Annotated in this window: 102 protein-coding genes, 2 tRNA genes and 3 pseudogenes (1 of these 107 running past the window's edge); 56 read left to right on the forward strand and 51 right to left on the reverse strand. The window is 59.1% G+C overall.

All coding sequences use genetic code 11. From position 1 onward, the window contains the following. On the forward strand, positions 1-1,503 hold a 1,503-nt coding region (locus tag ALO43_RS10020), incomplete at its 5' end, for a penicillin-binding transpeptidase domain-containing protein (protein ID WP_268873801.1). A gap of 145 nt (positions 1,504-1,648) precedes the next feature. Here ALO43_RS10020 and ALO43_RS10025 read toward each other — a convergent pair. Together ALO43_RS10025 and ALO43_RS10030 are read right to left on the reverse strand one after the other, a co-directional pair. After that, complete coding sequence (locus tag ALO43_RS10025) at positions 1,649-2,056, reverse strand: response regulator (RefSeq protein WP_005888690.1); 408 nt, start codon at positions 2,054-2,056, stop codon at positions 1,649-1,651. Between the two features lie 83 nt (positions 2,057-2,139). Continuing rightward, positions 2,140-2,343 (reverse strand): Flp family type IVb pilin, encoded by a 204-nt coding sequence (locus ALO43_RS10030; protein ID WP_024670335.1) that lies wholly within the window; start codon positions 2,341-2,343, stop codon positions 2,140-2,142. A gap of 318 nt (positions 2,344-2,661) precedes the next feature. Here ALO43_RS10030 and cpaB point away from each other — a divergent pair, with 318 nt between their 5' ends. The 20 genes from cpaB to ALO43_RS10130 all read left to right on the forward strand — a co-directional run bounded on the left by cpaB (position 2,662) and on the right by ALO43_RS10130 (position 25,283). Beyond that, positions 2,662-3,618: a Flp pilus assembly protein CpaB gene (gene cpaB, locus ALO43_RS10035; RefSeq protein ID WP_024670336.1), complete on the forward strand. Its 957-nt coding sequence runs from the start codon at positions 2,662-2,664 to the stop codon at positions 3,616-3,618. A 20-nt stretch (positions 3,619-3,638) separates the two neighbouring features. Further along, positions 3,639-4,889, forward strand: coding sequence for a type II and III secretion system protein family protein (locus ALO43_RS10040; protein WP_024670337.1), 1,251 nt, complete (start codon positions 3,639-3,641; stop codon positions 4,887-4,889). Beyond that, a complete protein-coding gene (locus tag ALO43_RS10045; RefSeq protein WP_005888681.1) occupies positions 4,886-6,076 on the forward strand; it encodes an AAA family ATPase in 1,191 nt (396 codons plus the stop codon). The genes ALO43_RS10040 and ALO43_RS10045 overlap by 4 nt, the downstream gene beginning before the upstream one ends. Then, positions 6,076-7,332 carry a CpaF family protein gene (locus ALO43_RS10050; protein ID WP_005888680.1) on the forward strand — a complete coding sequence of 419 codons (1,257 nt, stop codon included), beginning with the start codon at positions 6,076-6,078 and terminating at the stop codon, positions 7,330-7,332. The genes ALO43_RS10045 and ALO43_RS10050 overlap by 1 nt, the downstream gene beginning before the upstream one ends. Positions 7,333-7,351: 19 nt before the next feature. Then, a complete protein-coding gene (locus tag ALO43_RS10055) occupies positions 7,352-8,236 on the forward strand; it encodes a type II secretion system F family protein (protein ID WP_005888678.1) in 885 nt (294 codons plus the stop codon). After that, positions 8,237-9,124 (forward strand): type II secretion system F family protein, encoded by an 888-nt coding sequence (locus ALO43_RS10060; protein WP_005888675.1) that lies wholly within the window; start codon positions 8,237-8,239, stop codon positions 9,122-9,124. A 30-nt stretch (positions 9,125-9,154) separates the two neighbouring features. Then, positions 9,155-9,895 carry a tetratricopeptide repeat protein gene (locus ALO43_RS10065; RefSeq protein ID WP_054997458.1) on the forward strand — a complete coding sequence of 247 codons (741 nt, stop codon included), beginning with the start codon at positions 9,155-9,157 and terminating at the stop codon, positions 9,893-9,895. Next, entirely contained in the window at positions 9,892-10,161 is a 270-nt protein-coding gene (locus ALO43_RS10070) for a DUF3613 domain-containing protein (RefSeq protein ID WP_005888667.1), read from the forward strand. Before ALO43_RS10065 ends, ALO43_RS10070 begins: the two co-directional genes overlap by 4 nt. 99 nt (positions 10,162-10,260) lie before the next feature. Next, complete coding sequence (locus ALO43_RS10075) at positions 10,261-12,045, forward strand: protein-disulfide reductase DsbD (protein WP_024670342.1); 1,785 nt, start codon at positions 10,261-10,263, stop codon at positions 12,043-12,045. A 129-nt stretch (positions 12,046-12,174) separates the two neighbouring features. Then, the gene (gene aroQ, locus ALO43_RS10080; RefSeq protein ID WP_024670343.1) at positions 12,175-12,627 is read left to right on the forward strand and encodes a type II 3-dehydroquinate dehydratase; all 453 of its coding nucleotides are present in this window, start codon (positions 12,175-12,177) and stop codon (positions 12,625-12,627) included. 76 nt (positions 12,628-12,703) lie between these two features. After that, positions 12,704-13,165, forward strand: a complete 462-nt coding sequence (gene accB, locus ALO43_RS10085) for an acetyl-CoA carboxylase biotin carboxyl carrier protein (protein ID WP_024670344.1) — start codon at positions 12,704-12,706, stop codon at positions 13,163-13,165. 17 nt (positions 13,166-13,182) lie between these two features. Then, the gene (gene accC, locus ALO43_RS10090; RefSeq protein ID WP_005888662.1) at positions 13,183-14,526 is read left to right on the forward strand and encodes an acetyl-CoA carboxylase biotin carboxylase subunit; all 1,344 of its coding nucleotides are present in this window, start codon (positions 13,183-13,185) and stop codon (positions 14,524-14,526) included. 137 nt (positions 14,527-14,663) lie between these two features. Next, positions 14,664-15,542: a 50S ribosomal protein L11 methyltransferase gene (gene prmA, locus ALO43_RS10095; RefSeq protein ID WP_024670345.1), complete on the forward strand. Its 879-nt coding sequence runs from the start codon at positions 14,664-14,666 to the stop codon at positions 15,540-15,542. Positions 15,543-15,566: 24 nt separating this feature from the next. Then, positions 15,567-16,907 carry a DUF3426 domain-containing protein gene (locus ALO43_RS10100; RefSeq protein WP_054997459.1) on the forward strand — a complete coding sequence of 447 codons (1,341 nt, stop codon included), beginning with the start codon at positions 15,567-15,569 and terminating at the stop codon, positions 16,905-16,907. 317 nt (positions 16,908-17,224) lie between these two features. Next, positions 17,225-18,238: a tRNA dihydrouridine synthase DusB gene (gene dusB / locus ALO43_RS10105; RefSeq protein ID WP_005888658.1), complete on the forward strand. Its 1,014-nt coding sequence runs from the start codon at positions 17,225-17,227 to the stop codon at positions 18,236-18,238. Next, positions 18,235-18,555 (forward strand): DNA-binding transcriptional regulator Fis, encoded by a 321-nt coding sequence (fis, locus tag ALO43_RS10110; RefSeq protein WP_005888657.1) that lies wholly within the window; start codon positions 18,235-18,237, stop codon positions 18,553-18,555. Before dusB ends, fis begins: the two co-directional genes overlap by 4 nt. An 80-nt stretch (positions 18,556-18,635) precedes the next feature. After that, positions 18,636-20,240 carry a bifunctional phosphoribosylaminoimidazolecarboxamide formyltransferase/IMP cyclohydrolase gene (purH, locus tag ALO43_RS10115; RefSeq protein WP_054997460.1) on the forward strand — a complete coding sequence of 535 codons (1,605 nt, stop codon included), beginning with the start codon at positions 18,636-18,638 and terminating at the stop codon, positions 20,238-20,240. A 198-nt stretch (positions 20,241-20,438) separates the two neighbouring features. After that, positions 20,439-21,734 carry a phosphoribosylamine--glycine ligase gene (gene purD / locus ALO43_RS10120; RefSeq protein WP_024670347.1) on the forward strand — a complete coding sequence of 432 codons (1,296 nt, stop codon included), beginning with the start codon at positions 20,439-20,441 and terminating at the stop codon, positions 21,732-21,734. 90 nt (positions 21,735-21,824) lie between these two features. After that, complete coding sequence (retS, locus tag ALO43_RS10125; protein WP_053481365.1) at positions 21,825-24,614, forward strand: hybrid sensor histidine kinase/response regulator RetS; 2,790 nt, start codon at positions 21,825-21,827, stop codon at positions 24,612-24,614. A 72-nt stretch (positions 24,615-24,686) separates the two neighbouring features. Next, positions 24,687-25,283 carry a MarC family protein gene (locus ALO43_RS10130; protein ID WP_005888650.1) on the forward strand — a complete coding sequence of 199 codons (597 nt, stop codon included), beginning with the start codon at positions 24,687-24,689 and terminating at the stop codon, positions 25,281-25,283. Between the two features lie 5 nt (positions 25,284-25,288). On the opposite strand, the gene ALO43_RS10135 is transcribed toward ALO43_RS10130, so the two are convergent. The 8 genes from ALO43_RS10135 to cobG all read right to left on the reverse strand — a co-directional run bounded on the left by ALO43_RS10135 (position 25,289) and on the right by cobG (position 32,912). Then, positions 25,289-25,924 carry a hypothetical protein gene (locus tag ALO43_RS10135; protein WP_053481367.1) on the reverse strand — a complete coding sequence of 212 codons (636 nt, stop codon included), beginning with the start codon at positions 25,922-25,924 and terminating at the stop codon, positions 25,289-25,291. A gap of 37 nt (positions 25,925-25,961) precedes the next feature. After that, a complete protein-coding gene (locus ALO43_RS10140; protein ID WP_054997461.1) occupies positions 25,962-26,594 on the reverse strand; it encodes a hypothetical protein in 633 nt (210 codons plus the stop codon). After that, positions 26,587-27,285, reverse strand: coding sequence for a hypothetical protein (locus ALO43_RS10145; protein WP_054997462.1), 699 nt, complete (start codon positions 27,283-27,285; stop codon positions 26,587-26,589). The genes ALO43_RS10140 and ALO43_RS10145 overlap by 8 nt, the downstream gene beginning before the upstream one ends. 57 nt (positions 27,286-27,342) lie before the next feature. Beyond that, positions 27,343-28,167 (reverse strand): hypothetical protein, encoded by an 825-nt coding sequence (locus ALO43_RS10150; RefSeq protein WP_053480988.1) that lies wholly within the window; start codon positions 28,165-28,167, stop codon positions 27,343-27,345. Positions 28,168-28,514: 347 nt separating this feature from the next. Then, positions 28,515-30,218 carry a precorrin-3B C(17)-methyltransferase gene (gene cobJ / locus ALO43_RS10155; protein WP_054997463.1) on the reverse strand — a complete coding sequence of 568 codons (1,704 nt, stop codon included), beginning with the start codon at positions 30,216-30,218 and terminating at the stop codon, positions 28,515-28,517. After that, complete coding sequence (locus tag ALO43_RS10160; RefSeq protein WP_005888640.1) at positions 30,218-30,949, reverse strand: precorrin-2 C(20)-methyltransferase; 732 nt, start codon at positions 30,947-30,949, stop codon at positions 30,218-30,220. Before ALO43_RS10160 ends, cobJ begins: the two co-directional genes overlap by 1 nt. Then, positions 30,949-31,575 carry a precorrin-8X methylmutase gene (locus ALO43_RS10165; protein WP_003368856.1) on the reverse strand — a complete coding sequence of 209 codons (627 nt, stop codon included), beginning with the start codon at positions 31,573-31,575 and terminating at the stop codon, positions 30,949-30,951. The genes ALO43_RS10160 and ALO43_RS10165 overlap by 1 nt, the downstream gene beginning before the upstream one ends. Further along, on the reverse strand, positions 31,572-32,912 hold the full coding sequence (cobG, locus tag ALO43_RS10170) for a precorrin-3B synthase (protein ID WP_080268195.1): 1,341 nt from the start codon (positions 32,910-32,912) through the stop codon (positions 31,572-31,574). The genes ALO43_RS10165 and cobG overlap by 4 nt, the downstream gene beginning before the upstream one ends. Before the next feature lie 135 nt (positions 32,913-33,047). On the opposite strand from cobG, the pseudogene cbiE reads away from it, so the two are divergent. The 18 genes and pseudogenes from cbiE (at position 33,048) to ureC (ending at position 52,751) form a co-directional block, all read left to right on the forward strand. After that, a pseudogene (gene cbiE, locus ALO43_RS10175) lies at positions 33,048-34,234 on the forward strand (precorrin-6y C5,15-methyltransferase (decarboxylating) subunit CbiE). Beyond that, a complete protein-coding gene (locus tag ALO43_RS10180; RefSeq protein ID WP_053931577.1) occupies positions 34,234-35,346 on the forward strand; it encodes a cobalt-precorrin-5B (C(1))-methyltransferase in 1,113 nt (370 codons plus the stop codon). The pseudogene cbiE and the gene ALO43_RS10180 overlap by 1 nt, the downstream one beginning before the upstream one ends. Beyond that, complete coding sequence (locus tag ALO43_RS10185) at positions 35,343-36,065, forward strand: cobalt-precorrin-6A reductase (RefSeq protein WP_054997464.1); 723 nt, start codon at positions 35,343-35,345, stop codon at positions 36,063-36,065. Before ALO43_RS10180 ends, ALO43_RS10185 begins: the two co-directional genes overlap by 4 nt. 214 nt (positions 36,066-36,279) lie before the next feature. Next, positions 36,280-36,741: a copper chaperone PCu(A)C gene (locus tag ALO43_RS10190; protein WP_005888622.1), complete on the forward strand. Its 462-nt coding sequence runs from the start codon at positions 36,280-36,282 to the stop codon at positions 36,739-36,741. Between the two features lie 46 nt (positions 36,742-36,787). Further along, positions 36,788-37,189, forward strand: coding sequence for a DUF2946 domain-containing protein (locus tag ALO43_RS10195; protein ID WP_042932088.1), 402 nt, complete (start codon positions 36,788-36,790; stop codon positions 37,187-37,189). An 83-nt stretch (positions 37,190-37,272) separates the two neighbouring features. Beyond that, positions 37,273-38,646: a PepSY-associated TM helix domain-containing protein gene (locus tag ALO43_RS10200; RefSeq protein ID WP_005888619.1), complete on the forward strand. Its 1,374-nt coding sequence runs from the start codon at positions 37,273-37,275 to the stop codon at positions 38,644-38,646. 245 nt (positions 38,647-38,891) lie between these two features. Beyond that, positions 38,892-42,301, forward strand: a pseudogene (locus tag ALO43_RS10205) (dermonecrotic toxin domain-containing protein). A 257-nt stretch (positions 42,302-42,558) separates the two neighbouring features. Further along, entirely contained in the window at positions 42,559-43,824 is a 1,266-nt protein-coding gene (gene urtA, locus ALO43_RS10210; protein WP_005888615.1) for an urea ABC transporter substrate-binding protein, read from the forward strand. A gap of 172 nt (positions 43,825-43,996) precedes the next feature. Next, positions 43,997-45,586, forward strand: coding sequence for an urea ABC transporter permease subunit UrtB (gene urtB, locus ALO43_RS10215; RefSeq protein ID WP_024670363.1), 1,590 nt, complete (start codon positions 43,997-43,999; stop codon positions 45,584-45,586). After that, on the forward strand, positions 45,586-46,665 hold the full coding sequence (urtC, locus tag ALO43_RS10220; RefSeq protein WP_005888608.1) for an urea ABC transporter permease subunit UrtC: 1,080 nt from the start codon (positions 45,586-45,588) through the stop codon (positions 46,663-46,665). Before urtB ends, urtC begins: the two co-directional genes overlap by 1 nt. Further along, on the forward strand, positions 46,662-47,522 hold the full coding sequence (urtD, locus tag ALO43_RS10225; RefSeq protein ID WP_054997465.1) for an urea ABC transporter ATP-binding protein UrtD: 861 nt from the start codon (positions 46,662-46,664) through the stop codon (positions 47,520-47,522). The genes urtC and urtD overlap by 4 nt, the downstream gene beginning before the upstream one ends. A gap of 74 nt (positions 47,523-47,596) precedes the next feature. Further along, on the forward strand, positions 47,597-48,295 hold the full coding sequence (gene urtE, locus ALO43_RS10230) for an urea ABC transporter ATP-binding subunit UrtE (protein WP_053931581.1): 699 nt from the start codon (positions 47,597-47,599) through the stop codon (positions 48,293-48,295). Positions 48,296-48,343: 48 nt separating this feature from the next. Then, positions 48,344-49,189 (forward strand): urease accessory protein UreD, encoded by an 846-nt coding sequence (locus ALO43_RS10235; protein ID WP_005888605.1) that lies wholly within the window; start codon positions 48,344-48,346, stop codon positions 49,187-49,189. Between the two features lie 43 nt (positions 49,190-49,232). Continuing rightward, positions 49,233-49,535 carry an urease subunit gamma gene (ureA, locus tag ALO43_RS10240; protein WP_005888604.1) on the forward strand — a complete coding sequence of 101 codons (303 nt, stop codon included), beginning with the start codon at positions 49,233-49,235 and terminating at the stop codon, positions 49,533-49,535. A gap of 10 nt (positions 49,536-49,545) precedes the next feature. Then, positions 49,546-50,088 (forward strand): GNAT family N-acetyltransferase, encoded by a 543-nt coding sequence (locus ALO43_RS10245; protein ID WP_005888603.1) that lies wholly within the window; start codon positions 49,546-49,548, stop codon positions 50,086-50,088. 10 nt (positions 50,089-50,098) lie between these two features. After that, on the forward strand, positions 50,099-50,632 hold the full coding sequence (locus ALO43_RS10250; RefSeq protein ID WP_005888602.1) for a GNAT family N-acetyltransferase: 534 nt from the start codon (positions 50,099-50,101) through the stop codon (positions 50,630-50,632). After that, positions 50,629-50,937: an urease subunit beta gene (locus tag ALO43_RS10255; protein WP_005888601.1), complete on the forward strand. Its 309-nt coding sequence runs from the start codon at positions 50,629-50,631 to the stop codon at positions 50,935-50,937. Before ALO43_RS10250 ends, ALO43_RS10255 begins: the two co-directional genes overlap by 4 nt. Before the next feature lie 113 nt (positions 50,938-51,050). Then, positions 51,051-52,751, forward strand: coding sequence for an urease subunit alpha (gene ureC / locus ALO43_RS10260; protein WP_005888600.1), 1,701 nt, complete (start codon positions 51,051-51,053; stop codon positions 52,749-52,751). Positions 52,752-53,289: 538 nt separating this feature from the next. On the opposite strand, the pseudogene ALO43_RS31825 reads toward ureC, so the two are convergent. Beyond that, positions 53,290-53,526 (reverse strand): annotated as a pseudogene (locus tag ALO43_RS31825) (thioredoxin); the annotation flags it as partial. A gap of 14 nt (positions 53,527-53,540) precedes the next feature. Then, a complete protein-coding gene (locus ALO43_RS31390) occupies positions 53,541-54,098 on the reverse strand; it encodes a thioredoxin family protein (protein WP_230855601.1) in 558 nt (185 codons plus the stop codon). Between ALO43_RS31390 and ALO43_RS10275 the strand changes: the two genes are divergently transcribed. After that, positions 54,069-55,199, forward strand: a complete 1,131-nt coding sequence (locus ALO43_RS10275; protein WP_054997466.1) for a sensor histidine kinase — start codon at positions 54,069-54,071, stop codon at positions 55,197-55,199. The genes ALO43_RS31390 and ALO43_RS10275 overlap by 30 nt on opposite strands. A gap of 59 nt (positions 55,200-55,258) precedes the next feature. On the opposite strand, the gene cbpA is transcribed toward ALO43_RS10275, so the two are convergent. Then, entirely contained in the window at positions 55,259-56,203 is a 945-nt protein-coding gene (gene cbpA / locus ALO43_RS10280) for a curved DNA-binding protein (protein WP_054997516.1), read from the reverse strand. A 313-nt stretch (positions 56,204-56,516) separates the two neighbouring features. Here cbpA and ALO43_RS10285 point away from each other — a divergent pair, with 313 nt between their 5' ends. Beyond that, a complete protein-coding gene (locus tag ALO43_RS10285; RefSeq protein ID WP_053481086.1) occupies positions 56,517-57,782 on the forward strand; it encodes an Hsp70 family protein in 1,266 nt (421 codons plus the stop codon). 115 nt (positions 57,783-57,897) lie between these two features. On the opposite strand, the gene ALO43_RS10290 is transcribed toward ALO43_RS10285, so the two are convergent. Together ALO43_RS10290 and ALO43_RS10295 are read right to left on the reverse strand one after the other, a co-directional pair. Next, positions 57,898-58,908, reverse strand: a complete 1,011-nt coding sequence (locus ALO43_RS10290; protein ID WP_005888590.1) for an AI-2E family transporter — start codon at positions 58,906-58,908, stop codon at positions 57,898-57,900. Positions 58,909-59,096: 188 nt separating this feature from the next. Continuing rightward, the gene (locus tag ALO43_RS10295) at positions 59,097-59,387 is read right to left on the reverse strand and encodes a PsiF family protein (RefSeq protein WP_024670367.1); all 291 of its coding nucleotides are present in this window, start codon (positions 59,385-59,387) and stop codon (positions 59,097-59,099) included. A gap of 151 nt (positions 59,388-59,538) precedes the next feature. Between ALO43_RS10295 and ALO43_RS10300 the strand changes: the two genes are divergently transcribed. Then, complete coding sequence (locus ALO43_RS10300; RefSeq protein ID WP_024690942.1) at positions 59,539-60,420, forward strand: DMT family transporter; 882 nt, start codon at positions 59,539-59,541, stop codon at positions 60,418-60,420. Here ALO43_RS10300 and ALO43_RS10305 read toward each other — a convergent pair. Then, a complete protein-coding gene (locus tag ALO43_RS10305) occupies positions 60,417-60,650 on the reverse strand; it encodes a hypothetical protein (protein ID WP_005888582.1) in 234 nt (77 codons plus the stop codon). The two genes, ALO43_RS10300 and ALO43_RS10305, sit on opposite strands and share 4 nt — an antisense overlap. A gap of 311 nt (positions 60,651-60,961) precedes the next feature. Between ALO43_RS10305 and osmE the strand changes: the two genes are divergently transcribed. Next, positions 60,962-61,300 carry an osmotically-inducible lipoprotein OsmE gene (gene osmE, locus ALO43_RS10310; protein ID WP_005888580.1) on the forward strand — a complete coding sequence of 113 codons (339 nt, stop codon included), beginning with the start codon at positions 60,962-60,964 and terminating at the stop codon, positions 61,298-61,300. Between the two features lie 104 nt (positions 61,301-61,404). On the opposite strand, the gene ALO43_RS31135 is transcribed toward osmE, so the two are convergent. Both ALO43_RS31135 and ALO43_RS32345 read right to left on the reverse strand, forming a co-directional pair. After that, entirely contained in the window at positions 61,405-61,728 is a 324-nt protein-coding gene (locus ALO43_RS31135) for a class I SAM-dependent DNA methyltransferase (protein WP_162882507.1), read from the reverse strand. Positions 61,729-61,977: 249 nt separating this feature from the next. Further along, positions 61,978-62,064 carry a small membrane protein YohP gene (locus ALO43_RS32345; protein ID WP_441344152.1) on the reverse strand — a complete coding sequence of 29 codons (87 nt, stop codon included), beginning with the start codon at positions 62,062-62,064 and terminating at the stop codon, positions 61,978-61,980. A 211-nt stretch (positions 62,065-62,275) separates the two neighbouring features. On the opposite strand from ALO43_RS32345, the gene ALO43_RS10315 reads away from it, so the two are divergent. Then, the gene (locus ALO43_RS10315) at positions 62,276-62,815 is read left to right on the forward strand and encodes a ferritin-like domain-containing protein (protein ID WP_005888575.1); all 540 of its coding nucleotides are present in this window, start codon (positions 62,276-62,278) and stop codon (positions 62,813-62,815) included. Positions 62,816-63,058: 243 nt separating this feature from the next. Here ALO43_RS10315 and ALO43_RS10320 read toward each other — a convergent pair whose 3' ends face one another. Then, positions 63,059-65,125 (reverse strand): AsmA family protein, encoded by a 2,067-nt coding sequence (locus ALO43_RS10320; protein WP_054997467.1) that lies wholly within the window; start codon positions 65,123-65,125, stop codon positions 63,059-63,061. A gap of 222 nt (positions 65,126-65,347) precedes the next feature. Here ALO43_RS10320 and ALO43_RS10325 point away from each other — a divergent pair, with 222 nt between their 5' ends. From ALO43_RS10325 to ALO43_RS10350, 6 genes are all read left to right on the forward strand, one after another. After that, positions 65,348-65,980, forward strand: a complete 633-nt coding sequence (locus ALO43_RS10325; protein WP_024670370.1) for a TetR family transcriptional regulator — start codon at positions 65,348-65,350, stop codon at positions 65,978-65,980. Positions 65,981-66,218: 238 nt separating this feature from the next. Continuing rightward, positions 66,219-66,719: an urease accessory protein UreE gene (ureE, locus tag ALO43_RS10330; RefSeq protein WP_005888569.1), complete on the forward strand. Its 501-nt coding sequence runs from the start codon at positions 66,219-66,221 to the stop codon at positions 66,717-66,719. After that, a complete protein-coding gene (locus tag ALO43_RS10335; protein ID WP_024670371.1) occupies positions 66,716-67,390 on the forward strand; it encodes an urease accessory protein UreF in 675 nt (224 codons plus the stop codon). Before ureE ends, ALO43_RS10335 begins: the two co-directional genes overlap by 4 nt. 21 nt (positions 67,391-67,411) lie before the next feature. Further along, on the forward strand, positions 67,412-68,026 hold the full coding sequence (gene ureG / locus ALO43_RS10340; RefSeq protein WP_005888565.1) for an urease accessory protein UreG: 615 nt from the start codon (positions 67,412-67,414) through the stop codon (positions 68,024-68,026). Positions 68,027-68,052: 26 nt separating this feature from the next. Beyond that, positions 68,053-68,625 (forward strand): HupE/UreJ family protein, encoded by a 573-nt coding sequence (locus ALO43_RS10345; protein WP_005888563.1) that lies wholly within the window; start codon positions 68,053-68,055, stop codon positions 68,623-68,625. A 90-nt stretch (positions 68,626-68,715) separates the two neighbouring features. After that, entirely contained in the window at positions 68,716-69,930 is a 1,215-nt protein-coding gene (locus ALO43_RS10350) for an AGE family epimerase/isomerase (RefSeq protein WP_054997468.1), read from the forward strand. Here ALO43_RS10350 and ALO43_RS10355 read toward each other — a convergent pair whose 3' ends face one another. From ALO43_RS10355 to ALO43_RS10380, 6 genes are all read right to left on the reverse strand, one after another. Further along, positions 69,931-70,695: an SDR family oxidoreductase gene (locus tag ALO43_RS10355; RefSeq protein ID WP_054997469.1), complete on the reverse strand. Its 765-nt coding sequence runs from the start codon at positions 70,693-70,695 to the stop codon at positions 69,931-69,933. A gap of 719 nt (positions 70,696-71,414) precedes the next feature. Next, on the reverse strand, positions 71,415-72,131 hold the full coding sequence (locus ALO43_RS10360) for an ABC transporter ATP-binding protein (RefSeq protein WP_003317226.1): 717 nt from the start codon (positions 72,129-72,131) through the stop codon (positions 71,415-71,417). After that, complete coding sequence (locus tag ALO43_RS10365; protein WP_024690937.1) at positions 72,128-73,003, reverse strand: ABC transporter ATP-binding protein; 876 nt, start codon at positions 73,001-73,003, stop codon at positions 72,128-72,130. Before ALO43_RS10365 ends, ALO43_RS10360 begins: the two co-directional genes overlap by 4 nt. After that, positions 73,000-74,313 (reverse strand): high-affinity branched-chain amino acid ABC transporter permease LivM, encoded by a 1,314-nt coding sequence (gene livM / locus ALO43_RS10370; protein WP_054997470.1) that lies wholly within the window; start codon positions 74,311-74,313, stop codon positions 73,000-73,002. Before livM ends, ALO43_RS10365 begins: the two co-directional genes overlap by 4 nt. Positions 74,314-74,315: 2 nt before the next feature. After that, positions 74,316-75,230, reverse strand: coding sequence for an ABC transporter permease subunit (locus ALO43_RS10375; protein WP_005888550.1), 915 nt, complete (start codon positions 75,228-75,230; stop codon positions 74,316-74,318). Positions 75,231-75,392: 162 nt separating this feature from the next. Further along, positions 75,393-76,529, reverse strand: a complete 1,137-nt coding sequence (locus ALO43_RS10380; RefSeq protein WP_053481079.1) for a branched-chain amino acid ABC transporter substrate-binding protein — start codon at positions 76,527-76,529, stop codon at positions 75,393-75,395. 496 nt (positions 76,530-77,025) lie between these two features. Between ALO43_RS10380 and ALO43_RS10385 the strand changes: the two genes are divergently transcribed. The 3 genes from ALO43_RS10385 to nadE all read left to right on the forward strand — a co-directional run bounded on the left by ALO43_RS10385 (position 77,026) and on the right by nadE (position 80,111). Beyond that, positions 77,026-77,931 carry a LysR substrate-binding domain-containing protein gene (locus ALO43_RS10385; RefSeq protein ID WP_005888544.1) on the forward strand — a complete coding sequence of 302 codons (906 nt, stop codon included), beginning with the start codon at positions 77,026-77,028 and terminating at the stop codon, positions 77,929-77,931. 99 nt (positions 77,932-78,030) lie between these two features. Next, positions 78,031-79,254, forward strand: coding sequence for a nicotinate phosphoribosyltransferase (pncB, locus tag ALO43_RS10390; RefSeq protein ID WP_005888542.1), 1,224 nt, complete (start codon positions 78,031-78,033; stop codon positions 79,252-79,254). A 26-nt stretch (positions 79,255-79,280) separates the two neighbouring features. Continuing rightward, positions 79,281-80,111: an ammonia-dependent NAD(+) synthetase gene (gene nadE, locus ALO43_RS10395; protein WP_024670376.1), complete on the forward strand. Its 831-nt coding sequence runs from the start codon at positions 79,281-79,283 to the stop codon at positions 80,109-80,111. Between the two features lie 154 nt (positions 80,112-80,265). Here nadE and azu read toward each other — a convergent pair whose 3' ends face one another. The 12 genes from azu to rnr all read right to left on the reverse strand — a co-directional run bounded on the left by azu (position 80,266) and on the right by rnr (position 97,619). Then, positions 80,266-80,712, reverse strand: coding sequence for an azurin (azu, locus tag ALO43_RS10400; RefSeq protein WP_024670377.1), 447 nt, complete (start codon positions 80,710-80,712; stop codon positions 80,266-80,268). Between the two features lie 154 nt (positions 80,713-80,866). Beyond that, entirely contained in the window at positions 80,867-81,760 is an 894-nt protein-coding gene (locus ALO43_RS10405) for a transglutaminase family protein (protein WP_005888537.1), read from the reverse strand. Next, positions 81,760-84,255 carry a circularly permuted type 2 ATP-grasp protein gene (locus tag ALO43_RS10410; protein ID WP_024670378.1) on the reverse strand — a complete coding sequence of 832 codons (2,496 nt, stop codon included), beginning with the start codon at positions 84,253-84,255 and terminating at the stop codon, positions 81,760-81,762. The genes ALO43_RS10405 and ALO43_RS10410 overlap by 1 nt, the downstream gene beginning before the upstream one ends. An 87-nt stretch (positions 84,256-84,342) precedes the next feature. After that, positions 84,343-87,621, reverse strand: coding sequence for a transglutaminase family protein (locus ALO43_RS10415; protein ID WP_054997471.1), 3,279 nt, complete (start codon positions 87,619-87,621; stop codon positions 84,343-84,345). A gap of 374 nt (positions 87,622-87,995) precedes the next feature. Further along, entirely contained in the window at positions 87,996-90,305 is a 2,310-nt protein-coding gene (locus ALO43_RS10420) for a YgiQ family radical SAM protein (RefSeq protein WP_024670380.1), read from the reverse strand. 102 nt (positions 90,306-90,407) lie between these two features. Next, positions 90,408-91,802, reverse strand: a complete 1,395-nt coding sequence (gene dnaB, locus ALO43_RS10425; RefSeq protein ID WP_005888531.1) for a replicative DNA helicase — start codon at positions 91,800-91,802, stop codon at positions 90,408-90,410. A gap of 124 nt (positions 91,803-91,926) precedes the next feature. Continuing rightward, a complete protein-coding gene (rplI, locus tag ALO43_RS10430) occupies positions 91,927-92,373 on the reverse strand; it encodes a 50S ribosomal protein L9 (RefSeq protein ID WP_003317208.1) in 447 nt (148 codons plus the stop codon). Positions 92,374-92,392: 19 nt separating this feature from the next. Further along, a complete protein-coding gene (locus ALO43_RS10435; protein WP_005888529.1) occupies positions 92,393-93,289 on the reverse strand; it encodes a YybS family protein in 897 nt (298 codons plus the stop codon). Positions 93,290-93,328: 39 nt separating this feature from the next. Beyond that, positions 93,329-93,559, reverse strand: a complete 231-nt coding sequence (gene rpsR / locus ALO43_RS10440; RefSeq protein ID WP_002551829.1) for a 30S ribosomal protein S18 — start codon at positions 93,557-93,559, stop codon at positions 93,329-93,331. 28 nt (positions 93,560-93,587) lie between these two features. Continuing rightward, the gene (gene rpsF, locus ALO43_RS10445) at positions 93,588-94,013 is read right to left on the reverse strand and encodes a 30S ribosomal protein S6 (RefSeq protein WP_002551828.1); all 426 of its coding nucleotides are present in this window, start codon (positions 94,011-94,013) and stop codon (positions 93,588-93,590) included. 214 nt (positions 94,014-94,227) lie between these two features. Further along, positions 94,228-94,989 carry a 23S rRNA (guanosine(2251)-2'-O)-methyltransferase RlmB gene (rlmB, locus tag ALO43_RS10450; RefSeq protein ID WP_024670381.1) on the reverse strand — a complete coding sequence of 254 codons (762 nt, stop codon included), beginning with the start codon at positions 94,987-94,989 and terminating at the stop codon, positions 94,228-94,230. Next, on the reverse strand, positions 94,986-97,619 hold the full coding sequence (gene rnr / locus ALO43_RS10455; protein WP_054997472.1) for a ribonuclease R: 2,634 nt from the start codon (positions 97,617-97,619) through the stop codon (positions 94,986-94,988). Before rnr ends, rlmB begins: the two co-directional genes overlap by 4 nt. A gap of 225 nt (positions 97,620-97,844) precedes the next feature. Here rnr and ALO43_RS10460 point away from each other — a divergent pair. Together ALO43_RS10460 and ALO43_RS10465 are read left to right on the forward strand one after the other, a co-directional pair. After that, positions 97,845-97,931: transfer RNA gene (locus ALO43_RS10460), tRNA-Leu, on the forward strand. A 156-nt stretch (positions 97,932-98,087) separates the two neighbouring features. After that, a tRNA-Leu gene (locus tag ALO43_RS10465) sits at positions 98,088-98,174 on the forward strand. Positions 98,175-98,279: 105 nt separating this feature from the next. Here the strand turns inward: ALO43_RS10465 and ALO43_RS10470 are convergent. From ALO43_RS10470 to ALO43_RS10525, 12 genes are all read right to left on the reverse strand, one after another. Continuing rightward, a complete protein-coding gene (locus ALO43_RS10470) occupies positions 98,280-100,214 on the reverse strand; it encodes a methyl-accepting chemotaxis protein (RefSeq protein ID WP_054997473.1) in 1,935 nt (644 codons plus the stop codon). Between the two features lie 171 nt (positions 100,215-100,385). Then, on the reverse strand, positions 100,386-101,678 hold the full coding sequence (locus ALO43_RS10475; RefSeq protein WP_024670382.1) for an adenylosuccinate synthase: 1,293 nt from the start codon (positions 101,676-101,678) through the stop codon (positions 100,386-100,388). Positions 101,679-101,732: 54 nt separating this feature from the next. Further along, the gene (locus tag ALO43_RS10480; RefSeq protein WP_005888519.1) at positions 101,733-102,920 is read right to left on the reverse strand and encodes an ATP phosphoribosyltransferase regulatory subunit; all 1,188 of its coding nucleotides are present in this window, start codon (positions 102,918-102,920) and stop codon (positions 101,733-101,735) included. 270 nt (positions 102,921-103,190) lie between these two features. Beyond that, positions 103,191-104,060 carry a protease modulator HflC gene (hflC, locus tag ALO43_RS10485; RefSeq protein ID WP_005888516.1) on the reverse strand — a complete coding sequence of 290 codons (870 nt, stop codon included), beginning with the start codon at positions 104,058-104,060 and terminating at the stop codon, positions 103,191-103,193. Then, positions 104,060-105,256 carry an FtsH protease activity modulator HflK gene (gene hflK / locus ALO43_RS10490; RefSeq protein ID WP_005888514.1) on the reverse strand — a complete coding sequence of 399 codons (1,197 nt, stop codon included), beginning with the start codon at positions 105,254-105,256 and terminating at the stop codon, positions 104,060-104,062. The genes hflC and hflK overlap by 1 nt, the downstream gene beginning before the upstream one ends. Positions 105,257-105,352: 96 nt before the next feature. After that, complete coding sequence (gene hflX, locus ALO43_RS10495) at positions 105,353-106,654, reverse strand: ribosome rescue GTPase HflX (RefSeq protein WP_024690930.1); 1,302 nt, start codon at positions 106,652-106,654, stop codon at positions 105,353-105,355. Positions 106,655-106,666: 12 nt separating this feature from the next. Further along, positions 106,667-106,927, reverse strand: coding sequence for an RNA chaperone Hfq (hfq, locus tag ALO43_RS10500; protein WP_002551819.1), 261 nt, complete (start codon positions 106,925-106,927; stop codon positions 106,667-106,669). A gap of 91 nt (positions 106,928-107,018) precedes the next feature. After that, positions 107,019-107,990 (reverse strand): tRNA (adenosine(37)-N6)-dimethylallyltransferase MiaA, encoded by a 972-nt coding sequence (gene miaA / locus ALO43_RS10505; RefSeq protein WP_024670383.1) that lies wholly within the window; start codon positions 107,988-107,990, stop codon positions 107,019-107,021. Continuing rightward, complete coding sequence (gene mutL / locus ALO43_RS10510; protein WP_005888511.1) at positions 107,991-109,934, reverse strand: DNA mismatch repair endonuclease MutL; 1,944 nt, start codon at positions 109,932-109,934, stop codon at positions 107,991-107,993. Next, positions 109,934-111,364 (reverse strand): N-acetylmuramoyl-L-alanine amidase, encoded by a 1,431-nt coding sequence (locus ALO43_RS10515; protein WP_199519575.1) that lies wholly within the window; start codon positions 111,362-111,364, stop codon positions 109,934-109,936. The genes mutL and ALO43_RS10515 overlap by 1 nt, the downstream gene beginning before the upstream one ends. 2 nt (positions 111,365-111,366) lie before the next feature. Next, positions 111,367-111,795, reverse strand: a complete 429-nt coding sequence (tsaE, locus tag ALO43_RS10520) for a tRNA (adenosine(37)-N6)-threonylcarbamoyltransferase complex ATPase subunit type 1 TsaE (protein ID WP_268948599.1) — start codon at positions 111,793-111,795, stop codon at positions 111,367-111,369. Between the two features lie 29 nt (positions 111,796-111,824). Next, positions 111,825-113,315: a bifunctional ADP-dependent NAD(P)H-hydrate dehydratase/NAD(P)H-hydrate epimerase gene (locus ALO43_RS10525; protein ID WP_024670386.1), complete on the reverse strand. Its 1,491-nt coding sequence runs from the start codon at positions 113,313-113,315 to the stop codon at positions 111,825-111,827. A gap of 63 nt (positions 113,316-113,378) precedes the next feature. Between ALO43_RS10525 and queG the strand changes: the two genes are divergently transcribed. Further along, the gene (queG, locus tag ALO43_RS10530) at positions 113,379-114,467 is read left to right on the forward strand and encodes a tRNA epoxyqueuosine(34) reductase QueG (protein ID WP_024670387.1); all 1,089 of its coding nucleotides are present in this window, start codon (positions 113,379-113,381) and stop codon (positions 114,465-114,467) included. 108 nt (positions 114,468-114,575) lie between these two features. Here the strand turns inward: queG and ALO43_RS10535 are convergent, their stop codons facing one another. Continuing rightward, entirely contained in the window at positions 114,576-115,187 is a 612-nt protein-coding gene (locus ALO43_RS10535) for a trimeric intracellular cation channel family protein (protein ID WP_005888502.1), read from the reverse strand. Positions 115,188-115,293: 106 nt separating this feature from the next. After that, positions 115,294-115,343 carry the 3' portion of an oligoribonuclease gene (gene orn / locus ALO43_RS10540; RefSeq protein ID WP_005888500.1) on the reverse strand. 487 nt of this gene lie beyond the right edge of the window, so only the last 50 of its 537 coding nucleotides appear in the window; its start codon lies beyond the right edge, outside the window; the stop codon is at positions 115,294-115,296.

The raw sequence follows: 115,343 nt of genomic DNA on the forward strand, positions 1-115,343 counted from the left end.
CAGCGGCGCATGGAAGACTTGCTGATGGGCTGGCGGGCCCGGCTGCCGGAGCGTACCTCGGCGGCGATTCTGGTGGTCGAGGCAGAAAACATGGCAGTGCGCGCTTATGTGGGTTCGGTGGACATCAACGACGCAAGGCGCTTCGGGCATGTAGACATGGTGACGGCACTGCGCTCGCCAGGCTCGACGCTCAAGCCATTCCTCTACGGCATGGCAATGGACGCCGGGCTGATCCACTCTGAATCATTGATGCAGGACGTGCCGCGTCGCTATGGCGATTACCGGCCTGGCAACTTTTCCACCGGCTTTGGCGGGCCGGTGGCGGCCAGTTCGGCGCTGTCGATGTCCCTCAATCTGCCTGCCGTGCAATTACTGGAAGTCTATGGGCCGAAACGCTTTGCCGCCGAGCTGCGCAACGGCGGCGTGCCGCTGACCCTGCCACCACTGGCCGAGCCCAATCTGGCGCTGATTCTGGGGGGTGCAGGCAGCCGGCTGGAGGATCTGGTGACAGGGTACAGCGCCTTTGCCCGAGGAGGCAGGAGTGCCGACGTTCGACTGCAACCACAGGACCGGCTACGCGAGCGGCGCATGATGTCGCCAGGGGCGGCGTGGATCATCCGGCGTATTCTCAGCGGCCAGTCGCGTCCGGACATCGATCCGCGTGCAGAGTTAGTACAGCGTCCGCAACTGGCCTGGAAGACCGGCACCAGCTACGGCTTCCGTGACGCTTGGGCGATTGGCGTGGGGCCGCGCTTTCTGGTGGGCGTGTGGATTGGCAGGCCGGACGGTACGCCGGTGCCGGGACAGTTTGGACTGGCGTCCGCAGCGCCGCTGATGCTTCAGGTCCATGATGTATTGGTCAATCGTGACAGCCAGCGCGGGATCGCAGCGCCGGTTCAGCGGGTGCCGTTGAATGTTGGTGTGGCAGCGATCTGCTGGCCGCTGGGTCAGCCGATGAGCAAAAGCGATCCGAATTGCCGTCGCCAGCGCTTTGCCTGGACACTGGATGGCACCACGCCGCCAACCCTGCAAGCAGCCGACCAACCGCTGGGGCTGGGTTTGCAGGAACGTATCTGGGTCAATGCCGAGGGGTTACGCGTAGGAGCCGGTTGCCCGAATGCCCAGCCACAGGACATCGCGCTGTGGCCTGCACCCCTGGAGCCCTGGCTGCCCAGAGCAGAACGTCGCGAAGCACGATTGCCGCCGGCCGACCCTCACTGCCCGCCGCAGAACCTGAACATGGCCCCGCCTTTGAGCATCGTCGGCGTGCGCGAAGGCGACAATCTGCGCCTGCCCGCCGCCAGTCGTCAGGCCTTGCGCCTGAAACTCTCGGCCTTGGGCGGCAGCGGTCGGCGCTGGTGGTTCATCGACGGCACGCCAATGGCGGACACCGACACCCGGCAAGATTTCACACCGACGCTGAACAAACCGGGTCGCTACCAACTGAGCGTCCTGGACGAAAGCGGCCAGACCGCGCGCGTTGAATTCAGCGTGGTGGAGTGAGCGCCATACTCAGACGGCCAGCCGACGCAGACGGGTGTGACGCAGAGCGTCACGAAAGGCGTTCCTACGCTAAGCGTGAGGAACGAGAGGTGTCAGGGACAACACCATCGCATCCGTTCTTCAGCGTAGGCCGAGGTGCTTGTTGTCACTGAACCTGAAAGATCTTCGTCTCGGGAAACAGGTTGTTGAGGGTTTCCAGAAGCCGGACGTGGTAGATGGGCTTGCGGAACAGATCGAGCACATGAAGGCGCAGCATGTCGCTGACGTCGTCCATGTCGGCATGGCCAGAGGTGACGATAACCGGCAAGTGCTGCCGCGAGGTGTGGTCGCGAAGGTGCTTTATCAACTGGATACCGCTCTCCTCCGGCATCCGCAGGTCGGTGATCACCAGCGCAATATCCGGATGAATGGTCAACTGATGCAGGGCCATCTTCACCGAAGACGCCGTGAAACAGCAGAACCCCTCGCCTTCGAGCAGCTCTGCCAGTTCTTCGTTAGCGTCCTCTTCGTCGTCAACCAGAAGCAACTGCTGCCGGGGGGGATGGAGAGCCATGTGGTTATCTCAACAAAATGATCTCAGAACCATGATCATAAACTACCCCCCGGCGGGTGTGGAGGATGTTGTCTTGGAAGAGGTCATGTCTTGGGTGGCGTCAAGGCAGTTTCAATTTTCGTAAAGATATCGCCGACCTTTGAGCTGATACCCGGAACAAAAGCAATCAATGCCACTGCAACCATTGCCGCGACTAACGCGTATTCAATACCCGAAGCAGCCTCACGGTCTTTTAGAAAAAACCTGACTCGGGTATAGGCACCTACATACATCTTGGTAAGGAACATCTTGTTTCTCCTTGCGCCTCCGAGGCGCGAACATGCATGACACATGCGAAAACGTCTGCATCGCCAGCATTGTCTGCAATCGCCAAACCCACAATTACAAAAAAGCATTAACCCGAAAGTTATAACCCTGACATGACCTCGTAAACAGGCACTCCTGACGCCCTCCCATCAGAAAAAAACCTTTTATACCAAAGCACTATGGCGCTTTTTAAACAATGAGCTACCGTCACACAAAAGCCTGTATTCCGTTTACCGTTGCTGTTACAAAGTTGATGCGCCGGTTCAAGAGTGTCCTGCAATGACAAAGGGAAAGTTGCCATGAGCAGTCGTATCACCATGGTGCTCGCTGTGCTGTTTTTGCTGGGCGCATTGATCGCCGGGTATCTGGGAATTGTTGTCAGCAGGCAAGCTGAAGTGCCCGCTGCCGTCACTCAGTCAGTACCTTCACCCGCCGAACAAGCCCCACAGGCCCCTGCGCCACAGCCTGTTGAAGATGCACTGCGTCACAATGTTGTGGTGGTCGCTCGGGACATCCCCGCTTACACACCCATTACGGCGGATGACGTGGTGATCGAACGGCTCAAGGTCGCACCGCCTGGCAGTTTCGACAGCGTTGAGCGTCTCGTCGGACGCAGCAGTTGGCGCACGCTGAACGCCGGAACCTGGCTCAGCGAAAGTAGCTTTGACGCGGGAGGCACTCTGGCACGGATGATTCGCCCTCATGAGCGGGCGCTGGCCTTGCAGGTGGACGAAGTGATCAGCGCTTCCGGACAGCTCAGCCCCGGCGACTATGTGGATGTGCTGCTGTATCTGCCTGAGGACACGCTCAACCCAAATCGCTCCAGCCAAGTGGTGGTACCTGCGTTGCGAATCCTCGGCATCGGCGGGCTGCTTGGCACCGACCACGATGGCAAGCCGGTACAGAACATCAGCGCCGACGAACGTCTGAGACAGGAACAACTGCGCGCCAACGCACGAACTGTGACCGTCGCCGTGCCGGAAGCGTTGGTGAGCCGCCTGATGCTCGCCTCGCAAACCGGCGTCCTGCGCCTTGCAGTGCGCAGTGCCGACGAAGGCAATCTGCAGAACTACTGGTCTGCCGAGCCCGGCAGCAGCGACGTGGCCGAGCGGCTGGACTCCGCCAACCGACAATTGGTCGGATTCAGGCAATTGAGCCTGAGCACGCCCGGTACGCCAGCGTCTGGCGCCGTAACGCGCGCGCCCCGGGCCGTCGAGGTCATACGCGGCAACCAGATCACGCAACAAACTCCCTGATTGAGCAAGGATTGCATTTAATGAGCTGTTGTTCCGTGCCCGTTATAAAGCCCGGATTTCTGGGTGTGCTGATTATCGCCCTGTCGGCGCCCTCGGCCTGGGCTGCATCAGGCAGCTGCAACGGGCTTGCAGCGATGCCGGCCGCCATTGAAATCGACCAGGGCATTCAACAGAACGTGCAGTCTCCTGTGGCGATCACGCGCATTGCGGTGGGTGATCCGAAAATCGCCGACGTACACGTCAGCAACAGTGACGGCTTTCTGCTGACCGGCGTTGCGCAGGGCACGACCAGTCTGATGGTGTGGACCGCCTGTTCCAGCGCTCCTCGTCAGAGCATGGTCTTTGTGCGTGGCAGAGCATCGGCATCGATGGTCGAAACCCTCGCCGCACCGTCCACGGACGCTAATTTACCCAGCCAGGTGCAGACCGATATCCGCTTCATCGAAGTCAGCCGCACCAAACTCAAGGAAGCCAGCACCTCGATCTTCGGCAAGGGTTCGAACAATTTTCTGTTCGGCGCGCCCGGCACGGTTCCCGGTGTCAACGTCACCCCCGGCACGGTAAGTGGTACGCGGCCGAGCATTCCGTTGAACAACAGCAATTTCAATATCGTCTGGGGAGGCGGCAGCAGCAAGGTGCTGGGCATGCTCAACGCCATGGAAAACAGCGGCTATGCCTACACGCTGGCGCGCCCCAGCCTGGTCGCGCTCAATGGTCAGAGCGCCAGCTTCCTGGCCGGTGGCGAGTTCCCGGTGCCGGTCCCCAATGGCGAGGGCAACGGCATTTCCATCGAGTACAAGGAGTTCGGCGTGCGCCTGACCCTGACACCGACCGTCGTGGGACGCGACCGGATTCTACTCAAGGTCGCCCCGGAAGTCAGTGAACTGGACTTTTCCGCCGGCATCACCATTTCCGGGACCACCGTACCGGCGCTCAATATCCGCCGTACCGACACCAGTATTGCGCTGGCCGATGGCGAAAGTTTCGTGGTCAGCGGGCTGATCAGCTCCAGCAACAGTGGCTCGGTCGACAAGTTTCCCGGGCTGGGCGATATCCCGATTCTCGGCGCGTTTTTTCGCAGTTCGCAAATCCAGCGCGATGAGCGCGAACTGCTGATGATTGTCACCCCGCATCTTGTTCAGCCGCTGGCTGTCGACGCTCGCCTGCCTTCGCTGCCCGGTGAAAGCCTGCGTAATTACGACCCAAGCTTCCCGCGCCTGTACTTTCTGGAAAACGGCGACTTTGATCGCCGCGACGGGTTGTCCCAATGAGCCAGAGCCTGAGCCAGACGTTTCTGGCGATCACCCGCAATAATACCGATCTGGAGTGGCTGCAAAGCGCACTGGGCTCGCTGGGTCAGGTAGTCAGCGCAGGAACCGGCAGCCTCGACGACCTGCTGGCATTGGTGGACGTCACCTTTGCCAGTGTGGTGTTCGTCGGCCTGGACCGCGAACACCTGATGACTCAGAGCGCGCTTATCGAGAGCGCACTGGAAGCCAAGCCGATGCTCGCAATCGTTGCGCTGGGCGACGGCATGGACAACCAATTGGTGCTCAACGCCATGCGCGCCGGCGCTCGCGACTTCGTGGCCTATGGCTCGCGGTCCAGCGAGGTCGCCGGGCTGGTCCGACGCCTGAGCAAGCGGCTGCCCGCCGTCACACCCAACCCGAACATGAGCGGCCTGTCAGTGCTGTATGGCGCACAAAGTGACGACGATGGGGCCTTGATCGCGACGCACCTGGCGATGGTGGTACACAAGACCGGGCAACGCACGCTGCTGCTGGACCTCGGTTTGCCGCGCGGCGACAGCCTGCAAATGCTGGGTCTCGAGTCGACATTCAGCTTCGGCGACGCCCTGCGCCACTTACGCAGGCTAGATGCCACCCTGATCGACAGTGCGTTCACCACCAGCGAAAGCGGACTGCGGATTCTGGCCTACAGCGAAGCCGACGATCACCTGGAGCAATCCAGCGCCGCAGAGCTTTATATGCTGCTCAGCGCACTGCGCCAGCATTTTCAGCATGTGGTGGTGAACCTGGTGGGCCAGCCGGACAGCGAGGCGCTGCGCTCGCTGGTCAGCCATTGCGACCAGTTGCTGTGGTACGCCGACCAGAGCGTGCTGGGTTGTCGGCGCAACCTTACGGTGCTCAACAACTGGCGCGAAAAAGGCATGAAAATGCAGCATGCCGGCCTGTTGGTCGATCGCTATCAGCGCTCGGTCGCGCCCAACTCGGAAACCGTAGCCAAAACCTTCGGCCTGCCGGTGCTGGCCGTACTGCCGCTCGCCCCCGAGTTGCGCCTCAACGCCAAAAATCAGGGCGTTACCCTATTCGAACTGGCGTCGCGCGACGCCCTGTGTTCCGGGTTGCGGCGCCTCGGCGAACACTTGGCGCGTCATTCCGACGTCCAGGTACAAACCGGTCAAGGCTGGCTCGCACGGCTGTGGAGGAGCAAATAATGGCGGAAAAACTGTTTGGCGTGTCCTCTCGCTCTTCAGGCCAGGACGATGGCGGACAAGGCCTGAAACTGGTACTGCACCGCTACATCATCGACGGCATCGAAGAAAGCGGCAAAAACCTGCTTGAAGGCTCGCGTCCGGCGCTTGCGCAGTTTGTCATCGACAAGGTTGCCGAGTATGTCGCCCGTCTGCGGCTGGCCATCTCTCGCTATGAAATGGAGCGGCTGGCTGAAGAGCTGGTCGACGAACTGACCGGTTTCGGCCCGCTGGAAGTGCTGCTGCGCGACAGTTCGGTTACGGAAATACTGGTCAACGGGCCGAGTAAGGTGTTCGTCGAACGTGACGGCGTGTTGCACCACACGGACCTGCGCTTCATGGATTCGCATCATGTCGAGCGCGTCATGCAGCGCATCCTCGCGCCCCTCGGGCGGCGGCTGGACGAATCATCGCCGATGGTCGACGCCCGCCTGCCGGATGGCAGCCGGGTCAACGCTATCATCCCGCCTATCGCGCTGGACGGTCCTTGTTTGTCGATCCGGAAGTTTCGCAAGGACATGCTCAAAAGCGCTGATCTGGTGGCCATGCAGACCATCGACCAACCGATCTTCGAATTCTTCCAGGAAGCCGTCGGCAAGCGCTGCAACATTCTGGTCAGCGGCGGCACCGGCACCGGCAAGACCACCATGCTCAACGTGCTGAGCCAGTTGATCGACAGCCATCAGCGGCTGGTAACTATCGAAGACGTGGCCGAACTGCAACTCAGCCACCCGCACGTGGTGCGCCTGGAAACACGCCCGCCGAATGCCGAAGGGCATGGCGAAGTGCGTGCCAGCGACCTGATTCGCAACTCGCTGCGGATGCGCCCGGACCGCATCATCCTCGGCGAAATCCGCGGTGTCGAAGTGCTGGATGTACTGACCGCAATGAACACCGGCCACGACGGTTCGATGAGCACGGTTCACGCCAACAATGCTCAGGATGCCCTGCTGCGTCTGGAAACCCTGGTTGGCCTGACCGGACGATTGATCCCGGAAAAGACCCTCCGGCAAATGGTTTGCGCGGCGCTGGACGTGATCATCCAGTTGACCCGGCTGCCAGATGGTCGACGCTGTGTCAGCGAGGTGGTGGAAGTAGTCGGCGTGCGTGATGACATCTATGTCACCAATACGCTGTTTCGCCTGGATCGCCGCACGGGGGTCAGTTTCATGCGCGAAGCCGCCCACGCCGCCGGTGACAAGCTGCGGCCGGGCTACTGAGCTCGCCAAAGGAGGCCTCGTGACAGCATCGTTGATATTGGGTGTGATTTCCCTCCTGCTGCTGATCGCCTCTGTCCGTATGTTCTATCTGGCGCTCAATCAGGATGCCAAGGAACGGGTCCGCAGACGCCTGACCGCCGGGCAGATCGAGCCTGTGGTCGAGAAGCCCGGCTGGGCCAGACTAGACCGGGCCTTTATCCGCGCGGGGCTGGGCCTGCCGACCGAACGCATGGGCCTGGCATTGACGCTTTATGCGCTGCTGATTCTGATCGGCTACGCGATGGCCGACGGCATTGGCGCGGGCTGTGCGCTGGTCGGTGTTCCTCTGGGCCTGCGTCTGTTCGTGTCCTGGCGGTCGCGCGTACGCGTGCGGCGCATGATCGAGCAACTGCCGCAATTGCTTGACCATAGCGTCCGCAGTCTGAAATCAGGCAGGACCCTCGCTGATGCGGTGCTTTTTGGTATCACAGCGGCAAACCAGCCACTCAAGGAGGGCATGAGCCGCATCGAGCGCAACGTGCAATTGGGGGTCAGCCTGCCGGATGCTGCGAGGGATTTCGCTGAACTGTACGAAAGCGACGAATTTCACCTGTTCGCGCTCGGGCTGCGGGTCAACCATCGGTATGGGGGCAATGCCAGCGAGCTGATGGAGAACCTGATCCGGCTGATTCGCGACCGTGAACAGGCCAGTCGCCAACTACGCGCCATGACCGGAGAAACGCGCATGACGGCACTGGTGCTGGGCTTGCTTCCAGTAGGAATGGCGGGCTACTTCATGGCCGTGAACCCGGCCTATCTGATGCACATGTGGAACGACGGCAGTGGACGAATTCTGCTGAGCATGGCGTTTGCCCTCCAACTGCTGGGCTGTCTGATGTTGTGGCGCATGCTGAGGAGCATTTGAATGGAGCTGTTGTTCAGTGCCTTGATGCTCGCCGCTGCAGCCTTTCTTCTGTTGTCCGGCCTGGCCCGGCGACGTCGCAACGAGCGTCTGGTGGCGCAACGCCTGCGAGGAAAAGTGGTGCGTGAGAGCCGTATCGGCAGCCTTTTGCGGCTGCTGGGCGACACGCGCATTGGCCAGCGCAGTATCAGCCTTGACTCGGAAACCCAGGTATTACTCAACCGTATCGGCTGGCGACGCGCGAGAAAACGTTCGCTGTTCGCCGCCTGCCAGATTGGCGTGCCCATCGGTCTGATGTGCGTCGTCGCACTGGGCCAGTTGCTGTTTTTCAAAAATATCGAGCAGCCATTGATAGCGCCGGTTTTTGCGCTGGGCGCCGGGTATCTGCTGCCCAAGCGGGCTCTCGCGGCGGTCGCCAAACGCAGGCAGAAGCAGATAGTGGTTGAGATTTCCACGTTCATTCCCCTGCTGCGCATCCTGTTCGAGTCAGGCATGGCCGTCGAACAGGCATTGCGCGTGCTGAGCAACGAGGGCAAGGACCTGCTGCCGGTGCTGTCCGAAGAAATCCGCGTGGTCCTGGCACGGGTAGATTCCGGGCTGGAGCTGGGCGAGGAGCTGCGCAAAATGGCAGCGCTACTGGACGTCGATGAACTGAGCGACACCTGCATCATCCTCAATCAACTGATTCATCAGGGCGGAGGCGCCCTGAAATCGCTGCTGACGCTCAAGCAACTGATCGATGATCGACGCCTGACCCGTTTGCAGGAATACATTTCCAAGCTGTCAGCCAAAATGTCGATGGTCATGATGGTGTTTCTGTTCCCCGCCTTGCTGATTGTGCTGGCCGGTCCGGGGTTTATCGCTATCAGCCGCGCATTGGGCGGTATGTAAGCTGCGTCGCCACTACAAGGAGTAAAAGGTTTGAAAGCAGCCATTGCGGTTATCGGCATCCTCGCGCTGAGCGGCTGTGCCAGCGACGGTCGGGCACTGTGGGCACAGGCATCGCCACAACAAGCCAGCGTGTGCCCCAAGCTCACCTCCGATCAGGAATTCGCCCTGAATCTGGCGCAGAACATGGCCGACGAAGGGCGCCTGCACGCCAGCCTGGCCAACCTGGAAGGGTTGCCGGACAGCCTCGGCGAGGTGCGTCTGCGCAAGGCTCGCGTATTAAGGCTGCTGGGCAGCAATGAAGCAGAGCCGCTGTATCGCAGCCTGCTGGGTACTTGCCGGGCCGCGCAAGCTGAACATGGATTGGGGCAATTGGCGGCAGCCCGAGGCGACAACGTGTCGGCTCAGCAGCACTTGCTCAAAGCCAGCAAACTGCAGCCAACCGACGAAAAGATCCGCAATGATCTGGGTTTGGTGTACCTCAATCAGTTGCAACTGGAGCAGGCGCGCTTTCAGTTCCTGACCGCGATGGAGCTTAAACAGTCTGACCCGCTGGCAGCGGTCAACCTCGCCACCCTGCTGATCTACCAGAACAACTGGACCCAAGCCGCCGAGCTGGCATCCAGATCAGGGCTGACACCCGCGCAGATCACCGATGCACAGGCCCGCGCCGAAAAACTGAAAAAGAACCTGCGCCCACCGCTGGCCTCAGCCGGCCCAGACCCAGCGCTGCCTGAGCAGCATGTTCGCCAGCCAACAGGAGTACAACCATGAGAAGCCTGATTGTCAGCATTGCCATGCTGCTGAGCGCAAGCAACACGCTGGCCAACGACGACGCGCGCCCACTTACCGAGCAAAAACAGACTGAAACCTGGCTGCAACTGCAGGCCAGCGGCAAGGCTGCATCACCTAAACCGCAGGCTGCCACGGCGGCGGAGCGCGACCTGAGCCTGCAACGCTGGCTTGACACGTATAAAAACAAAATCCCGGAATTCTACGAACAGGACGCTGGTGGCAGTTTTTCCTCGGGCAGCAAATAGCCTGTCCGTTTACCCCCGACACTGCACCTTACAACCTGCGCTCGGCAGGTTGCTGGGCACTCCGTTATCATGCGCATACTTTCGAGACTCGAGACTGCCATGCGTCGCTTGTTATGCCTGATGTTATTGATCCTGGCCCTGCCTGTTTCCGCAGCGGGTCTGCTGGACAGTCGCCCGTCGTCAACGCTGGGCGGTGGCTCGCTGGACAACAGCAAGGACTTCCTGCCTGTGCGTCAGGCCTTTCAGCTGAGCCTGATCGAAACCACACCGGAATCGATCAAGCTAAGGCTGGTCGCCACCGACGGCTACTACCTGTATCGCCATCGCTTCCAGTTCCGCACCGAACCGGCCGACATTGGTCTGGGCGAAGCGCAACTTCCCAAAGGTGAACAGAAGCACGATGAATACTTTGGCGATGTCGAGGTCTACCACGGCATTCTCGACATCGACCTGCCACGCAAACCCGGCGAACAGCGGCCCTTCACACTGGCGGTGACGTATCAGGGCTGCGCCGACAAGGGCCTGTGTTACCCGCCGGAAACCGAACGCCTGAGCATCGGTGATGTGGCTGCAAGCCCGGCCGGGGCAGTCTCCAGCCCCGCTCCAGCCAACACCTGGAGCTGGAAAGAACTCGCTCTGTTTTTCCTCGCAGGCGTAGGCCTGACCTTTACCCCTTGCGTACTGCCGATGCTGCCGATTCTGTCAGGCGTGGTGCTGCGCGGCCAGGTCGGCGGGTTGCGCGGCCTCAGCCTGTCGCTGGCCTACGTGTTGCCAATGGCAGCCTGTTTTGCACTGCTTGGCGCGCTGATGGGCGTATTCGGCGCAAGCCTGAATCTGCAGGCGCGTCTGCAATCGGCTTGGGTGCTGGTGCCGTTTGCAGCGTTTTTCGTGATTTTTGCCGTGGCAATGTTCGGGGCTTTCGAGCTGCGCCTGCCACAGTCGATCAGCTCACGCCTGGACCGCATCGCCGGCAAGACTGAAGGCGGTTCATTATGGGGCGCAGCCGTACTGGGCGTGGTCTCCAGCCTGCTGGTTTCGCCATGCGTATCGGCCCCGCTGGCCGGAGCGCTGCTGTACATCAGCGCCAGCGGCGATGCCATTGGTGGCGGGCTGAAACTGTTTGCACTGGGGCTCGGGATGGGTGCGCCACTGCTGTTGATCGCGACGGGTGGAGCCACATGGCTGCCGAAAAGCGGCCCTTGGCTGGTGACGGTGAAGAATGCGATCGGCGTGCTGCTGCTCGGTCTGGCGATCGGCCTGCTGAGTCGCGTGCTGCCGGGGCAAATCACCCTGCTGCTGGTTGGTCTGCTGTCGGCAGGCGTTGCCCTGTTTCTCGGCGCACTGGAGCGCACTGAAAAGACCACGCAGCAAAAACTGGCTCAATTGCTCGGTCTGGCGCTGCTGGTCTACGCGCTCGCCTGCTGGTATGGCGCGCTTTCCGGGCAGACTGACCCCATGCGCCCATTGGGCCGCGAGTACGCCACCACAAACAACAGCGCAGTTGCCTCGACCTCATCTCAGTGGCAGACGGTAACCACTTCAGCCGAACTGGACCGCGTCATGCAGGAAGCGCAAAGCGCAGGCAAGCCGCTGCTGCTCGACTGGTACGCCGACTGGTGCATCAGTTGCAAGGTCATCGAACACGAAGTTCTGCCGGATCCTGACGTCGTCGCCAAGTTGGCGGGGTACAGCCTGATACGTTTCGACATGACCGACAGCACCTCAGAGCAGCGCGCACTGCTCGACCGCTACAAATTGTTCGGCCCGCCGGCCTTGCTGTTTTTCGCTAAAAACGGCGAAGAACTCTCCTCCGTTCGGATCGTCGGCGAAATCGACGCTGCAGGGCTGATAGGGCGCCTCAACAGCGCAAATGACCAAAACTAAAAGGTCAGTCACAAACTTTGCGCGAATATCGCTCATCGTGCTGGCTACTGTTGTTAACTGGACAGTCCATTGCCCTTCCGGCATAGTCGCCGGGCGTAAACAGCTCGCAGACAATAAAAGGAACACGCGATGGCGACTATCCTGGTCCTTCACGGGCCCAACCTGAACCTGCTGGGCACTCGGGAACCCGGGGTCTATGGCACCGTCACCCTGCCCCAGATCAACCAGGACCTGGAGCAGCGCGCTCGCGATGCCGGTCACCATCTGATGTACCTGCAAAGCAACGCCGAATACGAACTGATCGACCGCATTCACGCCGCCCGCGACGAAGGTGTGGATTTCATTTTGATCAATCCGGCCGCTTTTACGCACACAAGCGTTGCAATACGTGACGCGCTGATGGGAGTGAGCATCCCATTCATCGAAGTGCATTTATCAAACGTGCACAAACGCGAACCTTTCCGCCATCACTCCTACTTTTCAGACGTCGCTGTAGGAGTGATCTGCGGCCTTGGCGCCAGCGGATACCGCTTGGCTCTGGAAGCCGCCCTGGAACAATTGGCCGTTAGCGCCAGGCCATGACGAGTACAGCCTCAGGCTGTGCCGCATGACTTGAACCGGTCGCCAAAAGCCCTAACAGAACCTTGGGAGTTGATTAATGGATATTCGCAAAGTCAAGAAACTGATCGAATTGCTGGAAGAGTCCGGCATCGACGAATTAGAAATTCGTGAAGGCGAAGAATCCGTGCGGATCAGCCGCCACAGCAAGACTCCGGCGCAGCCTTACTACGCACCTGCCCCGGTTGCCGCGCCAGTCGCTGCACCAGCACCTGCTGCCGCTGCAGCGCCGGCTGCTGCAGAAGCCCCATCGGCTCCGAAACTGAACGGTTTTGTGGTCAAGTCGCCTATGGTCGGTACCTTCTACCTGACCCCGGCGCCTACTTCGCCTGCCTATGTCAAAGTCGGCCAGACCGTGAAGAAAGGCGACACCATCTGCATCGTCGAAGCGATGAAAATGATGAACCACATCACCGCAGAAGCCAGCGGCGTAATCGAATCCATCCTGGTAGAAAACGGTCAGCCGGTTGAGTTCGACCAGCCGCTGTTCACAATCGTTTGACCCGGGGAGAGCCTGCGATGTTGGAAAAAGTTCTGATCGCCAACCGCGGCGAAATTGCCTTGCGCATCTTGCGTGCCTGTAAAGAACTGGGCATCAAGACCGTCGCTGTACACTCAACGGCAGATCGCGAGTTGATGCACCTGGGCCTGGCGGACGAAACAGTCTGCATCGGCCCGGCACCGGCCAATCTGTCCTACCTGAACATTCCGGCGATTATCTCGGCCGCTGAAGTTACCGGCGCCACGGCGATCCACCCTGGCTACGGTTTCCTTGCAGAAAACGCCGATTTCGCCGAACAGGTCGAAAAATCTGGTTTTGCCTTCATCGGCCCCAAAGCAGAAACCATCCGCCTGATGGGCGACAAGGTTTCTGCCAAGGACGCCATGAAGCTGGCCAACGTACCGACCGTTCCGGGTTCCGACGGCCCGCTGCCGGAAGACGAAGAAATCGCTCTGCGCATCGGTCGCGAAGTAGGCTACCCGGTGATCATCAAGGCCGCCGGTGGCGGTGGTGGTCGCGGCATGCGTGTGGTTCATCGCGAGGAAGACCTCATCGAAGCCGCTGCCCAGACCCGCGCCGAAGCGGCTGCCTGGTTCAGCAACCCGATGGTCTACCTGGAAAAATACCTGACCAACCCGCGCCACGTGGAAGTCCAGGTCATTTCCGACGGCCAGGGCCAGGCGATTCATCTGGGCGACCGCGACTGCTCGCTGCAGCGCCGTCACCAGAAGGTTCTGGAAGAAGCACCGGCACCGTTCATCGATGAACAGGCACGTGCGGACGTACTCGCCGCCTGCGTCAAGGCATGTGTCGATATCGGCTACCGTGGCGCTGGCACTTTCGAGTTCCTCTACGAGAACGGCCGCTTCTACTTCATCGAAATGAACACCCGCGTTCAGGTGGAGCATCCGGTTTCGGAAATGGTCACCGGCATCGACATCGTCAAGGAGATGCTCAGCATCGCCGCCGGCAACAAACTGTCGTATACCCAGGATGACGTCGTCATCAAGGGCCATGCGCTGGAATGCCGGATCAACGCCGAAGACCCGAAAACCTTCGTGCCGAGCCCAGGTCTGGTCAAGCATTTCCATGCCCCAGGCGGCAATGGCGTACGGGTCGACTCGCACCTGTACAGCGGTTACAAAGTGCCATCCAACTACGACTCGTTGATCGGCAAAGTGATCACCTGGGGCGCGACCCGCGAAGAAGCCATGGCACGCATGCGCAACGCCCTGGACGAAATCGTGGTTGACGGGATCAAGACCAATATACCGTTGCACCGTGATCTGACTCGCGATGAAGGCTTCTGCGAAGGAGGCGTCAACATCCACTACCTGGAGCACAAACTGGCCAATCAATAAGCCAGTGTGTTTCAAAACGACAAAGCCGCAGAGATGCGGCTTTGTTGTTTGCAGCGCATAGCAGTAAACTTGCCCGCTTCCTGCGGCCATATCGGCCCTGTCAGCCGCACTCATATTCAGATCGAAGGTAATCCGCCATGCCTTGGCTGCAAGTCCGCCTCGCCATCAGCCCAGAACAAGCCGAAACCTACGAAGATGCGCTTCTTGAAGTCGGCGCCGTTTCCGTGACCTTCATGGACGCCGAAGACCAGCCGATTTTCGAGCCGGAACTCAACACCACGCCGCTGTGGACGCACACTCACCTGCTCGCCCTGTTCGAGGCCGACACCAACGCGCAACTGGCGCTGGCGCACCTGAGCCTGCTGACCGGGGAAGAATTGCCTGAACACAGCGCCGAAGTCATCGAAGATCAGGACTGGGAACGCAGCTGGATGGATAATTTCCAGCCCATGTGTTTCGGCCAGCGCCTGTGGATCGTGCCTAGCTGGCACGCTGCGCCACAACCAGATGCCGTGAACCTGCTGCTCGACCCGGGCCTGGCATTCGGCACCGGCACGCACCCGACCACCGCCCTCTGCCTCGAATGGCTGGACGGCCAGGACCTCCAGGGCTGCCACGTACTGGATTTCGGCTGCGGCTCGGGCATTCTGGCCATCGCTGCGCTGCTGCTGGGCGCCGAGCAGGCCGTCGGCACCGACATTGATGTTCAGGCGCTGGAAGCCTCTCGCGACAATGCCGGACGTAACAACATCGCTGCCGAGCGTTTCCCGCTGTACCTGCCCGAAGACCTGCCGCCTCAGCAGGCTGATGTGCTGGTCGCCAACATTCTGGCTGGCCCGCTGGTTTCTCTCGCACCACAACTGGCAACGCTGATCAGGACCGGTGGTCGCCTGGCTTTGTCAGGCATCCTCGCCGAACAAGGTGAAGAAGTCGCTGCGGCCTATGCTGACAGCTTTGATCTGGACCCGATCGCAAACCGAGATGGCTGGGTACGCATCACGGGACGCCGCCGTTAACCGCCGCTTCAACCGGACAGCCGCATGACCGACAGTTTTGTCACCCAGTGCCCGCACTGCCAGACCAGTTTCAGAGTCAGTCACGCTCAACTGAGCGTGGCCCGGGGCGTAGTGCGTTGCGGAGCCTGCCTACAGGTTTTCAACGCCGCCCGGCAGTTGCTGGAACAGCGTGCTATCGATGACTCCGAAAAAGCGCCACCGGCCAGCGTGCCGGTCGTGCTCGAGCAACCTCGCCCAGAGCCCCTTCCGGAGCACGAGCCAGTGCCGATTCCGGAACGTGCGCCCGAACCGGAAAAAGCGGTCGAGGAAGACGACCCCTGGAAGGTCAGCGAAATGGACCTCGACAACCTGAACCTGGACGAAGAGCTGGCGCGCCTCGAACGGCGAGAAACACGCCGCCCCGACACCTTTGGACGGTCGATCAGCAAGGTCGACGATGAGCCGGTGAACCTGAGCGCGAAGCGCGATACCCATCAGACTGAAGAAGCGGCCTGGGTAGACACCCTGCACAACGACGACGTCGAACATGTGCCAGAGCTGCACGCCGAAGTCATCCCCGACACCGACTCGACCGAAGATGCGGCCCCTCTGTCGCCTGCTGACCGGGACCGTACCGAGCCATCCCTGAGCCTCGACAAGGACCTGGACGACGACGAGCCAGACATGCCGGTCATCATCTCGCGCAAAACACCGCCAGCCGAAAAAGCTGAACGCTGGTCAGCTGTGGATGACGACGAAGACGATGCCCCCCATGACGACGACAACGAGCCAGAGCCGGACCCGCGCAGCAAACGCGGACGCAACGAGCCTGCGGTTCGCGATCAGACACTTCTGGACCTCAGCGATGACCCGCTGCAGCTGGATTGGCAGCGTCCCAAACCCCGCTGGGGCCGCCGTCTGGCCTGGGGCTTGCTGGTAGTGCTGGCGCTGGCAGGGCTGGCTGGGCAGTACGTCTGGTATCACTTTGACCAACTCGCGCGCCAGGATCAGTATCGACCGTGGTTTCAGCAGATCTGCCCGCAGATCGGCTGCAAGGTGCCGTCGAAAGTCGATATCTCACAGCTCAAGAGCAGCAACCTCATCGTACGCAGCCACCCTGAATTCCAAGGCGCTCTGGTGGTTGACGCGATCATCTATAACCGTGCGCCGTTTTCACAGCCCTTTCCCCTGCTCGAGCTGCGTTTTTCCGATACCGGCGGTCAGTTGATTGCCAGTCGTCGGTTCAAGCCCAGCGAATACCTGAGCGGTGAAATGGCCGGCAAAGAGGAGATGCCACCGCAGACGCCAATCCATATTGCGCTGGACATCCTTGATCCTGGCGCCAAAGCGGTGAATTACAGCCTGAACTTCCGCTCTCCCGAATGAGCGCTTTACGCCGAAGAGACACACAGCGTCTAAACTGAAAAAGGCGCTCTGCTCACCGGAAGCCTGCACGATCGCCGAAGTTTTTCCTCTGGATGCACCGAAAATGCGCGGCGGATGCCTGCAAAAGAACTGTTCAGATTTTATCCAATTCAGCCTTTATCCAGTCATCGAGAGCGGGTATCATGCCAACCCTTTTTCAAACTCTCGGTTCGATTCGGGAGTGGCGCAGACGGCTGGCTGGACAGGCCGTTGCAGACCGGGTGAAACGGTTTTTTACACGGCCTGCGGATGATTTGGCCTCCACTACAGGTAAGGCTATGTCGGCAGTACGCATCGGCCCATATACAGTGCATAACGGCTTGATTCTCGCCCCGATGGCGGGCGTCACCGACCAGCCTTTCCGTCAGCTGTGCCGACAACTCGGCGCCGGTCTGGTGGTGTCGGAAATGGTCACCAGTGACATGAGCCTGTGGAACAGCCGCAAATCGCGTCTGCGCATGATCCACGAAGGTGATCCCGAGCCACGCTCGGTGCAGATCGCCGGAGGTGATCCGCAGATGCTGGCAAACGCAGCGCGTGCCAATGTCGAACTGGGCGCCCAGATCATCGACATCAACATGGGTTGCCCGGCCAAGAAGGTCTGCAATAAGGCGGCGGGTTCGGCGCTGCTGAAAGACGAGCAACTGGTCAATGACATCCTGCAGGCCGTCGTGGCTGCGGTGGATGTGCCGGTAACGCTGAAGATCCGCACCGGCTGGGATCGCGACAACCGCAATGGCCTGACAGTGGCGAAAATTGCCGAGCAGGCAGGTATTCAGGCGCTGGCGGTACATGGGCGAACCCGTGCCGACCTTTACACCGGCGAAGCCGAATACGACACCATCGCCGCGATCAAGCAGGCGGTGTCGATCCCGGTCTTCGCCAATGGCGACATCGATTCACCGGAAAAGGCCCGGCGCGTGCTTCAGGCCACCGGCGCAGACGGGTTGTTGATTGGCAGGGCCGCTCAGGGGCGCCCCTGGATTTTTCGCGAGATAGAACACTATCTGCTCACCGGAGAAACACTTCCGGCCCTGCAGTTGAGTGAAGTGGAACGCATTCTGCTTGAGCATCTGGCAGCGCTTCACGCGTTCTATGGAGACGTGATGGGTGTGCGCATTGCGCGCAAACACGTCGGCTGGTATCTCGCAACCCTGCCGGGCGCCAGAGAGTTCCGCGCCCGTTTCAATCGTTTGGACGATACAGATGCACAGTGCGCCAACGTTCGGGAGTTCTTCAGCCAAGGCTGCAAGGGCCCGGATAACCAGAATGATAAAGAGGTGGCCGCATGACGTTGATGACCGAGACTTTAGTGAGTGGAACAACACCCGTGAGCGACAATGTCAATTTGAAACAGCACCTCAACACGCCGAGCGAAGAGGGTCAGACCCTGCGCGGAAGTGTCGAGAAGGCGCTGCACAATTATTTCGCCCACCTCGAAGGCGCATCCGTCACTGACGTCTACAACCTGGTGTTGTCGGAGGTCGAGGCGCCACTTCTTGAAAGCGTGATGAACTACGTGAAGGGCAACCAGACGAAAGCCTCCGAGCTGCTGGGCCTGAACCGAGGCACCTTGCGCAAGAAACTCAAACAGTACGATCTGCTTTAAAGCATTCAAAACAGAAAAGGCGACCTTGCACCGTGGTCGCTTTTTTTTGCTGACTTCTTTTGCTTTTGATGGAAATCGAGATGACCGACCAGATTACCCGCCTGCCGATCCGCCGCGCCCTGATCAGCGTATCCGACAAGACCGGAATCCTTGAGTTTGCCCGCGAGCTGGAAGCGCTGGGCGTCGAGATCCTCTCCACTGGCGGTACGTTCAAGCTGCTCAAGGACAATGGCGTTGCGGCAGTCGAAGTGGCTGACTACACCGGCTTCGCTGAAATGATGGACGGTCGGGTCAAGACCCTGCACCCCATGATCCACGGCGGCATTCTGGGTCGTCGCGGTACCGACGACGCGATCATGAACGAACACGGCATCAAGCCGATCGATCTGGTAGCCGTCAATCTGTATCCGTTTGAAGCCACTGTTTCCAAGCCAGGCTGCGACCTGCCGACCGCCATCGAGAACATTGATATCGGCGGCCCGACCATGGTCCGTTCTGCAGCAAAGAACCATAAAGATGTCGCCATCGTGGTCAATGCAGGCGATTACGGTCAGGTACTGGAAAGCCTCAAGGCTGGAGGCCTGACCTACGCACAGCGTTTCGACCTGATGCTCAAGGCCTTCGAACACACTGCGGCCTACGACGGCATGATTGCCAACTACCTGGGTGGCGTCGACCAGACTGCCGACACCCTGAGCACCGAAGGCCGCAGCCAATTCCCGCGCACTTTCAACACCCAGTTCGTCAAGGCTCAGGAAATGCGCTACGGCGAGAACCCGCACCAGAGCGCGGCGTTCTACGTGGAAGCCAAGCCGGCCGAAGTCGGTATCGCCACTGCGACCCAGTTGCAAGGCAAGGAACTGTCGTTCAACAACGTTGCCGACACCGATGCTGCGCTGGAGTGCGTCAAGAGCTTCGTCAAGCCCGCCTGCGTTATCGTCAAGCACGCCAACCCGTGCGGCGTAGCAGTCTGCCCTGACGACGAAGGCGGCATTCGCCAGGCCTACGAACTGGCCTATGCCACCGACGCCGAATCAGCATTTGGCGGCATTATCGCGTTCAACCGCGAGCTGGACGCTGCAACGGCCAAGGCCATCGTCGAACGCCAGTTCGTTGAAGTCATCATCGCCCCAAGCGTCAGCGCCGAAGCCCGCACCATCGTGGCCAGCAAAGCCAACGTACGTCTGCTGACCAGTGGCCAGTGGAGCGAGCGTCTTCCGGCCTGGGACTACAAACGCGTCAACGGTGGCCTGCTGGTGCAAAGCCGCGACATCGGCATGATCACCTCGGATTACCTTAAGGTCGTTACCCGGCGTGCGCCTACCGAACACGAAATGCATGACCTGATCTTCGCCTGGAAAGTCGCCAAGTACGTGAAGTCCAACGCCATTGTCTACGCCCGTAACCGCCAGACCATCGGCGTCGGCGCAGGTCAGATGAGCCGCGTGAACTCCGCGCGCATCGCCGCGATCAAGGCAGAGTATGCCGGTCTGCAGGTGCAAGGAGCAGTCATGGCGTCCGATGCATTTTTCCCGTTCCGCGATGGTATCGACAACGCGGCCAAGGTCGGCATCACTGCCGTCATCCAGCCAGGCGGCTCGATGCGCGACAACGAAGTGATTGCTGCGGCAGACGAAGCCGGCATTGCGATGGTGTTCACCGGCATGCGCCACTTCAGGCATTAATCAGAAAAACGGTCGCACTGTCACAGGTTTGTGCTTCGCTGGACGGGGCTTCGCTGATGCACATTGCCAACAGGCAATCGGGCTCAGCGAAGTCCGCTCCGCCTCGCATGCACCCGCGCCATTGCGGCCTCGTACTGCGGCACTGGTCGTCATCGACACAGCGCGTACTCCAGAACCAGCGTCATCGAGGTTTTTGAAATGAATGTTTTGATCATCGGCAGCGGCGGTCGTGAACACGCCCTGGCCTGGAAAGTAGCTCAGGACTCACGTATTCAGAAGGTGTTTGTCGCACCTGGCAATGCGGGCACTGCGATCGAGGCAAAGTGCGAGAACGTGGCCATCGACGTTCTGGCACTGGAACAACTGGCGGATTTCGCAGAAAAGAATGTTTCCCTGACCATCGTCGGCCCGGAAGTGCCGCTGGTTGCGGGTGTCGTCGACCTGTTCCGCAGTCGCGGCCTGGATTGCTTTGGTCCGACCGCCGCTGCTGCGCAGCTCGAAGGCTCCAAGGCGTTCACCAAGGATTTCCTGGCACGTCACAAGATCCCCACGGCCGACTACCAGAACTTCACCGACATCGAGCCTGCGCTGGCCTACCTGCGTGAAAAAGGTGCGCCGATCGTCATCAAGGCCGATGGCCTGGCCGCCGGCAAGGGCGTCATCGTCGCCATGACCCTGGCAGAAGCCGAAGATGCAGTTCGCGACATGCTGGCAGGCAATGCTTTCGGCGACGCGGGCTCGCGGGTAGTAATCGAAGAGTTTCTGGACGGCGAGGAAGCCAGCTTCATCGTCATGGTCGACGGCAAGAATGTGCTGCCCATGGCCACCAGCCAGGATCACAAACGGGTCGGCGATGGCGACAGCGGTCCGAACACCGGGGGCATGGGTGCCTACTCCCCTGCCCCGGTAGTGACTGCCGAGGTTCATCAACGTGTCATGGACCTGGTCATCTGGCCGACCGTCCGGGGCATGGCCGAGGAAGGCAACGTCTACACCGGTTTCCTCTATGCTGGTCTGATGATCGACAAGGCTGGCAACCCCAAGGTGATCGAGTTCAACTGCCGCTTTGGCGATCCGGAAACACAGCCGGTCATGTTGCGTCTGCAATCGAGCCTGGTATTGCTGGTCGAAGCAGCTCTGGCGCAGGCGCTGGACAAGGTCGAAGCACAATGGGACCCGCGTCCGAGCCTGGGTATCGTGCTGGCAGCTGGCGGTTATCCTGGCGATTACGCCAAAGGAGCGGTCATCAATGGACTGGACGCTGCCGCACAACTGCAAGGCAAGATATTCCACGCAGGCACCGCCTTGCAGGATGATCGTGTCGTGACCAGCGGCGGTCGTGTACTGTGTGCCACAGCATTGGGTGACAGCGTGGGCAGTGCGCAAAAAAACGCCTACGCGCTGGCAGCGAAAGTCGATTGGCAAGGTTGTTTTTATCGTAATGACATTGGCTACCGTGCCATTGCCCGCGAGCGTGGCGAAGAACAGGAATAAACGACCGGGCTGGCACCTGATCAAAGGTGCTGGCCGGTTTACCTGGCGTTGCGCGGTTTACCTGGCATTCACTCACGAAGGGATTTCATAGTGCGCTGGCTCAGGATTGCCATAGCCTCAACTGTCGGACTGCTGACCTTGCTGTTCATGCTTTCGGCTCAGGCAGAGCATGGCGCAGGCTGGTCGACGCTGCTCGACGAAAAAGCCAGCCTGACGCTGGATGAAATCCGCTCGGCGCGCTATCAGAATCAGTTCAGCCCCATCGAACTGGAGCGCGTCACGGCGACAGATCACAGCGGTGCGGTCTGGCTGCATTACCGGCTGCATCCCACGCAGCATGAGCAACTCCTGCGCATCTTTGCACCTGACCTTGCCAGCGCAGACATGTACGTCATGGATGGCGACCGACTGGTTGATCACTTGCGCACCGGCAATGAGGTGCCTCTGGAAGATCAACGCCTGCCGTCCAACGATTTCCTGCTGCCAATCCCGCAAAGTGCGGCTTCACTGGATATCTACCTGAGGCTTGTATCGGCTCAGAAAATGCGCCCCAGTATCACCCTGGAGCCAGCCATCGAGAGCGCTGCCAACGAGACCGAACCGTTACTGTTCGGCCTGCTGTTTGGCGCGTTGGCGATGCTGATCGTACAGAACCTGACACGGTTCGGGCATACGCGCTCACGCAGCAATCTGTGGCTGGCGGCCTGCGAATCCCTGCTCGGGCTCAGCGCCCTGCTGCTGCTGAATCTGCTCCGCCCGATCGACCCCTGGCACATTGCGCAGACACCCAGTTCGCATCTGGCGCTGCTGCTGGCCGCTGTCGCAGGTCTGATCTACACCTATTGCTTCTTCATTCATCGTCGGGCGCGCAAGCTGGATCGCCTGTTGCTGGGCATTGCAGCGCTCATGGGCCTCGGCGCTCTGGTGGTGCTGTCCGACAGCAGTCTGCCTATCAATATCCTGACTTTCGTTCTGGTCTCCATCACGACGCTGAGCATTCTTGCCGTATCCATGTGGCACTGGCAAAAGGGCTATCGCTCCGCGCGGCTGTTCGTGTTCGGGATGATCACCTTCAATATCGGTTACATGGTGGTGTTGCCAGGCCTGCTGTGGTTGAGCCTGGTGCCGCCACAATGGCTGATACTCGCGCTGCTCAGCGTCTTCTGCATCAGCGGCCTGCTGATGAGCCTGGCACTCGGCGAACGTCATCGCAGCATCACCGAAGACCGCTTCAGCCTCAGCCGCGATCAGGCAGCCAGTACTGCCGAAATCAATGCCAAGGCAGAGTTTCTGGCCAAGATCAGTCATGAGATCCGTACGCCCATGAACGGCGTGCTGGGCATGACCGAACTGCTGCTCGGCACGCCCCTGTCAGTCAAACAGCGCGACTATGTGCAGACTATCCACAGTGCCGGCAATGAACTGCTGACATTGATCAACGAGATTCTGGACATCACCAAGCTGGAGTCAGGGCAGATCGAACTCGATGACGTGCAATTCGATATCGCCGCGCTGGTCGAGGACTGCCTGAACATTTTCCGCGCCAAGGCCGAAAAGCAGCAGGTGGAGCTGATCAGTCTGATCCAGCCGCAGGTGCCTCGCGTCATCAATGGCGACCCGACCCGTCTGCGCCAGACGCTGCTGAGCCTGCTGGAAAATGCGCTGAAGAACACCGACGAAGGCGAGATTCTGCTGGCTGTTGCGCTGGATACCTCGAAGTCCGGCAGCCATCGCCTGCGCATATCGGTCCAGGACAGCGGAGAATCGCTCTCCGATGAAGAAAGGGACGAATTGCTGCACGCTGAATTGCACAGCAGGAATTTCCTGGCCAGCAGCAGGCTGGGCGGCCACTTGGGGTTGGTCATCGCGCGTCAGCTGATCGTCCTGATGGACGGCGAATTCGGCATCCAGAGCAGCGGCATTAAAGGCAACATGCTTTGGCTGACGCTGCCAATGGACGCAAGCCTGCTCGAGCAGCCGACCATTGACCTGGACAGCCCTCTGAAGGATGCCCGCGTACTGGTTGTCGATGACAATGACACCTGCCGCAAGGTGCTGGTCCAGCAATGTAGCGCGTGGGGCTTGAATGTCAGCGCTGTCGCTTCCGGCAAGGAAGCGCTGGCGCTGCTCAGGACAAAGGCGCACTTGCGGGATTATTTCGATGTGGTTCTGCTCGATCAGAACATGCCCGGTATGACGGGTATGCAGCTGGCAGCCAAGATCAAGGAAGATCCAAGCCTCAATCATGACATTCTGCTGATCATGCTGACAGGCATCAGCAATGCGCCGAGCAAGATCATCGCGCGCAATTCAGGCATCAAACGCATTCTGGCCAAACCGGTGGCAGGCTATACGCTCAAGACCACACTGGCCGATGAGCTGACCCAGCTGAACAAAGGCGTGACTGCCTCCAAGGCCAATAACGTGCCGAACATTCCGGCCAGCGTGCCCGGCGACTTCCGCATTCTGGTGGCCGAAGACAACAGCATTTCGACCAAAGTGATCCGGGGCATGCTCGGCAAGCTCAACCTGAACCCCGACACCGCCAGCAATGGCGAAGAAGCACTGCGCGCCATGAAAGCGCAGCGTTACGACCTGGTACTGATGGACTGTGAAATGCCGATACTGGACGGGTTCTCGGCCACCGAGCAATTGCGTGCATGGGAAGTCGGCAATCAGCGCGTGCGCACACCCGTCGTTGCACTGACCGCGCATATTCTCGCCGAGCACAAGGATCGCGCACGTCAGGCGGGCATGGATGGCCATATGGCCAAGCCCATCGAGCTGTCCCAACTGCGCGAACTCGTGGAGCATTGGGTCGCTCATCGCGAAAAGGCTCGCGGGCTGACCTCGGCTGGCGAACTGTATCAGCAGAACTGACACCGCTACGGGAAGCCGCTAAAGGCCTGATAGACTGGCGGTGCCATCCACCTGCTGCTGTGAGTCGAAGCCATGCTTCACGTGTTGTTCAGCGTTTATCTGAAAATGCTGGTGCTTTACAGTCCGTTCTTCGTCCTTTCCTGCTTCATCAGCCTGACCCGCGGCCACTCGCGCAAGGAGCAAAGGCGTCTGGCCTGGAAAGTAGCGCTCGCTACGCTGGTCTCCAGCGTACTGTTGTACCTGTTCGGAAGAGTGATTTTCGATGTATTCGGGATCACGGTGGACGCATTCAGAATCGGCGCCGGCACTGTGCTGTTCATCTCGGCATTGGGCATGGCTCAAGGCAAGTCAGCCGTGCAGACCGATAACGTCCAGCAGGACGTCACCATTGTTCCGTTGACCATCCCCCTGACGGTAGGCCCCGGCACGATTGGCGCACTGCTGGTCATGGGCGTCAGTCAGCCGCATTGGGACGACAAACTCGCGGCTATCCTGAGTATCGCTCTGGCGAGCCTGACAGTCGGGGTCGTGCTGTATCTGGCCAATCGCATCGAACGTATTCTCGGTGATCAAGGTTTGCAGATCGTCAGCCGCCTGATGGGGTTGTTCGTCTGTGCATTGGCCGCACAGATCATATTCACCGGCATCAGGGGCTATTTGTTGCCTTGAGTTGTTCAGATAGAGGCGGCACGTATCAGACTTTTCGCCCTGCCATCCAGATAGCGCGCCACGTCATTACGATGTTCCGCATAAATCTTTGTGTCGAAGGTGTAACTGCCGCCCTTGAAATGGAACAGCAGCCTTCGTCTGCCTGCACTACGTTCGTCGACGCTCAAGTGCAGACTGCAAAGCAGCAGGAGTATCCGGCCCGGCTCATACTTCTCGCAGGGCACCACTTGAAAGCTGCCCAGACGCCCCTGATCGAAGCCGTCTTGAAAGTAGGACGCTGCCGCCTGATTCACGCCCATCGCCGTGAAGGCACGCTGCACCATGCTGCCCAGACGCTTGCGATCCGCAGGATTGCTGACCTTGAAAGTTGCCTGCACCAAATCGTCAACGTTGCTTACGATAAGTGAGTCGCCCAGAACCACGCCTTTTTGCTGTAGGCCACGCGTCCTGAGCCGGCTGCGGTAGTAGTGCATCCAGCTGCTCCACTGCGTCGTGAAATCAAACTGTTTGCCCGCGAACAACTGCGCATCCAGAAGAACGTCCAGAATGTCGTTACGATCCTCGCCCGAAAGCCCGGGAAGAAACGCCACCATACTGTGGATATCACCCAGATACGCTCCATTACCTGTGCCCGAATTCATTTGCATTACTCCCTTCCATGGGGGCTTGGCCGCACTGTTAAAGACTGATGATTTCGGCCCGTGCGCGATCAGCCAGAGAATCTTGAACAGTTTGTCGAAAAGGCTCGAAGCTCTGGCGACTGAAGCGGAACGCTGCACTGATTGCATGCACTCGCATTTCTCCGCCGAGTATCTGCCAGAAATAGAATGCGGGCCTCAACGCTGTGGTCGTCATCTGCAGGCTGCACAAAAGGATCGTCGCCTCATCTTTGTTGTGCATGACACATGGCATGAGTTGAAAGCTTTCAGAGCGCCCAGAGGTAAACCAACTGCTGAAAAAAGTCTTCGCATGGTCACTGGCCAGTAGAGTGTCGAGCGAACGGTGGTACAACCGGCGAAGTTCGACGGCATTATCAACCACCGGAAACCGCAATTTGCCGATGTCCCGGAAACTGTGAATGTTCAACCGTACGTCGTTGCCCCCCGCGCTACGCAGCCCGCCATTGGCAACAATAGATCTCTGGTAAACGTCCAGCCATAAATGCCAGGCCCGCTGAGGAGAGTGTTGATCATCCGCGACAAGTCTGGCGTGCTGCAGGCAGCTTATGATGTCCTGGCGCAAACAAGCGTCGATATTGTGGAAGGACAGCAGGCTGGAGCCTGTCAGCAGGGTTTCATCCGGATCAGACATCAGGCCTGTCTCCAGGCGTCATGATCAGACCGACACGTTTGCTCGACAGCGCTGCGTCTATGCCTGCGCGAAACTGTGAATAGACCTGGTCGATCAATTGCATTGAATATACAGTCACGGCGATGTTGCCGTAGATGCTCTGCGGTTCGAGTACCTCGAAAAGAAAGCCGGATGCCAGTGGTTGACGGGTGGCGAAATGAAGCTGCGCCAGTGTCAGGTTACGCTGAGCGTCGAAAAACCCGAGTTGCAAGACCACGCTGACCTGCAATCTTCCTGCATGATCCAGACCGCTCTGTAGCGTATGACGACTCAGCAACTTAAGCGCTTCGTTCCCGGCGCGCTGATTGCAAACCGAGCGCATATAAGCCTCTGCCCGCCCTAGCGCATCGGGTGACGCCGTAGGTGCAAGGGCAAGCCTCATGCGATTCCATATTGTCTCTACACTCCCCACCTGCAAAGGCTCGCTGACATGTTCGCTGGCACTCAGCACCCAGCCGAAACGCAGAGTTGCAGCAAGACGGGTTTCATTCCATTTTTCAAAGTCGGCAAACTTTGGGTGTTGCTTTGATGCGGCCAACTGCACGTACAACATCGAGTCCAGCACATCGTTGTTCAGCGCGACCTGCTGCGGCCCGCAAAAAAATAGCAAACAGCCCGCATTAACGACGACAACATTCAATTCCTGCTTCATGGGAAATTCCTTTTATCCCGAACGCGGAGGCAATCATTGCCTCCGTAAACAACCCGATCAGATTTCAAACTCCTCGATTGCACTTTTGGCGTTGTCGCCGAGCCTTTGCTGAATCAGGTCGCGATGGCGCGAATACAGGCCTGCATTGAGCACCAGATTGTCCTCGCCTTTCCAGGTTTCAACATGGGTGTCCTGCCATTCCCAGAACAGGACATTGGTGACCTCACTATCAGTCTTGAAGCTGACCGCGCCCATGGCCAGAATCACAATCTTGTCAGCGGATTCCATGCAAGAGGCAACGCGAAAACTGCCCCCGCGATGTGACTTGGCCTGGCTCTCGAACAGGCGTAAAGGTTCTTTTTTGGCTTTCAGCGCAGCCAAGGCGTCAGCGGCGACCTTGAGCATCAGCAGTGATGCAGGCCCCGGCAAAGCTGCTGCGGTAACAGCCGAAGCAAGGATCTCAAGACCCACCTCATCCATGCTGAAGCGCTGCTGGGCAGCGTGATAGCGTGCATAGTTCCAATGGGTGGAAAGCCAGCCAAGCCTGGAGAGCACTTCGTTGAATTTGTCATACCACTGATTACCTTGAGTTTCAGGGTTGAACGCCTTGTTGGCCACCAGGGTGGCAAACAGAAAGGAGTCCATGACGTCTTCCTTGCTCTGGCGCGACATACCCTCGGCAAATGCCAACAGACTGCTTGCGACAACCGCCCCCTTGGCAGGCTCATCGCCTGGATCGGAGTCAGTCAGATCGTCTGCCAAGAGCAATTCGGGCTTTCTGGCTGCGGAGTAGGCGGTCAACGATGGTGGGCATTCAGCCAGTTCACAGGTCGCAATGTAATGAAGGTTGTCAGCAGTGTTCATTGTATTTTCATGTTTCATTTCATTAGTCCTTTAATTCATGAGCCCTGATGGACTGGAAGAAGACTAACGAAATAAATCAGGCATTTTTTGGCACAGACAAACCGCACATTGCAGGCTTTATGAACTGTTTCTGAAGCCTTCACTGGAATGCACAGGGTTTCCGCACACTCAGCACCCGGTGTGAATAGTGGTCAAACGAAGATTCTCTGGCTGCACAGGGAAACGTCCCTCAAACCTGACAGCACGAAGAGCCTCCGGTCGCTCGAACATCCAGGTAAAAACCTTGACCTGAATACTTGGCATTGCACAGAAGTTTCAGCACGTTCCCACAACAAGCTCGATGCCGGTATGACAAGCCTGCGGTCTCAGACTGTAGGTTTCTTGCCATACCAACGCGGCGTATAGACCCAGCTGCCGCCTTCGTTACGAGGAAACGTGCAGGTCAGAGACGAGCCGATCAGCACCATCGTTCGCATATCCACCTGTTCCGGCGTCAACTCGCCCAGTGTGATGACACGCAGCGTCTGGCCCGGACGGCCCACGTCACGCCCAAGCGTAACGGGCGTTTGCGGACTGCGATGCTGACGAACGATCTCAAGCGCTTTGCCCAGCTGCCAGGGTCGGGAACGGGAAATGGGGTTGTAGAAAGCCAGCGCCAGATCTGCCTGACATGCAAGGTCCAGGCGTTTCTCGATGATTTCCCACGGTTTGAGATTGTCGGAAAGCGACAGCACACAGAAGTCATGCCCCAGGGGCGCGCCCGCCTGTGCGGCAGTGGCCAGAGAAGCCGAGACGCCCGGCAGGATTTCCAGTTCGACAGAATGCCAGTGTGGGTCATCGGACTCGTGCAGCGCTTCGAGCACCGCCGACGCCATGGCGAAAACCCCGGGGTCACCCGACGACACCACGACCACCGAGCGCCCCTGCGCAGCCAGCTCGAATGCATGCCGGGCACGCAGCATTTCTTCGCGGTTGTCGGTGCAGTGCAGCACTTGATCGGCGCGGAACGGTCCGGCCATGCGCACGTAGGTTTCATAGCCAAGCACATCATTGGCGCGCGCCAGTTCGGCCTTGACCGCAGGCACCATCAGGTCCGCTGCGCCAGGGCCGAGGCCAATGACCGCGAGACGCCCGCGCCCACGGCCAATGCTCTGCACATCCAGCGGTTGCGCCGCGACGGCGATCGCAATGCCATCGCCCATGCCGAGCAACGCCAGCCGTTGCGGTACTGCACCTGTGGCCATTTCGCTGGCCGATCCGGCCCTTTCAAAGCGTAAAGGAACACCCAGCGCCTCTGCCGCCTGATGCAACAGCGCACTGGCCATCTGATCTTCGCTGGCCAGCAGACAAGCCAGAGATTGCTCGGCTATGTTTGCGTCGCGCAATGCAGTGCGCACTTGCGCAGCCAGCTCATGGGTTACTGCGCTGACAGACACCAGCACACTGCGCGGATAGATCAGCAATTCGTTAGACGAAGGCGCGCGCACCGCCGAACCGACATGAATCGTCCGCTCGGCCTGTGGGTCCTCGGGCAGCTGCGCCTGTGCCAGCCACGGAGCCTCGCCTTCGATACGCACACGTTCGCCGGAGAGCAAGTCGGAAACGAAGCGTTTGCCCAGTTCCAGATCGCCCAACGCATAGCCGCTGGGCGGATTAAGCAGGCAGGTGCCAAAGCGCAACTCGCCGCTGGTGGTTATTGCCGGCGCGATACCAAGCGCACTGGCAATGCTGCGCGCCATGACATTGACCCCTCCCAGACCGCCAAGCAGCGGCACAACGGCACTGCCGTCTTCAGCCACGGCCAGCACTGGCGGCTCGGCGCCTTTTTCCAACAACAATGGCGCCAGCGTGCGGATCACAATGCCCGCAGCACACAGGGCAATGATCGGCGTATTCTGCTGATACAACTGACGCACCGTTGTACCGAACTCGTCGTAGACGTTATCGGCCCCCTGCACACGCTCGGCAAGGCCATGAATCAGCGCTCCGGGATAAAGCTGTTGAATGCGCTTTGCAGTCGCCAGGCTACCGTTGCCGAGAATGACGATGGCGGGAGTTTCGAGAGTCATCAGCCTTGCCACCTGTCGCCGGGAACAATGATCAGTGAGAAGTAAGGCGACGACATCGGGTCGACCTGGTCCAGCGGCACGATCTTCTGATTGGTCATGGTAGCGCGCTCGACGTACAGCGCGCGCCCGGCCATGCCCAGCTCGGTCAGCACTTCACGCACCTTGTGGAAGTTGCGTCCCAGTTTCATGATCACCGCCGCATCGGCGTCCGCCAGCTTGCGTTTCAGGTCGTCGTGGGACAGCACACCGGACAGCACCGACAGGCTCTGGTTGCGATACACCAAAGGTGCGCCCAGCACCGACGCGCCGCCGAGCATCGAACACACACCCGGAATCACTTCGGCCTGATAACGCTCGGCCAGACGATCGTGCAGGTACATGTAAGAGCCGTAGAAGAACGGATCGCCCTCGCAGATCACCGCCACATCACGTCCGGCATCCAAGTGCGCGGCGACCAGAAGGCTCGATTCGTCGTAAAAATCACTGATGACTTTCTCGTAGGACAGCGACGCAGGCAGTGCCTCGGTAGTGACGGGATAGACCAGCGGCATCAGGGTCTGCATGTCCTGCAGATGTGCTTCGATGATGCCGAACGCATTACCTTTTTTGCCCTTGGCCACGAAGTACGCAACCACGGGCGACTCACGCAGCAGGCGCAGCGCCTTGACGGTAATCAGCTCCGGGTCGCCGGGGCCGACGCCCAGGCCAATCAATCGACCGCGTGCCTGCATCATTCGATCTCCGTGGCCAGTGCGTTGACAGCGGCCACGGCCATGGCGCTGCCGCCGCGACGGCCCTGCATGATCACGAATGGCACGCCGCGGCTGTCGGCGGCCAGCATCGCCTTGGACTCGGCAGCGCCAACAAAACCGACCGGAAAGCCGAGAATAAGCGCGGGTTTCGGCGCGCCTGCGTCGAGCATTTCCAGCAGATAGAACAGGGCCGTCGGCGCGTTGCCGATTACCACCACGCTGCCTTCCAGGTGCGGACGCCACAGTTCCAGCGCCACGGCAGAGCGCGTATTGCCAAGCTCGAGAGCCATTTCTCGCACGCCTTCATCATGCAATGTGCAGATGATCGGGTTGTTGGCGGGCAGGCGCGTGCGGGTGATGCCTTCGGAAACCATGCGCGCATCGCACAGGATCGGCGCACCGGCCGCCAGAGCATTGCGCCCCGCTGTACCGGCACCTGGCGAGAAGCGCAGGTCTTCGATGACCTCGACCATCCCGCAGGCGTGAATCACGCGCACGGCGAGTTTTTCCAGATCGGCGGGGATCGTGTCCAGGCGCGCCTCGGCGCGAATGATCGAGAAGGAATTGCGATATATCTCCTGACCATCGCGGATGTAGTCAATCATGCAATGTTGCTCCGTGAGTCAGCGTTCAACTGCGCGCTGACTGCTTCAATAGTAAGGTCACGCGCGCGCAGCACACCGAAACCGGGATGCGCTGCGTCGCGAAAATAAAGGTCATAACGGCCGGGCGCAACAGCCAGCAAGGTCACCGGGGCAACATGCGCAGCGGCACAGGAACGCTTGCAACCGCTCAGGTGCACGGCCCGACTGTCAGCCAGCCCGGCCGCCAGCTGCAAGGCATCTGCCTTGGTGTCGGCCAGCCCTTTGGCGCAACCGGCGCAACCGGTACACGCCAATATCTGCGCCAAAGGCTGTTCGACCGAACAGATCAGGCCCATCGCGTGTAATTGCGCCATTACCACCGACGCCTGCTCGACTGGCACATTGGGCAGCAACAGGCTTTGCCACGGCGTCAGGCGTAATGTGCCATCACCCTGATCGACCGCCAGTTGCGCCACCGCAGTCAGCATTGCCGCGTCAAGACGCCCCAACGGCACTACAGCACCGACTGCGACCCTTCCAGCCTGCCGCTGCGGGTAGACACCGATATGCCCGTTTCTCGGAAGGGCCGGACGCTGCCAGCTGGTTACCCTTTGATCAACCCGCAACGCAAGTCCTGGGCGGGCCGACAATTGCTGCAGCAGATCATCCACCGAGACCTCGGCCAGCAAATGCCGCATCCGGGTGTGCTCGGGACGGGCCAGATCGAGGAACAGCTCGAGCAGCGCGATAACCAGTACCTGCCCGGCAGCCAGCGGCACGGCAGCCAGTGGGCGATCAATGGCCGGACAACCTGCCAGGCCGAAAGCCAGCAGCACTTCGTCGTCAATTTTCAAAGCCGACAGCCACACATCGTGCGGATGCTCCAGCATCACCAGCGCTTCACCGGCGTCCAGCGACAGCGCGAACTTGGGTGACAGCTCGTGAAAACGCGGGTGACTTTCAAGAGCCTCGAGAATCTGCGTCGCCAGTGGTCGGGCATCGAACAGCATGTGCGGATCAAGCCCGGCGGTGGGGCTGAGCATCAGGTTGCGCACATCATCACTGGCAGGGCTGGCAGGACCGAGTCCTGCGGCCATCAGCGAACGGATCAGACCGTCGTGATCGGCGCCGATGCCGCGAATCTGCAGATTGGCGCGGTTGGTGGCTTCTATTACGCCCCGGCCATACGTCTGCGCCGCTTGCGCGACCGCCAGTGCCTGCGCACTGGAGATGACGCCGCCCGCCAGCTTGATCCGACAGATTCCGCCGTCCAGCGCCGGGACGATACGCAGCAACCCCGGACACGCCGAGGGGCGTAGCGTTGCGGACGATGTGCGAGCGGCTGGCTGCTCGTTCAAAGGGTCACCCGTTGTGAACTGGCTGGAAACGGAAGCTGTTTAGAGCACTTGTACCCCGTCGGGCGCGGTATTATGCCTGCTTTGTCCGCAGGCATGAAAAGACGCTCTGTCGGAAGTTCGGATCGAGGTAGGTACATGTCGCCGTGGCTGACAGTCGTGGGAATCGGAGAAGACGGTTACAAAGGGCTGGGCAAGAACGCCCGGCATGCTCTGCTGCACGCTGATCAGGTGTTCGGCGGCCCGCGCCAGCTGGCGTTGCTGCCACCTTGCATCCGCGCCGAACGGCGCGCGTGGCCGAGCCCTTTTTCGCTGAACCCAGTGCTGGAACAGCGCGGTGCAGAGATCTGCGTGCTGGCCAGTGGCGATCCCATGCTGTTCGGTGTCGGCGCCAGCCTGACGCGCGTGGTCGCTATCGAAGAAATGCGCATTCTGCCTGCGCCCTCCTCTTACTCGCTGGCTGCGGCTCGCCTGGGCTGGCCGCTGCAGGAAGTGGTCACCGTCCAGTTGCCGCACTGAATGCCCACTTTCATCATGGCGTGCGCCTGCTGGTACTGAGCAACGACGGCAGCAGCCCTGCAGTTATCGCAGGTTTGCTGCGCGAACGAGGCTTTGGCCCGAGCCGCATGACCGTACTGGAGCATCTGGGTGGCGACGCCGAGCGGCGTGTCGAGGGGCTGGCCAGCGAATGGGGCAACCCTGAGATCGCAGCGCTCAACCTGGTTGCCATCGACTGCCGCGCCGCGCCAGATGCCGTTCGTCTGAGTACCCTGGCAGGTTTACCGGACAGCGCCTTTGAACACGACGGGCAACTCACCAAACGCGACGTTCGGGCCATCACCCTGGCCCGCCTTGCTCCGCTGCCGGGCGAACTGTTGTGGGATGTGGGTGCGGGCTGCGGTTCTATCGGCATCGAATGGATGCGCGCCCACCCGACCTGCCGGACCATGGCCATCGAGGCTGATGAAGGCCGTCAGCAACTGATCGAATTCAACCGCGATGCACTGGGCGTGCCCGGCCTGCAATTGGTACGCGGTAGCGCGCCCCAGGCACTGAACGGGCTGGAACGACCGGACGCGGTGTTCATCGGCGGCGGCGTTACGCGTATCGGTGTGCTCGAAACCTGCTGGGAGCAGCTGCGCTCCGGCGGTCGGCTGGTGGCCAACGCTGTGACTCTGCAAAGCGAGGCTGCGCTGATGGCCTGGCGCGAGCGCCACGGCGGCGAACTGACGCGCATCCACGTCGCGCATGCCCAGCCGCTTGGCGAGTTCGACACATGGCGTCAGGCGCTGCCGATCACCCTGCTGGAGGTAGTCAAACCCTGATGCGCGAAGAAACCGCCGAACAACCTGCCCCGCTGCGCAGTGGCCTGACCACTGGCAGTTGCGCGACCGCGACCAGCCTGGCGGCGGCGCGATTGTTGCTCAGCGGGCAGGTCAGCGACGCAGTCGAAATTGTATTGCCTAAAGGCAAACAGGTGCAGATGCGCCTGGAATTCTGCCGCCTTGTGGATAACTTCGCCGAAGCCGGAACGATCAAGGATGCTGGTGACGACCCCGATGTCACCCACGGTGCGCTGGTATTTGCCCGTGTCAGGCTGGAAACGACACCAGGCGTGCGCTTTGTGGCCGGCGCAGGCGTCGGCAGCGTGACCCGGCCCGGTCTGGTGCTGGCGGTGGGCGAACCGGCCATCAATCCGGTGCCGCGCCGCATGATGACCGAACACTTGATTCGGCTGGCGGATGAATCGGGCTATAGCGGTGGTTTCGAGGTAACGATTGGCGTCGAGGGCGGCGAGGCGCTGGCCCTCAAGACCATGAACCCGCGCCTGGGCATTCTCGGCGGGCTGTCGATTCTCGGCACCAGCGGGATCGTCCGGCCCTTTTCCTGTGCGGCCTACATTGCCTCTATTCATCAAGGCATCGATGTCGCTACCGTCAATGGCCATCGACACATCGCCGCCTGTACCGGCAATGCCAGCGAAGACACCATGCGCTGCGTCTACAACATCCCCGACATTGCGTTGATCGAAATGGGCGACTTCGTTGGCGCGGTACTCAAACACCTGCGCAAGGTGCCTGTGGATAAATTGAGCCTATGCGGCGGTTTCGGCAAGATCAGCAAACTGGCTGCCGGCCATATGGACCTGCACAGCCGTCACTCCAGCATCGACCTGCCGCAACTGGCGCGCTGGGCAACAAATGTCGGCGCAGATGCCGCCTTGCAGCAACAGATCCTTCACGCCAACACCAGTCAGCAGGCATTGGCCATGTGCGCTGCGGCCGGGGTGCCACTGGGTGACGAGGTGTGTCGCCATGCCCTGGACTTCGCCCGCAGCGTGGTGCCCGCAAGCGTTCAGGTCGAGGTGTTCGCGATTGATCGCCAGGGCGGCCTGGTGGGTCAGGCAGGTGTCGCATTCCCCAAGGAACCTCTATGAAAAAAATTCTGCTGCTGGGCGGCATCACCGAGGCGCTGGCGATTGCACGCAAGCTTGGCCCTGAGCATATCTACAGCCTGGCGGGTGTAGGCCGGGTGCCGACAGACCTGACTTGCCAGTTGAAAGTCGGTGGGTACGGTGGCGCCGAAGGGATGGCGCAGTACATTCGTGAACACGATATCGATCTGCTGCTGGATGCCACCCATCCGTATGCCGCGCAGATCAGCCACAATGCAGCGCGCGCTGCGCAGCTTGCGGGTATTGCATGCTGGGCCTTGCGTCGCGCTGCCTGGCAAGCCGGTCCGGGTGACGCTTGGCGCGAAGTGGCCGACTGGTCTGAACTGGCCACAGCACTGGCGCCGTTCAAGCGACCACTATTCACTCTGGGCCGCGAGCCCTTGCAACATCTGAATGAAATCCCGGACCACCAGTTCTGGACCCTGCGCGCCCTGGACTGCTACCCCGGCAACGAGCGCTGCGAAGTCATCGGCGCCCGAGGCCCGTTCCTGCTGGAAGACGAACGACAGCTGTTCGAGCAACATGATATCGACGTGCTGATCAGCAAAAACAGCGGCAGCGGCTCGACCGAACCCAAGTTAGACGTCGCCCGCGAACGCGGCCTGCCGGTTTTGATCCTGAAACGCCCGCATTTGCCTGGAGTGGACCGACTGTTCTGGGCTGTTGATGAGGTGCTGGAGGCGTTGGGACTTGAACCTTGAGAGCGCCCCGTGCGGAAGCCTGCTCACTCAGGGGCCGGTACGTCCGCCGACGCTTTATGCCGCAAGCACTATGGATCGTCGGCGGGGTCACACACGATTGATGTTTTCAGAGCCAGGTTGCGCCCCGGCATCTAAAGGTTTAACTGAGTGTTTCGTATGTACAGTCGGTAAGCCCTCCACTCCTTTCCTCGACCACTCCCGGAGAATCCTCTACATGTTCAAAAAAGCACTCCTGCTGGCCGCATTGATGTTGCCGGCCTGCTTCGTCCAGGCCCACGAATATAAAGCCGGGGCGCTGCTGATTGGCCATCCGTGGTCGATGGAGCTACCGCCCAATGCGCCCACTGTGGCGGCGTATTTCAGTATCGAGAACAAGGGTGACAGCGCCGACCGTCTGCTCGGTGCCGATACGCCCATCGCCGGGCAGGCCCAGTTGCATGAGCACGTACACGCGGATGGCCTGATGAAAATGCAGCACGTAGAGGCTGTCGATATCCCGGCAGGCGGCAAGGTGAGTTTTGCCCCGATGGCATGGCACGTGATGCTGCTGGACATCAAGGACCGTTCGAAGCTGGTCGTCGGCCAGCGCTTCCCGATGACCCTGCATTTTGAAAAGGCGGGAGATATCGAGGTGCAGGTCGTGGTACAAAAGCAGGCTTCGGAACACCAGCATTGAGTAGTTTCCCCGATTGAGCACCACCTGCCGCCGCGACGGTTCAACCATTCCCCGTGACAAAAGGGGCGCATGGCTGAGCCTGTTCGCCATGTTGATGATTTTTATCGGCCCACTGGTTTCCCAGTCGATGCCGATGAATCAGCACGCGGGCATGTCGATGGCCATGCCCGCAACGATGGACATGACAGCCGACAGCCATGCCCATCATGGTGCAGAACATGCGCGAGCTGCTGACACAGGCATGAGTGATCACGCACTGTGGGCAAAGTGCGGTTATTGCACCTTGCTGTTCAGTTGCCCGGCGCTGCCCCATGTACTTGAGCTGGTGGCTGCCACGCCGCCCGCGCCAGGCAACTTCTTCGCTCGGGCACCGCGACAAGGCCATGCACACAAACCGGTCTTCCCCAATGCCCGAAGCCGGGCCCCTCCGACACTCATGGCTGCCTGACCAGCAACAAGATTCCACGACCGCGCCCGGCCCAGAGCTGTGCGCGTCTCGTGCTGTGTTATCCCTGATAGGGAGCGTTGAACGTGTCCAAACCTGCTGTCTCTTTTTATAACCTGGCCTGGCGATGGCATTTCTATGCCGGGCTGTTTGTCGCGCCATTCATGATCCTGCTTTCATTGACAGGGATCATCTACCTGTTCAAGCCACAGCTGGATAACCTGATGTACAGCGACCTGCTGTACGTCACCCCGACCGAGCATCGCCTCGCTGCCGATGAGCTGCAACAGCGGGTACTGAGTACTTATCCACAGGCCGCCATCGGTAAATATTTCCCGCCGACCAGCGTCGAGGGCAGCGCCCAGTTTGTGATCCGCGAACAGGGCCGCGAGGTCAATGTGTTCGTTGATCCGTATCGCGGCGAAATACTTGGCACTCAAGACGCCAAGGACAATTTGCAAGCGATTGCCCGCGCACTGCATGGCGAGTTGATGATCGGCACTGTGGGTGACCGGCTTGTCGAGCTGGCGGCGGGCTGGGGCATTGTGCTTGTCGTCTCCGGCCTTTATCTGTGGTGGCCACGAGGCCGTTCGGCTGCCGGTGTGTTCTGGCCACGCCTGACTGCCAAAGGCCGCGTGTTGTGGCGGGATCTGCACGCAGTGACAGGTTTCTGGGGCGCGCTGTTACTGCTGTTCATGCTGTTGAGCGGCATGACCTGGACCGGGCTGTGGGGCAAACAGTACGCCGCGGTGTGGAACACCTTCCCGGCCGCCATGTGGACCAACGTCCCCATGTCCGACAAACAGGCTGGCGAACTGAACAATGCCAGCGTGCAGACCGTACCCTGGGCGATGGAAAACACACCGATGCCGGTATCGGGCGGTGATCATGCCGAACACATGGGCCACATGCACATGTCCAGCGCTCCGGCAGCGCCCAAAGTATCGCTGCAGCAAGTCGTCGACATCGCCCGGGCGAGAGAGATCGTACCGGGCTACAGCATTACTCAGCCAAAGAATGCCGACGGTGTGTTCACAGTATCGGTGTTCGCTGACGACCCACGCGACGACGCCACTCTGCACATCGACCAGTACACCGGCAAGGTGCTGGCGGACGTGCGCTATGTCGATTACAGCGCGGTGTCCAAGGCAACCGAGCTGGGCGTGATGCTGCATGAGGGCAAGTTTTTTGGCTGGATCAACCAGCTACTGATCTTGCTGGTATGCCTGATGGTACTGCTCAGCTCCGTCAGCGGCCTGGTGATCTGGTGGAAACGCCGACCCGACAGTGGGCTGGGCGTGCCCCCTTTGCGTCACGACCTGCCACGCTGGAAAACCGCGACAGTGGTGATGATTGTTCTGGGCGCGATATTCCCCCTGGTGGGCATTTCGATGCTGATTGTCTGGGTGCTTGATCGAATAGTGATTTCGCGCTTTGCCAAACGGGCGACAACAGCTTAGATTGCACGCTGCGAGGCCTGAAACCGTTGAGTGGCGTTGTGATGAATTCCTCCTCATACCCGGTTTCAGGCCTCGCCCCTTCCTTGCCAGCTCGCGCGCTTCCCCTTCCTACCAGACGCATGGACGATGCCACGAGCATCGAGCAACCCTGCCCGACAGCTATTTGCCGCCCAGACTGACTAGATGCAATGAACCGCCGGCTAAGGCCTTGAGCGGATCATCTTTCATCCAGAAGAATCGGCACCATGAACGCAACCCTCCCGACACCCCCTGACCCTCTAAAGAAGCCGCCCGACAGCGAAACCTGCCTGCCAGACCTGGCTGAAACGGTAGGTGAACTGGTACATGAAGCACTCAGAATGGTAAAGCCTGACCTGAATGTTCATGCCGCCTGGCTTGCTTATCGTGACAGCAGGTTACCGCCTGACGCCGATGACAATGTGCACAGTGCTCCACTGATCGCCAGCCTTATCGAGCATTTCACCGGCAAGCTGAGCTGGAACGACAACGAAGTACAAGGCATCTACCCGACGCCCTCTGTCAGCACACAGACCCTGGTCATCGAACCACTGGGTCGGACGGCGATCCTTACCCTCTACGCTCATGTCAGGCAACAACTGGAAAAACGCTACAGCCAGAAGCTTGCAGATTACTGGGCGGCTGCATTGCCCGATGGCAAGACCCGACGCAGTGAGTTTCTCTCCGACCAGATCCAGTGCCTGAGATCTGAATGCGCAATACGGATAGCGCTGGGAAAGATGACCAGCTGCTGACAGCCCTGAAACGATGCATCACCGAAGCCACTGACGAAACTCAGGCACACAGCGTTTACAACCTCAGGGCAAGCATCGACGGAGCCAAGCCGATTGCACTGCCCGGTGCCTTCGTCATTACTCGCAGGTTTAGAACACAACCGGCGCAAACAGATGATGACGAACGAGAAGATGTTCTGCTGTTCACCCAAGAGGACGGTCTGGAAGGATTCAACTCGTTCAAACAGATGAATGACAGCCTCATAGGGCGAGGAAACGAGCCTCGATACAGCCAGCGTTTTCAGGCGCTGCTCACTTTGGAAGAACCTGAGCCAACAGCTGACAGCCCGATGCTGTGGAGCTACACATCAATGGCGGGTAACTTCCTGAGCCAACTGTTGACCCTCCAGATCATCAGGCAGCAAGGGCTGTTCGCTATTGCCGTACAGCGCGCCCTGGCAGAGCGAATGGACATGGCCTGTTTTGAGCAACTGATCTGGCAACTGCTCAAACCCGAACTTCAGTTGGATAACTGCCAGCGCCTCGAACAGATGGACAGCGAGCTGATTCAAACCCAGATGCCCGACTGGTGGCAAACCATGGAGCAAAAACAACGCAAGGAATGGTGTGAGCAAGCGCAGCGCTTTGGCGAAGCGGTCGTGAACATACATAGCGTCAGCAAAGACCGCTTCGACCGGCCCGAAGTTGACGGCCGCCTCTACTTTGCTCGCTACATAGACCAACAATTGCATGATGCTCTGAAGCGAGCGTCGGTCGAGCTTGCAGCTGAGCGGATCATGGTTTCTCTGACCTATGGAGTCCGCCAAATAAAGCCGGAAATCCCGGGATTTAATGGAACACCTGTCATCGAAACGAGAACAATGTCACTCCGGCATCTGATGCACTCACCCGTCTTCCGGGTCAAAGCCAGGCACGCATTGTTGATCGGCCTTACCGACGACACAGGCAAATCAATAGAGCAACTGGACAAGCTCTTCGTCAAAAATATTGTTGCGGCTATCCACGATCCGCAACACCTCGACAGCTATCTGGACGACCAGTTGAGGTCGTCGGCTTATGCACAACAACTCAAGCGATCGCGACAACAACTGCTGGAATCCCAAATGAGAATGAGGCTGCTGGAGATCGAGCAGCAAGCCTTCCCATTGAGCGGCTCGACCTGGATCAAAGCAGTGCTCGATGCTCCTGCACCTGAAAGGCGGCGTAACGTCAACAGCGAAAAAATAGAAGTCCGGTTACTCAGTATCAACCAGCTCACGATAAGTAACGTCATGTTGATTGCCCCGGTCGATAAATTCGAAAAAGGCCCCTTGGTGCTCTGCACACTGGATGCGAGTGACGGCGTCGTTTTTCGCTGGTTCAACAGCATGTTTCACCTGACCCAACTCCTTGAAGATGAGCCATTCCAGCGCTATCTGATGCGGCAGATACCCGTTTCCAGACGCATGGAGATGCTGTACGCCATGAAGTACGAGAAGGAGGCAAAGCACTGGCGTCCACCGGAAATACTCACCCGGTTTTCTCCGATAAAATTTCCTGCAGGACTGTTTAGGCCGATAGTTTTCATCCCGCAGAGCGATAACTTTTATGAAGAAAACCATAAGACCAAGATCAACCTTTTGATTCAGGAGGCCAAACAGCGAATGAGCCCTGCGCATGGAACGGGGCAATCCGGCAATGGCTTCGACTTCACCGCCAATATCGTGCTTCTGTTCTTGCCTGACGCAATCCTGATGCCTCTCGCGCTGGGACTGGCGCTTTACAAGACATGGAGCGCTTTTGAAAAAATCGAGGAGAACGACATACAGGGGGCTGCCGATGAATTTCTGAGCGCTATAAGTTACCTTGCCATCGCCTTGCTGGGACACGTAGCACTGGCTCTCAAGCCTGCAGTACGTGCTCGGGCTGCAATCAGACGCCCAAACCTGATACGCCAGATAGGGCGCGACGGTCAGCCACAGATCGGCTACCTGATGTCGCACACCGGCGCCCCAAGATTCGGCGAATCGAAACTCACCGTTGCGCTGGTCCCCAAACGCTTCACAGCTATCGAATTAGAGAATCAAACCTTTTATGTCAGCCGACGTAATAACCTGTTTGGTCATTCTCGCCTTTATCGACAACACCCGATCGATGCAACGCTGCTGGTGCATGAGCACGAGTACGCGTTACGCACCACTAGTGGAGCCTGGAAAGTTGTGAGTGAAAGAATACCGCGCCTAAGTCCTCAGGCAATCCGGAAGGCCAGAGCACGCCTGGCCAGTTTACTGACTGACTGGCCCTCTTCCCTTCAGGAAACTACTGCTGCCGAGCGTATGGCGTTCGAAGCCGACTATATAGCCTTGAGCAAGACATCCAATGCAGAGGGCCTGCCTGCAATCACAGCCTATGCAGAAGGCGGTTCAGGCGAGATCAACCCACTGCTGAGAAGCGGGGTACGCAACGCCACAACACGCGAGTTTCTTGATCAGTTTCACCGTCTGAAGGAATGGCACGGCACTGCGTTTCGCGCCACTTACGTGTCCAGCGAGGGGCTGGCGTGTCTGGAGCGGGAGACAGGCGCAGTGTTTATGGATAACGGTGTGCAATCCGCATCCGTGTCACGAACCAACGCCCTCGAATGGAGCCAGGACGAGTTTGTCACCCGCAATGCCAACGCTGAAAACCACCCGGTGTTTTTCATCTTTGCACCAGCAGTCCCCAAAAAGAACATGTTCACGGACTTTCTGGGCGACCACGTCGCGATACCACCCTCCACATTCCTGCAACTGGGCGCAACGAGCAGGGTCAATGGCCAGCTATACGCCTATTTCGACATCCCGGAGCAGGTTATGGATCAGGCCTATGACCTCTACAGCGGCGAGAAAGAATTGTGGGTTTAACGCCATCTATACACTGAAAAAAGAGACGGTCGAGACTGGCTTTTCTCGAGCCGCACCACGATAAGGCAACCTTTGCCAGGACCGCCTGACATCGTCCCATGCTGGTGCGCATAACCGGGCACACGCGACACATTCGTTCCATTTTGCGACGTATCAACGTTTGGCCCAGCATTTGCTAAAGCTTGATCAGCGCTATTGTTCGCCTACAACCAGAATCCCCAGACCCGATCCTAAAACCATACGAATGGAGTCCACTGATGAAGCGTCGCAGTCTGATCAAAGCCTTCACCCTGTCCGCATCGATCGCCGCCATGGGGCTGACCTGGACCGTTCAGGCTGCAGAGACCATCAAGGTCGGCATCCTGCATTCGCTGTCGGGAACCATGGCCATTTCCGAAACGTCGTTGAAAGACATGGCGTTGATGACCATCGACGAGATCAATGCCAAGGGCGGCGTAAACGGCAAGATGCTCGAACCCGTAGTTGTGGACCCCGCCTCCAACTGGCCGCTGTTTGCTGAAAAGGGTCGTCAACTGCTGACCCAGGACAAAGTGGCCGTGGTGTTCGGCTGCTGGACGTCGGTCTCCCGCAAGTCGGTTCTGCCAGTGTTCGAGGAACTGAACGGTTTACTGTTTTACCCGGTGCAGTACGAAGGCGAAGAAATGTCGCCCAACGTGTTCTATACCGGTGCAGCGCCTAACCAGCAGGCCATTCCTGCGGTCGAATATGTCATGAGTGAAGACGGCGGCTCGGCCAAGCGTTTCTTCCTGCTGGGCACCGACTATGTCTACCCGCGTACCACCAACAAGATTCTGCGCGCGTTCCTGCATTCCAAAGGCGTGAAAGATACCGATATCGAAGAGGTCTACACCCCATTCGGTCACTCTGACTATCAAACCATCGTAGCCAACATCAAGAAGTTCTCCGCCGGAGGCAAAACAGCTGTCATTTCCACCGTCAACGGCGACTCCAACGTGCCGTTTTACAAGGAACTGGCCAATCAGGGCCTGAAAGCCACCGACGTTCCCGTGGTGGCATTCTCGGTAGGCGAAGAAGAACTGCGTGGTATCGATGCCAAGCCTCTGGTAGGTCACCTGGCCGCCTGGAACTACTTCCAGTCTGTGGAAAACCCGGTCAACAAGAAGTTCGTTGCCGACTGGAAAGCCTATGCCAAAAAGAAAAACCTGCCGGGCGCTGACAAAGCCGTAACCAACGACCCGATGGAAGCGACTTACGTTGGCATCCACATGTGGGCGCAGGCGGTGGAGAAAGCCAAATCCACCGATGTCGACAAGGTCCGCGAAGCAATGGCCGGGCAGACGTTCGCCGCTCCTTCGGGTTTCACCCTGACCATGGACAAGACCAACCATCACCTGCACAAGCCAGTGATGATCGGCGAAATCCAGGACGATGGGCAGTTCAATGTCGTCTGGGAAACCAAGGACCCGATCCGCGCCCAGCCCTGGAGCCCTTACATTCCCGGCAACGACAAGAAGCCGGATGCTCCGGTGAAGAGCAACTGACCCTCGATTGATGATCGCTCCCACGCTGAACGTCATGCACAGGCCCTGAAGCACCTGAAACAGGGCTTCAAGGCATCTGCCCGGAGGATGTGGGAGCGAACGAGTTCGCTCCCACGGCCTGCGGCCAGGATCAAGAGCAGACGGCGCCCTACCAAATCAAGGCCATATTGATATGCCTTCTTACTTCTACCGCTTTATCCTCGCCATCAGCCTGCTGCTGCCCGTTGTGGCTCAGGCCAGCGACGCCAGTGATTTTGTCGCAGCCAGCTCCTCGAAGCAGGCAGAACTGCTGGAAACCTGGGCCGCCACGCCGACGCCGGAACGTGTCGAACTGCTTGAGGCCCTGCGCGACGGGCGGGTTGGCGCCGACAGCAGCAAGCGCGCCTGGATCGAAACCAACGATCAATACGTCGCCGTCGATGCACAAGCACCCGCAGCGGCGGACGCCCCAAACCCTGACGAACCGCGCAAACTGCGCTTGAACAACCGGTTGCGAGGGCTGGTGGAAACAGCACTTGCCAGCCACCAGCTGCTGGCGTCTGACAGCGCCGTTCGCCTCGCAGCGGCCCAACAGTTACAGCGAAGTGCCCGCCCGGCACAACTGGAGCTGCTCAGCCAGAGGGTGGCCAGCGAAACCGACGCTGGCGTTAAAAGTGCGCTGACGCTGGCCTTGGCTAACCTGCAGATGGTCGACTCCAGCCCCACGGTGCGCCTCGCCGCCGTCAGGCTGCTGGGCGAAACCGGCGACCCGCTGGCCCGCACTCGTCTTGAATCATTGCTGGCGCCAGGTGTGGAAAACGACGCATCGGTCCGCACCGCTGCCGAAACCAGTCTGGCTCAGGTCAAACGCAAGCTGTTGATCGGCGAATTGCTCGGTCAGGCGTTCAGCGGCATGTCGCTGGGCTCGATCCTGCTGCTCGCTGCATTGGGCCTGGCAATCACCTTCGGCCTGCTCGGCGTGATCAACATGGCGCACGGCGAAATGCTCATGCTGGGTGCCTACTCGACTTACATGGTGCAACTTATGTTCCAGCGCTATGCGCCGGGTGCCATCGAGTACTACCCGTTGATCGCACTGCCGGTGGCGTTTTTTGTCACCGCCGCGATCGGCATGGCACTGGAACGAACTGTGATTCGCCACCTGTATGGCCGCCCTCTGGAAACCCTGCTCGCCACTTGGGGCATCAGCCTGATGCTGATTCAGGCAGTGCGACTGGCCTTCGGCGCGCAGAACGTCGAAGTGGCAAACCCCGCATGGTTGTCCGGCGGGATCCAGGTGCTGCCCAACCTGGTGCTGCCCTACAACCGCATCGTCATCATCGCCTTCGCGCTATTCGTGGTGGTGCTGACCTGGCTGCTGCTGAACAAGACCCGACTGGGTCTGAACGTGCGTGCCGTGACCCAGAACCGCAACATGGCCGCCTGCTGTGGCGTGCCGACCGGACGTATCGACATGATGGCCTTCGGACTGGGGTCGGGCATCGCAGGCCTGGGCGGCGTCGCGCTCAGTCAAATCGGCAACGTCGGTCCTGACCTTGGCCAGAGCTACATCATCGACTCATTCCTGGTGGTGGTGCTTGGCGGTGTCGGGCAACTCGCCGGGAGTGTCACAGCCGCCTTCGGCCTGGGCATCGCCAACAAGATTCTTGAACCGCAGATCGGCGCCGTACTGGGCAAGATCCTGATCCTCGCGCTGATCATTCTGTTTATCCAGAAACGTCCGCAAGGCCTCTTCGCACTGAAAGGACGGGTGATCGACTGATGAGCCAGCCACTGATGATAACCGCCGCGCAAAAAGTCGGCCCCAAAGGCACGCTGACTGTCGGCATGCTGATCCTCGCCGTGCTGCTGGCACTGCCGCTGCTGTCGTTGTTGCCAGCCGATAACAGCTTTCAGGTCTCGGCCTACACCCTGACGCTGGTCGGCAAGATTCTCTGCTATGCCATCGTCGCCCTCGCCCTGGACCTGGTGTGGGGCTACGCGGGCCTGCTGTCGCTGGGCCACGGCTTGTTCTTCGCACTGGGCGGCTATGCGATGGGTATGTACCTGATGCGCCAGGCCGCCGGTGATGGTTTGCCTGCGTTCATGACATTCCTGTCGTGGACCGAGCTGCCGTGGTACTGGGCGGGCACCGATAACTTTCTCTGGGCGTTGTGCCTGGTGGTTCTGGCGCCGGGATTGCTGGCGTTGGTGTTCGGCTTTTTCGCTTTTCGCTCGCGGATCAAGGGCGTGTACTTTTCGATCATGACCCAAGCCCTGACGTTTGCCGGCATGCTGCTGTTCTTTCGTAACGAAACCGGTTTTGGCGGCAATAACGGCTTCACCAACTTCCGCAGCATCCTAGGCTTCAGCATCAGTTCGCAAGGCACTCGTGCGGTGCTGTTTCTGAGCACTGTCGCGTTGCTGGTCGCGAGCCTGTACATCGGCTGGAAGCTGGCACAGAGCAAGTTCGGCCGGGTACTGACCGCGCTGCGTGATGCCGAAAACCGGTTGATGTTCTGCGGTTACGACCCGCGCGGCTTCAAACTGTTCGTCTGGGTGTTGAGCGCTGTGTTGTGCGGCCTGGCCGGGGCTTTGTACGTGCCGCAGGTCGGCATCATCAACCCCGGCGAAATGTCGCCGACAAACTCCATCGAAGCCGCTGTGTGGGTGGCTCTTGGCGGTCGCGGCACGCTGATCGGCCCGCTGCTCGGTGCAGGCGTGGTCAACGGAATGAAAAGCTGGTTCACGATGGCTTTCCCGGAGTACTGGCTGTTCTTTCTCGGCGCGCTGTTCATCATCGTCACGCTGTACCTGCCCAAGGGCGTGATCGGCCTGCTGAAGAAAAGGAGCGAGCAATGAAAACCACTCCGACGCCCTCGTTCATGCTTGAGCCGATTCTGGCCCCCAACTCCGACGCAGGCACCAGCCGCGACGCGGTAGGCCTTGGCAAAAGCGCTGGCAAAGGGCTGAACACGCGGCATGGCACGATCCTGACACTGGAAGACATCAGCGTCAGTTTCGATGGTTTCAAGGCCTTGAATGACCTGAACCTGTACATCGGCGTGGGCGAACTGCGCTGCATCATCGGCCCCAATGGCGCAGGCAAGACCACGCTGATGGACGTCATCACCGGCAAGACCCGCCCCAGCCAAGGCAAGGCCTGGTTCGGCGAGACACTGGACCTGACGCAGATGAGCGAAGTGCAGATCGCGCAATCAGGGATCGGCCGTAAATTTCAGAAACCCACGGTATTCGAAGCCCTCAGCGTGTTCGAAAATCTGGAGCTGGCGCAGAAGACCGATAAATCGGTGTGGGCCAGTCTGCGTGCGCGCTTGAGCGGCGAGCAACAGGACCGCATAAGCGAGGTGCTGGAAACCATCCGTCTGGCCCCTTCCATGCACCGCCCGGCAGGGTTGCTGTCGCATGGCCAGAAGCAGTTTCTGGAAATTGGCATGCTGCTGGTTCAGGACCCGCAACTGCTGTTGCTCGATGAACCGGTGGCTGGCATGACCGATGCCGAAACCGAGTTTACTGCCGAGCTGTTCAAAGGCCTTGCAGGCAAGCATTCGCTGATGGTGGTGGAACACGACATGGGCTTCGTCGGCTCGATTGCCGACCACGTCACTGTGTTGCATCAGGGCAGCGTTCTGGCCGAAGGCTCATTGAACGACGTACAGGCCGACGAACGCGTGATCGAAGTCTATCTGGGGCGCTGATGAGAGCCCCCCATCGAACCGACACTACGCGTCGTAGAACTGCGATTACGCTGTAACACACGAGAAAATCAACCATGCTCCAGGTCGAAAAGCTCCATCAATATTACGGCGGCAGCCACATCCTGCGAGGGCTGTCTTTTGATGTGAAGGTCGGTGAAGTCACCTGCCTGCTGGGCCGTAACGGCGTCGGCAAAACCACCCTGCTGCGCGTGCTAATGGGCCTGCTGCCATCGAAAGAAGGCACGGTGCAATGGGAAGGCAAAACCATCACGGGCATCAAGACCCATCAACGAGTACATGCCGGTATCGCTTACGTACCACAAGGTCGGGAAATTTTCGGACGGCTGACGGTCGAGGAAAACCTGCTGATGGGCCTGTCGCGCTTTCCCGGCTCCGAGGCCAAAGAGGTGCCTGCCTTCATCTACGAGCTGTTCCCGGTGCTGCTGCAAATGAAACATCGTCGCGGCGGCGATCTGTCCGGAGGCCAGCAGCAACAACTGGCAATTGGCCGGGCGCTGGCAAGTCGTCCACGCCTGCTGATTCTCGATGAGCCCACAGAAGGCATTCAGCCCTCAGTCATCAAGGAGATCGGCGCGGTCATCAAGAAACTGGCCGAGCGTGGCGACATGGCGATTCTGCTGGTCGAGCAGTTCTATGACTTTGCGGCAGAACTGGCAGATCAATACTTGGTGATGTCGCGAGGTGAAATCGTCCAGCAGGGCCGGGGCGAGAACATGGAAGCCGATGGCGTGCGCGGGCTGGTCACCATATGAGGCGCCAATCCGTTATCGTGCTGCCCTTGATCAGCCATTGAAGACGCCATGAATCTGCCTGCACACACTGCCTTGTTCACACCCAGCTGGCACGCCGAGCTGGAACTGGGCTATGGCCGTTTCGACGACTGCACGCGCCCGACCCAACGCCGCCACAAGGGCCCCTTGCGGGTCCAGAAACATTTGTACGCTGAAGGCCCGCAGGTGTGTCAGCACATCATCGTCCACCCGCCTGGCGGCATAGCCGGGGGCGACCGCCTGGATATTTCGGCCACCGTCGGCGCCAATGCCTGGGCGCAGCTGACCAGCCCTGGCGCGGCCAAATGGTATCGCGCTGCAAGCCCGGCGTTTCAGCAACTGGAGCTGCATGTCCAGCCCGGAGCGACGCTGGAGTGGCTGCCACAGGAAACCATCGTCTTCAGCAATGCTCAGGCCGAGCTGACCACGCGCATCGAGCTGCACGGTGACGCCCGACTGTGCTACTGGGACGTCGTGGCGCTGGGCCGTCCGGCCAGTGGCGAACGTTTCGAACACGGCCATTTTCAATCGCATCTGGATATTCGTCGCGACGGAACATTGCTCTGGCATGAGCGGCAACGCATTATCGGCGGTGACGGGCTGCTGGATTCGCCTGTCGGCCTGGACGGCAAAACGGTGTTCGCCACCCTGCTGCTGACCGGCGAAGTGGCCAGCGACCTGCTTGAAGACTGCCGCTCGCTGTCGATGCCCAATCCGGTTCGCGGTAACCTGACACAGTTGCCGGGGTTGGTAGTCGCGCGTTGTCTGGCCGACGAGGCCTTGCACGCCAGGGCCTGGCTGATAGAAATCTGGAAACGCCTGCGCCCGGCCCTGCTTGGCCGCGAGGCGGTAACGCCGAGAATCTGGAATACCTGATTCGGGTACGACCCACCACCGAATGTGAAGAAGCAGAAAGCCTATGGACCTGACGCCACGCGAAAAAGACAAGATGTTGATTTTCACCGCCGGACTGGTTGCCGAACGGCGTCTGGCGCGCGGGGTGAAACTCAATTATCCGGAAGCCATGGCCTACATCTCGGCGGCGTTGCTGGAAGGTGCGCGTGACGGCCAGACAGTCGCCGACCTGATGCACTACGGCACTACCCTGCTGAGCCGCGATCAGGTCATGGAAGGCATTCCGGAAATGATCCCGGAAATCCAGGTGGAAGCCACCTTCCCGGACGGCACCAAGCTGGTCACCGTACACCAGCCGATTGCCTGAAGGAGTGATCATGCAAGAGCTGATTCGCGATGCGCTGCCGGGCGATCTGCCGGGCATCCTGGCCATCTACAACGATGCAGTGCTCAATACCACGGCTATCTGGAACGAGCAGCCGGTCGATCTGGCCAACCGCCAGGCGTGGTACGCGTCTCGCCAGGCCCAGGGGTATCCGATCCTGATCGCCATTGACAGTGCCGGCGATGTACTCGGTTATTCATCGTTCGGGGACTGGCGCCCTTTCGAAGGCTTTCGCCATACCGTCGAGCATTCGGTTTATGTGCGCGCCGACCAACGTGGCAAAGGTCTGGGGCCGCGTTTGATGGCTGCTTTGATCGAGCGCGCGCGCACCTGTGACAAACACATGATGGTGGCTGCCATCGAAAGCGGCAACGCGGCCTCCATCGCCCTGCACGATCGTCTGGGCTTCAAGATCACCGGGCAGATGCCGCAGGTCGGTACCAAATTCGGCCGCTGGCTGGACCTGACATTCATGCAGCTTGATCTGTCCCCCGGCGCGGCGGCGCCCGCTTCGCAAGCCCCCGCCCCCCTCTAGAGAGCACGCCATGAACCATGCACAGTTGCGACGCGTCACCGTTGAAAACTTCGCGTATTACCGCCACGGCCTGGCGCAGTTGCTGTTCGACACGGTTCACGGCGGCGCTTCGATCGGCTTCATGGCCGACCTGGACATGGAGCAGGCTTACGCCTGGTGCGATGGCCTAAAAGCCGATATCGCTACAGGCAGCCTGCTGCTTTGGGTGGTGGCTGAAGAAGCGCATGTGCTGGCCAGCGCGCAACTTTCACTGTGCCAGAAGCCCAATGGCCTGAACCGTGCCGAAGTGCAGAAACTCATGGTGCAGCCAGCGGCCCGAGGTCATGGCCTTGGCAGACAACTGATGGAAGAGGTCGAGCAGGCTGCTGTGAAACACAAACGCGGGCTGCTGCATCTGGACACCGAAGCCGGCTCCACGGCTGAAGCCTTCTATCGCTCGCTGGCCTACAACCGCGTCGGCGAGCTGCCGGATTACTGTGCGACACCGGATGGTCGTTATCGACCAACCGCCATTTATTTCAAAACCTTGGGGCAACCGACATGATCCCTGGTCAGTACCAGATCCAGCCCGGCGACATCGAACTCAACGCAGGACGCCGCACCCTAAGTCTGACCGTCGCCAACAGTGGCGACCGGCCGATTCAGGTGGGCTCGCACTTCCACTTTTTTGAAACCAACGACGCCCTGACCTTCGACCGCGCCGCCAGTCGTGGCATGCGCCTGAACATTCCGGCCGGCACCGCCGTGCGCTTCGAACCGGGCCAGTCACGAGAAATCGAATTGGTGGACCTGGCGGGATTGCGCAAGGTCTTCGGCTTTGCCGGACGGGTAATGGGCGAGCTGGATTGAGTCGTTTTTGAATATTTTTCCTACGCGCCGCGTGGGATGCGTGCCAACGCGGAGCATTGGCACGATAGTCATAGTCAGTCGGGGTTGCGCATAACGATGCACAAGGAATCACTATGAAAATCTCCAGACAAGCCTACGCCGACATGTTCGGCCCCACCGTTGGCGACAAGGTTCGACTGGCGGATACCGAATTGTGGATCGAGGTCGAGAAGGACTTCACCACTTATGGTGAGGAAGTGAAGTTCGGCGGTGGCAAGGTCATCCGTGATGGCATGGGCCAAGGCCAGCTGCTGGCTGCCGATGTGGTCGATACGCTGATCACCAACGCCTTGATCATTGATCATTGGGGCATCGTGAAGGCCGACGTCGGCATCAAGAATGGCCGTATTGCAGCAATCGGCAAAGCCGGTAATCCGGATATTCAGCCAGACGTGACCATCGCCGTCGGCGCGGCCACCGAAGTCATCGCAGGTGAAGGCATGATCCTCACCGCAGGCGGCGTCGACACACACATCCACTTCATCTGCCCGCAGCAGATCGAAGAAGCGCTGATGAGCGGCGTGACCACGATGATCGGCGGCGGCACCGGCCCCGCAACCGGCACCAACGCCACGACGGTCACCCCAGGCCCTTGGCACATGGCGCGCATGCTGCAGGCCTCGGATTCGTTCCCGATGAACATCGGCTTCACCGGCAAGGGCAACGTCAGCCTGCCCGGCCCACTGATCGAGCAGGTCAAGGCCGGCGCTATCGGTCTGAAACTGCACGAAGACTGGGGCACAACGCCTGCCGCCATCGACAATTGCCTGAGCGTTGCCGATGAATATGACGTACAGGTCGCCATCCATAGCGACACGTTGAACGAGTCAGGTTTTGTCGAAACCACCCTGGCGGCGTTCAAGAATCGTACGATCCACACTTATCACACCGAAGGTGCCGGTGGCGGCCATGCGCCGGACATCATCAAAGCCTGCGGTTCGCCGAACGTGCTGCCGAGTTCGACCAATCCGACCCGGCCCTTCACTCGCAATACCATTGATGAGCACCTGGACATGCTCATGGTCTGCCATCACCTGGACCCGAGCATTGCCGAAGACGTGGCTTTCGCGGAAAGCCGCATTCGCCGTGAAACCATTGCTGCCGAGGACATTCTCCACGACCTGGGCGCGTTCTCCATGCTCAGTTCCGACAGCCAGGCGATGGGCCGGGTCGGCGAAGTGATCATGCGCACCTGGCAAACCGCCGACAAAATGAAAAAACAACGCGGCCCGCTGCCGCAGGATGGCCCCGGCAACGACAACTTCCGCGCCAAGCGTTACATCGCCAAGTACACCATCAACCCGGCAATTACCCACGGCATCAGCCATGAAGTGGGTTCCATCGAGGTCGGCAAGTGGGCAGATCTGGTGCTATGGCGTCCGGCATTTTTCGGCGTCAAACCTACCCTCATTCTCAAAGGCGGGGCCATCGCTGCCAGCCTGATGGGCGACGCCAATGCTTCGATCCCGACACCACAACCGGTCCACTATCGCCCGATGTTCGCCAGCTATGGCAGCTCGCTGCACGCCACCAGCATGACCTTCATCAGCCAGGCAGCCTTTGACGCAGGCGTGCCGGAAACCCTGGGCCTGAAAAAGCAGATCGGCGTGGTAAAAGGCTGCCGCACCGTGCAGAAAAAAGACCTGATCCACAACGACTACCTGCCGGACATCGAAGTCGATCCGCAGACCTATCAGGTAAAGGCAGACGGCGTGTTGCTATGGTGCGAACCGGCCGATGTGCTTCCGATGGCGCAGCGGTATTTTCTGTTCTGAAAAAAATGGCCTTCGACTTCAGAAGGTCCTTCAATATTTCCCGCCAAGTTTACTCTGCGAGGCCAAGCAACTCGTTGATCTTGGCTCTGAACCAGAATTTCAAGTGAAAATTAACGGTTTCATCGATCTTTTTACCGTTCTTGAAAAAGATAACAGTCGGCGCTTTAGTCAAATTGTAGTTTAGCTCTGCAGTGGGGCAGGCGCCCGGCGGCACACGAAGCATGACGACCCTCCCTTCAAACTCAGGCGCAAGATCATCGAGAATGGCCCAGGTCCGCATGACGTTGTAAGCTTCAATCTCCTTCCTCTCTTTCTCCTCCTTCTCTTTCTTCTCTTTCTTCGCCTTCTCTTTCTTCTCCTTTTCCTCCTCTTTCTCGTCCTCTATCTCCTCGTCTATCTCCTCCTCTTTCTCCTTCTTTTTCTCGCTGCTCGGGGTGCAGAATCCCAGCAACACCAATGGATTGAATTCACTCCATTTGCGATTGAAATCGTCATCGTCTTTAACTGTCTGGACGGTGGCTGCTTTTTTCTTGTAATTCAGAAGCGTTTCTTCGGATTTCAATATATCCAGTGCCTGCAGCGAATCGTTGATAGCGTCCAGCATACCCAGATCCTGACTGTTTTTTTCGCCCTGCAACACTCGGCTCAAAGCACTAAAAAACGTGAGCTTTCCTTGCGCTAGATCGCCCAGCTTGTTGGCCTTCTTGTCGGCCAGTATTCCCGAGACCAGCGTGATCTGTTCTTCGACGAACGCTGCGAATTCTGTCTTCAGCATGGTGAATATCTCCTTCATGAGGTGAGCAGCAATTCATCCAGCACGCGCACCATCCGCTCATTGGTCTGCAGCCCGACAATGTCTTCTCTTGCCCTTTTGCCTGCCTTGAAAAAAACGATCGTCGGACCGCAATTTATCTTGTATTCCTTTGAGGCCACGGGGTTCAAAGAGTCCTCGAGATCCAAATCCAGTTCGATATACACCCTGACCAGGATGGCTTTTTCAGCATACTTCTCTGCAAGATCATCAAAGATAACGTCCATTTTGGCGCTGGCTTTTTTTTCCTTCCCTTTCGTTGAGAACTCCACCGCCACAAGCTTGTGGTGGCTGGCCTCGACGACCTCTTTCTGGAAGATTGCATCGGTAACAGTTATTACACTCATGCGCTGGCCCTTCGTTCGATTAATCACAGATCGAACATAGGCCTGTGAAAAAAAGGCGTCTACTGACAGAAATGACAGTAAACGCCCTGTTTGTGGTGCCCTGTAAAGGGGGTAATATGCGCCATCTTTTTTACGTCCCTCCAGCAAGGTAGTCGGCACATGCGCCTTTCCGAATTCATCGTTGTTCATGTGGACCGCATCGTCGATGAATGGGAAGACTTTGCCAGAACGCTGAAACCGGCCGCCGAGAGCATGACCCGGGTTGAACTAAGGGATCACGCCAGGTCGATTCTGCTCGCGGCTGCACGGGACATGAATACCGCACAGAGCAAAAGCGAAGAGGTCGCCAAGGCTCGGGGCGAGGAGCTGAACAAGACGCCGAGCCTGGATGAAGCTGCCAGCAGTCATGGCGAGTTGCGCCATGAGGTAGGTTTTGATCTGGTGCAGATGACGTCCGAGTTCCGCCACCTGCGCGCCAGCGTCATACGTCTCTGGGCCGAGAATATGGCTACGCCGCAACGGGATGACCTTCAGGACGTAATCCGTTTCAACGAAGCCATCGACGAAGCGCTGGCCGAGTCCACCGCCGCCTACGCGGAGCGCGTCGGGCGCTCACGGGATATTTTTCTGGCCATCCTCGGCCATGATCTGCGCGCACCGCTTCAGGCCGTCAGCATGTCTACCGAACTGCTGGCGCGCAAAATATTGCCGGACGAAAAGACCCAGTCCTATGTATCGCGCATCCAGACCAGCACCCGGCACATGGGCGCGATGGTCAGCGATCTGCTGGAGTTCGTGCGCAGCCGGCTGGGCGCAGGGTTGCCGGTGGAGCGCAAATACATGGACCTGGCCGGCGCTTGTCGCGAGGCTATCGAAGAGGCCTGTGCAGGGCGACCGGGCTCGACGCCGGTCCTGAACATCGAAGGAAATACTGAGGGCCATTGGGACACCGGCCGGATCAGCCAGATGCTGCAGAACCTGATCGGCAACGCCCTGCAACATGGCGCGGCCAGTCACGAAATCACGCTCAGCGTCACCGGCAACAATAAAGCCGTGGTGCTGGTGGTACACAACGAAGGCAAGCCGATCGCAGAAGATGCGATCGGCACGATTTTCGATCCGCTGGTGCGCAGCACAGAGGAAGACAGCGAAACACGCGGCACGTCAACCAGCCTTGGGCTTGGCCTGTTCATCGTCAAGGAAGTGGTCAACGCCCACAGCGGTAGCATCACCGTGACCTCAAGCATTGCCGATGGCACCACCTTTACTGTGATGCTGCCAAAAAACTGAGCCCGTCAGGTTGTCGTGCCAATACGCTGCAAAGATGACAACCCGCGTTACATCGGCAATCAGCCCTTCCAGTGAGCCCGTGGATCAAACGAGGCGCTGTCGGCCAGTTTCTGCCAGAGCGCACGGGTCGCTTCATCCGTATGCTTGGGCACGACGATCTTGAGCTGGGCATACAGATCACCGCGTTCGCCACTTTTGGTCATCAGGCCGTTACCTTTTATGCGCAGCCGCTGACCGTTCTGACTGTCGGGACGTATGGTCAGGCTCAGCCTGCTGGTGAGGGTCGGCACGGCAACCTTGGTCCCCAGTACGGCTTCCCATGGCGCCAAGGGCACGGTGATCACCAGATCGTGGCCTTCGACCTCGAACATAGGGTGGGGCGCCAGGCGAATAATCAAGTACAGATCACCAGCGGCTCCGCCCGCCACACCAGGGGCGCCCTGCCCTTTAAGGCGAATACGCTCGCCATCGGTCACGCCCGCAGGAATCTTCACGTTCAGGGTCTTGGTGATGTCACCCATGCGCTGCCCGTTGGGACTGTGCTGAGGCACCTTGAAGCTGACCTGCTTGGATTCGCCCGACAGGGTCTCCTCAAGGAACACCGCCAGTTCCATTTCAACATCCTGCCCGGTGCGACCGGGGTTGCGGGTACGTCCGCCCTGCTGTGGCCGGCCACCGAAAATGGAGCTGAAAAACTCGGAAAAGTCTGCCGTTTCCTCGAATCCGCCAGCACCTGCTCCGGCGCGGCTTTGCCAGCCGGGCGGAGTCTGGAACGGACGCCCTTGTCGACCGTACTTGCGCAGCTCGTCGTACTCGGCCCGTTTGTCGGGGCTGCTGAGCACTTCGTAGGCTTCTGACGCTTCCTTGAACTTGTCTTCCGCGCCGGCTTCCTTGCTGACATCGGGATGATACTTGCGTGCCAGTTTGCGATAGGCGGTCTTTATCGCCTTGTCGTCCGCAGTGGGCTCAACGTCAAGTATCTTGTAGTAGTCTTTGAAATCCATGTAACGATCACCCATCCGATTTATCCGGCAAAGCCAGATACGCTGGCGTCACGCGCCCAGCTCCCTCCCTGTAGAGAGGTATCTGGATTACCTAACGTCGAAAAATGTACCGATAGCCAGCCGCGTTTGCAGGCGGTTCGAGTGTTCGACAACCTGGTCTACCGAGAATCCCTTCAAGATTGGGGGTAATGAGCCTCAGTTCAAGCCTTGGCGGCAAATACCGTCAGGCAAATATAAGCGACGTGTCGCGCTACGCAATTTGCGTGCGCTGACATAAACTGCGCGGCCGTTTTTTGACTGGAACGTAAAAGACATGAATGACCAATCCCCGGCCCGTGCCTGCGGCATCGATTTCGGCACGTCCAACTCCACTGTCGGCTGGCAACGACCCGGCGTGGAATCGTTGATCGCGCTGGAGGACGACAAGATTACCCTGCCATCGGTGGTTTTCTTCAATATGGAAGAACGCCGCCCGGTCTACGGACGCCTCGCGCTTCACGAGTATCTGGAGGGCTACGAAGGCCGCCTGATGCGCTCGCTCAAAAGCCTGCTGGGCTCCAAGCTGATCAAGCACGACACCAGCGTTCTGGGCACCGCGATGCCGTTCAAGGATCTGCTGGCCCTGTTTATCGGCGAACTGAAGAAGCGCGCCGAGCACTTCGCAGGGCGCGAATTCGAGCACGTCGTGCTGGGCCGCCCGGTACACTTTGTCGACGATGACGCGCAGGCTGATCAGGAGGCTGAGGACACGCTGGCCGAGGTAGCACGCAAGATCGGCTTCAAGGAAGTGTCATTTCAGTTCGAGCCCATTGCGGCGGCATTCGATTACGAATCCACCGTCATCGCCGAAGAGCTGGTGCTGATTGTCGACATCGGCGGCGGTACCTCGGACTTCTCGCTGGTGCGCCTGTCACCCGAGCGGCGCGAGCACGATGATCGCCAGCAGGACATCCTGGCCACAGGTGGCGTACACATCGGCGGGACCGACTTCGACAAGCAGTTGAGCCTGCAAGGTGTAATGCCACTGTTCGGCTACGGCAGCCGCATGAAAAGCGGCGCCTACATGCCGACCAGCCATCACATCAACCTGGCGACCTGGCACACCATCAACGCGGTGTACTCGCAGAAATCCCAGCTGGCACTCGGCAGCATGCGCTACGACATCGAAGACACCGGCGGTATCGATCGCCTGTTCAAGCTGATCGAACAGCGCGCCGGGCATTGGCTGGCAATGGAAGTGGAAGAAACCAAGATCCACCTGACCCATGCCGAACACCGTCATTTGCCGATGGACCGGGTCGAGCCCGGGCTGAGTGTGGAGCTGAGTCGGGCCATGTTCGAATCGGCGATCGACGCTCAGCTCGAGCGTGTGCGTAACAGCGTGACAAATTTGCTGAATGACGCAGGCGTGGGTGTCGAGCAGGTCAATACAGTGTTCTTTACCGGCGGTTCAAGTGGCATCCCGGCATTGCGCAACAGCGTCTCTGCGATGCTGCCCAACGCGCGCCATGTCGAAGGCAACATATTCGGCAGCATCGGCAGCGGTCTGGCGATAGAGGCGAAGAAGCGCTACGGCTAGGCGTATGATTCCTTCCCTGAGCATCGGAGCAGGGTTATACACAGGCCCGCTTTTGATTCTGGCCGAAGGCCGTGGGAGGGGGCTCATCCGCGATCTGTCGGGTACAGCCTAGACGCTAGACCAACCCTTCTTTCTGCAGTTCGCTCTTCAGGTACGCATAGTAAATCGGCCCTGCCACCACCCCCGGCAGGCCGAAGGCTGCTTCGAACAGCAGCATCGCCAGCAGCAACTCCCACGACTTGGCGTTAATCTGCCCGCCGACGATTCGCGCATTGAGGAAGTATTCGACCTTGTGGATAACGATCAGGTAACACAGCGCGGCCAACGCGACCCAGATCGAGATCGACATGCCGACGATGAAGATCAGCGTGTTGGACATCAGGTTGCCCACCACCGGCAACAGGCCGAGCAGGAAAGTCATGATGATCAGGGTTTTGGTCAGCGGCAGGTGGATCCCGCACAGCGGCAACACGATGGCCAGGAACACCGAAGTGAATGCGGTGTTCAGCAGGGATATCTTGATCTGGGCGAAGACGATATTGCGAAACGCCCGGCTGAGCAGGTACAGGCGGTCAAACAGCGCGGCTGCCAGGGGCTTGCGAACGTGGTCTGCGGAAATTCGCTGCAAGGCGATGATTGCGCCTAGCACCATGCCTATCAGCATGGTGACGAACATATGCGCCGCGCCCTTGCCGATCAATTGCAACTCGCCCACGTGCTTCTGCAGCCACAACCCGAGGGAAACCCGAAACTCTGCAGCACTGGCCGGCAGGTAAGCATCAATGAAAGGAGGCAACTGCCCGCGTGCGCGGTCTACCAGAACCATGAACTTGTCCAGCGAAGCACCGGGGTTCTCGGCCTCATGCAGCACAAAGCTGATGACGCCAGCAAAAATCAGCGTCAGCAGACTGACGACGACAGTGCCCAACAGCGCGACGGCCAGCCAGCGAGCACGTTCGCCGGAAATAAGACGCTGCAACTTGGGAGTCAGCATGTTGACCAGTTCAAACACCAACAGACCGGCTAGCAGGCTGGGCAACAACTTGAAAGGCAACACCATCAACAGGCCGCCAAACACAAGGATCCAGCTGGCGATTAACACCTGACGCGCAGAAAACGTTGGCATAGACCCTCAAAGGGCAACACTAGGAAGGTGGGCAGTCTGCCAGCCTTCTCAGCCGAGAACCAGTGATGCGAAGGGTGTAAAAAGCCAGGCGCAATTGTCCGCCCGATGATCGGCCCTTCAACTGCGCGAAAGTGCAGTGTTTACTGCACCCGCGCTGACCTCTGGCAGGAGCCGCCAGCGTCGGAAAATTATTTCTTCTTGAGACAATCACTCATGAAACTCTTGCGGGCATCGCCCTTGAGTGCCTCTGCGCTGGCCGTCGCATTACAGGTTTTCATCTTTTCCTGCTGAGTGGCAGCAGGCGCCGGCGCAGCTTTCAGGCAGGTACTCATGAACGTCTTGCGCTCGTCGCCCTTGAGCGATCTGGCACTGGCGTCGGCATTGCAGGTGGTCATCTTGTTCTGCTGCGTGGTGGCAGCAAAACCCTGGGCGGAACACATCAGGCCAACGAGCAACAAAGGGATACCTAACTTGTTCATCGATTGACTCTCCACATACCCTGCGCCGGACGGCACAGGCTGTGATTCAGTGTAGTCAGCATCGCAATACATGAAGGCTTAAGGTACATCGCCGCTGGCCTTTGCGAGAAACAAGCGGATAATTACCCCTCGTTTTAATGATGATGCCCTCATGCAATACGCTTTCCCGCTGATTACAGTCCTCATCTGGGCGATCAATACAGCTGTCACCAAGGCATCCGCCGGCGTGATCTTCCCGGCTGAAATAGGCTTTTATCGCTGGGCACTTGCTGCGCTGCTGTTCACGCCGTTCATGCTCAGGCCCGTCTGGGCAAACCGTGCCGCCATCAGGCCGGTGCTGGGGAAAATCTTCATTTTGGCCGTACTGGGCACCGCGCTTTATCAAAGCCTGGCGTACTTCGCTGCCGGCCTGACTACGGCCACCAACATGGGCATCATTCAGTCGCTGGTGCCCATGATGGCGCTAGGGCTGTCGATTGCATGCCTGGGCACTCGGCTGACCTCTGGCGCGCTGTGGGGGGCCGTTCTTTCATTCGCGGGGGTGGTCGTGGTGGTCTCGGCGGGGAATCCGGCCCAGTTGATCGAGCATGGTCTGAACCGTGGAGATGCGATGGTGCTGGTGGCAGCGACGTCCTATGCGATCTACAGCACGCTGCTGAAGAAATGGCAGTTGCGTCTACCGCCCCTGCAATTGCTGTATGTGCAGATCCTGCTGGCAATCATTGTGCTGTTGCCACCGTTTCTGCTGTCGCCTAAAACCGGCTTGAACGCGAGCAATATTCCGATGGTGTTATATGCCGCCATCCCCACCTCGATGCTCGCGCCGTGGCTGTGGATGACATCGATCATGCGCCTGGGGCCCAGCCGCACGACCTTGTTCTTCAACCTGATGCCCATTGCCACCGCATTGATCGCCGCGGCGACACTGGGCGAACAGCTGGCGCTCTATCACCTGGCTGGCGGAGCGCTGACCCTGTGCGGAGTCGTCCTCGCAGAACGCTGGACGACTCCGCTGCGGTCCAGGACAGCCTAAGCAGTCGCGCTGCTTTCAACGCCCTCCAGGCTATGAATCGACACATCGGTGATACCGGCTGCGTGAGGCATGCCGGTATCGCCGCCGGGAAGCTCGTCCAGCTCTACGTGATGCTTGAGCGCCAGCTCGTGCACCACTTCGATGATGGGTACGTCCAGATTCTCGATAACGTCTACGTGGTGCTCGCCGAGCAGTGTGTACTCGATCTCATACAGCTCTTTATCGCTCATCGCATCTTCCTGGCCGTCACTGAGGATCGGCTGATTAACGAACTACGGTCTGAAAAACCTGACGATGACCTGACCCAAGGTCGAACCAGACGCTCGACCATGCCATCAGATTGACCTCAGTGTTTCATGAACGTGCCAGCAATTATTCGGCGAGCTGCTTTTCAGTCTCGGTCGAGGTATTTAGTCGCGGAAAAGCATCAGCGCGCAAGCAAATGCTGCCTCATCGCCATCTTTTTTTCGAACTCTCACCCCCCTTCCCTGCTCCAAGGCATACCGGGCCAAAACCGGCTCTGACTTGTGGAGCAATAAAGATGTACAAGAAAATCCTCGCAGCGACCTTTGTATTGGCAACGATGGCTGGCTGCAGCAATACAACCGTGCAGAACCCGGTGGACTATGTCACTTATCGCAACGAACCACTGGTCAAGCAGGTCGAGAACGGCATGACCCGCCAGCAGGTCCGGACCATCGGTGGCGAGCCGTCGACCACGATCGAGCGCAAGGTCAATCCGGGGACGTGCAACAACTACGTGATGTACAAGGATGGCCATAAACAGGTCTACCACGTCAGCTTCAACAGTGATGGCCGCGTGACCAACAAAGGTTTCATGACCTGCGAACAGCGCGAGCAGAACGAAAAAGCGATGTAACTGAAATAACGCATAGAACTATCGTATAAAAGCCCGACGTGCAATGCGTCGGGCTTTTCCATGTTTAATGCTTAATGTTTAATGTTTAAACAATCAACACACAATTAAACATTGCGTTTCAAATCACCTTTGACGTCTTGCAACTTGCGTAAAGACTTGATGTTATAGCCGCTCACCGCAAACGCTGCACCACTGATGGCCAAAGAACGGCTCATATGGCTTTTGACGCTTTTATTCAAATCGCAGACATCGCGGGCGAGGCACTGGACGAGAAGTACAACAAATGGATCGTCGATGGCACGGCGGGCGGTAACGTGACAGGCGGTTGGGACCGAATCAATAATAAAAAGTACTCGTGAGGCACGAACATGGCCGAAGCACGATCTTCCTATAAAGTTGAAGTGGATACTGCTTACACCATTGATCACGCAGCTTACGCCATACACAGTTCTTATTCTATTTCAACTATAGACATTCTTTAGCACGCACACATAAATAGCTGGACGGCGCAGATTATGGTGCTAATCGAACTGATCTGTTTCACTCAGATTGCGATTCCCAACGCCTGAACGATCTTGCGCTGCAAATGACAACAAACGCTCTGAAAAAGAAAACAATCACCGCGCCCAGAAGAATCCCCCAGGGCGCAGTGGCAAGGCCAACCATCAGGTTGACGCTTAGAAAACCAGCTTGAACAGGGCGATAACCACGACCAGGCCGATCAGAAAGATGATGCCGACGGTGCTTCCCAGGAATTTAAGCATTGTATGTATCTCCACGATTTATTTGGGTCTCTTGCTTGGGACCGCAGGGGATCGCGCTCGTTTCTTATATTTTTACATTTAGTCACATCCGTTCTGGCCAGCAAAAATCCGATAAAACTTTTTGGCCCTCTTGTACTCACAACCCTTGCTGATCTTGCCGGGCAACACACAGAGCGAGACCGCAAAACCTGATGAGTCCTGGAGATAAATGATGAATTCTGCACCGCAATCACAGCTATCCGATGTAACTACCCTGCGCCAGCGTGCGCGCCAAAATGTTGAGAATGGTGCGGTCACTGAAGGCTACAGCGCCGACCGTGAGACTGTATTGCGTCTGCTCAACGAGTCGCTGGCCACCGAGCTGGTGTGCGTGCTGCGCTACAAGCGCCACTACTTCATGGCATCCGGCCTGAAAGCCAGTGTCGCTGCGGATGAGTTTCTCGAGCATGCAACTCAGGAAGCCGAGCACGCCGACAAGCTGGCCGAGCGTATCGTGCAACTGGGTGGCGAACCGGAATTCAACCCGGACCTGCTGTCGAAGAACTCCCACGCACAGTACGTTGCGGGCAACACCCTGAAAGAAATGGTCTACGAAGACTTGGTAGCCGAGCGCATTGCCGTCGACAGCTATCGCGAGATCATTCAGTACATCGGTGACAGCGACCCGACGACTCGCCGTATCTTTGAGGAAATCCTGGCTCAGGAAGAAGAGCACGCCGATGACATGGCGGACATTCTCGAAGGCCTGTAACACGCGGCAAAAAGCGAAAAGCCAGGACCTGTGTCCTGGCTTTTTTGTGGGCGATGGATTATCGCGCTGGAGCGTGCGGAACGATGCTCTCTGGCGCTACGCAGATTCTCGTTCCCCACGCTCTGCGTGGTAACGCATCTCGTGACGCTCTGCGTCATCCGTCGCAGCCGTGACGCTCACTTCAGACCGAACGGGGTCCGGTTCCATTGAAGCCAGAGCGTGAAGAACCAGACTGCCCCCAGGTTACTTCACCGTCTTCGGCGCCTTGCCGGTGCGCATCTGTTCCAGCAGCGGCCCGCACTGATTCGGCGCACTGTCGCCAGTCGCCACCAGCGCCAGCAAGCCTGCCGCCGGGCCTACGGTTGCACCGAGCAGGACCATGCCCGCCCCGCGCAGCAGCAACGGACCGGAATGCACGCCGGCGTTAGGCTTGGCGAACGGGCCGTTGACGTACAGTGGCGAACGCAGCGAAAAGATGCGGAAGCCCTTGGACTCAGGGTTGATCTGCAAATCAAGCTGCTCGGTCTTCATGTTCGCGGTGCCGTCGATGTAGATGATGGCGTTCTCGGTATCGAAGACGAACAACTTACTGGTCGCCAACCCGTCCTTGATGCCGAAGTCGGAAGCCGCGCAATTGATCTTCACGTCCTTGTCGCCAAACAATTTGCCGACCACGTAATTACCAACGTTGAGCCCGGCAATTTCCATCAGGCCGCGACTGATAGCACCGTCGTTGACCAGCATTTTCATTTCGCCATTGGCGGTGCCCAGCAAGGCAGCGATGGAGTTGCCCCGCCCACTGATGTCAGCATCACCGTTCAACTCACCAAAACTGGTCTTCATCGGCTCGAAGGTCGGGAACAGCTGTTTGAGTTTGAAGTTGCGCGCAGACAGCTTTGCCCGACCCAGCAAGGGTTTGTTGCGCCCGTCGAGCCGGATGTCGCCATCCAGCTTGCCGCCCGCAACGCCGAAGCGCAGCGGCTCGAGGCTCAACTGACCGTCGTCGAGAATCAAGTGCGTATAGAGGTCAGTGAACGGCAGATCAGGGCTTTGCACGATGCGCTTGCCGGTGAACTCCACGTCCGCATCCATTGCACGCCAGCGGTCGGTCTGGAACTCCTCTACCGGCAGGACCTTGCCCGAAGGCTGTTTGCTCTCGCCGCCACGTTTTTTCTGCGCGGCGTTGGAGTCGGCGCCGATCAGCGGCGCAAGGTCGCTAAACAGCAGTTGATTGGAGACCAGCACACCACTCAGCTTAGGCCGAGGCTGGCTGGCGACGTAACCCAGGTCGCCGTGAATATCGCTGTTACCGATCTTGCCGTTGAAGCCTTCGTAACGAAAGCTCGCGCCCGCAGGGTCGTGCAGCTTGGCAATCAGCCGGCCGTCAGTGGCATAGGCAGGCGAATCCGGCAGCGTCACGCCAGTCAGCGGGTAAAGATTGCTCAGGCTCGCGCCGGACAATTTCAGGCGCAGGTCCAGTGCGCCGAGGTTTTGCGGGTCAGTCAGGGTGCCGGCAATCAACGCATGGGTGTCGCCGATCTTGACGTCTGCCTGTACCGGAAAGGGCTGATTGGCATCCTTGAGCGCCAGCAGGCCACCGATCTTGCCAGTGCCGCTCAGCTTCTGGCCGTGGTACTGGCCTTTGACAGCCAGCCCAAAGGCATAGTCCTGTGGCACAGCGCCTTTTTCCTGCGCCTTTTGCGCCTCTTTGCTGCCGACGATTTCGCCGAACGGAATTGGCTTGCCCAGCATGTCGATCACGACATCGAGATTGGCATTCAGCGTCTGATCAATGAAGCTCACCAGCCCCTTGTCGAACTTGATCGCGCCGATATCCACCACCCACTTGGACGGCTCGGCATCCGGATCGGACTTGGGCAGGTCAAAGACCCAGTTGGCACGACCGTCGGCGAGGCGCTCAAGTTTGGCTTCCGGACCGGTCAGGTCAATACGCGGAATGACCACTTGCTGCACCAGCAACGGCAGCAGCGAGAGACGAAATTCAACGTGCTTGAGTGTCACCATCTGCGGGGTTTTCGACCATTCCGGGTTGCCCAGCATCAAATCATCGGCCACAAAATGCGGCGAAGGCACCCAGGCACGCCAGCCACCCAGTTCAGGTTCGCGCGTCCAGCGCACATCCAGATCCCCGTTGATTGCAAACGGACGATGCAACGCCTCGCTGACTTTCTCGTTGAGAGTGGGTTTGATGCGGTTCCAGTCGAAAGTGACGATCACGATGACCAATAGGGCCAGCACCAGTAACAGCGTGGCGCCCATCCAGGCGAAAATCTTGCGGCTGCGCGTCATGCGTGACTCTCCAGAAAACAGCGCCCCGACCCTGGCGCGCTGAATATGACTTGAATGTTCGACTGAAAAATGCGCCGAGGGTTTGATTTGAATATGAATCCGTGGCAAAAACCAGCACCAATGCTGTGCAGGCAATCATAGACGCACCTTAAAACCCCTTCGACGTAAGCGAAGCGCATTTGCTAAAGTGCTGCACAGCCTAATCCAAGAAACATTTGAGCCATGCTGCCCCGCGCCGAACAGAAACAACAAACCCGCAGAGCCTTGCTGGACGCCGCCCACCAGTTGATGGAGAGCGGGCGTGGCTTCGGCAGCCTGAGCCTGCGAGAGGTGGCACGCACGGCGGGCATCGTGCCCACCGGGTTCTATCGACATTTTGAAGACATGGACCAGTTGGGCCTCGCACTGGTCAGCGAGGTCGGTCAGACCTTCCGCGAGACCATCCGGCTGGTGCGGCAAAACGAATTCGCAGTGGGCGGCCTTATCCGCGCCTCGGTGAAGATATTTCTGGAGCGCGTGGCTGCCAACCGTTCACAGTTTCTGTTCCTTGCCCGCGAGCAATATGGCGGCTCGCTAAAGGTGCGGCAGGCGCTCGGGGCCTTGCGCGAAGGCATCAGCGCCGACCTGACCGCCGACCTGGCGAAAATGCCCAAATGGCGACATCTGAATGCTGATGCACTGTCGATCATCGCCGACCTGGTGGTGAAAAGCGTCTTTGCCATGCTGCCGGAACTGATCGACCCCCCACCCGCCTCGCTCGCCCCGCACCTGACCCCGCAGGCGAAAATCACCCAGCAGTTGCGTTTCATCTTTATAGGCGCGCGACACTGGCGAGGGCTTGGCAGCCACGATTGAAAGCGGTGCATCGCTCTGCACGTTCTAGCTTGAAACCGCTTTCGCAGGCTGGCCCATCACCCGGCGAAAAATTAATGCACCAAACTGAAGCAAACCCCTAAATTCGCACCACAATGAATCGCAGCCATGCTCGTGGAGCGCGTTTTCAGCCACGTCTTTCAGCCATTTCCTACACCTTGCTCTGTTGGCAAGCACCTTGCTCTGCTTTGAAGCATCGCAATTGGCTGGAAGCTATCTGATGCTGGTGATTCACACACGAATCGAACCTCAGGCCGAATGGGCCGCCGAACTGCATTTGAATTTCGAAGCGCGCAGCAAGAGCCGTTTGCGCTGCTTCAGTGCAGAAAACGAAGACGTCGGGCTGTTCCTGCAGCGCGGCCAGTCACCTTTGCGTGATGGCGAGTTTCTGCGGGCGGAGGACGGGCGCATCGTACGGGTCTGTGCGCGGCCCGAAAAACTGTTGCATGTCACCTGTAGCAGCACCTTCGAACTGACGCGCGCCGCCTACCATCTGGGTAACCGGCACGTCGCCTTGCAGGTCGGTGATGGCTGGCTGCGCTTGCTCGACGATTACGTGCTCAAGGCCATGCTTGATCAACTGGGCGCTACCACTGAAACCATCGAAGCGCCATTCCAGCCGGAACATGGCGCTTACGGCGGCGGTCACCACCACTCACGCGCCGGGGAAGAAGACTTCAATTACCCGCCGCGCATGCACCAGTTTGGCGTGCGCACGTGAACAGCGCCTGGGCGCTCTTGCGCCTGGCCAGTCCGCAGTTGCCGATTGGCGGTTACAGCTACTCGCAAGGACTGGAAATGGCGGTAGAGCAGGCCATTGTGGTGGACCCGCAGACTGCGGGGCGCTGGATCGGTGATCAGTTGCTGCTCAATCTTGCCCGTTTCGAGGCGCCTCTGTTGCTGGCTCATTGCGAGGCTGCGGTAGCCGACGACTGGGCGCAATTGCTGCAGGTCAGTGAGCAGCATCGCACCAGCCGCGAGACTCGCGAACTGCATCTGGAAAGTCGTCAGATGGGCTATTCGCTGAAACAGTTGCTCAACGGGCTGCCCGAGCTGGATCGCGATGCCCGCCACTTTCTGGAGCAGACCGCAGAGCCGCATCTCGCCCTGGGCTGGGCGCTCGCTGCACGTACTTGGCAGATCAACCCGCAGGACGCGCTGGCCGCGTGGCTCTGGAGCTGGCTGGAAAACCAGCTGGCAGTGCTGATGAAAACCTTGCCGCTTGGCCAGCAGGCCGCTCAACGCCTGACCAGCGAGCTATTGCCATTGCTGCAACAGGCTCAGGCAAATGCCACACACCAGGACATACATCATGTTGGCAGCGCAGCTTTTGGTCTGTCGCTCGCCAGCATGGCGCACGAACGTCAATACAGCCGGTTATTCCGGTCCTGATCAGCCCTTAAGGAGAATTCAATGAACAGCCAACCCCTGCGCGTCGGCATCGGTGGCCCGGTAGGTTCCGGCAAGACCGCACTGACCCTGGCGCTGTGCCTGGCCTTGCGTGATCGTTACAACCTGGCCGTCGTGACCAACGATATCTATACCCGTGAAGACGCCGACTTTCTGGTGCGCAACGAAGCACTGGCGCCCGAGCGCATCATCGGCGTTGAAACCGGTGGCTGCCCGCACACGGCGATTCGCGAAGACGCTTCGATCAATCTGGAAGCGGTCGATCAACTGAACAGGCGCTTCGAAGCTCTGGACATGATTATCGTCGAGTCCGGTGGCGACAACCTGTCAGCCACTTTCAGCCCCGAGCTTTCTGACCTGACGATCTACGTGATCGACGTGTCGGCGGGCGACAAGCTGCCACGCAAGGGCGGGCCAGGCATCTGCAAATCCGACCTGCTGGTGATCAACAAGATCGACCTCGCGCCGCTGGTAGGCGCTTCACTGGAGATGATGGACAGCGACACGCGCAAAATGCGTGGCGAGAAGCCGTTTGTCTTCAGCAACCAGAAAACCGGCCAGGGTCTGGAACAGATCATCGCCTTCATCGAGCGCCAGGGCTTGCTGACTGCCGCCTGAAATCACCTCTCTAAAGGAACCTGTTGATGAACTACACAAAAGCCTTTGGCGCACTTGCCCTGCTGCTGGCTCCGACCCTGGCCCTGGCTCACCCCGGCCACGGCGATAACGGTTTGATCGCCGGCATAAGCCATCCGCTCGGCGGGCTGGATCATTTACTGGCGATGCTTGCAGTCGGCCTGTGGGCCGCTCAGCAAAAAGGTGCGGCGCGCTGGGCACTGCCTTGTGCATTTGTCGGCACCATGTTGATCGGCGGCGTTCTGGGTTTCGAAGGTCTGAACCTGCCAGGGCTGGAAAGCGGCATTGCGGCTTCGGTGCTCGCATTGGGCCTGGCTGTCGCCCTGGCGGTTCGTCCGCCGCTGGCACTGGCGGTGGCTGCAACGGCACTGTTCGCAATGTTTCATGGCGTGGCGCATGGTCTTGAACTGCCTGAGATGTCCAGCCCTTGGGCCTATGCAGCCGGTTTCGTGGCGGCAACGGCAGCCTTGCATGCAGTGGGTTACGCCGTAGTGCGCGCACTGCCGCAAGCCGCCGCACCCTTGGTTCGCATCGCAGGCGCAGCCTCGGCAGCTACTGGCGTGTGGTTGCTGGCAGGCTGAATGTTCCAAGGAACACTTCAGCGCCGTGAGTAACGAGAGGTACAGGCACACAGCGGCCTGAATGCTCATCCGCGCAGCAATCCTGATAACATGCTGCGCAACTCGACACTGCCGCGATGCCCGCCGATGCCTCTTGCTTCCAGCTCTGCCTCCACCCCCGAACTGAATCCGGTTTTCGCCGCCTTGCAGGCGCATTTCCTGCAAGTGGTCGTGCCGCTCTGGCAGGGGCCTGGCTGGAATGCGCAATTGGCATTGCCTTACGAAGCACTGGACGTCAACGAGCAGCCACTGCCACCGCAGCGTTATCGGGCGATGGCTTGTGCGCGCCAGCTGTTCCTGTTTTCCAGCCTGATCGGTCATCCCGAAGTGCCGGCGGCGCGTACCCGAGCCAGTGCGCTGTTTCGCTCTCTGCAACAACACTTTCATGATGCCGAGCATGGCGGCTGGTTCTACAGCATCGATCCGCAGGGCAAACCTCTGGATCGCCGCAAGGACCTCTACACACATGCCTTCATCATCTTTGCCTGTGCGCATTACTGGGCGAAGGTACAGGATCCGCTCGCCGAATCGGTGCTCAATGCAGCGCTCAATGTCGTAGCCGAGCGCTTTGCCGACGATGACGGGCTGTATGAAGCGCAACTCGATGAAGACTGGTCAAGACTGGGCACCGGGCCACTGCAGAACCCGCTGATGCACCTGGCAGAAGCCTTTCTGGCGACGCTGTCGGTGCGCGCCGATCCGGCAATCCAGTCGGCGATGGACGCGCTAGTTATCCACATGCAGCGCCGTTTCGTCGATACAGCGACCGGCGTAATGCTCGAAAAACCGCTGGGCGCTGTGGATAACTGGTACGAGCCAGGTCATCAGTTCGAATGGTTTTTTCTGCTGCAATCCTCGCCTGACCTGCACGATCACGAACTGCACCAATCCATGACTCGGGCGTTCGCCTATGCAAAGGCACAAGGCGTTGATGCACATACCGGCGCTGTCACCGCCATGCTGACGCTGGACGGCACGGTACGCGATGCTACCCAGCGTATCTGGGCGCAAGCCGAATACCTGCGGGCAATGGCGCTGACGCCCGAGTGCGAGGCTGGGCTGGCCGACCAGTTACTGGCGTTCGAACAGCGCTTTCTGCACGCCAGGGGCTGGAACGAGTGCGTCGAGCCAGATGGCCGTGTCAGTCGCAGCGATATGCCATCGACCACGCCTTACCATCTGGCGACTTGTTACATCGGGTTGGCCGACTATATCGAGAATCGCTTCATCACCGCGTTCCCGCCGCCGACGCCCGCAGAGGGCTGATCAGCCGCGGTTGCGATCAATCGCGAAACCGGCCCAGGTCTGACTGACAGGCATCAGTTCCAGACTGTTGATGTTGACGTGCGCCGGCGTGTTCATAATCCAGAAAATCGTGTCGGCAATGTCTTGCGGCTGAATAGGCTCGGCACCCGCGTAGGTGGCGTCGTATTTGGCCAGGTCGCCACCGAAGCGCACCAGCGAAAACTCGCTCTCGCACAGCCCTGGCTCAAGGTTGGTCACCCGCACACCCGTACCGATCAGGTCGTTGCGCAGGTTCAGAGAGAACTGGCCGACGAAGGCCTTGGTGCCGCCATAGACGTTGCCGCCCGGATACGGATAGTTACCGGCCACCGAGCCCAGGTTGACGATGCTCGCACCGCGACCGTGCGCGATCAGGCGTGGCAGCAACAGGCGAGTGGTGTAGACCAGACCTTTGATGTTGGTGTCGATCATGGTGTCCCAGTCATCCAGATCGCACTTCGGCGCAGGATCGATCCCCAGCGCCAGACCGGCATTGTTGATCAGCCCCTGAATGGTGGCGAACTCTTCAGGCAAGTCTGCAATGGCGCTCTCCATGGCTTTGCGGTCACGCACATCCAGCACCAGCGTATGCACTCTGGTTTGTTTCGATAGCTCGGCGCTCAAGGCATCCAGACGATCCTTGCGGCGGCCGGTCAATACCAGCGACCAGCCCGCCTCGGCAAACCGGCGAGCGCAGGCCTCACCAAAACCGGAAGTAGCGCCTGTGATGAATACCGTGGAAGTCATTTGGTTCTCCTGACATGGCGCAAAAAAAGCGCAGCCTGTTAATAAGTTATCCGCAGGGCAGCAGAATGCCTTTGTGCGGGACTGCGATGCAACAACCCGACGCATTTGTACAAAAAACAACCAGCAAGAGCAGAGCCATATGTTCCGGGCCTTGCAGCTAGTTTTGCCCACCTTATCCACAGTCAGACACACAATCTCTGGGGGCAAGTCAGTCCTGCTGAAAGTCCCGTCGTTCGGGGCCTCCAGCGTGTCGGGCAAAGTTTTTCCCTTGACTTTGATCAAGACTCGCCTGCGCGCCTAAAGCGTCAGAAAACCGTGATGGCCTGTAGCCCATACGCAGTAACGCTCAGCTCACTCTTTCCAATGCTTGTTCACAGACTTATCCACAGGGTTTGCATCGGAAAAAACTGTATGAACAACCAGCCTCAAAGCAGTTGACAACAGCCATTAAATTTTGGTCGAAATGCGCTGTGCATAATTTAACCAGAGCGCTACAGGCCTTATGCATAAAGGGCTCCAGCTAAATACTCCCAAGTTATTAACAGCCGGTTCCACAGTAATTCTGAACAAGTCGAAACTGTGACAAAACAACCGTTTGCAGCGGTTTTATGTCGCATCCGGAGAGGTCGTCAGAAATGTTTTCCACAATCGAAAAGAATGACGCCCCGAATGTTTCGACATTCGGGGCGTTCGCGAGAAACGGCAGCGTTTTGACGAACTCAGTGCCCGCCCAGATAGGCGTTCCTGACCTCTTCATTTACAAGCAATTCCTTGCCCGTACCGGAGAGACGAATTTCGCCATTAACCATCACATAGGCACGATCAGACAGCTTCAGCGCATGGTTGGCGTTCTGCTCGACCAAAAAGATGGTCATGCCTGTGGCCGCCAACTCGCGCAGGGTCGAGAAGATCTGTTTGACGATGATAGGCGCCAGACCCAGGCTTGGCTCATCGAGCAGCAACAGCTTTGGCCGGCTCATCAGCGCTCGGGCAATGGCGAGCATCTGCTGCTCGCCACCGGACATGGTCATGGCGCGCTGGTTGCGGCGCTCCTTGAGCCTTGGAAACAACTCGAACATGCGCTGCATGTCTTCGGCCGAGTGCTTGTCGCCGATCGGAATGGTGCCCATCATCAGGTTTTCCTCGACCGACATGTCGGGAAATACACGTCGCCCTTCTGGTGACTGCGCGATGCCGTTGGAGGCGATGTAGTGCGAGGACTTCTGGGTGATGTCAGTGCCCTGATAGATGATCTGCCCGCTGGCGGCGCGCGGCTGCCCGAAGATCGACATCAGCAGCGTTGATTTGCCCGCGCCGTTGGAGCCGATCAGGCTCACCGTTTCGCCTTCGTTGATGTGCAGCGAGACCTTCTTGAGGGCTTGAATCGGCCCGTAAAACACATCGATCTCTTTCAGTTCGAGGATCGGCTTGCTCATACCAGTTCCTCTTCATCGGCGCCCAGGTACGCAGCGATCACTTTAGGGTCGTTGCGGATCTGTTCCGGCCCGCCCATGGCAATAACGTTGCCGTGGTCGAGCACCACAATATCGTCGGAAATACCCATGACCATGCCCATGTCGTGCTCGATCAGCACGATGGTCATGTCGTGTTCGTCGCGCAGCAGACGGATCATGCCGCTCAGTGCTTCGGTTTCCTGCGGGTTGAGACCGGCGGCCGGCTCATCCAGGCAGATCACCTGCGGCCGCGTACACATGGCCCGGGCAATCTCCAGACGACGTTGCTGGCCGTAGGACAATTCGCCAGCCAGACGGTTGGCGCAATCCACCAGATCAACCACTTCCAGCCAGTAGAACGCCGTATCAAGCGCGTTTTCTTCGGCCTTGCGGTAGCCCTTGGTATTGAGGATGCCGCTGATCAGGCTGCGGTTGACCCACATGTGCTGGGCAACCAGCAGGTTTTCAACCACCGACATTTCCTTGAACAGTCGGATGTTCTGGAACGTGCGCGCCAGCCCTGCCCGGTTGACCAGGTGAGTGCCACCGAACATTTTGTAGTACACCCGGCTGAGGAAACTTTTCGGCGAAATAAAATCAGTGGCCTTGAACGGCTCGCCCAGCAACCTGATCACATCGGTGGTCTTGCCGCGGGTGTGCAGCTCGATGCGCCCGCCAGTGGCCTTGTAGAAACCGGTCAGGCAGTTGAAGACTGTGGTCTTGCCAGCGCCGTTGGGGCCGATCAGGGCGAAGATCGAGTTGCGCCGCACCTTGAGGCTGACGTCGCTGAGGGCCTTGATGCCACCAAAGTGCATCATCAGGTGCTCGACAGAAAGAATCACTTCATTGCTCATCGTGCGCCTCCGTCTGTCACCAGTGCGCCCTTGCGTGGCTTGACGCCGGTGCGGCTGATGCGGATCAGTCCGCGTGGTCGCCAGATCATCATCAGCACCATCAGAATGCCGAACAGCAGCACCCGATACTCGGAGAAGCTGCGCAGCAGTTCAGGCGCAACGGTCAGCACGAACGCGGCAATCACCACACCGATGGTAGAGCCCATACCGCCCAGCACAACGATGGCCAGAATCAGCGCCGACTCGAAGAAGGTGAACGACGTCGGGTTGACGAAGCCTTGGTAGCTGGCGAAAAACACGCCCGCAAGCCCCGCTGTCGAAGCACCGATGGTAAACGCCGAGAGCTTGACCAGTACGTGATTGAGCCCCATCGAACGACAGGCGATCTCATCCTCGCGCAACGCTTCCCAGGCACGTCCGATCGGCATGCGGGTCAGGCGATGCTTGATGAACAGCACCGCCAGCACGACCAGAAACAGCACGGTATAGATGAAGATGAATTTCAGGTCCGGGTTGTAATCGAAGCCGAAATATTCATGAATGGGGACACCGCCGTCCTTGGCACGACGACCGAACTCTAGGCCAAAGAAGGTTGGCGACGGCACCGGCACCCCGTTCGGACCGCCAGTGAACGATAGCCAGTTGTTCAGTACCAGACGAATGATTTCGCCGAAACCGAGCGTCACGATGGCCAGATAGTCGCCATGCATGCGCAATACCGGGAAGCCGAGAATGCACCCGGCAAGCGCCGCCGCGATCGCTACCAGCGGCAACGCCGACCAGAAACCCAGGCCCAGATACTGATAGCCGAGCGCCAGACCATAGGCGCCGATGGCGTAGAACGCGACGTAACCCAGATCGAGCAATCCCGCCAGACCGACCACGATATTCAGCCCAAGGCCAAGCAGCACGTAGATCAGGCCAAGGATCACAACCGTCAGGATGTATTTGTTGGCGAAGATCGGAAACACGATAGCGATGACGATCAGCAGCGGAATGATCCAGTACAGGCTGGACTTGTGATCGGGCTTGAGCACATGCACGCCAGAATCCGAGCTTTCAAAGCTCTGAGACAGGCGTATGCCCTTGGGCGTCTGCAGAAAAAGACTGATCAGAAAACGCCCGACCATGACCACAGCCACCAGCCAGGCCACGCGCGTGGGCTGCAGGTTGAAGCTGTAACCGTCGAGCACGATGCCGACAATAGGACCGAACACGATCAGCGCCAGCAGTCCGGCGATCACGGCATCGATCAGGCTTTTTTTGATTTCAACAGGTTTGGTGACAGGACCAGCAACGGAAGCGGACATACTTATACCTTCGCCACGAGTGGGCGACCCAGCAGGCCTTGAGGACGGAAAATCAGGATCAATACCAACAGGCCGAAACTGAACACGTCTTTGTAATCGGAGTTGACCAAGCCGGAGAACTGCGACTCGGCAACCCCCAGGATCAGTCCACCCAACATGGCGCCCGGCAGCGACCCGATCCCGCCCAGTACCGCGGCGGTGAACGCCTTGATGCCGATGATGAAGCCTGCGTAGAAATCGAAAGTGCCGTAGTTCATGGTGATCAACACACCGGCCAGCGCAGCCATGGCAGCGCCAATGATGAACACGTAGGAAATCACCCGATCGGTGTTGATCCCCAGGATCGACGCCATCTTGCGGTCCTGCTGTGTAGCGCGGCACATGCGGCCGAGCTTGGTGTACTTGATGATGTAGGTCAGTACGCCCATGCCGACGAAAGCGGCAATGAGGATGAATATCTTGGTGTAGGTGATCTGCACAAAACCGCTGCCGATCTCGATGCGCCAGGCGCCCTCAAGCAATGTCGGCACGCCTTGCTGGCGAGCCCCCTGACTGATCTGCGCGTAGTTCTGCAGAATCAGGGAAATACCGATGGCGCTGATCAGAGGTGCCAGGCGGGTCGAGTTACGCAATGGCTTGTAAGCCACGCGCTCGATGACGAACCCATATACCCCGGTGACCACGATGGTAAAAACCAGGGTGCCAAGAATCAGGAATGGAAAGGATTCCACGCCGAAGAAAGACAGGACCGCAAGACCGATGGCGGCCAGGTAGGCGGAAATCATGTAAACGTCGCCGTGGGCGAAGTTGATCATGCCGATGATGCCGTAGACCATCGTATAGCCGATGGCGATGAGGCCATAGACAGACCCCAGAGTGAGTCCGTTGACCATTTGTTGCAGGAAAATCCCATCCATCACGCACGCTCACACACTGAAAGGCAGTTCAGCACCCTGCCGGTCGTTCCCTCGTGAGGCGCGACCAGCAGGTCCGAAAACAACAACAGAGATGCAGGCGCGCTCATGGGCGCGCCCATCACCGCATCAGCGCCTGGGAGGCAGGGCTGACAGGGGGTTATCTCACTTCTGTTTTTCGAGTTGCTTGTATTTGCCGTTGGCGTCCCACTGGTACACCACGTAGTCGGAGACTTTCAGGTCGCCCTTCGCATCCCAGGCTTTTTCGCCCATAACGGTCTTGACCGGGTTGGCCTTGAGCCACTTGGCAGCCTCTTCGCCCTTGTTGGACTTGGCGCCATTGAAGCCGGCCGCCAGGGCCTGCACGGAAGCGTAAGCGTACAGCGTGTAGCCTTCAGGCTCGTAACCGGCCTTGCGGAACTGGTCAACAACTGCCTTGCTGTCCGGCAATGCGCGCGGGTCGGCACCAAAGGTCATGTACACGCCATCAACGTACTGCGCACCGCCAGCGGTGGTGGCCAGTTCGTCAGTCACGACGCCATCGTCAGACATGAACTTGACGTCCTTCAGCCCCTGCTCACGCATTTGGCGAACCAATGGGCCAGCTTCAGGGTGCAGGCCGCCGAAGTACACGACATCAGCGCCAACCGAACGAATCTTCGTGACCAAGGCGCTGAAATCTTTCTCGCCACGGGTCAGGCCTTCCTCGAGTATCGGCTTGACGCCGCGCGCTGTCAGTTGCTTGGCCGTTGCATCGGCAAGGCCCTTGCCATAAGTGTCCTTGTCGTTGATGACCGCGATTTTCTTGCCCTTGAGCACGTCGACGATGTAGTCGCCAGCGACGATGCCCTGCTGGTCATCACGGCCGCACATGCGGAACATCTCTTTCATACCGCGCTCGGTCACTGTCGGGTTGGTCGAGCCAGGCGTGATGGCAATCACACCCGCATCGCTGTAGACCTCGGAAGCCGGAATGGTCGACGACGAGCAGAAGTGCCCGACAACACCAATCACTTTGTCCTGATCCACAAGACGGTTGGCAATTGCCACGGCCTGCTTCGGCTCGCAGGCATCATCGCCCGCCACCAGCACGATTTTCTCCCCGTTCACACCACCTGCCGCGTTGATCGCATCGGCCGCTGCCTGCGCGCCTTTCATGTATTGCTGGCCAAACGATGCATTCGCGCCGGTCATGGGACCTGCGACGCCGATTTTCACATCCGCCTGTGCAAACGAAGACACGCCCAATGCAGTTGCCACTGCGATTGCCAGAAAGCCTTTCCTGTAAAACGTATGCGACATGAGTGGTGCTCCTGAGGATATTTTTTTAACGGGCACTGCGATTACGTGATTGCCTGGGTACGGGTTGCTCGATTACAGAGTTGCCTAGAGCAAGCCCCGTGCCATCGCTTTTTTCATTATGAGAATTGTCGTGTTTATCTTTTCATTCAATGACCTGATAGTCGTGCGCCGTGGCTGTGCAACCAAAAAAACGCAGAAAGGTGCAACTCTTCCCGATGAAAGAGCAACCAACCCCCCCCTTCAGGGTGCAACCCGCATTACACCCACAGGGCAACCCACTTGTAACATTACACGTCACCGAATTGCACACGCCCGGTGCGCGAACGCTACGAGACGCACCAATTGAGGTTAGTGGATTTGGCAGGAAATGCCGTGGGTCATACCTGCCCCTTATTGATAACCAACAAGCGTCTGGCCGACAAACGACGTTCCAGCGGGATATCATTCCGATTACTCATATTGCTCATGCACGCTCGCGGAACACAGAGAAGTCACCATGCTGAATAAACGCCACTTGCCCTCGATAGCCGCACTGCAATGCTTTGAGGCGGTGACCCGGCATTTGAGCTTCACCCGCGCCGCCGAAGAACTCAACCTGACCCAGAGCGCCGTCAGCAAACAGGTCGCGCAGCTCGAAGAGCTGGTCCAGCATCTGCTGTTTCAGCGCGTGCGACGTCGCCTGCAACTGACCCCGGCGGGTGCGCTGTATTTGGCGGAAGTGCGCAAGATTCTGACCCAGATAGAGATGTCCACTCACTTCCTGCGCTCCTATGGTGGCGAAACCGAAGTGCTGCGGGTCTCGACACCGTCGACGTTCGGCGCCCGCTGGCTGGTGCCGCGACTGAAGGGCTGGCGCTTGCGTCATCCGCACATTCACCTGGACCTGATCAACGAGCAAGAGGCTGACGACCTGATCAAGGGCCGTTGCGACGTGTCGTTCTACTTCGGCCAGGCTGCCATTCCCGGCGCCGAAAGCGTGAAGCTGTTTGGCGAAGAACTGGTGCCGGTTTGCGCACCTGAAAGTCTGCCGGACGAGCCATTCAGCGATCCGACCCAATTGAGCACACTGGTTTTACTGCAGAACGCCTTCCGCCCGAGGGCTTGGCACGAATGGTTCGAAAGTCAGGGGTATCAGACTGACCACAGCTATCACGGGCCGCGCTTTGAAACCTTCTATATGTGCATTCGTGCTGCGCAGGTCGGCTGCGGTGTCGCGCTGCTGCCGCGTTTTCTGGTCGAGGAGGAACTGGCCGAAGGCAAACTGGTGATTCCCTGGGACTACAGATTGCCCAGCACTAACAGCGCCTATTACCTGTCCTATCCGGAACACACTGCCGACGTGCCCAAAATCCGGGTTTTTCTGCAGTGGATGCTGGAACAGTTGGATCAACCGCCACATTAAAGGCGACAATGCACACCCATCCGGCCGTGAGCTTTCCGTGGTGACAGACAGGAAGTCGCGGGCCCGACATTATCCGGCTGCTCTGGAGAGCCCGATTCAATGAGCGAGAGCGCCTTTTCAAATCGCATCGTGCAAAGCCTGCTCGATACTGATTTCTACAAGCTGACCATGATGCAGGCTGTCCTGCATAACTACCCCAACGTGGACGTCGAGTGGGAGTTTCGCTGCCGCAATGGTGAAGATCTGCGTCCTTATCTGGACGAGATCAAGCACCAGATCGAGTTGCTGTGCGAGCTGTCTCTTACCCCTGAGCATCTGGGCTTTCTGGAACGCATCACGTTCCTGAAGCCGGACTTTCTCAGGTTTCTAGGGCTGTTCCGCTTCAATACCCGCTATGTCAAAACCAGCATCGAGGACGGTGAGCTGTGCATTCGTCTGCACGGGCCGTGGCTGCACGTCATCCTGTTCGAAGTGCCGTTGCTGGCGATTGTCAGTGAGGTCAGGAACCGCCACCGCTACCCGGACACCTTGCTCAGTCAGGCTCGGGATCGTCTCTATGAAAAATTCGACTGGCTGAACAGTAACGCCACGCCGGATGAGCTGGCCGAATTGAAAGTGGCGGATTTCGGCACCCGCAGGCGGTTTTCCTACCGCGTTCAGGAAGAAATCCTCGGCGTACTGAAAAAGGATTTCCCGGGGCAGTTCGTCGGCACCAGCAATGTGCATCTGGCACGCCAACTTGATCTGAAGCCGCTCGGCACAATGGCGCATGAATGGATCATGGCCCACCAGCAACTGGGGCCGCGCCTGATCGACAGTCAAATCGCCGCGCTCGATTGCTGGGTGCGCGAGTATCGAGGCCTGTTGGGCATCGCGCTGACGGACTGCATCACCACAGATGCTTTCCTGAATGACTTCGACCTGTACTTCGCCAAGCTCTTCGACGGTTTGCGCCATGATTCGGGAGACCCAGTGAAGTGGGCCGAAAAATGCATCTCGCATTACCAGAAACTGGGCATCGACCCGATGAGCAAGACACTGGTGTTTTCTGACGGACTGAACCTGCCCAAGTCACTGGAGATTTTTCGGGCGCTGCGCGGGCGCATCAATGTCAGCTTTGGCATCGGCACCAACCTGACGGCTGATATCCCAGGCATAGCGCCCATGAACATGGTGCTGAAGATGACCGCCTGTGCAGGTCAGGCGGTAGCGAAAATTTCCGACGAGCCCGGCAAGACACAGTGCAAGGACCCGAATTTTGTCGCTTACATGCGGCATGTGTTCAAGGTCCCCAGCTTGCCGACGCCTGAAAAACCCGCTTGAATTATCCCACTGACGAGGAGTGAATCATGCACGCCGTACAGCGCCAGATTGTTGACCAGCTTAATGTCCAGCCACCTTTCGCGGACCAGAACGCACTGCAGGCCGAAGTGGGCCGCCGCGTCGACTTCATCAAAGAATGCGTGCAGAACGCAAGGCTGAAAACGCTGGTGCTGGGCATCAGCGGCGGTGTCGACTCACTGACTGCCGGCCTGCTTGCCCAGCGCGCGATCAAGGAGTTGCGTGAAAGCACCGGTGACAAAGACTATCGCTTCATCGCCGTGCGCCTGCCTTATGTCGTGCAGGCAGACGAGCATGAAGCCCAGGCATCTGTGGATTTCATCGAGCCGGACGAGCGCCATACCATCAACATCGGCTCCAGCGTCAAGGCACTGGCTGCCGAAGTGAAAGCAGCGTTCGACGGGCTGCCGGCCAGCGCTGTGGATTTTGTGCTCGGCAATACCAAGGCGCGTATGCGCATGGTTGCCCAGTACACCGTGGCGGGGGCTTATCAGGGGCTGGTGATAGGCACAGACCATGCGGCGGAAGCTGTCATGGGCTTTTTCACCAAATTCGGCGACGGCGCCTGCGACCTTGCCCCATTGAGCGGGCTGGTGAAAAACCAGGTACGCGAAATCGCTCGCCATTTCGGCGCGCCGGAATCCCTGGTAGAAAAAGTACCGACTGCCGACCTGGAAGACTTGTCACCTGGCAAACCGGACGAAGCCTCTCATGGCGTGACCTACGCAGAGATAGACGCCTTCCTGCATGGCGAGCCGGTGCGTGAAGAAGCATTCCGCATCATCTGCGAAACCTACGCGAAGACCCAGCACAAACGCGAACTGCCGTACGCACCTTGAGTGACTGGCTCAGAACTGTGACGCGAAGCGTCACGCAAGGCATTCCCAATCTGGAGCGTGAGGAACGATAGTCGTCAAGTAGACACTATCGTGCCCATGCTCCGCGTGGGAATGCCGTTGCGGACGCTCTGCGTCCGCTGCTGAAGGCTTGCCGTTACTTCAGGGTCACGGCACCTTTCATCATGCTGATATGCCCTGGGAAGGTGCAGAAAAACTGGTACTTCTCTGCTGCATCAAGTTTGGACACATCAAACGTCACCGAGTCTTTTTCACCGGCACCGATGACTTTGGTATGAGCGATGATGCGATCGTCGCCTGGCTTCAGATAATCTTTGTCGATACCTGCAGCCATGCCATCGTTGGTAATCGCCTGAGCGTCAGCGTCTTTGCTCAACACCCAGTTGTGCCCCATGACGTTCTTCGGCAGGTTGCCGGAATGCGTCAGGTTGACGGTGAACGTCTTGCAGCTCTTGTCGATCTGGATGGCTTTGGTGTCGTACATCATCTGATCGGTCGAATCGACTGTGGTGGAGCACTCGGCGGCCAACAACTGGCCACTGGCCAACGACAACAGCGAAATCGCTACGAGCTTGCGAATCATTTGAATCTCCAGGCAGGCCATTTGAGTAAACGTTGAAAATTGATGTAACAAGAGAGTGCCTTATCGGCGCCAGGGTTCCAAAGACGTGTATCGAAAGGTCCCGGCACAATTGCACCTTTGAAGAACGATTCAAGAGGCCCGCTAATTAGGCGGCTCAGGCAGCGACGGGCATGACGGTGACGCGGACTTCGGGATCGTGGCTGCCGCCGCCCAAGATAACCCCACGCAAAGGCGATACATCCGAAAAGTCACGCCCCCAGGCCAGGCTGATGTGCTCCAGTGCAGGCTGCGCATTATTGGTCGGGTCAAAGTCGACCCAGCCCGACGCCGGACAAAACACCGACACCCACGCGTGCGAAGCATCAGCACCGATCAGCCGGGGTTGACCGGGCGGAGGCTGAGTCAGCAGATAACCACTCACGTAGCGTGCCGCCAGCCCCCGCGAGCGCAGGCACGCCAGCATCAGGTGCGCAAAGTCCTGACAGACACCGCGCCGTCGCTCCAGCACTTCCACCAGCGGTGTCGCTACCTGAGTCGCTTCTTCGTCGAAAGTGAATTCGCTGAAGATCTTCTCCATCAAGGCCTGCACACCCAGCAGCAACGGGCGTCCGGCAGGAAAGCAGTCCTGCGAAAACTCGACGAACGAACGTTTCAGGTGTACGTAGGGAGACTCGAAGCGATAGCGGCAGGCCTCCAGAATATCTTCGGTCATCGGTTTGGCGCTGTAAGTCAGCGCACTGCGCGTCACTTCCCATTCCGGCGACAGATTGAAATCCAGAAACGGGCGTTCGAGTACCTCGATACGCAGCCGGGCATTGACCTGCAACTCATCATGAGGACGCTCGAACGCCAGGCGCGTCAGCGGGTTGCCGAACACGTCCAGCTCGTCGCGACGCGTGGTCGGCGTCGGGAATATCTCCAGTGCCTGCTCGGTGCAACGCTGCCACTGACTGCTGCGTGGCCACAGATGCGCCAACTGCTGAGCCAGGGAAACCGGGCTGTCGTACTTATAATGCGTGTCGTGAAAAATCTGGTAGAAGGCGCTCATCAGACAGATACCGTGCGTTGGCTGACGTCATCGACGTGGGCAAAATGGCGCAGGGCCAGACGGTCTGAAGCCTGCCCACTGCTGTCGCCGATGCTCTGCAACAGGTCGGCCAGCCCGTCGAGGACTGCGTCGATGCTGCTCTGACCAAACAACGGGTTTTCCAGGCTACCCAGATCGAAGGCAGCGAGACGCTGAGCCAGCACCGCAAGGCCGTTATCGCGCGGCGCATCGAACTCGTCGTTCAGGCGGCGCAGCGAACGTTGTACCAGTTTGAGCTGAAACAGCACCGCATGCGGATTCTGCTCATCAAGCAACAGCAGGTCCAGCACTGGAATCAGATGCGGCACCGACATGTAACGCGAACGGTAGGTGATGCTGCTGTTGCCCAGTTCCAGCAACCATTCCAGCCCGGCCTTCTCCGAAACCGCCGAACCGCGCAGAAAGGCCGCCAGGCTTGTGCTGAGAAACTTCAGACGCTCTATCCGGCGCCCGATCATCAGGAAGCTCCAGCCTTCATCACGGGTCATGTCATCCATGGCAAAACCGGCAAGCGCCGCCAGTGACATCACCAGACGGTTGAGAAAATCCACCAGCTCGCCAAAGTCCGGCTCCTCGGTATCCAGGCTCAACGCTTCGCGCTGGAGCTCGACCAGCGCCTGCCAGTTTTCTCTCGATAGCTTGCCGCGCACCTGTGAAGCGGCCCACTGCAGACGCTGCAGATTGCCACGCAGGCTGAATGGCCACTCTTCACCCAGAAGCGCCGCAAGCAGGCGATCCTTCAGCTCTTCGCCCTCTTGCGCTTCGGGCAGCATGCCGAGGCTTTCAGCCAGCGCGACAGCAGCCTGTAGCGCAAGCGGGTCATCATCATCGACGTAGCGCGTGAGCATGATGCGCAGCAGGCGCGCGCTGTCTTCGCAACGTTCGCAATAGCGGCCGAACCAGAACAGGTTTTCCACCACCCGCGATGGCAGATAGGGGTCGCGCCGGATCAGGTCATAGACCCCCAGCACACGCTGACCTTTCCAGGGTTCACCGAGGTGCGAGCGCTCGCCCAGCACCCAGGTGTCCTTGCTCGCACCACCGCGCTGCATGGAGACCACCTCGGCATCGGCTTCAGCGGCCACTCGGGTCAGACCGCCCGGCAGCACACGATAGCCGTCGACGCTGGCCACGGCGTAAACGCGCATGCCAATGGCACGCGGCTGCAAACCGGTGCCATCGGCCTGCAGCACCGGCGCATGGGACAATTGCGCCAGCTCCTGGGCCACATAGGCATAAGGCCGCGATTGCATGCGTTGGGCGAGAGCCGTGCGCTGTTCCTCGTTGAGATCGCGTCCAAACACTGGGGCAAAATGCTGCGAGGGAAATGCGGGTTTGATCAGCAAGTCAGGCAGTTTTTCCAGCGCCTGCGCCAGCACGGTCGGCTCTCCGCACCACCAAGTTGCCACCGATGGCAGAATCAGGTCCTCACCGAACAGGTACTGACTGATTTTCGGCAAAAAGCCCAATAACCCAGGCGATTCAAGCACACCGCTGCCCAGCGCATTGGCGACCAGCACGTTGCCTTGACGCACCGCCTCCAGCAAACCCGGCACGCCGAGTGCGGAATCGGTTCGCAATTCCAGCGGATCACAAAAATCATCGTCCAGACGACGCATGATCGCGTGAACCCGGCGCAGGCCGCTGAGGGTTTTCAGGTAAACGGTGTCATCGCGAACGGTAAGATCGCCGCCCTCGACCAGCGGATAACCCAGCTGCCGCGCCAGATAAAGGTGCTCGAAATAACTTTCATTAAAGCGCCCTGGCGTCAACAACACCACCAGCGGCGCCTCGCTGCTGGTCGGCGCCTGACGTGAAAGGGTCTGTTGCAAGGTATCGAAGAAGCCTGACAGATGCCGGACCTGCAGGTCGCGGTAGGTTTCAGGCAAGGCACGGGCGACGCTCTGGCGATTCTCCAAAGCATAACCCGCCCCGGAGGGCGCCTGAGTACGGTCGGCGGTAACCCACCAGCGCCCGTCCGGCGTGCGCGCCAGGTCAACGGCGTACATGTGCAAAAAGGTGCCTTCAGGCGGTTTTATGCCCTGGCATGGCCACAAGAAGTTGTTATGGCCGAATACCAGTTCGGCAGGCAGCAAACCATTGGCGATCAGGGTCTGGGGACCATAAAGATCGGCCAGCACGGCGTTGAGCAACCGCGCACGCTGGGCAATCCCTGCCGCCACGTGCTGCCACTCATCCGCCGCAATAATGTGCGGCAACAGGTCCAGTTCCCATGGACGATCAGCGCCCTTGGGGTCGGCGTAGACGTTGTAGGTGACGCCGTTTTCCTGAATCTGCCGGGTCAGCAGGGCTTGGCGCTGAATCAATTGCGCCGACGTACTGCGTTGCATGTGCTCGTAAAGGCGTCGCCAGTGTGGACGAACGGCGCCATCAGCATCGAGCATCTCGTGGTAAGTGCCCTCGGAAAGAGAGTAGCGATCAAGCAGGTCAGGCATGGAAGGCTCGGCAGGCAACGTAAGGACTTCAGAGTAGTGCTGCCAGATGTCACATCCGTGTGCATCTGACGCACAGAGCCACTGTTTTTAATGCAGACGCATATCCAGCGTCATCGGCAGCTCGTCATTAATATTGAGCGACGGAACGGTCAGCTTGCCGGGTGTGTGACCGATGCGGAAGAAACGTGACAGGCGACGGCTTTCCGCTTCGTTGGCGTTGACCGGCAATGTCTCGTAGTTGCGACCGCCCGGGTGGGCGACATGATACTCGCAGCCGCCCAGCGAGCGGTGCATCCAGGTATCGAGCAGGTCGAACACCAGCGGGGCATGTACGCCGATGGTCGGTTGCAGGCAGTTGGCCGGTTGCCAGGCACGATAGCGTACGCCCGCGACAAACTCGCCGACGCGTCCGGTCGGCTGCAGGGGTACGGGTATGCCATTGCAGGTGAGCAGATAGCGTTGCGGCGGCAGCCCGCTGAGATGCACCTGCAAGCGTTCCAGCGATGAATCGACATAGCGCACCGCACCGCCAGCCGAGCCCTCCTCGCCCAGCACATGCCAAGGCTCCAGCGCCTGACGCAGTTCCAGCTCGATGCCGTTGACGGCGTAATCGCCCACTTTCGGAAAGCGAAATTCCAGATGCGCGGCAAACCAGTCGGCCTTGACCGGATAACCGGCCGCGTTCAGGTCAGCCACTACGTCGGCGAAATCCTGCTCGATGAAATGCGGCAGCATGAAGCGGTCGTGCAACTGCGTGCCCCAGCGTGCCAGTTTGGCCGGTGCATAAGGCTCGCGCCAGAAACGGGCGACCAGCGCGCGCAGCAGCAATTGCTGGGCGAGGCTCATGCGCGCGTGAGGCGGCATCTCGAAGGCGCGCAGCTCCAGCAAGCCCAGGCGCCCGGTCGCGCCATCGGGCGAATACAACTTGTCGATGCAGAACTCGGCGCGGTGGGTGTTACCGGTGACATCGATCAGCAGGTTGCGCAGCAGGCGATCCACGACCCAAGGCGCAACGTCTTCTCCGGGTTCGGGCATCTGCGCGAAGGCAATTTCCATTTCGTAGAGCGAGTCGTTACGCGCCTCGTCGATACGTGGCGCCTGTGAGGTAGGGCCAATGAACAGCCCGGAAAACAGGTACGACAGCGAAGGATGGTTGTGCCAGTAACTGATCAGGCTGCGCAGCAGGTCTGGACGCCGCAGGAACGGAGAATCGCCCGGTGTCGCCCCGCCCAGCACGAAGTGATTGCCGCCGCCAGTGCCGGTATGACGACCATCTATCATGAACTTTTCGGTGGTAAGACGTGTGAGGCGCGCCTGCTCGTAGAGAAATTCGGTGCGCTCGACCAGTTCGTCCCAACTTGCCGAGGGCTGCACGTTGACTTCGATCACACCCGGGTCAGGCGTAATGCGGAAGTTGCACAGACGCGGATCGCTCGGCGGCTCGTAACCTTCGAGCAGAACCGGGCATTGCAACTCTTCGGCAGTTGCTTCGATAACGGCTACAAGCTCAAGGTATTCCTCAAGCTTCTGCAGCGGCGGCATGAACAGGTAGAGACGTCCATCACGCGCTTCGGCACACAGCGCCGTACGGGTCAGCCAATCGGCGGACTCGTCGATCTTCGGCGCGCGTTCAGCGTCTGTCTCGTTTGACTTGAGTGCCGAGGTCAGCGAGTCGCTGTCGGCCAGTTCAGGAAAGTCCTGATTATGGTCGGTCGGGTGAATGAACGGGTACTCCGCCGCCTTGACCCAAGGCTGCGAGGCCAGTGGCAGTCGATACCCCAACGCTGAATCACCTGGCACCAGACGGCAATGCTCGTCACGCAGATACCAGCGGCCGCTCTGCCAGCTGTCACCTTCTGCGCTACGGGCCAGCGGCAAGACCTGGCCGATCATCTTGTCCAGCCCCTGCGCGAAGACCTTGCGCAGGCGCGCCCGCTCAAGCTCGTCGCCCAGCCACGAATCTTCGGCGGTCACGTTGACCGGCAGCGCACCTTCGCGCCACAGGTAGTAGAAATTATCTTCGTAGGCCGGAAAAACAAAACGGGCCGGCAGTTTCAGGCGCTCGGCAACGCTGGCCAGAAAACGCCCGGCCAGCTCGCCAGTTGCGCCGTAGTCCTGTGTTTCATTGGCGATCAGCGCATTGTTGCGCCAGACCGGCTTGCCGTCCTTGCGCCAGAAACAGTTCAGCGACCAGCGCGGCAACTGTTCCCCCGGATACCATTTGCCCTGCCCGAAATGCACGATCCCCAGAGGCGCATAGTGCGCGCGCATGCGCTGGAAGAGTTCGGCAGACAGCTCACGCTTGCGCGACCCCAGCGCTGCAGTGTTCCATTCGGGGCCATCGCGATCATCAATGGAAACAAACGTAGGCTCGCCGCCCATAGTCAGGCGCACATCATCGCGGATCAGATCAGCGTCTATCTGCCGCCCAACCGCCTGGATGTCCTGCCACTGCTCTTCGCTATAGGGCTTGGTGACGCGTGGCGCCTCCCAAATACGCTCTACAGACATTTCATGGCTGAACTCGGTTTCGCACGGCTCGACCAGCCCACTGATCGGTGCTGCGGAGGATGGCTCGGGACTGCAGGCCAGCGGAATGTGGCCTTCGCCGGCGAACAGTCCAGAGGTCGCGTCCAGCCCGACCCAGCCTGCACCCGGCAGATACACCTCGCACCAGGCGTGCAGGTCGGTGAAGTCGACGTCGGTACCGGAAGGCCCATCCAGCGCTGCAACGTCAGCCTTGAGCTGGATCAGATACCCCGACACGAAGCGCGCGGCCATCCCCAGATGGCGCAGCAGCTGCACCAGCAGCCACGCAGAATCGCGGCAGGAACCCGAGGCGTTTTCCAGAGTGAACTCGGGGGTCTGTACACCCGGCTCCATGCGAATCAGATAATCGACGTCCTGGCTCAGACGCTGGTTGAGGCCAACCAGAAAGTCGATGGCCGGAATCGGCTCACGGCTGATGCTGTCCAGATAGGCCTGGAATTTCGGGGTCAGCGGCAGTTTTTCGAGATACGGTGCCAGTTCACGCTGCTCTTCGCTGGCATACGTGAACGGGATGTTTTCAGCGTACGGCTCGAGAAAGAAATCGAACGGGTTGAACACTGCCATCTCGGCAACCAGATCGACCTCGACACGGAATTCCTTGGTTTTTTCCGGAAAGACCAGGCGCGCCAGATAGTTGCCCTGTGGGTCCTGCTGCCAGTTGATGAAATGATTTTCAGGCAACACTTTCAACGAATACGACAGTACGCGTGTGCGGCTGTGAGCGGCCGGGCGCAGGCGAACGATCTGAGGACCCAGTTCGACCGCGCGGTCGTAGCGATAATGCGTGACATGGTGCAAGGCAATATGAATCGACACGGCGTGCCTCCTGCGAGCCTGAACGGTAAATGAGCCGCGCAAGACTTATGCCATCCGGTCAAAGTCAGGCGCCTACGACATCGGCACTACCTGCTTTACGAGGCTCAGCACCAAAATCGTGCCGGCCTGAGCCGACGGTGCAAGGGTTGCACAGTAATAAGGCAGACAGTGTGGCAGAGGGATTGGGTGTGGGGTGAAGAATTGTGAGCAGCGTGGGTGCGTGGTGTGACGCAGAGCATCACGAACGGCATTCACACGCTGGAACGTGAGGAACGAGCATACGCTGAATATCGTGCCCAAGCTCTGCGTGGGCATGCCGCTCTGGACGCTCTGCGTCCGCCCCTGTTCAAGCAGGCGGCGCTATGCGATGTATGTTAGCGCGGTACTACCGGCTTGCGCTTGGCTGGCTTGGGGCCTTTGCCTTTGGCGGCGTCAATGCGCTCTTTGGCGGCCTGCTTGTTGCGCGCCATTGCTGCAGCCTTGGCTTCTTCACGCTTGTCCCACGGCTTGCTGCCGTCGCTGCCACGTGGCGGCAGACCGGTGTGCTGGGTCTGAATCAGCGTGGTCTTGGTGTTCTTGCCGACCTTGTGGCTACCTGCCGGGGTCGAGTTCTTGCGGCGGGCACTCTGATAGGTGTCGGTCGCAGGCTGATGCAGCGGGATCAATTGATCTTTGCCCGACCCGATGAGGTCGGAACGGCCCATACGCTCCAGCGCCTCACGCAGCATCGGCCAGCCTTTCGGGTCGTGATAGCGCAGGAATGCCTTGTGCAGACGACGCTGTGCTTCGCTCTTCACAATCGTGACGCCGTCACTCTTGTAAGTCACCTTACGCAACGGGTTCTTGCCCGAGTGGTACATCGCCGTGGCCGTGGCCATTGGCGACGGGTAGAACGCCTGCACCTGATCCGCACGGAAGCCGTTGCCCTTGAGCCACAGCGCCAGGTTCATCATGTCTTCATCAGTGGTGCCCGGGTGGGCGGCGATGAAGTAAGGAATCAGGTACTGCTCCTTGCCTGCTTCCTTGGTGTACTTCTCGAACATGCGCTTGAACTTGTCATAGCTGCCAATGCCCGGCTTCATCATCTGGTTGAGCGGACCTTCCTCGGTGTGTTCCGGGGCGATCTTCAGGTAACCACCGACGTGGTGCGTGACCAGCTCCTTGACGTATTCCGGCGACTCGACCGCGAGGTCGTAACGCAGGCCGGAAGCGATCAGGATTTTCTTCACACCCGGCAACGCTCGGGCACTGCGGTACAGCTGAATCAGCGACGAGTGATCGGTGTTCAGGTTCGGGCAGATACCAGGAAACACGCAGGACGGCTTGCGGCACGCCGATTCGATCTCCGGGCTTTTGCAGGCGATGCGATACATGTTCGCAGTCGGTCCGCCCAGGTCGGAAATGACGCCGGTAAAGCCTGGCACCTTGTCGCGGATCTCTTCGATTTCACGAATGATCGATTCTTCGGAACGGTTCTGAATGATCCGGCCTTCATGCTCGGTAATCGAGCAGAACGTACAGCCGCCGAAACAGCCGCGCATGATGTTCACCGAAAAACGGATCATGTCGTAGGCCGGAATCTTTTCCTTGCCGTATGCAGGGTGAGGAACGCGCGCGTAAGGCATGCCGAACACGTAGTCCATTTCTTCGGTGGTCATCGGAATGGGCGGTGGATTGAACCAGACGTCAACTTCACCATGCTTCTGCACCAATGCGCGGGCGTTGCCCGGATTGGTTTCAAGGTGCAACACGCGGTTGGCGTGAGCGTACAGAACGGCATCGTTCCTGACCTTTTCCACCGACGGCAGACGAATCACAGTCTTGTCGCGGGTCATGCGCGGGCTGGCAAGGATCTGCACCACCTTGGCTTCATTCGGGTCTTCGACGTCGCCTTTTTCTTGCTCGATGGCGCAGGCCTGGGTGTCCTGGGTGTTGACGTACGGGTTGATGATCTTGTCGACCTTGCCCGGACGATCGATGCGCGTCGAGTCGACTTCATACCAGCCTTGCGGCGTGTCACGACGGATGAAGGCAGTGCCGCGCACATCGGTGATGTCTTCGATCTTGTGGCCATAGGACAGACGCTGGGCAACTTCGACAATCGCACGTTCGGCATTGCCGTACAGCAGGATGTCGGCGCAGGCGTCAATCAGGATCGAGTTGCGAACCTTGTCCTGCCAGTAGTCATAGTGGGCAATACGGCGCAACGAGGCTTCGATGCCGCCCAGCACGATAGGCACGTGCTTGTAGGCTTCCTTGCAGCGCTGGCTGTACACCAGACTCGCGCGGTCTGGGCGCTTGCCGGCCATGCCGCCAGGTGTGTAGGCGTCATCGGAGCGGATTTTCTTGTCCGCCGTGTATCGGTTGATCATCGAGTCCATGTTGCCGGCAGCGACACCGAAAAACAGGTTCGGCTCGCCGAGCTTCATGAAGTCGTCTTTGGACTGCCAGTTGGGCTGCGCGATGATCCCGACCCGAAAGCCTTGGGACTCAAGCAAACGGCCAATGATTGCCATGCCGAAAGACGGGTGATCAACGTACGCATCACCTGTGACGATGATGATGTCGCAGGAATCCCAGCCAAGCAGATCCATTTCTTCCCGGCTCATGGGCAGGAAAGGTGCTGGTCCGAAACATTCGGCCCAGTACTTGGGATAGTCAAATAACGGCTTGGCTGCTTGCATGTTCAGGACCTACGTTTGCACGTTGGAAAAATCGCGGGCGCGGAATATAGCACATTTTTTGATCAAGCCTGACAACGGCGGTCGGATTTGACTGACCTTAGATCAATCTTCGTCGAAGTTGTAACTGCCGGGTGCCAGGTTCTCGAAACGCGTGTATTTGCCGATGAACGCAAGGCGTGTAGTGCCGATAGGGCCGTTACGCTGCTTGCCGATAATGATCTCGGCAATGCCCTTGTGTTCGGTTTCGGGGTGATACACCTCGTCGCGATACACAAACATGATGACGTCGGCATCCTGCTCGATCGCTCCGGATTCCCGGAGGTCGGAGTTGATCGGGCGTTTGTTCGGTCGCTGTTCAAGCGAGCGGTTCAACTGCGAAAGGGCAATAACCGGGCAGTTGAACTCCTTGGCCAGCGCTTTCAGGGACCGGGAAATCTCGGAGATCTCGTTGGTACGGTTGTCGCCGCTCGAACCGGGAATCTGCATCAGCTGCAGGTAGTCGATCATGATCATGGCGATGTCGCCGTGCTCTCGAACGATACGGCGTGTGCGTGCGCGCATTTCCGAGGGGCTGATGCCTGCTGTATCGTCGATGAACAGCTTGCGATCGTTGAGCAGATTGACCGCCGAGGTCAGGCGCGGCCAGTCATCATCTTCCAGACGGCCGGCGCGCACCTTGGTCTGATCGATACGCCCCAGCGATGAAAGCATACGCATGATCAGCGATTCACCTGGCATTTCCAACGAATAGACCAGCACCACCTTGTCGCTGCGCAACACAGCGTTTTCGACCAGGTTCATCGCGAAAGTGGTTTTACCCATCGACGGACGACCTGCAACGATGATCAGGTCAGATGGCTGCAGACCGCTGGTTTTTTCATCGAGATCGGTGTAGCCAGTGGAAAGGCCGGTGATTGCGTTGTCGCTGTTGAACAGGGTATCGATACGGTCGATGGCCTTGGTCAGCAGGTCGTTGACACTGACCGGGCCGCCGGTCTTGGGCCGCGCTTCGGCTATCTGAAAGATCTGCCGTTCGGCCTCGTCCAGAATCTCTTCGGCGGTTCGACCTTCCGGGTTGAACGCGCTGTCCGCGATTTCAGTGCTGATACCAATCAACTGCCGCAATGTGGCCCGCGCACGAACGATCTGCGCATAGGCCTTGATGTTGGCAACAGAGGGCGTGTTTTTCGCCAGCTCGCTGAGGTAGCCCAGGCCACCGACTTGCGAGGTCTGGCCTTCCTTGTCCAGCTGTTCGGCCAGGGTAACCACGTCGATCGGGCTGTTCTGATCAGCCAGCCGGGCAATGGCGCGGAAGATCAGACGGTGGTCATGTCGATAGAAATCACCATCAGAGACTTGATCGAGCACGCGCTCCCAGGCGTTGTTGTCCAGCATCAGACCACCGAGCACAGCCTGTTCGGCCTCGATGGAATGTGGCGGCACCTTGAGGGCAGCGGTTTGCAGATCGTATTGCTCGGGGGCGGATATATCGTTCATGGCCACTTTAATTCGGGGGGTTGCAGAATGGGGATGGCACAAAGACAAAGGGCACGACCTGTAAACAGGATCGTGCCCGATGTTAATCCTCTCACGACAATGCCGCCAGACGATTCAGTGTTGCTTAAGCAGCCACTACGACAACGCGTACTGTCGCTTCTACGTCGCTGTGCAGATGCACGGCTACGTCGAATTCGCCAACGTTGCGGATAGTGCCGTTCGGCAGACGAACTTCGCTTTTTGCAACTTCAACGCCAGAGGCGGTCAGTGCATCAGCGATGTCGTGAGTACCGATCGAACCGAACAGCTTGCCTTCGTCACCAGCGGTGGCAGTGATAGTCACTTCCAGCTCAGCCAGTTGGGCAGCGCGAGTTTCGGCAGATGCTTTCTTGTCTGCAGCCAGTTTTTCCAGCTCGGCACGACGCTCTTCAAACGCAGCCACGTTGGCAGCGGTTGCAGCGGTTGCTTTGCCGTAAGGCAGCAGGTAGTTACGACCGTAACCGGCCTTAACGTTTACTTTGTCGCCCAGGTTGCCCAGGTTGGCGACTTTTTCCAGAAGGATCAGTTGCATGTGGAAATCCTCTTAACTTTTAACCTTCACCGTTCGCAGGACCATTGCCGGAGTCTTTCGAACCCCGGCGACCGCGAAAATCAATCAGGCTGTCGACAATGGCAATTACCACGAGCAACGGATAGATCAGTTGCATGAACACCAGCAGCGTGATGTACATCCCTACCAGCCAGAACCGCGAAAGGCGCTTTTCAGCAACCAGTCCGTGAATCAGGGCTAGCCCGGCAAATGCCAGCGGTACGCTGCACAGCGGTGTGATCATGGCTACCTGAGGCCCGAAATTCGGCCCAACCAGCATGCACACCAACAGCGCCAACGCAGGCACCAGTGGAAGTTTCACGGCGCGAAATTCACGCCCGAAACCACCAGGGTTGTACAACATCGCTTGCCAGTACCTGCCCAGCATCAGGCACAGCACACTGACGATTTGCAACACAGCCGCTATCAGGCCATTCAGGACGGGAGCAATCAGTGACCCCAGACGCGCTCGCTCTTCTACGTTCAACTGCTCGTAGAGCCCGGCCAGCATTGTCGGCAGATGTTTCTGCAACTCCTGCGACATTGCTTCCAGAGGTTCGCGAAAAACCGTGCCCAGAACCACTGCGTACACCACACCCAACGCCACGCTGACCAGCAGCACGCGGACCCAGGACTCGCTGGCACGCAAAACCATTGCCAAACTCAGCGAACCCAGCAGCACCATGGCTGTACGAGGTTCACCGAAATACCACCAGACCAAGGCCGGCAGCAGAGCCCAGGACAGGACACCAACGGCATCACTGAACCCGCGTCGCAGGAGCACAAGGCAACCTGCGGCAGCACTCAACCAGAACAACAGCGGCAACGCCGCACATCCAGCCACTACGAGAGTGGCCTGCATACGGCCGCGCATGATGAATTCAGCCAGGGCACGCATGCTTTCTATCCTTTGTTACGTTTTGTCGACTACCTGGTCTCAGCGGCCGTGGCTGTCGGTGTAGGCCAGCAGGGCCAGGAAGCGGGCACGCTTGATAGCGGTGGCCAGCTGACGCTGATAACGTGCTTTGGTACCAGTGATACGGCTTGGAACGATTTTGCCGGTCTCGGATACGTAGGCTTTCAGAGTGTTGAGATCTTTGTAATCGATCTCTTTGACGTCTTCAGCGGTGAAGCGGCAGAATTTACGACGACGGAAGAAACGTGCCATGTAATTGGCTCCTCAAAAGGTCCGTGGATTACTCGTCAGCGTTATCGCTAACGTCGCTGTTGTCGCCGTCATCGCCATCGGCGCTGTCGGAGTGCTCAGGACGGTCACGACGCTCACGGCGCTCACTGCGGTTCTCTTCAGCCTTGAGCATCTCGGACTGGCCAGTTACGGCTTCGTCGCGACGGATGACCAGGTTACGGATCACAGCATCGTTGTAACGGAAGTTGTCTTCCAGCTCGGCCAGAGCCTTGCCAGTGCACTCAACGTTCAGCATCACGTAGTGAGCCTTGTGAACATTGTTGATTGCGTAAGCCAGTTGACGACGGCCCCAATCTTCCAGACGGTGGATTTTGCCGCCGTCTTCTTCGATCAGCTTGGTGTAACGCTCTACCATGCCGCCGACTTGCTCGCTTTGATCCGGGTGGACCAAAAAGATAATTTCGTAATGACGCATGAATGCTCCTTACGGGTTGTAGCCTGCCGCTCAAATAGCGGTCAGACAAGGAGTGAATGACACTGTTGGTCTTGCTCAGGGACAGGCACATGAGCGCCTGCCGTGACAGCAAGGGGCGCAATTGTAGAGAAGGGTCGAGGGAGGTGCAAGGCAATTGGTAAGCCAGTGAGCAGATAGCGAAACGCGACCTGCTCACTGGACGACCGGCAAGGGGTCAGGATTTCTTGCCGGCAGCCTTTACACTGCGCTGGCGCAGCGCTTCAAAAAGACACACGCCGGTCGCAACCGACACGTTCAGGCTGCTGACACTGCCCGCCATCGGCAGACGCACCAGATAATCACAGTGCTCGCGGGTCAGGCGACGCATGCCCTTGCCTTCAGCACCCATAATGATGATGGTCGGCCCGGTCAGGTCCTGCTGATACAGCTCGACCTCGGCCTCGCCCGCCGTACCGACAACCCACAAACCGCGCTGCTGGAGTTTTTCCAGCGTGCGCGCAAGGTTGGTCACGGCCACCAGAGGAATCACTTCCGCAGCGCCGCAGGCGACTTTTCGCACAGCAGGCGTCAAGGTTGCAGACTTGTCCTTGGGCACGATAACAGCCAGCGCACCGGCCGCATCGGCGGTACGCAGGCAAGCGCCCAGGTTATGCGGATCAGTCACGCCATCAAGCACCAGCAGCAACGGCGGCCCCTCGCTGCGATCAAGCAGCTCATCGAGCATTGCCTCGCCCCAGACCTGGCTCGGGCTGACGTCGGCGACCACGCCCTGATGCACGCCTTCAACCCAGGCGTCCATTTCGCGACGCTCGGCCTGACCGATAGTCACGCGATTTTCGCTCGCCAGTGAGACCAGCGTTTGAACACGAGGGTCATTACGACCCTCTGCCAGCCAGATGTGCTTGACGCGCTTGGGGTGATGACGAAGCAAAGCTTCTACGGCGTGTACGCCGTAGATTTTTTCCAGCTGACTCATGACTTGGCCTTGGGTTTACGAGCGCCACTGCTTTTTGCAGCCGGCGCGGAGCCCGTCTTCGACGAGCCTTTGCGGTGCTTGCTGGCCGGCTTGCTCGACGAAGGAGCAGAGCCCGACCTGTCAGACTTTCCCGACGACGCCTTGCTACCACCCTTCGCGTCTGCCAGAAGTGCTTTCTTCAGTTCGCGGCTTTTACGCACTTCTGCGTTTTTAGCCGCCGCATCGCCCGGGCGATACGCTTCGGAACTGGTCTCTTTGGCCGAAGAGGTACGGCGACCTGACTTGGTGGCAGGTGCCTTGTCCTTCTCAGCCGCAGCGGCTGCAGGTGGCGCAGTGTCATGACCGCGACGCTTGCGACCGACAGGTGTAGCGGCGGCTGCCGTTGCGAAAATCTCGAAATCGATCTTGCGCTCATCCAGATCGACACGCATGACGCGCACTTCAACAGTATCGCCAAGGCGGAAATTACGCCCGGTACGCTCACCGGCAAGGCGGTGATGCAGCGGGTCGAAATGGTAGTAGTCGCCCGGCAGTGCGGTGACGTGGACCAGACCCTCGACATATATATCGGTCAGCTCGACGAACAGGCCAAAACCGGTTACCGCCGTGATCACACCGGGGAACGACTCGCCGACGCGATCCTTCATATACTCGCACTTGAGCCAATTGACCACGTCACGCGTGGCCTCATCAGCGCGGCGCTCGCTCATCGAACACTGCTCGCCCAACTGATCGAGCAATGCGTCGTCGTACGGATAGATACGCGCTTTCGGAATCGTTGCAGCGCCTGCACGACGAACATGCGGGGTATCCTGCTTGGAGCGGATAACGCTGCGGATCGCGCGGTGCGTCAACAGATCGGGATAGCGACGGATCGGCGACGTGAAGTGCGTATACGCCTCGTAATTCAGGCCGAAGTGGCCATTGTTGTCCGAGCTGTACACCGCCTGACTCAACGAACGCAGCATCACGGTCTGGATCAGGTGATAGTCCGGACGATCACGAACGGTCTCAAGCAGTGCCTGATAGTCCTTCGGCGTCGGGCCTTCCTTGCCTTTGTGCAGGGTCAGACCCAACTCGCCAAGGAACGCACGCAGTTTTTCCAGACGCTCCGGTGGCGGACCATCGTGGACACGGTACAACGCAGGAATTTCGTGCTTTTTAAGGAACTGCGCGGTGGCCACGTTGGCAGCCAGCATGCACTCCTCGATCAGCTTGTGAGCGTCGTTGCGGGTAGTCGGACGAATTTCGGCGATCTTGCGCTCGGAGCCGAAGATGATCCGGGTTTCCTGAGTTTCGAAATCGATCGCACCCCGCACATGACGCGCGCCAAGCAACACCTTGTACATGGCGTAAAGCTGCTTGAGGTGCGGCACCACATCGCCATATTCGCCGCGCAGGCTCTTCGCCTCGGCGGTTTTAGGCTGCTCCAGAATCGTGCTGACCTTGTTATAGGTCAGACGGGCATGGGAATGGATGATGCCTTCGTAGAACACGTAGTCAGTCATTTCGCCGGTCTTGGAGATAGTCATCTCACAGACCATGGCCAGACGATCAACGTGCGGGTTCAGCGAGCACAGGCCGTTGGACAATTGCTCAGGCAGCATAGGTACGACACGCTCGGGGAAATACACCGAGTTGCCGCGTACCTGAGACTCGGCATCCAGCGCCGAACCGATTTTTACGTAGCTCGATACGTCGGCAATTGCCACGTAGAGCTTCCAGCCACCGGAGAACAAACGCAGTTTGCCCGGCTTGGCTTCGCAATAAACCGCATCGTCGAAGTCGCGTGCATCTTCACCATCGATGGTAACGAAAGGCAAGTGACGCAGATCGACGCGATGCTCCTTGTCCTTCTCTTCGACTTCCGGCTTGAGCTTGGCAGCCTCCTTGAGGACGGCTTCGGGCCATACGTGCGGAATATCGTAAGTACGCAGCGCAACATCGATCTCCATGCCCGGAGCCATGTAGTTACCGACCACTTCGACCACATCACCTTGCGGCTGGAAGCGCGGGGTTGGCCAGTGAGTGATCTTCACCTCGACGAACTGGCCGATTTTGGCGCTGTTGTTGCGACCCGGCGTGACCAGCACTTCCTGCTGGATCTTCGGGTTGTCGGGCACCACAAAACCAATGCCGCTTTCTTCGAAATAGCGACCCACTATGGTTTCGTGAGCACGCGAGATCACCTCGACGATCACACCCTCGCGACGGCCACGACGGTCCAGGCCGGAGACCCGAGCCAGCGCCCGATCACCGTCGAACACCAGACGCATCTGCGCCGGGCTCATGAACAGGTCGTCGGAGCCGTCGTCGGGAACCAGAAAACCGAAACCGTCGCGATGGCCGGAGATGCGACCCAGGATCAGGTCAAGCTTGTCTACCGGTGCATAGGTGCCACGACGGGTGTAGATCAATTGGGCGTCGCGCTCCATCGCACGAAGGCGACGGCGCAGGGCCTCGAATTGATCCTCGGTGGTCAGGCCGAATTCTTCGACCAGTTGCTCGCGACTTGCCGGCGAACCGCGCTCGGCAAGGTGCTGCAAGATCAGCTCGCGGCTGGGAATGGGGTTTCCGTATTTTTCCGCTTCACGAGCGGCCTCGGGATCGAGGGACTGCCAATCGGCCATTAGATAGTTTTCACCTTGTATATATAGGGGTTAGTTTGGCATAGACCTCATGAAACGGGAAATTTCACGCTCAAACCGGCCTGTAAATCATAGGCTCGACCACACTGAAACGCCCGAAACACGCCGCCTGTGATTTTTTTGGACTTTTTTTCACTGCCGGGGTTTACAGCCCAAAAGACGCTCCGTATAGTGCGCGCCATCGACAGGCCTATGCCTTCCGATACTGCCCAGATGGTGAAATTGGTAGACACGCCAGCTTCAGGTGCTGGTGACCGCAAGGTCGTGGAAGTTCGAGTCTTCTTCTGGGCACCAATTCAGGCGACAGACTACAACAGTCTCAGGCCTCACAAAAACCCGCGAAAGCGGGTTTTTGCATTTTCCGCCTTTGATTAATCAAAACAGGGGTTTACAGAGCAAAACGATGGCCGTATAGTGCGCCCCATCAACGGCGTACACGTCATTGATACTGCCCAGATGGTGAAATTGGTAGACACGCCAGCTTCAGGTGCTGGTGACCGCAAGGTCGTGGAAGTTCGAGTCTTCTTCTGGGCACCAATTCAAAAAAACCGAGCCAATGGCTCGGTTTTTTGCTTTCTGGACTTACCAAAAACAGTCCGGCCTGCACCCGGCACTGCAACTGCAGCGCCGAACCATGCGCATTCAAGCCCTGAACTGCCCCAGGCTGGCTTTCAGCTGTGCAGCCAGCCCGCTGAGTACTTTGCCACTGGCGGTCGTTTCCACCACCGCTTTGGCAGCTCGCTCGGCCTGAGCGTGAATCACCTCTACCCGACCGCGAACAGCCTGTGCACCCTGCGCCTGATGAACCGCTGCCTGAGTTGCCAGGCCAATGGCTGCATGCACCTGCTCGACAGAAGCCTGAACCGTCTGCTGACGCTTGGCACTGTCGCGCAACACTTCAAGCCCTTCCTTGGCCTGTCGACCAGCGACACCGATGGCGGCTACAGCCTCTTTTGCGCCACGCTGCAAGGCGATGATGTGTTCCTGAATATCCCCCGTCGAACTCTGCGTCTTGCTGGCCAGCGCTCGAACTTCGTCGGCGACTACGGCAAAGCCCCTGCCCGTTTCGCCTGCACGCGCCGCTTCGATGGCGGCGTTGAGCGCAAGCAGGTTGGTTTGTTCGGCAATACCGTGGATGACTTCCAGCACAACCTCGATCTGCTGGCTTTGCTGCGCCAGGCGCTCGATGACCTGCGCACCGGTCTCGACCTGACCGGCCAGCGCTTCGATCAGCCCGCCGACCTGACTGGAAGTACGGGTGTTTTCATCAGTAGCCTGCTTGATATCGATCACCTGACGCAGGGCGGCCTGCATTGCGTGACTTTCCGACTGCGCCTCGTCGGCCATCTGCTCCAGCGCTTTAAGACTGGCTGCCACCTCATCACGCTGCAACTCGGCCGCCGCATCGGCACCGGCATTGCGCTGGCTCATTGCACCGATCTCGATCCCGGTCAACTGTGCAACCTCACCCGCCTCACGCACGATGGGCTGCAACTTGTCGATGAAGCGATTGACCGCTGCCGACATGTCGCCAATCTCGTCATTGCTGTCCAGCTTGACGCGCTTGGTCAAGTCACCCTCTCCCGCCGCCAGATCGTTGAGTGCCGCGATCAACAGATGCAGCTTGCTGACCACTCGACGCCCCAGTACGACAGCCAGCAACAGCAGTACGCCAAGGCCCACCAACGCCAGGCCCATGCCGATCCGCCAGCGCAGCGTTTCGGCCGCTTCCTGAACAGTGACACGCGTGTTGCCGGTCATTGCCGTTGCTGCGGCCTGAGCCGCTTGCAAGCGCCCACGCAGAGCCGTCGAGCTGTCTTTTGACGCACTGGCAAGGCTGTCGGAGACCAATTGTTCGCCGCTGGTGATCAGCGCTGCAAAACGCTTGTCCAGTGCCGCAAGATTTTCCTCGACCGTTGCAGTGGAAACGCCCATGCGCACTTTGCCGATCTCGACACCATTAGGGCTGATGGAGGCCTCGACGTAGTACACGGATGGATCGTTTTTTGCGGCACTCAGAACTTTATCCATCGCCCGCTCGCCCTCGCCCTTGGCCAGCAACGCTCTGACCAGCGCGTTATCCCGGTTCATGTAGCGAGTAAGGTGCTCTCCTGCTGCATCGTCATAGACGACGAACAGCACATTGGGATTGCGCTGCGCCCGTCGGGCAAACTCGGAAAGTGTCGGTGTGTCGTTGTCCCACATGGCTCGCGGAGCGACGGCAGCCAGCAATTCGGCCATATCGGTGGCCGAGTCTTTGAGGTCTTTTTCCAGCGTGGCGCGCAGTTGCGTCTGCTCGTCTTTCAAACGCGTCGACAGACCGACACTCAGGCGTTGACGCGTGCTGGCCGAAAGCGCATCGAGACTCGACGTCACTTCGCTACTCGCCAGTTCCAGCTCGGAGGAAAGATGTTGCGAATCTACCCCGAGGCGATTGGCGAGATCCGCCTCAAGGGCTGTGACCGTGCTCCGGGTAAGCGCAACCGCCACGATGACTTGCACCAGAAGGGCAATGCCCAACGCAATGAAGACCGGGCGCAGCAGACGACTTTGCAATAGAGATAAGATCGCAGACACAGGAGAATCCTTCCACCCTGAGCGCCACTAAAATGATGGCACTTTTCTGTCACCTTTGTAGCAAGCGCCGTGCCGTGACACAAGTCTCACTTTCTGGCGCATTTGATACGCCAGACTTCGAAAGCAGAAAGGGCCGCAAATGCGGCCCTTTCTGTATAACCAAGCGATGAATCAGCCGAATGGATGACGCAGCACGATGGTTTCGTTGCGGTCAGGGCCGGTCGAGATGATATCGATAGGCGCCCCCACAAGCTCTTCGACCCGCTTGATGTAAGCGCGGGCAGCGGCAGGCAGCTCTTCCAGAGTCTTGGCACCCAGCGTCGACTCGCTCCAGCCTGGCATTTGCTCATACACCGGACGCAGGCCCAGATAGCTGTCAGCATCAGTCGGAGCATCAATGACGGCACCGTCTTCGTTCTCGTAACCGATGCAGATGTTGATGGTTTCCAGACCGTCGAGCACGTCCAGCTTGGTCAGGCACAGACCCGAAATGCTGTTGATTTCGATGGCACGACGCAGGATGACGGCATCGAACCAGCCACAACGACGTGCGCGACCGGTGGTGGCGCCGAACTCGTGGCCACGCTTGGCCAGAAACGCACCAACGTCGTCGAACAGCTCGGTCGGAAACGGCCCAGAACCCACACGCGTGGTGTAAGCCTTGGTGATACCCAGAATGTAATCCAGATACATCGGACCGAAACCCGAACCGGTGGCGATGCCGCCAGCAGTGGTGTTGGAGCTGGTGACGTACGGATAGGTGCCGTGGTCGATGTCCAGCAGCGAGCCCTGGGCACCTTCGAACATGATGTCCTTGCCATCGCGACGCATCTCATGCAGCGCAGCAGTGACGTCGAGCATCAGCGGCTTGAGCAGGTCAGCGTATTCCATGCACTCGTCGAGTGTTTTCTGGAAGTCGATGGCAGGCTCTTTGTAGTAATTGACCAGCACAAAGTTGTGATAGTCGAGCAGCTCGCCCAGCTTGGCGGCGAAGCGCTCGCGGTGGAACAGGTCGCCAATGCGCAGTCCGCGACGCGCCACCTTGTCTTCGTAAGCCGGGCCGATACCACGACCGGTGGTGCCGATCTTGAATTCGCCGCGGGCTTTTTCGCGCGCCTGATCCAATGCAACGTGATACGACAGGATCAGCGGGCAGGACGGACTGATGCGCAGGCGCTCGCGCACCGGAATGCCTTTCTCTTCCAGCTTGATGATTTCGCGCAGGAGCGCGTCGGGGGCGACCACCACACCGTTGCCGATCAGGCACTGCACGCCTTCGCGCAGCACACCGGACGGGATCAGGTGCAATACGGTCTTCTCACCGTCGATCACCAGGGTGTGGCCAGCATTGTGGCCACCCTGGTAACGCACTACGGCGGTAGCATGTTCGGTCAGCAGATCAACGATCTTGCCTTTGCCCTCATCACCCCATTGAGTGCCCAGGACTACGACATTCTTACCCATAACACTTGTCCTCATTCACGCAAACTTGGTGCCGGCGGCGGCCGGCAGGGATACTCAAGAAGCCAGCGGCATTACCTGCCAGTGCTCGCCATGCTGAATCAATTGCCGGTCACAGTCGGCTTCGCGCGCCGCACTCACCTGCTGCCCAGGCAATGCCTGAACCACACGCTGACCCTCATTGCGCAACTGGCATACCTGCTGCCAGAGTGCCGCGTCCGTGCTGTCCGGCATCCATATGCCACCGGACGGTAAAACGATTTCTGCCTGCCCCAGAGTTACCAGGGTTTTCAGGTCAGTGGAAAAGCCGGTCGCCGGGCGGGCACGACCGAAGTCGGCGCCGATATCATCGTAACGACCGCCCTGGGCAATCGACTGGCCCACGCCCGGTACGAACACCGCAAAGACCACACCGGTATGGTAGTGGTAGCCGCGCAGTTCGCCGAGATCGAAATACAAAGGCAGCTGCGGGAAGCGCACAGCCAGGCGATCGGCGATAGCCAGCAGGTCATCAAGCGCTGCCAACACAGGTGCAGGGGCCGCCGACAGTCGATCCCGAGCTGCATCAAGCACCTCACGACCACCGCACAGATCAACCAGCGCACGCAGCATCGAAGCCAGCTCTTGCGGCAGATCAGCGGTCAGTGCAACCACTTCGTCGATGGCCTTGCGTTGCAGCGCATCGAACAACTGCTGCTCGACCTCGCCTGACAGACCGGCCGCACGCGCCAGACCACGATAGATACCGACATGCCCGAGGTCCATGTGCACATCCGGCACATCGGCCAGCTGCAGCATGGCCAGCATCAGACTGATGACCTCGACGTCGCTGCTCGGGCTTGCGTCGCCATACAGCTCGGCGCCGAGCTGTATCGGACTGCGAGAGGAGGACAATGCTCGTGGCTGAGCATGCAGAACGCTGCCTGCGTAGCATAGACGGCTAGGGCCTTCACGCTTCAGGGTGTGCGCATCGATGCGTGCAACCTGTGGCGTGATGTCGGCACGAAAGCCCATCTGCCGGCCCGATTGCGGGTCGATGACCTTGAAGGTGCGCAAATCCAGATCCGAACCCGCGCCGGTCAGCAGCGACTCCAGATACTCGATATGCGGGGTGACGACGAACTCATAGCCCCAGCTCTGAAACAGATCCAACACCTGACGGCGCGCTACTTCAATACGTGCCGCTTCCGGTGGCAGTACTTCTTCGATGCCATCTGGTAGCAGCCAGCGGTCAACCGTTGCCATTACGCCTTTCCCCTGTGATCCAGGCGGCCAGCCTACAGGCTGGCCTTGAGTGAAGCAGAGAGTGGCGCGCCGTATGACGGGCACGACAAATGCCCGGGACAGGCCACGCAGACCACTCTCCTCGAAAAACTTTGCCGCTTTCTGAATCAGATGCGGCCAATCAATCGTGCAGACGCAAAAAAGCCGGGAATTTCCCGGCTGCCGCATGATACACACGTTTCACCGTACGTTCACCCCACCAGGCGGTTTTGCCGCCCGGCGGGTGATTGATTACGGCTTGGCTTTTTCCATATAGCGAAAGAATTCGCTGTTCGGATCAAGCACCATCACGTCACTCTTGTTCGCAAAGCTTTCGCGGTAGGCGCGCAGGCTACGGTAAAACGCGTAGAACTCCTGATCCTGACCGTAGGCCTTGGAGTAGATCGCAGCAGCCTGGGCATCACCATCACCACGCGCCTCTTCAGACTCGCGATAGGCTTCTGCCAGCAACACACGGCGCTGACGATCGGCGTCGGCACGGATGCCTTCACCCAGCTCGTTACCCTTGGCACGGTGCTCGCGCGCTTCACGTTCACGCTCGGTACTCATCCGCTCGAAAACGCTGCGATTCACTTCCTTGGGCAGGTCAATGGCCTTGACCCGAACATCGAGCACTTCGATACCCAGCTCTTTTTCAGCCATGCGGTTCAGCGAACCGGTGATATCCGCCATCAGTGCGTCTCGCTCGCCCGACACGACTTCGTGCAGGGTGCGCTTGCCGAACTGGTCGCGCAGGCCGGACTCCAGACGACGCGACAGGCGTTCATCAGCAATCTGCTTGAGGCCGGAAGTCGCGGTGTAGAAACGTTCCGCATCCTTCACGCGCCATTTGGCGTAGGCATCGACCATTACGGCTTTCTTTTCCAGCGTCAGAAAACGCTGGGTAGGCGCATCGAGCGTCAGCAGACGTCCGTCGAACTTGCGCACCTGGTTCACGTAAGGAACCTTCACATGCAGGCCCGGCTGAACGTCAGCCTGGACCACCTTGCCGAACTGCAGCAAAACCGCACGTTCAGTCTGGGACACTATGTAGAAGCTGTTCCAGGCGATGACTGCCAGTACCACACCGACAATAAGGGTGATCAGCGATTTATTGCTCATCAGCGAGTCTCCCTTGTACGTACTTCACCGCGCTGCTGAGCCTCGGTCGCCCGGGCGGCGGCAGCGGCAGCATCGGTATTGGCCTGAGATGGCGTACCCGAACCGGAGCCATGGGCAGTACTGCTGCGACTGCTTTCGATCATCTTGTCGAGCGGGAGGTAAAGCAGATTATTCTGCCCCTTGTCACCGGTCACGAGAACCTTGCTGGTGTTGCTGAAGACTTCCTGCATGGTGTCCAGGTACAGACGCTGGCGGGTTACTTCAGGAGCCTTGCGGTATTCGGCAACCAGCTTGGTAAAGCGATCAGCCTCACCTTTGGCCCGCGAAACCACTTCGTCACGGTAGCCGTTGGCATCTTCGAGAATGCGCTGAGCCTGACCGCGAGCTTCCGGGATAACCCCGTTGGCGTAGCTTTCAGCCTGGTTGCGTGAACGCTGCTCGTCTTCACGGGCGCGGATCACGTCATCAAACGCTTCCTGTACTTCGCGTGGTGCGGCAGCGCTTTGCACGTTCACCTGAGTAACGGTGATGCCGGTGCCGTAGGTATCGAGGAAGCGTTGCAGACGCTCCTTGATTTCGCTGGCCATCAGCTCACGGCCTTCAGTCAGTACCTGATCCATCGCCGTGGAGCCCACGACATGGCGCAGCGCGCTTTCAGTCGCGTGTTGCAGGCTGATTTCAGGCTGATCGACGTTCAGGACGAAGTCCTTCAGGTTGCTGATCTTGTACTGCACGGTCAGTGGCACCTCGACGATGTTCTCGTCTTCGGTGAGCATCTGGCCCTGCTTGCTGTAGGCGCGCTCGCGAGTCACGTTTTCCATGTACTTGCGATCGAACGGCGGGAAGTAGATGTTGAGGCCCGGCCCCACGGTTTCGTGGTATTGACCGAAACGCAGCACGACGGCCTGCTCCTGCTCATCGACAACATAGATAGCGCTGTACAGCCAGAAAGCGACAAGCACGACAAGGCCGATGCCGAGCAGGCCAAAGCCACCGCCCTTGCCCGAACCGCCGCCATTGCCACTGCCGCCATCACTGCCGCGTTTGTTACCGCCGCCGAACAACCCCTTCAGGCTTTCCTGCAGCTTACGGAAGGCCTCGTCGAGATCAGGTGGTCCCTTGCGGTCGCCGCCACGGCGTTTGCCGCCCCAGGGATCTTGATTATTCGAGTTGCCACCCGGCTCATTCCAAGCCATAGCGCTCTCCATCTGATAAAGCAAAGACGCGCCCGCGGCGCGCCGACCAATGCTACAGAATGCCCGCGAAAGCCGTACAACGGCTTTTTCGTGCTTTTATTGCAAAGTGTGTTGCTCGATGAACTCCAGCGGCTGCAATCCTTCGCGACTCACCAGTCGATTGAGTTCAACGCGCGGTATTCGCACCGCCAGCAAGCTGGCACCGTCTTCGTCATGCGACTCGCTCTGCACCGCACCCAGCTCGAAGAACTGGGCGCGCAGCCGGGCAAGGCTTTGCGGCAAGTGAAGCGTACCGACAAACAGGTCGTTGCCAAGCAATTCGGCGATAGCCTGTTTGAGCAGATCCAGCCCGCGACCATCACGCGCCGACACCCAGACACGCTGCGGCTTGCCATCGGCATCGCGTTGTATCTGAGGCTCCACGCCTTCGAGCAGATCGAGTTTGTTATAGACCTCGAGGATCGGCAAGCCCTCGGCACCGATCTCACCGAGCACGGCCATAACCTGCTCGATCTGCGACATGCGGTCAGGCTCGTGCGAGTCGATGACATGCAGGAGCAAATCGGAATTGCTCGACTCTTCAAGGGTCGCGCGAAAGGCTTCTACCAACTTGTGAGGCAGATGGCGAATGAAGCCTACCGTGTCAGCCAGAACGATCGGGCCAAGGTCATCGAGCTGCAGACGACGCAGGGTAGGATCGAGCGTGGCGAACAACTGATCGGCCGCAAACACATCCGAATCGGTCACCGAGTTGAAAAGGGTCGATTTGCCGGCGTTGGTATAACCCACCAGTGAAACCGACGGAATATCCGCACGCCGACGTCCGCGACGCGCCTGATCCCGCTGACTGCGAACTTTCTCAAGACGGCCTTTGATCTGCCGCAGGCGAACCCGCAGAAGACGTCGGTCGGTCTCGAGCTGAGTTTCACCCGGACCACGCAGGCCGATACCGCCCTTTTGCCGCTCAAGGTGAGTCCAGCCGCGCACCAGACGGGTACTCATATGCTCAAGCTGGGCCAGTTCGACCTGCAGCTTGCCTTCGTGAGTACGCGCCCGCTGCGCGAAGATATCGAGGATCAGCCCCGTACGATCAAGCACGCGACACTCGAAAACGCGCTCGAGGTTACGTTCCTGACTGGGCGTGAGGGTGTGATTGAATATCACAAGATCAGCCTGCTCGGCTTTGACCTGGTCGCGAAGCTCCTCGACCTTGCCAGAGCCAATCAGGTATTTGGCCGATGGCCGATGACGCGGCACGTTGATAAACGCAACGGTATCAGCACCAGCCGATATGGCCAGCTCCTGAAACTCCTGCGGATCTTCGCGCGCCTCAGGGTCCTGACCATCCAGGTGAACGAGAATGGCCCGCTCACCACCACTGTGGCGCTCAAAGAACAAGGCAGACTCCTATCAGGCGTTACCTGGCTCGGCGTCCGCGCCGTCAGCATCAGTAGCGCTGGGCAGGCGGATCGGGCGAACCGGTACGACGGTGGAAATAGCGTGTTTGTAGACCATCTGGCTGACCGTGTTCTTCAGCAAAATGACGAACTGGTCGAAAGACTCGATCGTACCCTGCAGCTTGATACCGTTGACCAGATAGATCGATACCCCGACCTTCTCTTTACGCAAGGTATTCAGGTAAGGGTCTTGTAGCGAATGCCCTTTTGACATGTGCCGCACTCCTTTAAGGATCAATAATAATAAATCGAATTCGATTGGCTTGACCGGCCACCCCCCAAGGATAGACGGCTATTGCAGGGACTCAGCTCAATATGGAGACCGATCCCAGGTATTTCAAGGCGCGTGGCAGATTGTCGCTGGCCAGACTGTCCAGCCAGTGCAGATTCTCCCAGCTGCGAAGCCAGGTAAATTGCCGTTTGGCCAGCTGGCGCGTTGCAATGATGCCCCGCTCCTGCATTTCATCCCGCGTCAGCTTTCCGTCCAGATGATCCCAGACCTGGCGATAACCCACTGCTCTTATGGAAGGCAACCCTGAATGCAGGTCGCCTCTCGAGCGCAATGCCAGTACTTCGTCCAGAAACCCCTGATCCAGCATTTGCTCAAAACGTAGCGCGATGCGATGGTGCAGCACCTTGCGATCAGCCGGAGCTATTGCAAGGTTTGCGACAGTATAGGGCAATTGCTGACGCCCTGATGCGGCTGCTTCGGTACTTTGCGCAGTTTGTTGCTCGCGGTGTGCGGTCATGCTCATTCCGCTGACGCGATAAACCTCCAGCGCCCTGATCAGCCGTTGCGGATCGTTAGGGTGAATACGCGCCGCCGACACGGGGTCGACTGCCGCCAGTTGATCATGCAACGACTGCCATCCAAAGGCCTGTGCATCGGCTTCAAGCTGCGCACGAACCTCTGCATCGGCGGCCGGCATATCTGCCAGCCCGTCCAATAGAGCCTTGAAATACAACATAGTGCCGCCGACCAGCAAAGGAATATTTCCGCGTGCGGTAATTTCTGCCATCGCCGCCAGCGCATCGCTGCGAAAGTCAGCTGCAGAGTAGCTTTGTGCCGGGTCGAGAATATCGATAAGGCGATGCGGAAACTCGGCCAATTGCGCTTTGGATGGCTTGGCGGTGCCGATGTCCATGCCGCGATAGACCAGTGCAGAATCGACGCTGATCAGCTCGCAGGGCAGCACTTTGCTGAGTTCGATTGCCAGATCGGTCTTGCCTGCAGCGGTTGGCCCCATGAGAAAGATGGCCGGAGGTAAAGCGTTCATTCATTGACCGCGCAGGAATAATTTATCCAGATCACTCAGGCCCATCTGGGTCCAGGTGGGACGACCGTGGTTGCACTGTCCGCTACGCTCGGTGTTCTCCATGTCACGCAGCAGGCCGTTCATTTCCGGAATGGCCAGACGCCGGTTGGCGCGAATCGCCCCGTGACAGGCCATTGTGCCAAGCAGCTCGTTCATGTGTGCCTGCACCCGGTCGCTGGTGCCGTACTCCATCAGATCGGCCAGCACATCGCTGACCAGCCGATTGGCCTCGGCCTGCTTGAGTAACGCGGGAATCTGGCGGATGGCCAGGGTTTCCGGACCAAGCCGCTGAAGCTCGAAACCCAGGCGCTGGAACGTCGCGATGTGTTCTTCGGCGCAGTCCGCTTCACGCTGGCTGACAGCGAGCGACTCAGGCACCAACAGTGGCTGGCCGCTGAGCCCTTCGTTGGCCATCGCGATTTTCAAACGCTCGTACATGATCCGCTCATGGGCAGCATGCATGTCTACCAGCACCAACCCGTGGGCGTTTTCAGCAAGAATGTAGATGCCTTTGAGCTGCGCCAATGCGTAACCCAGCGGAGGGATATCGCTCGGCGACTCCGGCAATGCCGAAGGGGCGGCGCTGGGCAAGGGCGCAAAAAACTCGCGGTAGGCACTCTGCGCTTCGGCGACCGGCAGCGCTGACGCAGGTCGCGGAGAATACTGGTATTGGTAACCACTGCCGGAACCGCCGCCAGCAGGCCGGGCAAAAGCCTCGCCCTGGGGCTGTTCAAGCACGTTGTTGGCCAGACGCATTTCGCCCTGTGGCCCGAACTCACCTGCGTCAGGACCTGTCGGTTTGGGCTCGGCGGCGACTGGGACGCTGCCGCCCACCTGATTCTCGGGACGCACATCGCCCAAGGCGCGGTGCAGGGTGCCATAAAGGAAGTCATGCACCATGCGCCCGTCGCGGAAGCGCACTTCATGTTTGGTCGGGTGAACGTTGACGTCCACCGCTGCAGGGTCGACTTCAAAGAACAGCACGAAGGTCGGATGACGACCATTGAACAGCACATCGCGATACGCCTGGCGCACCGCATGAGCGACCAGCTTGTCGCGCACTGCGCGGCCATTCACGAAAAAATATTGCAGATCGGCCTGGCTGCGAGAAAACGTCGGCAGCCCTACCCAGCCCCACAGATGCAAGCCATTGCGCTCGATCTCGATAGGCAGCGCCTGCTCGAGAAAGCCCGGCCCGCAGATGGCCGAAACCCGCCGGGCTCTGGCGGTGTCGTCATGCGCCTCGTGCAGGCTGAGCACAGTCTTGCCGTTGTGGCGCAGATGGAAGGCCACGTCGAAACGCGCCAGCGCCATGCGCTTGATGACTTCCTGCAAATGATCGAATTCGGTTTTCTCGGCCTTCAGAAACTTGCGGCGAGCCGGTGTATTGAAAAACAGGTCACGCACTTCCACCGAAGTGCCGACCGGATGCGCCGCAGGCTGCACGCGCGGGGCCATGTCACGGCCTTCGGTTTCAACCTGCCAGGCCTGGTCGGCGTCACGGGTGCGCGAGGTCAGCGTCAACCGCGCAACGGAACTGATCGACGCCAATGCCTCGCCACGAAACCCGAGGCTCATGACGCGCTCGAGGTCTTCCAGATCGCGAATCTTGCTGGTCGCGTGTCGCGCCAGTGCCAGCGGAAGATCATCGGAGGAAATACCTCCGCCATCATCACGCACCTTCAACAGCTTGATGCCAGCCTGCTCGACATCGATATCAATGCGCCGAGCGCCTGAGTCAAGGCTGTTTTCCAGCAGCTCCTTGATCACCGAAGCCGGACGCTCGACCACCTCGCCAGCAGCGATCTGGTTAGCCAGACGCGGACTGAGCAGTTCGATACGCGCAGCGCTCAGGACAGCTTGAGCGCTGGTGGCTTCAGCGCCGTCGAGAAGAAGATCGGTCATTACTGGGCTGCAACCTCAGAGCTCGGAATTCGCAGGTCCTGACCGATTTTCAACTCATCGGTTTTCAGGTTGTTGGCTGTGCGCAGCGTGGCGATGTTCATGTCATAACGCGCTGCGAGCATGGCCAGAGTCTCGCCAGAGCGCACCACGTGATTGCGCGGCCCCTGGGCCAGCTTGCCGTTGTCGCGCAGCCAGGCAATGTAAGTGCCCTGTGGCGGGTTCTGCTGGAAGAACTGTTTCACGCCAGAGGTGATCGAGCGCGCCAGAGCCTGCTGGTGCGACGCAGAACCCAGTTTGTTAGCTTCGTTGGCATTGGAGATGAACCCGGTTTCTACCAGAATCGATGGAATGTCCGGCGACTTGAGCACCATGAAGCCTGCCTGCTCGACACGGGATTTGTGCAGCGAAGTCACTCGGCCAATATTGCTCAATACTTTCTGGCCGACATTCAGGCTCGACGACAGCGACGCGGTCATCGACAAGTCCAGCAACACGCCTGCGAGCATTCGGTCCTTGTCATCGAGGCTGACCGCACCGGCACCACCAATCAGGTCGGAACGGTTTTCACTGTCCGCCAGCCAGCGCGCGGTTTCGGAAGTGGCTCCGCGATCAGACAGGGCGAATACCGACGCACCAAACGCAGCGGAGGAAGGTGCAGCATCGGCGTGAATCGACACGAACAGGTCGGCACCCTTGGCGCGAGCAATCTCGGTACGTTTGCGCAACGGGATAAAGTAATCGCCGGTTCGCGTCAGTTCGGCGCGGTAGCCTTTTTCTGCGTTGACCTGACGCTGCAATTCCTTGGCAATCGACAGCACCACGTTTTTCTCTTTCTGGCCCGCGCCACCCGAGGCGCCCGGGTCTTCACCGCCGTGCCCGGCATCGATCACGATAACGATATCGCGCTTACCGTTAGGCACAGGTGTCAGCTTGATTTCAGGTTTGGCAGGGCTCACCGGAACTGCGGGCGCCGTATTGGCGGCAGTGTCCGGGATCACAGGGGTCGTCGGATTGGCATCTGCGGCGTTGTCGAACAGATCGACCACCAGACGGTTGCCATACTGCTGGTTAGGCGCAAGGGTGAAGCTCTTGGGCGTCACTGCTTTCTTCAGATCGATGACCACCCGCAGGTCGGTCGGCGTACGCTGGGCAGAACGCATGCTGCTGATCGGCGTATTGGCTGTCGGCACATTCAGCGCACCGCCGAGGGTGGCACCATTTATGTCGATCACCAGGCGATCCGGCGAGGTCAGGGTGAATACGCTGTGCTGGACGGGCCCTGTCAGGTCGAACACCAGGCGCGTGTTATCCGGCGCTCGCCATAAGCGGACACTTCGTACTTGCGTAGCGGCAACCGCCTCGACAGCCAGGGCCATCAACAGCAGACCAACTACAGTAACCAGCGCGCGCATGCGCATACCTAACCCCATATCTATTTGAATTCCAAAGCCAAAGTGGCGCACCAGCGTTCACCACGCGAACCCAGCGGGCTCAATATCACGGACCGACCTTCGCCGTGCGCGCCAATGGTAATGGTCAGGTCGGGCTTTGGCAAAAAGCCTGCACCGCGTTGGGGCCATTCAATCAGACAAAGTGCATCGCCGTCGAAGTAATCACGCACACCCATGAACTCAAGTTCTTCGGGATCGACCAGCCGGTACAGATCGAAATGGAAGACCCGGATCTGACCTATTTCATAAGGCTCGACCAGCGTGAAAGTGGGGCTCTTGACAGCCCCTTGATGCCCGAACCCGCGAATCATTCCCCGTGAGAGAGTGGTTTTTCCAGCGCCCAGATCGCCGTCGAGAAAAATCACACCGGTGCCCTCGGTAACGCCTGCGAGGCGCGCACCAAATTGCATCATGGCGTCCTCACCAACCACCTGCAGCTTTAAATCAGACACGGTTGCAGCTCCTCCAATAACTGACGAATGGCGGGAATAATATCGCTGGCAGCCAGCCCTCGGCCGGTTTCACCGAGTTTCTGACCGGCACTGGCGTGCAGCCATACTGCAAGGCAGGCAGCATCGAATGGCGTCAGGTGCTGCGCCATCAACGCGCCGATCAGCCCGGCAAGCACGTCGCCCAGACCTGCGGTAGCCATCGCCGGATGGCCGCGATCACACAACGCCACTTGCCCGCCTGCATCGGCGATCAGGCTGCCGGAGCCCTTGAGGACGCAAACGGTGTTGAATTTACGGGCCAGTGCCCGGACCGCGCCAAGGCGATCCGCTTGAATGTCCTTTATAGCTACACCCAGCAGGCGCGCTGCTTCACCTGGATGCGGCGTGATGACGCTGTTGGCAGGCAGGCTTACCTGCCCTGTCGCCAGCCTGTTCAGCGCGTCGGCGTCCCAGACCTGCGGACGCTCGGCGTTGGCGGCAGCCGACAACAGACTGCGCCCCCAGGCGTCCTGCCCCAGACCCGGTCCTACGACCAGCACACTGGCGGGCTCGATCAGCGCCATCAACTGATTGGCCGAGCTGATCGCCGCACTCATGATTTCCGGCATGCGCGTCAACGCTGCCGGAATGTGTTCGGCGCGCGTCGCGAGGGTGAGCATGCCTGCGCCACTGCGCAGGGCGCTTTCCGCGCTAAGCAGGGCAGCACCACCAAAACCGTGATCGCCACCGATGACCAGCACGCGCCCGAACATTCCCTTGTGCGCAGTGCGCGGCCGTGGCGCCAACAGCGGCAGATTATGTGTATCAAGACGTTTCGCGCTGACCGGAGTTTGCGCGACCAGCTCCGGATCGGCCTGCAAGTCATCAAAAACCAGTTCACCCACCAGGTCTGCCGCCTCACCGGTCAGGAGTCCTGTTTTCAGGCCGATGAAGGTCACCGTAAGATCTGCACGCACCGCAACGCCCAGTGCCTGACCGCTATCAGCGCTCAGCCCTGAAGGAATGTCCACCGCCGCAACTGGCAAACCGCTGGCATTGATTGCTTTGATAGCTGACAGGTAAGGCTCGCGCACCTCGCCATTGAGCCCGGTGCCGAGCAACGCATCCAGCACCACGCCGTCGAGCGGCTGCCCTGCCCACGCCTGGATGCCCACTGCCGAGGCCGCTGCATACGCCGCTGCTGCGTCACCAGTCAGTGCAGCCGGATCACCGACAGCCAGCACGCTGACCTGCCAGCCCGCCTTGTGGGCCAGGGCCGCCACCAGATAACCGTCACCGGCATTGTTGCCACGTCCGGCCAGAACGGTCAGCTGGTTAGCCTGCGGCCAGCGCCGACGCAGCGCGCGCCACGTCGCATGGGCAGCACGCTGCATCAATTCCATGCCTGGCGTGCCAGCGGCAATCAGCCGGGCATCAAGGTCGCGGACCTGCGCCGCACTGTACAGCGCGTCGGGTAAATGAGGTTTAGTGTCGAACATGCGTCTATAGGCTCCGATGTCTGGCAGAATTATACGCACCTTGGCCCCGGTTTCTCTCTGCGCATGTCCGCTATTACTGCTGTACTTCCTACTTCCGATGATCTTGCCGCACTCGCCTTGTCTATCAAGGCGTGGGGGCGTGAGCTGGGCTTTCAGGAAGTCGGGATCAGCGGCCTCGACCTGGCAGAGCACGAGCAGCACCTGCAGCGCTGGCTCGATGAGGGTTATCACGGCGAAATGGACTATATGGCAGCCCATGGCAGCAAACGTTCCCACCCCGATGAGTTGGTACCGGGGACGTTGCGCGTGGTGTCGCTACGCATGGATTACCTGCCAGGCGACAGCGAAATGGCCCAGCGCCTTGCTGAGCCGGAAAAAGCCTACGTTTCGCGCTACGCCCTGGGCCGTGACTACCACAAACTGATTCGCAAACGCTTGCAGCAACTGGCCGAGCGCATTCAGCAGGCCATCGGCCCTTTCGGTTTCCGCGCATTCGTGGACAGCGCACCTGTGCTTGAAAAAGCTATTGCACAACAGGCCGGACTGGGCTGGATCGGCAAGAACACACTGGTCTTGAACCGCAAGGCGGGCAGCTTCTTTTTTCTCGGCGAGCTGTTTGTCGATATTCCGCTGCCGGTCGATGCACCTCATGCCACTGAACACTGCGGTCGCTGCACTGCCTGCCTGGACATCTGCCCGACTGCAGCTTTTGTAGGGCCTTACGTGCTGGACGCGCGGCGCTGTATTTCCTATCTGACCATCGAGCTGAAGACGGCTATTCCTGAAGAGCTGCGCCCCTTGATCGGCAACCGGGTGTTCGGTTGCGACGATTGCCAGATTGCCTGCCCATGGAACCGCTTCGCCCGGCCGACAGACCAGCGTGACTTTCAGCCGCGCCACAATCTGGATAACGCAGGCCTGGCCGAGTTGTTTTTATGGGATGAAGAGACATTTCTCGCCAACACCGAAGGCTCGCCCCTGCGCCGCGCCGGCTATGAACGCTGGCTACGTAACCTGGCCGTTGGCCTGGGCAATGCGCCCTCCACCATACCGGTGATCGAAGCCCTGCAAGCAAAGCGCGACTACCCGTCGGAACTGGTCAGAGAACACGTGGAGTGGGCGTTGCAGCGGCATGGGTTGGCGCCACTTTAAATTTGCGACGCGGCGAGAAGTTTTGACGCGGGGCGTCACGAAATGCATCCCCACGCTGGAGTGAGGAACGATAGTCCTCGAACTATCGTGCGTAAGCTCTGCGTCCTCTTAAGGCTCGTCTTTATAGACGAACTTGGGCATCTCCCAGTGGAAACGAATGGCCAGCAAGCGCAGCAGCAGACCACCGAACAAGGTGATCAGCACGGCCTGCTCGTTTGGCAATTGCAGGTACTGGCACAGTAGAAAACACCACGCGGCCAGAAACGAAACGCTGGCATACAGCTCGCGGCGGAATATAAGAGGGATGTCGTTGCAGAAGATGTCGCGCAGGATGCCGCCGAATACCCCGGTGATGACGCCGCACACTGAGGCAATCAGCAGCCCGTGCCCCGCCTCCAGTGCGGTCATGCAGCCGATAAGGGTGAAGGCCACCAGCCCCAGGGCGTCGAGCACCAGAAACAGGGAGCGCAAGTGGCGCATCAACGGGGCGATAAAGATCGTCACCAAGGCCGCCACACTGGTCAGCACCAGGTATTCCGGATGTTTCACCCAAGTCAGCGGATAGTGGCCGATCAGCACGTCGCGCACTGAACCACCGCCCAGCGCAGTGACGCAGGCGATCAGTACTACACCGAACCAGTCCATGCCGCGTCGACCGGCAGACAAGGCGCCCGTCATGGCTTCAGCAGTGATGGCGATCAGATAAAGCATCAGCAACATGGCGGCGACTCTGCGAAAAAGGCGCGCAGTCTAACCAGCGAACCTGCGCACTGAAAGAGTGCAGCGAAGATTAATCACCGCACACCGATGCCTTGCTTTCACTCGATCACGGCTTGATGAAATGCTCTCGGTAGAAACGCAACTCGGCAATCGACT

The sequence above is a fragment of the Pseudomonas tremae genome (genome assembly GCF_001401155.1).
Taxonomy (GTDB): domain Bacteria; phylum Pseudomonadota; class Gammaproteobacteria; order Pseudomonadales; family Pseudomonadaceae; genus Aquipseudomonas; species Aquipseudomonas tremae.

Bases quoted from the DNA above. Each gene is read 5' to 3' on its own strand.
- ALO43_RS10380 (WP_053481079.1), bottom strand. From the start codon at position 76,529: ATGTCGCATACGTTTTACAGGAAAGGCTTTCTGGCAATCGCAGTGGCA.
- ureG (WP_005888565.1), top strand. From the start codon at position 67,412: ATGAACAGCCAACCCCTGCGCGTCGGCATCGGTGGCCCGGTAGGTTCC.
- cpaB (WP_024670336.1), top strand. From the start codon at position 2,662: ATGAGCAGTCGTATCACCATGGTGCTCGCTGTGCTGTTTTTGCTGGGC.
- ALO43_RS10190 (WP_005888622.1), top strand. From the start codon at position 36,280: ATGTTCAAAAAAGCACTCCTGCTGGCCGCATTGATGTTGCCGGCCTGC.
- ALO43_RS10300 (WP_024690942.1), top strand. From the start codon at position 59,539: ATGCAATACGCTTTCCCGCTGATTACAGTCCTCATCTGGGCGATCAAT.
- ALO43_RS10480 (WP_005888519.1), bottom strand. From the start codon at position 102,920: ATGGCAACGGTTGACCGCTGGCTGCTACCAGATGGCATCGAAGAAGTA.
- livM (WP_054997470.1), bottom strand. From the start codon at position 74,313: ATGTCCGCTTCCGTTGCTGGTCCTGTCACCAAACCTGTTGAAATCAAA.
- pncB (WP_005888542.1), top strand. From the start codon at position 78,031: ATGAGCGAGAGCGCCTTTTCAAATCGCATCGTGCAAAGCCTGCTCGAT.
- ALO43_RS10245 (WP_005888603.1), top strand. From the start codon at position 49,546: ATGCAAGAGCTGATTCGCGATGCGCTGCCGGGCGATCTGCCGGGCATC.
- purH (WP_054997460.1), top strand. From the start codon at position 18,636: ATGACCGACCAGATTACCCGCCTGCCGATCCGCCGCGCCCTGATCAGC.
- ALO43_RS10160 (WP_005888640.1), bottom strand. From the start codon at position 30,949: ATGCAGGCACGCGGTCGATTGATTGGCCTGGGCGTCGGCCCCGGCGAC.
- ureC (WP_005888600.1), top strand. From the start codon at position 51,051: ATGAAAATCTCCAGACAAGCCTACGCCGACATGTTCGGCCCCACCGTT.
- ALO43_RS10365 (WP_024690937.1), bottom strand. From the start codon at position 73,003: ATGAGCAATGAAGTGATTCTTTCTGTCGAGCACCTGATGATGCACTTT.
- ALO43_RS10255 (WP_005888601.1), top strand. From the start codon at position 50,629: ATGATCCCTGGTCAGTACCAGATCCAGCCCGGCGACATCGAACTCAAC.
- hflK (WP_005888514.1), bottom strand. From the start codon at position 105,256: ATGGCTTGGAATGAGCCGGGTGGCAACTCGAATAATCAAGATCCCTGG.
- urtB (WP_024670363.1), top strand. From the start codon at position 43,997: ATGCCTTCTTACTTCTACCGCTTTATCCTCGCCATCAGCCTGCTGCTG.
- osmE (WP_005888580.1), top strand. From the start codon at position 60,962: ATGTACAAGAAAATCCTCGCAGCGACCTTTGTATTGGCAACGATGGCT.
- ALO43_RS10435 (WP_005888529.1), bottom strand. From the start codon at position 93,289: ATGCGTGCCCTGGCTGAATTCATCATGCGCGGCCGTATGCAGGCCACT.
- ALO43_RS10040 (WP_024670337.1), top strand. From the start codon at position 3,639: ATGAGCTGTTGTTCCGTGCCCGTTATAAAGCCCGGATTTCTGGGTGTG.
- aroQ (WP_024670343.1), top strand. From the start codon at position 12,175: ATGGCGACTATCCTGGTCCTTCACGGGCCCAACCTGAACCTGCTGGGC.
- ALO43_RS10275 (WP_054997466.1), top strand. From the start codon at position 54,069: ATGCGCCTTTCCGAATTCATCGTTGTTCATGTGGACCGCATCGTCGAT.
- rpsR (WP_002551829.1), bottom strand. From the start codon at position 93,559: ATGGCACGTTTCTTCCGTCGTCGTAAATTCTGCCGCTTCACCGCTGAA.
- ALO43_RS10295 (WP_024670367.1), bottom strand. From the start codon at position 59,387: ATGAACAAGTTAGGTATCCCTTTGTTGCTCGTTGGCCTGATGTGTTCC.
- ALO43_RS10305 (WP_005888582.1), bottom strand. From the start codon at position 60,650: ATGAGCGATAAAGAGCTGTATGAGATCGAGTACACACTGCTCGGCGAG.
- ALO43_RS10405 (WP_005888537.1), bottom strand. From the start codon at position 81,760: ATGAGCGCCTTCTACCAGATTTTTCACGACACGCATTATAAGTACGAC.
- ALO43_RS10475 (WP_024670382.1), bottom strand. From the start codon at position 101,678: ATGGGTAAGAATGTCGTAGTCCTGGGCACTCAATGGGGTGATGAGGGC.
- ALO43_RS10075 (WP_024670342.1), top strand. From the start codon at position 10,261: ATGCGTCGCTTGTTATGCCTGATGTTATTGATCCTGGCCCTGCCTGTT.
- ALO43_RS10235 (WP_005888605.1), top strand. From the start codon at position 48,344: ATGAATCTGCCTGCACACACTGCCTTGTTCACACCCAGCTGGCACGCC.
- azu (WP_024670377.1), bottom strand. From the start codon at position 80,712: ATGATTCGCAAGCTCGTAGCGATTTCGCTGTTGTCGTTGGCCAGTGGC.
- ALO43_RS10410 (WP_024670378.1), bottom strand. From the start codon at position 84,255: ATGCCTGACCTGCTTGATCGCTACTCTCTTTCCGAGGGCACTTACCAC.
- mutL (WP_005888511.1), bottom strand. From the start codon at position 109,934: ATGACCGATCTTCTTCTCGACGGCGCTGAAGCCACCAGCGCTCAAGCT.
- urtE (WP_053931581.1), top strand. From the start codon at position 47,597: ATGCTCCAGGTCGAAAAGCTCCATCAATATTACGGCGGCAGCCACATC.
- ALO43_RS10060 (WP_005888675.1), top strand. From the start codon at position 8,237: ATGGAGCTGTTGTTCAGTGCCTTGATGCTCGCCGCTGCAGCCTTTCTT.
- ALO43_RS10325 (WP_024670370.1), top strand. From the start codon at position 65,348: ATGCTGCCCCGCGCCGAACAGAAACAACAAACCCGCAGAGCCTTGCTG.
- ALO43_RS10360 (WP_003317226.1), bottom strand. From the start codon at position 72,131: ATGAGCAAGCCGATCCTCGAACTGAAAGAGATCGATGTGTTTTACGGG.
- tsaE (WP_268948599.1), bottom strand. From the start codon at position 111,795: ATGCAATTTGGTGCGCGCCTCGCAGGCGTTACCGAGGGCACCGGTGTG.
- ALO43_RS10185 (WP_054997464.1), top strand. From the start codon at position 35,343: ATGAAAAAAATTCTGCTGCTGGGCGGCATCACCGAGGCGCTGGCGATT.
- ALO43_RS10050 (WP_005888680.1), top strand. From the start codon at position 6,076: ATGGCGGAAAAACTGTTTGGCGTGTCCTCTCGCTCTTCAGGCCAGGAC.
- ALO43_RS10315 (WP_005888575.1), top strand. From the start codon at position 62,276: ATGAATTCTGCACCGCAATCACAGCTATCCGATGTAACTACCCTGCGC.
- ALO43_RS10420 (WP_024670380.1), bottom strand. From the start codon at position 90,305: ATGCAAGCAGCCAAGCCGTTATTTGACTATCCCAAGTACTGGGCCGAA.
- ALO43_RS10025 (WP_005888690.1), bottom strand. From the start codon at position 2,056: ATGGCTCTCCATCCCCCCCGGCAGCAGTTGCTTCTGGTTGACGACGAA.
- cbpA (WP_054997516.1), bottom strand. From the start codon at position 56,203: ATGGATTTCAAAGACTACTACAAGATACTTGACGTTGAGCCCACTGCG.
- ALO43_RS10130 (WP_005888650.1), top strand. From the start codon at position 24,687: ATGCTTCACGTGTTGTTCAGCGTTTATCTGAAAATGCTGGTGCTTTAC.
- ALO43_RS31390 (WP_230855601.1), bottom strand. From the start codon at position 54,098: ATGAACAACGATGAATTCGGAAAGGCGCATGTGCCGACTACCTTGCTG.
- ureA (WP_005888604.1), top strand. From the start codon at position 49,233: ATGGACCTGACGCCACGCGAAAAAGACAAGATGTTGATTTTCACCGCC.
- hfq (WP_002551819.1), bottom strand. From the start codon at position 106,927: ATGTCAAAAGGGCATTCGCTACAAGACCCTTACCTGAATACCTTGCGT.
- ALO43_RS10150 (WP_053480988.1), bottom strand. From the start codon at position 28,167: ATGAAACATGAAAATACAATGAACACTGCTGACAACCTTCATTACATT.
- nadE (WP_024670376.1), top strand. From the start codon at position 79,281: ATGCACGCCGTACAGCGCCAGATTGTTGACCAGCTTAATGTCCAGCCA.
- ALO43_RS10070 (WP_005888667.1), top strand. From the start codon at position 9,892: ATGAGAAGCCTGATTGTCAGCATTGCCATGCTGCTGAGCGCAAGCAAC.
- ALO43_RS10140 (WP_054997461.1), bottom strand. From the start codon at position 26,594: ATGTCTGATCCGGATGAAACCCTGCTGACAGGCTCCAGCCTGCTGTCC.
- urtA (WP_005888615.1), top strand. From the start codon at position 42,559: ATGAAGCGTCGCAGTCTGATCAAAGCCTTCACCCTGTCCGCATCGATC.
- ureE (WP_005888569.1), top strand. From the start codon at position 66,219: ATGCTGGTGATTCACACACGAATCGAACCTCAGGCCGAATGGGCCGCC.
- cobJ (WP_054997463.1), bottom strand. From the start codon at position 30,218: ATGACTCTCGAAACTCCCGCCATCGTCATTCTCGGCAACGGTAGCCTG.
- queG (WP_024670387.1), top strand. From the start codon at position 113,379: ATGTCCGCTATTACTGCTGTACTTCCTACTTCCGATGATCTTGCCGCA.
- urtC (WP_005888608.1), top strand. From the start codon at position 45,586: ATGAGCCAGCCACTGATGATAACCGCCGCGCAAAAAGTCGGCCCCAAA.
- prmA (WP_024670345.1), top strand. From the start codon at position 14,664: ATGCCTTGGCTGCAAGTCCGCCTCGCCATCAGCCCAGAACAAGCCGAA.
- ALO43_RS10515 (WP_199519575.1), bottom strand. From the start codon at position 111,364: ATGGGGTTAGGTATGCGCATGCGCGCGCTGGTTACTGTAGTTGGTCTG.
- miaA (WP_024670383.1), bottom strand. From the start codon at position 107,990: ATGAACGCTTTACCTCCGGCCATCTTTCTCATGGGGCCAACCGCTGCA.
- rnr (WP_054997472.1), bottom strand. From the start codon at position 97,619: ATGGCCGATTGGCAGTCCCTCGATCCCGAGGCCGCTCGTGAAGCGGAA.
- ALO43_RS10285 (WP_053481086.1), top strand. From the start codon at position 56,517: ATGAATGACCAATCCCCGGCCCGTGCCTGCGGCATCGATTTCGGCACG.
- ALO43_RS10375 (WP_005888550.1), bottom strand. From the start codon at position 75,230: ATGGATGGGATTTTCCTGCAACAAATGGTCAACGGACTCACTCTGGGG.
- accB (WP_024670344.1), top strand. From the start codon at position 12,704: ATGGATATTCGCAAAGTCAAGAAACTGATCGAATTGCTGGAAGAGTCC.
- purD (WP_024670347.1), top strand. From the start codon at position 20,439: ATGAATGTTTTGATCATCGGCAGCGGCGGTCGTGAACACGCCCTGGCC.
- fis (WP_005888657.1), top strand. From the start codon at position 18,235: ATGACGTTGATGACCGAGACTTTAGTGAGTGGAACAACACCCGTGAGC.
- ALO43_RS32345 (WP_441344152.1), bottom strand. From the start codon at position 62,064: ATGCTTAAATTCCTGGGAAGCACCGTCGGCATCATCTTTCTGATCGGC.
- ALO43_RS10355 (WP_054997469.1), bottom strand. From the start codon at position 70,695: ATGACTTCCACGGTATTCATCACAGGCGCTACTTCCGGTTTTGGTGAG.
- rlmB (WP_024670381.1), bottom strand. From the start codon at position 94,989: ATGAGTCAGCTGGAAAAAATCTACGGCGTACACGCCGTAGAAGCTTTG.
- urtD (WP_054997465.1), top strand. From the start codon at position 46,662: ATGAAAACCACTCCGACGCCCTCGTTCATGCTTGAGCCGATTCTGGCC.
- ALO43_RS10135 (WP_053481367.1), bottom strand. From the start codon at position 25,924: ATGAATTCGGGCACAGGTAATGGAGCGTATCTGGGTGATATCCACAGT.
- dnaB (WP_005888531.1), bottom strand. From the start codon at position 91,802: ATGAACGATATATCCGCCCCCGAGCAATACGATCTGCAAACCGCTGCC.
- ALO43_RS10180 (WP_053931577.1), top strand. From the start codon at position 34,234: ATGCGCGAAGAAACCGCCGAACAACCTGCCCCGCTGCGCAGTGGCCTG.
- ALO43_RS10145 (WP_054997462.1), bottom strand. From the start codon at position 27,285: ATGAAGCAGGAATTGAATGTTGTCGTCGTTAATGCGGGCTGTTTGCTA.
- ALO43_RS10350 (WP_054997468.1), top strand. From the start codon at position 68,716: ATGCTGCGCAACTCGACACTGCCGCGATGCCCGCCGATGCCTCTTGCT.
- ALO43_RS10045 (WP_005888681.1), top strand. From the start codon at position 4,886: ATGAGCCAGAGCCTGAGCCAGACGTTTCTGGCGATCACCCGCAATAAT.
- ALO43_RS10030 (WP_024670335.1), bottom strand. From the start codon at position 2,343: ATGTTCCTTACCAAGATGTATGTAGGTGCCTATACCCGAGTCAGGTTT.
- rplI (WP_003317208.1), bottom strand. From the start codon at position 92,373: ATGCAACTGATCCTTCTGGAAAAAGTCGCCAACCTGGGCAACCTGGGC.
- dusB (WP_005888658.1), top strand. From the start codon at position 17,225: ATGTCGGCAGTACGCATCGGCCCATATACAGTGCATAACGGCTTGATT.
- ALO43_RS10320 (WP_054997467.1), bottom strand. From the start codon at position 65,125: ATGACGCGCAGCCGCAAGATTTTCGCCTGGATGGGCGCCACGCTGTTA.
- ALO43_RS10165 (WP_003368856.1), bottom strand. From the start codon at position 31,575: ATGATTGACTACATCCGCGATGGTCAGGAGATATATCGCAATTCCTTC.
- ALO43_RS10525 (WP_024670386.1), bottom strand. From the start codon at position 113,315: ATGTTCGACACTAAACCTCATTTACCCGACGCGCTGTACAGTGCGGCG.
- ALO43_RS10100 (WP_054997459.1), top strand. From the start codon at position 15,567: ATGACCGACAGTTTTGTCACCCAGTGCCCGCACTGCCAGACCAGTTTC.
- ALO43_RS10290 (WP_005888590.1), bottom strand. From the start codon at position 58,908: ATGCCAACGTTTTCTGCGCGTCAGGTGTTAATCGCCAGCTGGATCCTT.
- ALO43_RS10385 (WP_005888544.1), top strand. From the start codon at position 77,026: ATGCTGAATAAACGCCACTTGCCCTCGATAGCCGCACTGCAATGCTTT.
- accC (WP_005888662.1), top strand. From the start codon at position 13,183: ATGTTGGAAAAAGTTCTGATCGCCAACCGCGGCGAAATTGCCTTGCGC.
- rpsF (WP_002551828.1), bottom strand. From the start codon at position 94,013: ATGCGTCATTACGAAATTATCTTTTTGGTCCACCCGGATCAAAGCGAG.
- ALO43_RS10250 (WP_005888602.1), top strand. From the start codon at position 50,099: ATGAACCATGCACAGTTGCGACGCGTCACCGTTGAAAACTTCGCGTAT.
- ALO43_RS10535 (WP_005888502.1), bottom strand. From the start codon at position 115,187: ATGTTGCTGATGCTTTATCTGATCGCCATCACTGCTGAAGCCATGACG.
- ALO43_RS10345 (WP_005888563.1), top strand. From the start codon at position 68,053: ATGAACTACACAAAAGCCTTTGGCGCACTTGCCCTGCTGCTGGCTCCG.
- hflC (WP_005888516.1), bottom strand. From the start codon at position 104,060: ATGAGCAATAAATCGCTGATCACCCTTATTGTCGGTGTGGTACTGGCA.